The organism is uncultured Ferrovibrio sp., from assembly GCF_937960835.1.
Lineage (GTDB): Bacteria > Pseudomonadota > Alphaproteobacteria > Ferrovibrionales > Ferrovibrionaceae > Ferrovibrio.
Window position 1 is genome coordinate 225,926 of the sequence record NZ_CALGPC010000015.1, and the last position, 112,312, is coordinate 338,237.

109 protein-coding genes and 1 tRNA gene (2 of these 110 cut by a window edge) are annotated in these 112,312 nt (G+C 62.0%); 39 read left to right on the top strand and 71 right to left on the bottom strand.

Going from position 1 to position 112,312, the window contains the following annotated elements; translation table 11 throughout:
- A protein-coding gene (locus Q0603_RS15175; RefSeq protein WP_298727144.1) for a 3-hydroxyacyl-CoA dehydrogenase crosses the window boundary here: on the bottom strand, positions 1-1,410 show its 5' portion. It extends 99 nt beyond the left edge of the window; the window shows 1,410 of its 1,509 coding nt (coding positions 1-1,410); its start codon is at positions 1,408-1,410; its stop codon lies beyond the left edge, outside the window.
- Between the two features lie 134 nt (positions 1,411-1,544).
- Between Q0603_RS15175 and Q0603_RS15180 the strand changes: the two genes are divergently transcribed.
- Both Q0603_RS15180 and Q0603_RS15185 read left to right on the top strand, forming a co-directional pair.
- Positions 1,545-2,009, top strand: coding sequence for an Hsp20 family protein (locus tag Q0603_RS15180; RefSeq protein WP_298727146.1), 465 nt, complete (start codon positions 1,545-1,547; stop codon positions 2,007-2,009).
- 27 nt (positions 2,010-2,036) lie between these two features.
- Positions 2,037-2,279, top strand: a complete 243-nt coding sequence (locus tag Q0603_RS15185; RefSeq protein ID WP_298727148.1) for a DUF1150 family protein — start codon at positions 2,037-2,039, stop codon at positions 2,277-2,279.
- Positions 2,280-2,369: 90 nt separating this feature from the next.
- On the opposite strand, the gene ptsN is transcribed toward Q0603_RS15185, so the two are convergent.
- The 9 genes from ptsN to Q0603_RS15230 form a co-directional block, all read right to left on the bottom strand.
- Positions 2,370-2,834, bottom strand: a complete 465-nt coding sequence (gene ptsN, locus Q0603_RS15190; protein WP_298727150.1) for a PTS IIA-like nitrogen regulatory protein PtsN — start codon at positions 2,832-2,834, stop codon at positions 2,370-2,372.
- Positions 2,835-2,885: 51 nt separating this feature from the next.
- On the bottom strand, positions 2,886-3,329 hold the full coding sequence (gene raiA, locus Q0603_RS15195) for a ribosome-associated translation inhibitor RaiA (protein ID WP_298727151.1): 444 nt from the start codon (positions 3,327-3,329) through the stop codon (positions 2,886-2,888).
- 171 nt (positions 3,330-3,500) lie between these two features.
- Positions 3,501-5,039: an RNA polymerase factor sigma-54 gene (rpoN, locus tag Q0603_RS15200; RefSeq protein WP_298727153.1), complete on the bottom strand. Its 1,539-nt coding sequence runs from the start codon at positions 5,037-5,039 to the stop codon at positions 3,501-3,503.
- Positions 5,040-5,049: 10 nt separating this feature from the next.
- Positions 5,050-5,832 (bottom strand): LPS export ABC transporter ATP-binding protein, encoded by a 783-nt coding sequence (gene lptB, locus Q0603_RS15205; RefSeq protein WP_298727154.1) that lies wholly within the window; start codon positions 5,830-5,832, stop codon positions 5,050-5,052.
- Positions 5,829-6,470 carry an LptA/OstA family protein gene (locus Q0603_RS15210; protein WP_298727156.1) on the bottom strand — a complete coding sequence of 214 codons (642 nt, stop codon included), beginning with the start codon at positions 6,468-6,470 and terminating at the stop codon, positions 5,829-5,831. Before Q0603_RS15210 ends, lptB begins: the two co-directional genes overlap by 4 nt.
- A 5-nt stretch (positions 6,471-6,475) precedes the next feature.
- Complete coding sequence (gene lptC, locus Q0603_RS15215) at positions 6,476-7,162, bottom strand: LPS export ABC transporter periplasmic protein LptC (RefSeq protein WP_298727158.1); 687 nt, start codon at positions 7,160-7,162, stop codon at positions 6,476-6,478.
- Positions 7,162-8,121, bottom strand: a complete 960-nt coding sequence (locus Q0603_RS15220) for a KpsF/GutQ family sugar-phosphate isomerase (protein WP_298727470.1) — start codon at positions 8,119-8,121, stop codon at positions 7,162-7,164. The genes lptC and Q0603_RS15220 overlap by 1 nt, the downstream gene beginning before the upstream one ends.
- A 258-nt stretch (positions 8,122-8,379) precedes the next feature.
- Complete coding sequence (locus tag Q0603_RS15225; RefSeq protein ID WP_298727160.1) at positions 8,380-8,994, bottom strand: ribonuclease D; 615 nt, start codon at positions 8,992-8,994, stop codon at positions 8,380-8,382.
- Positions 8,995-9,072: 78 nt separating this feature from the next.
- Positions 9,073-9,159, bottom strand: a tRNA-Leu gene (locus tag Q0603_RS15230).
- A gap of 154 nt (positions 9,160-9,313) precedes the next feature.
- Here Q0603_RS15230 and Q0603_RS15235 point away from each other — a divergent pair.
- Both Q0603_RS15235 and Q0603_RS15240 read left to right on the top strand, forming a co-directional pair.
- Positions 9,314-10,426, top strand: coding sequence for an NAD(P)/FAD-dependent oxidoreductase (locus Q0603_RS15235; protein WP_298727162.1), 1,113 nt, complete (start codon positions 9,314-9,316; stop codon positions 10,424-10,426).
- Positions 10,423-11,298 carry an SMP-30/gluconolactonase/LRE family protein gene (locus Q0603_RS15240; protein WP_298727164.1) on the top strand — a complete coding sequence of 292 codons (876 nt, stop codon included), beginning with the start codon at positions 10,423-10,425 and terminating at the stop codon, positions 11,296-11,298. Before Q0603_RS15235 ends, Q0603_RS15240 begins: the two co-directional genes overlap by 4 nt.
- 3 nt (positions 11,299-11,301) lie before the next feature.
- On the opposite strand, the gene Q0603_RS15245 is transcribed toward Q0603_RS15240, so the two are convergent.
- Together Q0603_RS15245 and Q0603_RS15250 are read right to left on the bottom strand one after the other, a co-directional pair.
- On the bottom strand, positions 11,302-12,237 hold the full coding sequence (locus Q0603_RS15245) for a fumarylacetoacetate hydrolase family protein (RefSeq protein WP_298727167.1): 936 nt from the start codon (positions 12,235-12,237) through the stop codon (positions 11,302-11,304).
- 19 nt (positions 12,238-12,256) lie between these two features.
- Positions 12,257-13,033, bottom strand: coding sequence for a cyclase family protein (locus Q0603_RS15250; protein ID WP_298727169.1), 777 nt, complete (start codon positions 13,031-13,033; stop codon positions 12,257-12,259).
- 135 nt (positions 13,034-13,168) lie between these two features.
- Here Q0603_RS15250 and Q0603_RS15255 point away from each other — a divergent pair, with 135 nt between their 5' ends.
- The 6 genes from Q0603_RS15255 to Q0603_RS15280 all read left to right on the top strand — a co-directional run bounded on the left by Q0603_RS15255 (position 13,169) and on the right by Q0603_RS15280 (position 19,973).
- Positions 13,169-13,900 carry an FCD domain-containing protein gene (locus tag Q0603_RS15255; protein ID WP_298727170.1) on the top strand — a complete coding sequence of 244 codons (732 nt, stop codon included), beginning with the start codon at positions 13,169-13,171 and terminating at the stop codon, positions 13,898-13,900.
- A 35-nt stretch (positions 13,901-13,935) separates the two neighbouring features.
- On the top strand, positions 13,936-15,003 hold the full coding sequence (locus Q0603_RS15260; RefSeq protein ID WP_298727171.1) for a C4-dicarboxylate TRAP transporter substrate-binding protein: 1,068 nt from the start codon (positions 13,936-13,938) through the stop codon (positions 15,001-15,003).
- Between the two features lie 38 nt (positions 15,004-15,041).
- Entirely contained in the window at positions 15,042-15,536 is a 495-nt protein-coding gene (locus Q0603_RS15265) for a TRAP transporter small permease (protein ID WP_298727173.1), read from the top strand.
- Positions 15,533-16,846 carry a TRAP transporter large permease subunit gene (locus Q0603_RS15270; RefSeq protein WP_298727175.1) on the top strand — a complete coding sequence of 438 codons (1,314 nt, stop codon included), beginning with the start codon at positions 15,533-15,535 and terminating at the stop codon, positions 16,844-16,846. The genes Q0603_RS15265 and Q0603_RS15270 overlap by 4 nt, the downstream gene beginning before the upstream one ends.
- 7 nt (positions 16,847-16,853) lie before the next feature.
- A complete protein-coding gene (locus tag Q0603_RS15275) occupies positions 16,854-17,879 on the top strand; it encodes an SMP-30/gluconolactonase/LRE family protein (RefSeq protein WP_298727177.1) in 1,026 nt (341 codons plus the stop codon).
- A gap of 99 nt (positions 17,880-17,978) precedes the next feature.
- Positions 17,979-19,973 (top strand): acetoacetate--CoA ligase, encoded by a 1,995-nt coding sequence (locus Q0603_RS15280; protein ID WP_298727179.1) that lies wholly within the window; start codon positions 17,979-17,981, stop codon positions 19,971-19,973.
- Between the two features lie 17 nt (positions 19,974-19,990).
- Here the strand turns inward: Q0603_RS15280 and Q0603_RS15285 are convergent, their stop codons facing one another.
- The 7 genes from Q0603_RS15285 to Q0603_RS15315 all read right to left on the bottom strand — a co-directional run bounded on the left by Q0603_RS15285 (position 19,991) and on the right by Q0603_RS15315 (position 29,937).
- On the bottom strand, positions 19,991-20,929 hold the full coding sequence (locus tag Q0603_RS15285) for a DMT family transporter (RefSeq protein WP_298727181.1): 939 nt from the start codon (positions 20,927-20,929) through the stop codon (positions 19,991-19,993).
- A 97-nt stretch (positions 20,930-21,026) separates the two neighbouring features.
- Positions 21,027-21,407 (bottom strand): DUF1850 domain-containing protein, encoded by a 381-nt coding sequence (locus Q0603_RS15290; RefSeq protein WP_298727183.1) that lies wholly within the window; start codon positions 21,405-21,407, stop codon positions 21,027-21,029.
- 1 nt (position 21,408) lies between these two features.
- Positions 21,409-23,496, bottom strand: a complete 2,088-nt coding sequence (locus Q0603_RS15295) for a TRAP transporter permease (RefSeq protein ID WP_298727184.1) — start codon at positions 23,494-23,496, stop codon at positions 21,409-21,411.
- Positions 23,497-23,575: 79 nt separating this feature from the next.
- Positions 23,576-24,538, bottom strand: coding sequence for a TAXI family TRAP transporter solute-binding subunit (locus Q0603_RS15300; protein WP_298727185.1), 963 nt, complete (start codon positions 24,536-24,538; stop codon positions 23,576-23,578).
- A 52-nt stretch (positions 24,539-24,590) separates the two neighbouring features.
- The gene (locus Q0603_RS15305; RefSeq protein WP_298727186.1) at positions 24,591-26,405 is read right to left on the bottom strand and encodes a hypothetical protein; all 1,815 of its coding nucleotides are present in this window, start codon (positions 26,403-26,405) and stop codon (positions 24,591-24,593) included.
- Positions 26,406-26,451: 46 nt separating this feature from the next.
- Positions 26,452-29,103 (bottom strand): glycosyltransferase, encoded by a 2,652-nt coding sequence (locus Q0603_RS15310; RefSeq protein WP_298727188.1) that lies wholly within the window; start codon positions 29,101-29,103, stop codon positions 26,452-26,454.
- Positions 29,104-29,454: 351 nt separating this feature from the next.
- A complete protein-coding gene (locus tag Q0603_RS15315; protein WP_298727190.1) occupies positions 29,455-29,937 on the bottom strand; it encodes an Lrp/AsnC family transcriptional regulator in 483 nt (160 codons plus the stop codon).
- Between the two features lie 128 nt (positions 29,938-30,065).
- Here Q0603_RS15315 and Q0603_RS15320 point away from each other — a divergent pair, with 128 nt between their 5' ends.
- The 3 genes from Q0603_RS15320 to Q0603_RS15330 are packed head-to-tail and all read left to right on the top strand — an operon-like array spanning position 30,066 to position 32,623.
- The gene (locus Q0603_RS15320; RefSeq protein ID WP_298727192.1) at positions 30,066-31,016 is read left to right on the top strand and encodes a DMT family transporter; all 951 of its coding nucleotides are present in this window, start codon (positions 30,066-30,068) and stop codon (positions 31,014-31,016) included.
- A 23-nt stretch (positions 31,017-31,039) separates the two neighbouring features.
- The gene (locus Q0603_RS15325; RefSeq protein ID WP_298727194.1) at positions 31,040-31,417 is read left to right on the top strand and encodes a VOC family protein; all 378 of its coding nucleotides are present in this window, start codon (positions 31,040-31,042) and stop codon (positions 31,415-31,417) included.
- Positions 31,418-31,444: 27 nt separating this feature from the next.
- On the top strand, positions 31,445-32,623 hold the full coding sequence (locus Q0603_RS15330) for an aminotransferase class I/II-fold pyridoxal phosphate-dependent enzyme (RefSeq protein WP_298727196.1): 1,179 nt from the start codon (positions 31,445-31,447) through the stop codon (positions 32,621-32,623).
- 71 nt (positions 32,624-32,694) lie between these two features.
- Here the strand turns inward: Q0603_RS15330 and Q0603_RS15335 are convergent, their stop codons facing one another.
- Entirely contained in the window at positions 32,695-33,894 is a 1,200-nt protein-coding gene (locus Q0603_RS15335; RefSeq protein ID WP_298727198.1) for a class I SAM-dependent rRNA methyltransferase, read from the bottom strand.
- Positions 33,895-33,966: 72 nt separating this feature from the next.
- On the opposite strand from Q0603_RS15335, the gene Q0603_RS15340 reads away from it, so the two are divergent.
- The 3 genes from Q0603_RS15340 to Q0603_RS15350 are packed head-to-tail and all read left to right on the top strand — an operon-like array spanning position 33,967 to position 35,797.
- Positions 33,967-34,377 (top strand): HIT family protein, encoded by a 411-nt coding sequence (locus tag Q0603_RS15340; protein WP_298727200.1) that lies wholly within the window; start codon positions 33,967-33,969, stop codon positions 34,375-34,377.
- A 59-nt stretch (positions 34,378-34,436) separates the two neighbouring features.
- A complete protein-coding gene (locus Q0603_RS15345; protein WP_298727202.1) occupies positions 34,437-34,730 on the top strand; it encodes a SemiSWEET transporter in 294 nt (97 codons plus the stop codon).
- Positions 34,731-34,762: 32 nt separating this feature from the next.
- A complete protein-coding gene (locus Q0603_RS15350; RefSeq protein ID WP_298727204.1) occupies positions 34,763-35,797 on the top strand; it encodes a TAXI family TRAP transporter solute-binding subunit in 1,035 nt (344 codons plus the stop codon).
- A 46-nt stretch (positions 35,798-35,843) separates the two neighbouring features.
- Here the strand turns inward: Q0603_RS15350 and Q0603_RS15355 are convergent, their stop codons facing one another.
- The gene (locus Q0603_RS15355) at positions 35,844-36,509 is read right to left on the bottom strand and encodes a glutathione S-transferase family protein (RefSeq protein ID WP_298727206.1); all 666 of its coding nucleotides are present in this window, start codon (positions 36,507-36,509) and stop codon (positions 35,844-35,846) included.
- Between the two features lie 137 nt (positions 36,510-36,646).
- Here Q0603_RS15355 and Q0603_RS15360 point away from each other — a divergent pair, with 137 nt between their 5' ends.
- Positions 36,647-38,029: a leucyl aminopeptidase family protein gene (locus Q0603_RS15360; protein WP_298727208.1), complete on the top strand. Its 1,383-nt coding sequence runs from the start codon at positions 36,647-36,649 to the stop codon at positions 38,027-38,029.
- A 271-nt stretch (positions 38,030-38,300) separates the two neighbouring features.
- Positions 38,301-38,480 (top strand): hypothetical protein, encoded by a 180-nt coding sequence (locus Q0603_RS15365; protein WP_298727210.1) that lies wholly within the window; start codon positions 38,301-38,303, stop codon positions 38,478-38,480.
- 19 nt (positions 38,481-38,499) lie between these two features.
- Here Q0603_RS15365 and Q0603_RS15370 read toward each other — a convergent pair whose 3' ends face one another.
- From Q0603_RS15370 to Q0603_RS15385, 4 genes are all read right to left on the bottom strand, one after another.
- On the bottom strand, positions 38,500-39,057 hold the full coding sequence (locus Q0603_RS15370) for a TfoX/Sxy family protein (RefSeq protein ID WP_298727212.1): 558 nt from the start codon (positions 39,055-39,057) through the stop codon (positions 38,500-38,502).
- 40 nt (positions 39,058-39,097) lie between these two features.
- A complete protein-coding gene (locus Q0603_RS15375; RefSeq protein ID WP_298727215.1) occupies positions 39,098-39,862 on the bottom strand; it encodes a slipin family protein in 765 nt (254 codons plus the stop codon).
- A gap of 25 nt (positions 39,863-39,887) precedes the next feature.
- Positions 39,888-41,303: a nodulation protein NfeD gene (locus Q0603_RS15380; RefSeq protein ID WP_298727217.1), complete on the bottom strand. Its 1,416-nt coding sequence runs from the start codon at positions 41,301-41,303 to the stop codon at positions 39,888-39,890.
- A 407-nt stretch (positions 41,304-41,710) separates the two neighbouring features.
- Positions 41,711-42,478, bottom strand: coding sequence for a GGDEF domain-containing protein (locus Q0603_RS15385; protein WP_298727219.1), 768 nt, complete (start codon positions 42,476-42,478; stop codon positions 41,711-41,713).
- 273 nt (positions 42,479-42,751) lie between these two features.
- Between Q0603_RS15385 and purE the strand changes: the two genes are divergently transcribed.
- From purE to Q0603_RS15400, 3 genes are all read left to right on the top strand, one after another.
- Positions 42,752-43,264 carry a 5-(carboxyamino)imidazole ribonucleotide mutase gene (gene purE / locus Q0603_RS15390; RefSeq protein WP_298727221.1) on the top strand — a complete coding sequence of 171 codons (513 nt, stop codon included), beginning with the start codon at positions 42,752-42,754 and terminating at the stop codon, positions 43,262-43,264.
- 4 nt (positions 43,265-43,268) lie between these two features.
- Positions 43,269-44,354, top strand: a complete 1,086-nt coding sequence (locus tag Q0603_RS15395) for a 5-(carboxyamino)imidazole ribonucleotide synthase (protein ID WP_298727222.1) — start codon at positions 43,269-43,271, stop codon at positions 44,352-44,354.
- Between the two features lie 148 nt (positions 44,355-44,502).
- Complete coding sequence (locus Q0603_RS15400; protein ID WP_298727223.1) at positions 44,503-44,883, top strand: hypothetical protein; 381 nt, start codon at positions 44,503-44,505, stop codon at positions 44,881-44,883.
- 1 nt (position 44,884) lies between these two features.
- Here Q0603_RS15400 and Q0603_RS15405 read toward each other — a convergent pair whose 3' ends face one another.
- Together Q0603_RS15405 and def are read right to left on the bottom strand one after the other, a co-directional pair.
- Positions 44,885-45,520: a COQ9 family protein gene (locus tag Q0603_RS15405; RefSeq protein WP_298727224.1), complete on the bottom strand. Its 636-nt coding sequence runs from the start codon at positions 45,518-45,520 to the stop codon at positions 44,885-44,887.
- The gene (gene def / locus Q0603_RS15410) at positions 45,517-46,059 is read right to left on the bottom strand and encodes a peptide deformylase (protein ID WP_298727225.1); all 543 of its coding nucleotides are present in this window, start codon (positions 46,057-46,059) and stop codon (positions 45,517-45,519) included. Before def ends, Q0603_RS15405 begins: the two co-directional genes overlap by 4 nt.
- Before the next feature lie 218 nt (positions 46,060-46,277).
- Between def and rpsU the strand changes: the two genes are divergently transcribed.
- The 5 genes from rpsU to Q0603_RS15435 all read left to right on the top strand — a co-directional run bounded on the left by rpsU (position 46,278) and on the right by Q0603_RS15435 (position 51,354).
- Complete coding sequence (gene rpsU, locus Q0603_RS15415) at positions 46,278-46,484, top strand: 30S ribosomal protein S21 (protein ID WP_298727226.1); 207 nt, start codon at positions 46,278-46,280, stop codon at positions 46,482-46,484.
- A gap of 189 nt (positions 46,485-46,673) precedes the next feature.
- A complete protein-coding gene (locus Q0603_RS15420) occupies positions 46,674-48,314 on the top strand; it encodes a PAS-domain containing protein (protein WP_298727227.1) in 1,641 nt (546 codons plus the stop codon).
- Positions 48,315-48,469: 155 nt separating this feature from the next.
- The gene (locus tag Q0603_RS15425) at positions 48,470-49,636 is read left to right on the top strand and encodes a zinc-dependent alcohol dehydrogenase (RefSeq protein ID WP_298727228.1); all 1,167 of its coding nucleotides are present in this window, start codon (positions 48,470-48,472) and stop codon (positions 49,634-49,636) included.
- 15 nt (positions 49,637-49,651) lie between these two features.
- The gene (locus Q0603_RS15430; RefSeq protein ID WP_298727229.1) at positions 49,652-50,506 is read left to right on the top strand and encodes an SDR family oxidoreductase; all 855 of its coding nucleotides are present in this window, start codon (positions 49,652-49,654) and stop codon (positions 50,504-50,506) included.
- 359 nt (positions 50,507-50,865) lie between these two features.
- On the top strand, positions 50,866-51,354 hold the full coding sequence (locus Q0603_RS15435) for a sigma-70 family RNA polymerase sigma factor (RefSeq protein WP_298727230.1): 489 nt from the start codon (positions 50,866-50,868) through the stop codon (positions 51,352-51,354).
- 45 nt (positions 51,355-51,399) lie between these two features.
- On the opposite strand, the gene Q0603_RS15440 is transcribed toward Q0603_RS15435, so the two are convergent.
- Entirely contained in the window at positions 51,400-52,011 is a 612-nt protein-coding gene (locus Q0603_RS15440) for a histidine kinase dimerization/phosphoacceptor domain -containing protein (protein WP_298727231.1), read from the bottom strand.
- Positions 52,012-52,019: 8 nt separating this feature from the next.
- On the bottom strand, positions 52,020-52,607 hold the full coding sequence (locus Q0603_RS15445) for a sigma-70 family RNA polymerase sigma factor (protein ID WP_298727232.1): 588 nt from the start codon (positions 52,605-52,607) through the stop codon (positions 52,020-52,022).
- A gap of 211 nt (positions 52,608-52,818) precedes the next feature.
- Between Q0603_RS15445 and Q0603_RS15450 the strand changes: the two genes are divergently transcribed.
- On the top strand, positions 52,819-53,601 hold the full coding sequence (locus tag Q0603_RS15450) for a response regulator (protein ID WP_298727233.1): 783 nt from the start codon (positions 52,819-52,821) through the stop codon (positions 53,599-53,601).
- Positions 53,602-53,711: 110 nt separating this feature from the next.
- On the opposite strand, the gene Q0603_RS15455 is transcribed toward Q0603_RS15450, so the two are convergent.
- Complete coding sequence (locus Q0603_RS15455) at positions 53,712-53,927, bottom strand: NepR family anti-sigma factor (protein WP_298727234.1); 216 nt, start codon at positions 53,925-53,927, stop codon at positions 53,712-53,714.
- Between the two features lie 302 nt (positions 53,928-54,229).
- Here Q0603_RS15455 and Q0603_RS15460 point away from each other — a divergent pair, with 302 nt between their 5' ends.
- Positions 54,230-55,171 carry a Ku protein gene (locus Q0603_RS15460; protein ID WP_298727235.1) on the top strand — a complete coding sequence of 314 codons (942 nt, stop codon included), beginning with the start codon at positions 54,230-54,232 and terminating at the stop codon, positions 55,169-55,171.
- Between the two features lie 3 nt (positions 55,172-55,174).
- Positions 55,175-57,697, top strand: coding sequence for a DNA ligase D (gene ligD, locus Q0603_RS15465; protein ID WP_298727236.1), 2,523 nt, complete (start codon positions 55,175-55,177; stop codon positions 57,695-57,697).
- 22 nt (positions 57,698-57,719) lie between these two features.
- Here the strand turns inward: ligD and hydA are convergent, their stop codons facing one another.
- Positions 57,720-59,171: a dihydropyrimidinase gene (hydA, locus tag Q0603_RS15470; protein WP_298727237.1), complete on the bottom strand. Its 1,452-nt coding sequence runs from the start codon at positions 59,169-59,171 to the stop codon at positions 57,720-57,722.
- A 151-nt stretch (positions 59,172-59,322) separates the two neighbouring features.
- Entirely contained in the window at positions 59,323-60,054 is a 732-nt protein-coding gene (locus Q0603_RS15475; protein WP_298727238.1) for a TetR/AcrR family transcriptional regulator, read from the bottom strand.
- Positions 60,055-60,311: 257 nt separating this feature from the next.
- On the opposite strand from Q0603_RS15475, the gene Q0603_RS15480 reads away from it, so the two are divergent.
- The 7 genes from Q0603_RS15480 to Q0603_RS15510 are packed head-to-tail and all read left to right on the top strand — an operon-like array spanning position 60,312 to position 68,227.
- Positions 60,312-61,718, top strand: coding sequence for an NAD(P)-dependent oxidoreductase (locus Q0603_RS15480; RefSeq protein ID WP_298727239.1), 1,407 nt, complete (start codon positions 60,312-60,314; stop codon positions 61,716-61,718).
- 19 nt (positions 61,719-61,737) lie between these two features.
- On the top strand, positions 61,738-63,015 hold the full coding sequence (gene preA / locus Q0603_RS15485; RefSeq protein ID WP_298727240.1) for an NAD-dependent dihydropyrimidine dehydrogenase subunit PreA: 1,278 nt from the start codon (positions 61,738-61,740) through the stop codon (positions 63,013-63,015).
- 16 nt (positions 63,016-63,031) lie between these two features.
- Complete coding sequence (locus Q0603_RS15490) at positions 63,032-64,267, top strand: Zn-dependent hydrolase (protein ID WP_298727241.1); 1,236 nt, start codon at positions 63,032-63,034, stop codon at positions 64,265-64,267.
- 44 nt (positions 64,268-64,311) lie between these two features.
- The gene (locus Q0603_RS15495) at positions 64,312-65,133 is read left to right on the top strand and encodes an ABC transporter ATP-binding protein (protein WP_298727472.1); all 822 of its coding nucleotides are present in this window, start codon (positions 64,312-64,314) and stop codon (positions 65,131-65,133) included.
- On the top strand, positions 65,130-66,044 hold the full coding sequence (locus Q0603_RS15500; protein WP_298727242.1) for an ABC transporter permease: 915 nt from the start codon (positions 65,130-65,132) through the stop codon (positions 66,042-66,044). Before Q0603_RS15495 ends, Q0603_RS15500 begins: the two co-directional genes overlap by 4 nt.
- Complete coding sequence (locus tag Q0603_RS15505) at positions 66,041-67,171, top strand: ABC transporter permease (RefSeq protein ID WP_298727243.1); 1,131 nt, start codon at positions 66,041-66,043, stop codon at positions 67,169-67,171. The genes Q0603_RS15500 and Q0603_RS15505 overlap by 4 nt, the downstream gene beginning before the upstream one ends.
- Positions 67,172-67,207: 36 nt before the next feature.
- Positions 67,208-68,227 (top strand): ABC transporter substrate-binding protein, encoded by a 1,020-nt coding sequence (locus Q0603_RS15510; RefSeq protein WP_298727244.1) that lies wholly within the window; start codon positions 67,208-67,210, stop codon positions 68,225-68,227.
- A 68-nt stretch (positions 68,228-68,295) separates the two neighbouring features.
- Here Q0603_RS15510 and fixJ read toward each other — a convergent pair whose 3' ends face one another.
- From fixJ to Q0603_RS15595, 17 genes are all read right to left on the bottom strand, one after another.
- Positions 68,296-68,916, bottom strand: coding sequence for a response regulator FixJ (gene fixJ / locus Q0603_RS15515; RefSeq protein WP_298727245.1), 621 nt, complete (start codon positions 68,914-68,916; stop codon positions 68,296-68,298).
- Entirely contained in the window at positions 68,913-70,289 is a 1,377-nt protein-coding gene (locus tag Q0603_RS15520) for a PAS domain S-box protein (protein WP_298727246.1), read from the bottom strand. Before Q0603_RS15520 ends, fixJ begins: the two co-directional genes overlap by 4 nt.
- A gap of 190 nt (positions 70,290-70,479) precedes the next feature.
- A complete protein-coding gene (locus Q0603_RS15525) occupies positions 70,480-71,349 on the bottom strand; it encodes a 5'-nucleotidase, lipoprotein e(P4) family (RefSeq protein WP_298727247.1) in 870 nt (289 codons plus the stop codon).
- Between the two features lie 16 nt (positions 71,350-71,365).
- Positions 71,366-72,373, bottom strand: a complete 1,008-nt coding sequence (locus tag Q0603_RS15530) for an adenosine deaminase (protein WP_298727249.1) — start codon at positions 72,371-72,373, stop codon at positions 71,366-71,368.
- Positions 72,370-73,263 (bottom strand): phytanoyl-CoA dioxygenase family protein, encoded by an 894-nt coding sequence (locus tag Q0603_RS15535; RefSeq protein ID WP_298727250.1) that lies wholly within the window; start codon positions 73,261-73,263, stop codon positions 72,370-72,372. Before Q0603_RS15535 ends, Q0603_RS15530 begins: the two co-directional genes overlap by 4 nt.
- Positions 73,260-74,486, bottom strand: coding sequence for a phosphopentomutase (locus Q0603_RS15540; protein ID WP_298727251.1), 1,227 nt, complete (start codon positions 74,484-74,486; stop codon positions 73,260-73,262). Before Q0603_RS15540 ends, Q0603_RS15535 begins: the two co-directional genes overlap by 4 nt.
- 1 nt (position 74,487) lies before the next feature.
- Positions 74,488-75,846, bottom strand: a complete 1,359-nt coding sequence (gene deoA, locus Q0603_RS15545) for a thymidine phosphorylase (protein WP_298727252.1) — start codon at positions 75,844-75,846, stop codon at positions 74,488-74,490.
- Entirely contained in the window at positions 75,846-76,670 is an 825-nt protein-coding gene (locus Q0603_RS15550) for a purine-nucleoside phosphorylase (protein ID WP_298727253.1), read from the bottom strand. Before Q0603_RS15550 ends, deoA begins: the two co-directional genes overlap by 1 nt.
- A complete protein-coding gene (gene cdd / locus Q0603_RS15555) occupies positions 76,667-77,104 on the bottom strand; it encodes a cytidine deaminase (RefSeq protein WP_298727255.1) in 438 nt (145 codons plus the stop codon). The genes Q0603_RS15550 and cdd overlap by 4 nt, the downstream gene beginning before the upstream one ends.
- 1 nt (position 77,105) lies before the next feature.
- Positions 77,106-78,080, bottom strand: a complete 975-nt coding sequence (locus tag Q0603_RS15560) for an ABC transporter permease (protein ID WP_298727257.1) — start codon at positions 78,078-78,080, stop codon at positions 77,106-77,108.
- A 3-nt stretch (positions 78,081-78,083) separates the two neighbouring features.
- Entirely contained in the window at positions 78,084-79,211 is a 1,128-nt protein-coding gene (locus Q0603_RS15565) for an ABC transporter permease (protein ID WP_298727259.1), read from the bottom strand.
- Entirely contained in the window at positions 79,208-80,854 is a 1,647-nt protein-coding gene (locus tag Q0603_RS15570; RefSeq protein WP_298727262.1) for an ABC transporter ATP-binding protein, read from the bottom strand. Before Q0603_RS15570 ends, Q0603_RS15565 begins: the two co-directional genes overlap by 4 nt.
- 10 nt (positions 80,855-80,864) lie before the next feature.
- Positions 80,865-81,863 (bottom strand): BMP family ABC transporter substrate-binding protein, encoded by a 999-nt coding sequence (locus tag Q0603_RS15575; RefSeq protein WP_298727264.1) that lies wholly within the window; start codon positions 81,861-81,863, stop codon positions 80,865-80,867.
- 39 nt (positions 81,864-81,902) lie between these two features.
- Positions 81,903-82,913: a BMP family ABC transporter substrate-binding protein gene (locus Q0603_RS15580; protein WP_298727289.1), complete on the bottom strand. Its 1,011-nt coding sequence runs from the start codon at positions 82,911-82,913 to the stop codon at positions 81,903-81,905.
- A complete protein-coding gene (locus Q0603_RS15585) occupies positions 82,903-85,260 on the bottom strand; it encodes an aldehyde dehydrogenase family protein (protein ID WP_298727294.1) in 2,358 nt (785 codons plus the stop codon). Before Q0603_RS15585 ends, Q0603_RS15580 begins: the two co-directional genes overlap by 11 nt.
- 6 nt (positions 85,261-85,266) lie before the next feature.
- Positions 85,267-86,292, bottom strand: a complete 1,026-nt coding sequence (gene deoC, locus Q0603_RS15590; protein WP_298727295.1) for a deoxyribose-phosphate aldolase — start codon at positions 86,290-86,292, stop codon at positions 85,267-85,269.
- Entirely contained in the window at positions 86,261-87,298 is a 1,038-nt protein-coding gene (locus tag Q0603_RS15595) for a sugar-binding transcriptional regulator (RefSeq protein WP_298727297.1), read from the bottom strand. Before Q0603_RS15595 ends, deoC begins: the two co-directional genes overlap by 32 nt.
- A gap of 208 nt (positions 87,299-87,506) precedes the next feature.
- Here Q0603_RS15595 and Q0603_RS15600 point away from each other — a divergent pair, with 208 nt between their 5' ends.
- Positions 87,507-88,196: an SDR family NAD(P)-dependent oxidoreductase gene (locus tag Q0603_RS15600; protein ID WP_298727299.1), complete on the top strand. Its 690-nt coding sequence runs from the start codon at positions 87,507-87,509 to the stop codon at positions 88,194-88,196.
- A gap of 15 nt (positions 88,197-88,211) precedes the next feature.
- On the opposite strand, the gene Q0603_RS15605 is transcribed toward Q0603_RS15600, so the two are convergent.
- The 14 genes from Q0603_RS15605 to Q0603_RS15670 all read right to left on the bottom strand — a co-directional run bounded on the left by Q0603_RS15605 (position 88,212) and on the right by Q0603_RS15670 (position 101,749).
- A complete protein-coding gene (locus tag Q0603_RS15605) occupies positions 88,212-88,385 on the bottom strand; it encodes a KTSC domain-containing protein (protein ID WP_298727301.1) in 174 nt (57 codons plus the stop codon).
- An 89-nt stretch (positions 88,386-88,474) separates the two neighbouring features.
- Positions 88,475-89,557, bottom strand: a complete 1,083-nt coding sequence (locus tag Q0603_RS15610; RefSeq protein WP_298727303.1) for a DNA topoisomerase IB — start codon at positions 89,555-89,557, stop codon at positions 88,475-88,477.
- A 94-nt stretch (positions 89,558-89,651) separates the two neighbouring features.
- Positions 89,652-90,350: an ABC transporter permease gene (locus Q0603_RS15615; RefSeq protein ID WP_298727305.1), complete on the bottom strand. Its 699-nt coding sequence runs from the start codon at positions 90,348-90,350 to the stop codon at positions 89,652-89,654.
- Between the two features lie 56 nt (positions 90,351-90,406).
- Positions 90,407-91,342, bottom strand: a complete 936-nt coding sequence (locus tag Q0603_RS15620) for an ABC transporter ATP-binding protein (RefSeq protein ID WP_298727307.1) — start codon at positions 91,340-91,342, stop codon at positions 90,407-90,409.
- Positions 91,339-92,538, bottom strand: a complete 1,200-nt coding sequence (locus tag Q0603_RS15625) for an ABC transporter permease (RefSeq protein WP_298727309.1) — start codon at positions 92,536-92,538, stop codon at positions 91,339-91,341. Before Q0603_RS15625 ends, Q0603_RS15620 begins: the two co-directional genes overlap by 4 nt.
- 22 nt (positions 92,539-92,560) lie before the next feature.
- Positions 92,561-93,481: an ABC transporter substrate-binding protein gene (locus Q0603_RS15630; RefSeq protein WP_298727311.1), complete on the bottom strand. Its 921-nt coding sequence runs from the start codon at positions 93,479-93,481 to the stop codon at positions 92,561-92,563.
- A 168-nt stretch (positions 93,482-93,649) separates the two neighbouring features.
- Positions 93,650-94,105 carry an Hsp20/alpha crystallin family protein gene (locus Q0603_RS15635; RefSeq protein ID WP_298727313.1) on the bottom strand — a complete coding sequence of 152 codons (456 nt, stop codon included), beginning with the start codon at positions 94,103-94,105 and terminating at the stop codon, positions 93,650-93,652.
- Between the two features lie 97 nt (positions 94,106-94,202).
- A complete protein-coding gene (locus Q0603_RS15640) occupies positions 94,203-95,180 on the bottom strand; it encodes a Gfo/Idh/MocA family oxidoreductase (protein ID WP_298727315.1) in 978 nt (325 codons plus the stop codon).
- A 150-nt stretch (positions 95,181-95,330) separates the two neighbouring features.
- Complete coding sequence (locus Q0603_RS15645) at positions 95,331-96,038, bottom strand: ABC transporter ATP-binding protein (RefSeq protein WP_298727317.1); 708 nt, start codon at positions 96,036-96,038, stop codon at positions 95,331-95,333.
- Positions 96,031-97,797, bottom strand: a complete 1,767-nt coding sequence (locus Q0603_RS15650; RefSeq protein WP_298727319.1) for a branched-chain amino acid ABC transporter ATP-binding protein/permease — start codon at positions 97,795-97,797, stop codon at positions 96,031-96,033. Before Q0603_RS15650 ends, Q0603_RS15645 begins: the two co-directional genes overlap by 8 nt.
- 2 nt (positions 97,798-97,799) lie before the next feature.
- A complete protein-coding gene (locus tag Q0603_RS15655; RefSeq protein WP_298727321.1) occupies positions 97,800-98,657 on the bottom strand; it encodes a branched-chain amino acid ABC transporter permease in 858 nt (285 codons plus the stop codon).
- An 11-nt stretch (positions 98,658-98,668) separates the two neighbouring features.
- The gene (locus Q0603_RS15660; RefSeq protein ID WP_298727323.1) at positions 98,669-99,871 is read right to left on the bottom strand and encodes an amino acid ABC transporter substrate-binding protein; all 1,203 of its coding nucleotides are present in this window, start codon (positions 99,869-99,871) and stop codon (positions 98,669-98,671) included.
- 32 nt (positions 99,872-99,903) lie between these two features.
- The gene (locus Q0603_RS15665) at positions 99,904-100,758 is read right to left on the bottom strand and encodes a fumarylacetoacetate hydrolase family protein (RefSeq protein WP_298727325.1); all 855 of its coding nucleotides are present in this window, start codon (positions 100,756-100,758) and stop codon (positions 99,904-99,906) included.
- 28 nt (positions 100,759-100,786) lie between these two features.
- A complete protein-coding gene (locus Q0603_RS15670; protein WP_298727327.1) occupies positions 100,787-101,749 on the bottom strand; it encodes a VOC family protein in 963 nt (320 codons plus the stop codon).
- Between the two features lie 90 nt (positions 101,750-101,839).
- Between Q0603_RS15670 and Q0603_RS15675 the strand changes: the two genes are divergently transcribed.
- The gene (locus tag Q0603_RS15675; RefSeq protein WP_298727329.1) at positions 101,840-102,559 is read left to right on the top strand and encodes an FCD domain-containing protein; all 720 of its coding nucleotides are present in this window, start codon (positions 101,840-101,842) and stop codon (positions 102,557-102,559) included.
- Between the two features lie 34 nt (positions 102,560-102,593).
- Complete coding sequence (locus tag Q0603_RS15680) at positions 102,594-103,181, top strand: malonic semialdehyde reductase (RefSeq protein WP_298727331.1); 588 nt, start codon at positions 102,594-102,596, stop codon at positions 103,179-103,181.
- On the opposite strand, the gene Q0603_RS15685 is transcribed toward Q0603_RS15680, so the two are convergent.
- The 8 genes from Q0603_RS15685 to Q0603_RS15720 form a co-directional block, all read right to left on the bottom strand.
- Positions 103,182-103,700 carry a hemerythrin domain-containing protein gene (locus Q0603_RS15685; RefSeq protein ID WP_298727334.1) on the bottom strand — a complete coding sequence of 173 codons (519 nt, stop codon included), beginning with the start codon at positions 103,698-103,700 and terminating at the stop codon, positions 103,182-103,184.
- A gap of 161 nt (positions 103,701-103,861) precedes the next feature.
- Positions 103,862-104,917 carry an FAD:protein FMN transferase gene (locus Q0603_RS15690; RefSeq protein ID WP_298727336.1) on the bottom strand — a complete coding sequence of 352 codons (1,056 nt, stop codon included), beginning with the start codon at positions 104,915-104,917 and terminating at the stop codon, positions 103,862-103,864.
- Positions 104,868-105,443, bottom strand: coding sequence for a nitrous oxide reductase accessory protein NosL (locus Q0603_RS15695; protein WP_298727339.1), 576 nt, complete (start codon positions 105,441-105,443; stop codon positions 104,868-104,870). The genes Q0603_RS15690 and Q0603_RS15695 overlap by 50 nt, the downstream gene beginning before the upstream one ends.
- A complete protein-coding gene (locus Q0603_RS15700) occupies positions 105,440-106,270 on the bottom strand; it encodes an ABC transporter permease subunit (protein ID WP_298727342.1) in 831 nt (276 codons plus the stop codon). Before Q0603_RS15700 ends, Q0603_RS15695 begins: the two co-directional genes overlap by 4 nt.
- A complete protein-coding gene (locus tag Q0603_RS15705) occupies positions 106,267-107,187 on the bottom strand; it encodes an ABC transporter ATP-binding protein (protein ID WP_298727345.1) in 921 nt (306 codons plus the stop codon). The genes Q0603_RS15700 and Q0603_RS15705 overlap by 4 nt, the downstream gene beginning before the upstream one ends.
- Positions 107,184-108,560, bottom strand: a complete 1,377-nt coding sequence (locus Q0603_RS15710; RefSeq protein ID WP_298727347.1) for a nitrous oxide reductase family maturation protein NosD — start codon at positions 108,558-108,560, stop codon at positions 107,184-107,186. Before Q0603_RS15710 ends, Q0603_RS15705 begins: the two co-directional genes overlap by 4 nt.
- A gap of 6 nt (positions 108,561-108,566) precedes the next feature.
- A complete protein-coding gene (nosZ, locus tag Q0603_RS15715; RefSeq protein ID WP_298727349.1) occupies positions 108,567-110,483 on the bottom strand; it encodes a TAT-dependent nitrous-oxide reductase in 1,917 nt (638 codons plus the stop codon).
- Between the two features lie 34 nt (positions 110,484-110,517).
- On the bottom strand, positions 110,518-112,312 hold the 3' portion of the coding sequence (locus tag Q0603_RS15720) for a NosR/NirI family protein (protein WP_298727353.1). Its footprint extends 314 nt past the window's final position; only the last 1,795 of its 2,109 coding nucleotides appear in the window; its start codon lies beyond the right edge, outside the window; its stop codon occupies positions 110,518-110,520.

Below are 112,312 nucleotides of genomic sequence, written 5' to 3' on the forward strand. Positions count from 1 at the left end.
CAGCACTTCATGCACTGTGCCGACACCCATCGCATCCGCCAAGGCCAGCGGCCCGAAGGGGTAGTTCAGGCCTAGCGTCATCGCCCTGTCGATGTCTTCGGGGCTGGCCAACCTGATCTGCGCCATCTCGCAGCCTAGATTGGCAACCATCGCTGCAATGCGCTGGCCGATGAAACCCGGGCTGTCATGGATCACCGTCACGGCGCGGCCGGCATCGTGCAGACTGGCCACCAGACCATCGAGCAGATTCTGCCGCGCGCCCGGAGCCCGCATCATCGTCAGCCGCTTGTCCAGCTTGCCTGCGATATCGAGCGCAAAAAGACGGCGATGATCGAGCTGCTTGCGCGCCGCATAGCTGGAGCAATCCTCACCCAAGGGCGCGCAGACGATCGGTCCTTCTCCGTCATCGAAATTGCTCACCTCTAGGCCGAGGCTGCGCAGCAACTCGCCGAGCGCATCGTCGGCTTCGGCCAGTGCCACGCGCCTGATCGGCGGCGTGCTGGAAATCGCGTCGGGTGACGGCACCTTGGCCTTGCCCTCAGAATCGTATTCGTAGAAACCGCGCCCGGTCTTGCGGCCGAACTGGCCGCTTTCTCTCAGCAGCTGATGCAGCGGCGAGGTCGCCAGACGGCGGTCGTAGAAATAGCCTTCATGGACGATCTGGCTGACCGGGAAGTTCACGTCGATGCCGGTCAGGTCCATCAGCTCGAACGGCCCCATGCGGAAGCCCCAGGCCTCGCGCATCACCGCATCAACTTGGGCGGGCGTCGCCACGCCTTCGGATACGATCCGCAGCGCTTCCTGCGTATAGGCCCGCCCGCCCAGATTGACCAGGAAGCCGGGGCTGTCCTGCACCACCACGGGCACCCGACCCATCCGCTTGCCCACCTCGACCAGCGTGGCGACGGTCCTGTCATCGGTGCTGGGGGCGCGGATCACCTCCACCAGCTTCATCACCGGCACAGGATTGAAGAAATGCAGACCGCCGATGCGGCCGCGATGCTGGCAGGCACTGGCAATGCTGGCGATCCGCAAGGACGAGGTATTCGAGGCCAGAAGGCAGTCCGGCCCTACGATGGCTTCAAGCTGCCGGAACACTTCCTGCTTCACAGCGAGGTTTTCGACGATCGCCTCGACCACCAGGTCAGCCGGAGCCAGCGCCTTGAGGTCGTCGACCACCGTCAGCCGCTGTTTGGCCGCGGCGGCGGCATCCACTTCCAGCCGCCCCTTGGCAACCATCTGGTCGAGCTGGGCAAAGATGGCGTCCCGCGCCTTGACGGACGCCCCCGGCGCGGCGTCGTACAGCAGCACCTGCATGCCGCCGGTGATGCCGACCTGGGCGATTCCCCGCCCCATCGCGCCGGCGCCTACTACCCCAACGATTTCAATCGTTTGTGCGGCCTCACTCACGACACAATCCTCCCACTATGATGTGAGCATCCTGCCGGGGCGGGTCTTGATCCGCAAGGCATGGCACCCCACATGGAAGCATGTCGAGGTGCCTGCTAGGGCCTCGACGGCACTCGCTTATCAAGGAGTCCGCCATGACCCGCGTGTCGTTATTTTCTAGTCCGCTTCTGCTCGGCTTCGACCATGTCGAGCGGATGATCGAACGGGTCGGCAAAGCCGGTTCGGAAGGATATCCGCCCTATAACATCGAGCAGATCGGCGAACATGGCCTGCGCATCACGCTGGCCCTCGCCGGTTTCAGTGCTGACGACCTCAGTATCTCCGTGGAGGACAACCAGCTTGTCATCCGCGGCAAGCAGACTGACGACAAGGACCGGGTTTATCTGCATCGCGGCATAGCAGCGCGGCAGTTCCAGCGCAGTTTCGTCCTCGCCGACGGTATCGAAGTTCTCGGTGCCGAATTGAGCAACGGCCTTCTGCACGTGGATCTGCGGCGCGTGAAGCCGGAACCGCAGATACGCAACATCGCCATCAAGACGACCGACGGGGGGCGCAGTGACACGCTCGGCGTCGGCGGTAAATCCGGCGACGGCGCATAAGGCGGAAGCCAGCAAAGGAGACGAACCATGTCTACCCCCAGCAATGACGCCTACGTCAATCACCGGCGCATGGAACAGCCGATGTCGCCGGACACCTTCGCCAATCTCGGCGCGCCGGATCTGGCTTACGTCCGTCCGGTGGAAACACCGCAGGGTATGGGGTGGGGTATTTTCGCCGCCAATGGTGTCCAGCTTGGCTGGGCGCCCGAGCGCAACCTCGCCTTCGCCGCAGCGATACAGAACGACCTGGTGCCGGTCAGCGCCCACTGACCGGCGCCGCGTGATGCCGATTGCACGAGCCGCAGCAAAAAGCCCGGCTCGGATGCAATCCGAACCGGGCTGATTTTTTTCAGAACGGTGTTACGCGGCGTGGCTGGCTGGACTGTCGGTCAGCAGCGCATAGAGCGCATCGGCGCTTTCCGCCCCGCGCAGCTTTTCGCAGACCGCCTTGTCGCGCAGCAGACGCGACACCCGCGCTAGGGCTTTCAGGTGATCGGCGCCAGCCGATTCAGGCGCCAGCAGCAGGAAAATCAGATCGACCGGCATTTCGTCGATTGAATCGAAATCGACGGGCCGTTCCAGCCGCGCAAACAGGCCATAGAGCTTGTCCAAGCCAGGCAGGCGGCCATGCGGAATGGCGATGCCGTTACCGACGCCGGTGGTGCCAAGCCGCTCGCGTTCCAGCAGCGTGTCGAAGATCACCCGCTCGTGCTGACCGGTAATCCGAGCGGCACGGGCAGAGAGTTCCTGCAACGCCTGCTTCTTGCTGTTGGCTTTCAGGTTGGCGACAACGCCATCCGGGCTCAAGAGCTGAAAGATTTCCATCGGAAAATGATGCCTCCGCGGCTGATACCGAATTACGCCGGATCGCGAGGATCAGGCGACATCCTCGGCATCCGGTGTACGCGCGTGATGATTGCGCCGCTTACGCTTGTCGCGCCGGACCTGCTTTGCCAGCTTCTCCAGCGCGGTGTCAAAGCTGCCGTAAATCTCGGTCGCCTCCGCTTCGGCCTGCATATTGATGTTGGCGCCAATGTGAACCGTGCACTGACAGTGATACATCGGACCCTCGCGGCGGAAGACCACCTGTGCGCCGATTGCGTTGCTCATGTATTTTGCAATCGCGGCACGCAGCTTTTCATCCACGTATGTGCGGAGGGAATCGCCGAGATCAAGATGCTGCCCGGAGGTCTGGATTTTCATGATGCGTCGAAATCCGGCTTCGCTCGGTATGACACGATTGTAGTACGACCTCCAGCGGCCGTCATGTCGGTCGCGGACCATAGAGAAGGCCTCCTGGACTGTCAACCAGACGGCCATCCTGTAACCCCTTGATTCTATTCAACGCCTCAAAGCGGAAGTTGTTCCCTAAAAGAGTATCCACAAGTTTATGTCGTCGAAACATCCCGCCGGATACGGAGTATTACGTGGCAGCGGATGACTTCGCCTGTGCGATTCACTCGCGCTAACGTGTTTATTGCGCCAGCCGGCTCAGCCCACCTTCAGCAATCCTGCGCGTTTCAAGCGGCGGCGTTCCACTGACGAAGGAATATTCATCGCCTCGCGGTACTTGGCCACCGTGCGGCGGGCGATATCCACGCCCTTGCCCGCCAGGATTTCGACGATCTTGTCGTCGGAAAGAATGTCATTCGGATCTTCGGCGTCGATCAGCGACTTGATGCGGTGGCGGATGGATTCCGCCGAGAAGGCTTCGCCGCCATCGGTGGCCGCGATGCTGGCGGTGAAGAAATACTTCATCTCGAAGATGCCGCGCGGCGTCGCCATCGTCTTGTTCGAGGTGACGCGGCTGACAGTGCTTTCATGCATCTCGATCGCTTCGGCTACGGCGCGCAGATTCAACGGCTTCAGATGCGACACGCCATGGCGCAGGAAATTCTCCTGCTGGCGCACGATCTCACTGGCGACTTTCAGGATCGTATGCGCGCGCTGGTCCAGTGATTTGACCAGCCAGTTGGCCGAGTTCAAGCAATCCGACAGATAGCTCTTGGTCTGCTTGTCGGCACCGGTTGCCTTGTTGTCGCGCGAGACACGGGCATAGTAGCGGCTGTTGACCAGCACGCGCGGCAGGGTGTCACTGTTCAGCTCGACTGTCCAGCTGCCGTCAGCAGCCCGGCGGACGAAGACATCCGGGATCAGGGTCTGCACCGGCTCGCCGCCGAACAACAAACCGGGCTTCGGATTCAGGGCGCGAATTTCCTGCACCATGTCGGCGATGTCTTCCTGGTCGACGCCGCAGATCCGCATCAGCCCCGCCACATCACGCTTGGCCAGCAATTCGAGATTGTCCAGCAATGCCTGCATCGCTGGATCGAGACGGTTGCGGTCGCGCAACTGCAGGGCCAGGCATTCCTTCAGGCTGCGGGCAAATAGGCCGACCGGCTCGATCGTCTGCAGATCAAGCAGTACGGCCTCGACTTCATCCTCTTCGACGCCCAGCCGAGCAGCGATGTCGGCCAGCGGCTCGGTGACGTAACCCGCTTCATCCAGCGCATCGATCAGTGCATGACCGATCATGCGGTCGGCGGCATTCGCCGGCATGAGCTGCCATTGCTCCTGCACATGCTCGCGAAGATTCTTCGCTTCCGACAGCGTCTGTTCTAACGAACTGCCTTCATCCTCGAACCGCGGATCGCCGCCACGGCCGCTGATGTAGTTGCTGTCCAGCCCGCTCCCCGCACCGGCAGCGTCATAGCCGCTGTCATTGGTGAAGGTGCTGTCGACATCGGCGTCCAGCGCCTCGCGCGCCCGGTCCGCGGCGGCATCGGATGCAAGATCGAGCCGTTCGACGGCCGGAACCGGATCGGTCTCGCCCTCGAAGGGCTCGCCGCCGTCATCGGCGCCGTTGTCGCCTTCCACCCGTTCCAGCAGCGGATTGCGCTCCAGCTCCTGCTCGACATAGGCCAGCAATTCGATGTTGGAGAGTTGCAGCAGCTTGATCGCCTGCTGCAACTGCGGCGTCATGACAAGAGCCTGGCCCTGCCTAAGTTCAAGACGGGGACCTAATGCCATGGCTATGCAGTCACCAATTAAATCGCTCGCCGAGATAGACCCGGCGTACATTCTCGTCGGCGACGATCTCGCTCGGACTGCCCTCCATCAGCACCTTGCCGTCATGCAGAATATAGGCGCGGTCGATGATGTCGAGGGTCTCGCGGACATTGTGGTCGGTGATCAGCACGCCAATGCCGCGATCCTTCAGATGCGAGACCAGTTCACGGATTTCGCCCACCGCAATCGGATCGATGCCGGCCAGCGGCTCGTCCAGCAGCATGAAGGAGGGCTGCGTTGCCAGCGCGCGGGCAATCTCGCAGCGGCGCCGCTCGCCGCCTGAAAGCGCCAGCGCCGGCGTGCGCCGCAAATGGCTGATTGAGAACTCCGCCAGCAGATCGTCCAGCATGGCTTCGCGGCGGTCCGTTTCCGGTTCCACCAGCTCCAGCACGGCGCGGATATTCTGCTCGACGGTCAGGCCGCGGAAGATCGAGGCTTCCTGCGGCAGGTACCCCATTCCGAGGCGGGCGCGGCGATACATCGGCAGGCCGGTGATGTCATGGCCATCCAGGCTGATGCTGCCGCGATCCGGGCGGATCAGGCCGGTCATGATGTAGAAGGTCGTCGTCTTGCCGGCGCCATTCGGGCCCAGCAGGCCAACCGCTTCGCCCCGCTGCACATAGAGCGAGACATCGCGCAGCACCGGCCGCTTCTTGAAGCTTTTGCCAAGCCGGTTGGCCGCCAGTCCCGGATTGTCGGCGACGAGCTTCAATCCGCCGGCATTGGGCTGAGAATTCTGAACCGTTGCGTTCATTGGCTGCGTTGTCCCGCGCCGTTCTGGGAACCGCCGCCAGCCCCGTTTCCGTTGCCCATGCGGTTCGGCTGCGGCGCCGCCTGCTGCTGCTGTTGCTCGCCCGGCAGGAATACGCCGCGTACCCGCTCGCCCGGCAGCGGCTCGCAGATGCTACGCCCGCTATCCTGGAACATAATCGCCTTGGCACAGCGCACCGTGCTGCGGTCAGTGGTGAGCAGCACGTTGCCGGTCAAGGTGACGGTCTTCTTGTCCACGTCGTAGACACCGAAATCGCCCTGTGCGCGCTCTTCCGGTGTGGAAACGAAGACCTTGCCTTTCGCCTCGATCCGCTGGATCGAGCTAGTATCCGGACCGGTATTGCTGGCGGGCTGCTTAGCCGGCTTGTTTGCGGCGGCGCCCTGCTGCTGGGCGCGCTCGCGGTAATAGACGAACAGCTCTTCCGAGCGCAGCCGCGTATCGCCCTGCACCACGTCGACATTGCCGCGGAAGATCGCAAGCTGCTTGTCCTGCTGGACCTCCAGGGTATCCGAGGCGATTTCGATCGGCTGGTCGCTGTTGCGGCTGTTACCGAGATTGACTTGCGCCAAAGCGGGAGCAGCGGCCAGAGCTGCCATCGACAAAAACCAGAAAACGCGCATGCCGCTCAACCCCGTTCCTTCCGCGGATACAGCGTCGTATTGACGCCATTCACGAAGACGATCACCCGCCCCTTGTCGTATATCCGCAAGCCATTGGCGCGGATCGTGCCTGTCTCCGACTGCCCCCAAACCTTCTCGTCGCTGATCACGACATTGGTCTCGAGATTCACCTCGGCGCTATTGCCATGCATCTCGTAGCCGTTGTCGCCGATTACCGTGACATTGCCGAACAGATGCAGCAACTGCCGCCCGCCATGATACAGCCCGGTATCGGCCATCAGCGACCACCAGCCGCCGCCAGAGGTGATGTCGGCCTGAACATTGTCCAGCGTCACCTGCTGCGAGTCCTCCGGATCCTGCACGGCGCGGTCAGCCGTCACCACATACGGCTGATCCTTCGAATCAGTGCCGCGGTAGCGCGGATTGTTCATCACCAGCGCCGCGTTGACGCTGTCCACATCGTTGAAGGTCAGCGACATCACCTGATGCCGCTTGGTCAATTGCGGCCAGGCGATGACGACGGCGACGGTGCCCAGAGCCATGAGCGGCAGCACGAACTTCATGAACCGCGCAAAGCGGCGGCGGCGCGACAGCTTGCCGATCGCCTCGCTGGAATCGCGCGGCACGATCTTGTCGGCACGGCGCGGCGGCAGCGGCATATCGCGCGAAGTTTCGTCGAAGCCACTTGCCATCAGGTAATCCCGGCCCGCACGCAATCATGCATATGGAGAATGCCGATCGGCTTGCCGCCCTCGACGACGAAGAAGGTGGTGATACGCCGGCTGTTCATCTCACGCAGCGCCTCCACCGCCAGGGCATTCGGCCCGATGGTCTTCGGGGCATGCGTCATCACCACATCGACCGTCTGCGCCAGCAGATCGCCCTCGATATGGCGCCGCAGGTCGCCGTCGGTGATGATGCCGATCAGCTTGCCCTTGTTGCGGCCCTTGTCGGCGACGATACCAATGCAGCCAAAGCTGCGCGCGGCCATGGTCAGCAGTGCCTCGCGCATGCCAGTGCCGCTTTCCACCAGCGGCATTGCGGCGCCGGTATGCATCAGATCCTTCACCTTCACCAGCTGCTTGCCAAGCTTGCCGCCCGGATGGAAGGTGTGGAAGTCGTCTTTGGTGAAGCCCTTGCGCTCCAGCAGAGCCACGGCCAGCGCATCGCCCAGCGCCAGCGCCATCGTCGTCGACGTGGTGGGCGCCAGCCCCATCGGGCAAGCTTCTTCCACCGGCGGCAGCGGCAGCACCACATCGGCGGCCTGACCCAGCGAGGATTTCGGCCGCGAGGTGATGCCGATCAGCGGAATCGCAAAGCGTTTCGCATGGGCGATCAGATCGGCCAGTTCCCGCGTCTCACCCGAATTCGACAGGCAGATCACCACGTCGCCTGGCAGGATCATGCCGAGATCACCATGGCTGGCCTCGGCCGGATGAACGAATTGCGCCGGCGTTCCGGTGGAGGCCAGGGTGGCGGCGATCTTGCTGCCGACATGGCCGCTTTTGCCCATGCCGGAGACGATCACGCGGCCACGCCCGGCACCGGGCAGGGTGGAATTGGCGCTGACCTTCATCAGGATGTCGACAGCCTTGGTGAAGGTCTCGTCGATCTGCGCTGCCAAGGCGGCAAGGCCGTTGGCCTCCATCATCAGCACACGCCGGGCCACGGCGACGTCCGGCGTCGCGGCCGGCTTGCCGCCCGCTACCTGAACCACCTTGACTTCGGCTTTCGCACGGTTGCGTCCGGCACGTTTAACCCGCGCGGCGGCTGGTGCGGATGTCATGACCTACCCACTAACTTCTAACAAGAATCGTGCCAAATATGGGGAATCGCACCCCAAAATGCAAATTGCTTGACCCGTATAGATCGATTTTCGCGACGATTTTCTTAATGCGCGCGGAATTTGTTAATGCGCGAAAATGTCTTCTTCTGGCCAGCCGGCCAGGTCGAGTTCCGCGCGCGCGGGCAGGAAGCTAAAGCAGGCTTCCGCGAGGGCGGTACGCCCTTCCCGCGCCAACATGCCGTCCAGTACGACTTTAAGCTGATGCAGATACAGAACGTCGGAGGCAGCGTAGCGCTGCTGCGCCTCGGTCAGCACCGGGGCGCCCCAGTCCGAGGATTGCTCCTGCTTGGAGATTTCCACGCCGATCAGCTCGCGGCAGAGGTCTTTCAGGCCATGGCGGTCGGTGAAGGTGCGCACCAGACGGGAGGCCGTCCGGGTGCAATAGACCGGCGCCGTACGGGCTCCGAGATAGTGCCTCAGGGCCGCCAGATCGAAGCGAGCGAAGTGGAAGAGCTTCAAAACGTTGGGGTTTTCCAGCAGGCGCTTGAGATTCGGCGCGTTGTAACCCGCTCCAGCCTGGAACTGCACCAGATGGGCATTGCCGTCCCCGGCCGAAAGCTGGACCACGCAGAGCCGGTCGCGCAGCGTACGCAGGCCCATCGTCTCGGTATCCACGGCAACCATGGGGCCGAGGTCGAGGCTGTCGGGCAGGTCGCCCTGGTGAACGGTAATCGCCATGCCGTGGTTCGCTCGGATGCGCTCTCGATTACGGGGCCGTCCCTGAAGGGGGGCTACTACGGCGCAAAACTCGGGAATTGGTGCCCAGGATAAGACTCGAACTTACACGACCTTTCGGTCACTAGCACCTGAAGCTAGCGCGTCTACCAATTCCGCCACCTGGGCAGGCGGTGCGGACCAAATTACCCCTCGGCCCGACCGAGGCGTGTCTTTACGGCCCCGGCGGGGGGAAGTCAAGCGCCACCGGTGACATATGCGAGCGAGACTTGCTTTGGGGGCATCGCTCTGCCGATAAGAGGATGATCGGGAGAGAGAGCGCATGGAACAAGTCGAGTGTCTGGTCATTGGCGCGGGCGTGGTGGGGCTGGGGGTCGCACGGGCCCTGGCCAGGCAGGGCCGCGAGGTGGTGGTGGTCGAGGCAGCCGACCTGATCGGCAGCGAAACCTCGTCACGCAATTCCGAAGTCATCCATGCCGGCATCTATTACACCGCAGGCAGCCTGAAGGCCCGGCTTTGCATCGCGGGCAAACAGAAACTGTATGAGTATTGCGACAGCCGCGGCATTTCCTATCGCCGCTGCGGCAAGCTGATCGTCGCCACCGACGACAGCCAGATCGCCGAGCTGGAAGCGCTGAAGAAGAAGGCTGAAGCAAACGGCGTCCATGATCTGCAATGGCTGAGCCGCGAAGAGGCGCTGGCGATGGAGCCGCATCTGCATTGCGTGGCCGCCCTTCTGTCGCCCTCCACCGGCATCATCGACAGCCACGGCCTGATGCTGGCCTATCAGGGCGAAGCCGAAGAACACGGCGCCATGCTGGCTTTCAATTCGCCTGTTGTCGGCGGCGCGGTGGAGAACGACGGTATCGTCATCGAGACCGGCGGCGCGGAACCGATGCAATTGAAGGCGCGCACCGTCGTCAACTGCGCAGGCCTAGCCGCGCAGTCGATAGCAGCCGGGATCCAGGGCGTGAAACCGGAAAGCGTGCCCGGCTGTTTCTACGCCAAGGGCAATTACTTCGTGCTCGGCGGCATGAAGCCGCCCTTCTCCCGCCTGATCTATCCCGTGCCCGAGCCGGGCGGGCTCGGCACCCATGTCACCATCGATCTGGGCGGCCAGATGCGCTTTGGCCCGGATGTCGAATGGATCGAGCGAATCGACTACACCGTCGATCCCGCGCGCGGCGAGAAATTCTATGCCGCTGTTCGCCGCTACTGGCCCGGCCTGCCTGACGGAGCGATCCAGCCGGGTTATGCCGGCATCCGGCCCAAGCTGACGCCTGCCGGCGGCAAGGGCGATGATTTTGTCATACAGGGCCCCGAAACCCATGGCGCGCCCGGCCTCATCAACCTATTTGGTATCGAAAGCCCCGGCCTGACAGCGTCGCTGGCCATAGGGGAATATGTCGCCGATATGGTGGATCGAGCCGCGTGACCGAAGCCGCTTGCATTCTGGATGGTCAATTCAATCTGGCGGAATCACCAGTCTGGTCGATCGCCGAACGCAAGCTCTGGTTCGTCGACATCAATGCGCCGCGGCTGCACCGGTTCGATCCGGTCACCAAACAGCTTGAATCCTGGACCATGCCGGAATCGATCGGCTGCATCGTGCTTACACAGCACGGCGAGGTCGTCGCGGGTCTGCGCAGCGGCATCTATCGCCTGGACTTGAAAGAAGGCCGGCATGAACGCCTCGCCGCCGCGCCCTATGACACACAGCATGTTCGCTTCAACGATGGCCGCTGCGACCGCCAGGGCCGCTTCTGGCTGGGCAGCATGTATGAGCCCGGCGGCCGCGGCGGCGGCGCTCTCTACCGGCTCGATGGCCGGCATCTGATCGCACAGACCCTGGTCGGCGGTGTGGCGACCTCAAATGCGCTGGCTTGGAGTCCCGATGGTCGCGTCATGTATCACGCCGACACGCCGACGCGGCAGGTCTACGCCTATGACTACGATGTCGGCCACGGCACGATTTCCAACCGCCGTCTCTTCCTCGACCTGAACGACACCGGCGAACGGCCGGACGGCGCCACGGTGGATTCCGCCGGCAACTACTGGGTTGCGTTTTACGGCGCGGGCAAGGTCGCGCAGTTCTCGCCACAGGGGCAGCGGCTGCGCGAGATTGTGCTGCCGGTGAAGGCGCCGACCATGCCCTGTTTCGGCGGGCCGGATCTGAAGACCCTGTTCATCACCACGGCGCGGCAGAAGCACACGCCGGAAGAATTGCAGCAGATGCCGCTGGCCGGCGGCATCTTCATGGCCGAGGTCGATATCCCCGGCCTGCCCGAACCCTTCTTCGCTGGCTGAGTATTACTTCTGCCGGACCACGCGGTTGCGCAGGATGCCGATCTTCTCGACTTCTAGCTCGACCACGTCTCCATCCTTCAGATAGCGGCCATGTTCCAGACCGCAGCCATCGCCCACGGTGCCAGAGCCGAAGAACTCGCCCGGATATACGGTCTCGTCGGCCGAGACGCGCGCCAGCAGATCCTCGAACTTGTGATGAATCGTGCTGGAATTGCTGTCGCACCAGGTCTGGCCGTTCACCCGCGCCTGCATGCGCAGGTTATAGGGATCACCGATTTCGTCGGTGGTCACCAGGAACGGCCCCATCGCATTGCCGGTATCGAAATCCTTCCCCTTGCAGGGGCCGAGCATGCTCTGCATCTCGATGCTCTGCGCATCGCGAGCTGAGAAATCGTTGAAGATGGTGAAGCCGAAGATGTGATCGCGCGCTTCGGAGGGCTTGATATTCTTGCCGCCCTTGCCGAGGAAGAAGCCGAACTCCAGCTCGAAATCCATGATCTGACTGTAGCGCGGCCAGAGCACGTCGCTGTCTGGGCCATTCACCGAGAAACGGTTGGATTTGTAGTAGATGGGAATCTGGTACCAGGTCCGCGAAACCTTCACCATCCCCAGCTTGATCAGCAGCGGCCCCAGCACCGGCTTGCGCATGCGGACGATCTGCTCCATCGCCTGCTGCACATGTTTTTCAAACAGCATGCTGTCGCGGATCTGCTCCGGCACCGGCACCGGCGCATGCAACTTGGCATCCGCCAGCGGCACACGGATTTCGGCCCTGTCATACAGATCGCGCACCCGTGCCATTGCCTCGTCGCCACCCTTGATGATCGACAGCATGTCGGGAAAGGCATCACCAAGATCGACGATCATGGCGCCGTCGCTGGTCAGCGCTCCAGGCCGCATGGTGCCGCGCGCGGGATGGCTGAAGGTGCAGAATTTCATCTGGGCTCTCGCTGTCGTTTTATTCTTCGATGATGGCCACGGCGCGGGTCCAGCCGGCCGAGGCGCCACGGATCTTGTGGGGGAAGCATGAAACCAGGAAGCCGTAAGGCGGCAGCGCTTCCAGGTTATGTAGCTTCTCCAGATGGCAGTAGCCGATATGGCGGCCCGCCTTGTGGCCTTCCCAGATCAGCGCGGCGTCCTTGGTTTCCTTGTACTTCTCTGCCGTGTGCACGAAGGGCGCATCCCAGCTCCAGGCATCGGTGCCGGTCACGCGCACGCCGCGTTCCAGCAAATACATTGTCGCCTTGTAGCCCATGCCACAGCCGGTGCTGACATAGTTCGGCTTGCCATAGGCTGCGCCGGCAGCGGTGTTCACCAGCACGATGTCATGTTCTTTGAGCTCGTAGCCGATCCGCTTCAGCTCAGCTTCGACATCCTTGTCGGTCACCACATAGCCGTCGGGGAAATGCCGGAAGTCGAGCTTCACACCATCGCCGAAGCACCATTCCAGCGGCACCTCGTCGATGGTCCAGGCGCGCTCTCCACGGTTCATCGTCGAATGGAAGTGATACGGCGCATCGAGATGCGTGCCGTTATGGGTGTTGAGCTGGACATACTCCACCGCCCAGCCCTCGCCGTCCGGCAGGTCTTCCTTGCGCAGGCCGGGGAAGAACTTGGCGATGTCCTCGGGGCTTTGCTGGTGGTTGATATACTCGATCTTTGGCCCGAAGCCGGGTGGATCGGAGATCACATCGTTTTCCAAATAGATGGAGAGGTCGACGAAACGGCGGGCCATGCTTCCTCCTGTGCCGCCGCGATTCGGGCTGGCGGCGGTCTTATCGAGGGCCCACAATACCGACGCAAACTCGTTTTGTCGATTTTTTTCTCTTTTGTCGTTGACACCCCCATTCCACCGCCGCAGAGTGATGGCATGAGCGAGGGGAAAAACCGCGTCGAAATTCGCGATCTGGCCGCCGAAGCCGGCAGCCTGACGGAATTCGCCTACCGCAATATCCGCGCCGACATCATCGCCGGCATCTTCCCCGCCGGCACCAAGCTGCAGATCGACGACCTGAAAGCCCGCTACGGCCTGAGCGCCAGCCCGCTGCGAGAGGCACTCGCTCGCCTGGTCAGCCAGGGCTTCGTCTCCATGGAAAATCAGCGCGGCTTCCGCGTCAGCCGCATGAGCCGCGACGATCTGGCCGACATCACCCTCGCCCGCCAGGTGATCGAAACCGCCGCGCTGAAACTGGCGCTGGAGCACGGCGACGATGTCTGGGAGGCCGGCATTCTTGCCGCCTATCACCGGCTCGACCGCTATGTCGTGCGCCTGGAAGGCAGGCCGGTGGAGAACCTCGCCGAGTTCGGCGAATTGCACAAAGCCTTTCATATCGCGCTGATCGCAGCCTGCGGCTCGCCGCGACTGCTCGAAGAGCAGAGCCGGCTATACGATCAGGCCGAACGCTACCGCCACGGGATGATGCAGAATTATCTCGTCGCCCAGGGCGTCGGCATCATGGACGAGCATCGCCAGCTGATGGATCTCGTGCTCGCGCGGCGCAGCGGGGAAGCCTGCGCCATGCTGCATCATCACCTCAGTCACACCTACAATTTCTGTTTCGGCGAGGGAGCAGGCCAGTCGGCAGCAACATCGACCGTATAGAAACGCACGCGGAAAAAACCTTTAGGGAGGAAACGATGTCCGCATTGAAAAAGCTCGCCATCCTTGGCGGCGCTGCATTCCTGTTGGTGGGGCAGCCGGTTTCGGCGCAGACGATCAAAATGACCGCCGTGGCGGGCCATCCGGTTATCTTCCCCTGGGTGAAGATGGCCGATGAATTCTTCATTCCCGAACTCGACAAGCGCCTGGCTGCGGCCGGCAGCAAGACCAAGTTCGAATGGATCAAGGCCTGGGGCGGCACCGCTGTGAAGCTTGGCAGCGAATCCGGCGCGGTGAAGGACGGTCTGGCTGAGCTTGCCTTCGTGTCGACCATCTTCGAGGCGCCGAAATTCCCGCTGCAGAACGTCTCTTACGTGGCCCCTTTCATGACCGACGACGTCGCCGTGATGTCGAAGGTGATCAAGGCGATGCAGGCCAAGATCCCGGCCATGAACGATGCCTGGACAAAGAACAACATGATCTTCCTCGGCGGCACCGGCCTCGACACTTATCACCTCTTCACCAAGGGACCGATCAACAAGCTGGAAGACCTGAACGGCAAGAAGATCAACGCACCCGGCCCTTCCGCCAACTGGGTCAAGGGCACTGGCGCGGTCGCCGTCGCCGGCACGTTGCAGACCTACTACAACGACATCCAGACCGGCGTGACCGAAGGCGCGCTCACCTTCGCCACTGGCGCCTTCCCGGCCAAGCTGACGGAAGTGGCGCCACATATCACCAAGGTGAATTACGGCGCGATGTTCGCCGGTGCCTTGGTGATGAGCAAGCGCGTGTTCGACAAGCTGCCAGAGGCCGACAAGAAGATCGTCCTGGAAGTCGGCGCCGAATACGATGCGCGTTTCGCCGCCCTGCTTTCCAACACCGCGGCCAACCTGATGCAGAAAATGGTGGAAGGTGGCGCCAAGGTGCGCGAACTGAGCGCGGAAGAGCGCAAGCAGTGGGCCATGGCGCTGCCCAACGTCGCCCTGCCCTGGGCCAAGGATCTCGATTCCAAGGGGCTGCCGGGCACGCAGGTGCTGAACGAGTATATCGCTCAGATGAAGGCCGCCGGGGTCAATTTCCCGCGCGACTGGAGCAAAGAGTGATCTGACGAAGTCCAGACTGTAGAATGGTGGTGCCGCGCATGTATTCCCGGCTGTTGGGTGCGATGAATGCCCTAGGCACCGTGTGGATATTCATCCTCATGGTGCTGATCAACTCCGACATCCTGGGGCGCGAGCTGTTCAGCACGCCAGTGCGCGGCACCACCGAACTGCTCTCGCTTTCCATCGTCGGCATCGTGTTCCTGCAACTTGGCCATGCGCTTATGGCGGGACGCATGACGCGTTCCGACATGGTGATCGAAACCCTGCTGCTGCATAAGCCCAAAATCGGCCTCGCCCTGCAGGCGGTGTTCCACGTCCTCGGCGCGGTCTTCGTCGCCATCATCTTCTGGGGCAGCCTCGGCCTGTTCGAGGAGGCCCTCGAGATCAACGAATATGTCGGCGCGGCCGGCGACTTCACAGCACCGACCTGGCCGGTCAGGCTGCTGATCCTGATCGGCGCCGCCGCCACCGGCATTCAATATCTGATCATGGCGGTCAATGACGTCCGCCGTCTGCTGGCAGGTGGCAAATGAGCGGCCTCGAAATCGGCTTCCTCACCCTGGCCGGCATGATGCTGCTGATCTGGCTCGGCCTGCATGTCGCCGTTGCGCTGGGACTGACCTCCTTCATTGGCGTCTGGCTGATCAAGGGCGATGTGGGAGTTGCCACCAGCATGCTGGCGCAAGGCGCCTATGATTCGATTGCCAGCCATATCTTCGGCGTGGTGCCGCTCTTCGTGCTGATGGGCTTCCTCGTCTCGATTGCCGATATCGGCAAGGATGCCTTCGAGGTCGCCAATCAGGGCCTGCGCCGCCTGCGCGGGGGCTTAGGAATCGCCACGGTGGTCGCCAACGCGATCTTTGCAGCGATCACCGGCATCAGCATCGCCTCGGCCGCGGTCTTCACCCGCGTCGCCGTGCCGGAGATGCTGCGCTACGGCTACAAGCCGGGCTTTGCCACCGGCGTGGTCGCGGGTTCCTCAGTGCTCGGCATGCTGATACCGCCCAGCCTGCTGATGATCCTCTACGGCTTCCTAGCCGAAGTCTCGGTCGGCAGCATGTTCATGGCCGGCATCGTGCCCGGCCTGCTGCTCGCCGTGACCTATTCGGTCGGCATCATGCTGATGGCCCGCTTCTGGCCTTCCTATGTCGGCGGCCGTCCGGACGGCGATGCCGCCAGCGTCTCCCTGATGGGCTTCGGTGAGATGGCGCTCAAGCTGCTGCCGATCCTCGTTCTGATCGCCCTCGTGCTGGGCGGCATCTATGCCGGCTTCTTCACGGCCACCGATGCCGGCGCAGTCGGCGCCGCCGGTGCGCTGCTGATCGCTTTGTTCAAGCGCAAGCTGGACCGTCAGAAATTCTGGCAGGTGCTGGTGGAGACCGGCCATGTCACGGTCGCCGTCTCCTTCCTGATCATCGGCGCGAGCCTCTATACCCGCATGCTGGCCTTGAGCGGCGTACCACAATTCCTCACTGAGGGAATCATCGACGGCGGCTTCGGCCCCTTCGGCTTCCTGCTGCTCTACATCCTGCTGATCGTCGTGCTCGGCTGCTTCATCGATTCCAGCTCGATCCTGCTGATCGTCTTGCCGCTGATGCTGCCGATCGCCACTGGCTTCGATATGAACCTGATCTGGTTCGGCATCATTACCATCGTCGCTGTCGAGATTGGCCTTCTGACGCCGCCCTTCGGCCTCAGCGTCTTCGTCATCAAAAGCACGCTGAACAATTCCCAGATCACGCTGCGGCATATCTTCGTTGGCGCCCTGCCGTTCGCTGCGATCATGCTGCTGACGCTGATCCTGCTGGTGATGTTTCCCTCCCTCGCCCTTAGCCTGCTCTGAGACGCGCATGACTGCTAATCCGCTCAAAGGTTTCCGCATCAGCCGTGACGATCTTCAGTTCGTCGGCCGCGATCTGCAGCGGCCGGAATGCATCCTGGCCGAGCCGGATGGCACACTGTGGTCAGCCGATGCACGCGGCGGCGTGATGCGCATTGCGCCCGATGGCAGTCAGAAACTGATCGCTCAGCAGGCCGACACTCATTTCGCCGGTACCGCCGATCTCGCCAAGCGCTTCACCGAAGGCACCCTGCCGAACGGACTGGCCTTCGCCCGCAACGGCGATTTCCTGATTGCCAATTTCGGCACCGACTGCCTGGAGGTGATGGATCGCGAGGGCCGCAGCCGTGTGCTCTATGACAGCATCGACGGCCAGCCGATCGGCAAGGTCAATTTTGTGCTGCGCGACAGCAAGGACCGCCTCTGGGTCACGGTCTCGACGCGGATCAAGAACTGGATGGAGGCCGTACGCCCCGGCCTGGCCGATGGCTTCATCGCTCTGGCCGACGAACGCGGTCTGCGCATCGTCGCCGACGGCCTGCATTTCACCAATGAAGTGCGGCTGGATGCAAAGGAAGAATATCTCTACGCCGTGGAGACCTGTGGCCGCCGCGTTACCCGCTTCAAGGTCGGCGCCGATGGCAGCCTGAGCAACCGCGAGATCTTCGGCCCCAGCGATTTCGGTCCGGGCGGCTTCCCCGATGGCTGCACCTTCGACTCTTACGGCAATCTCTGGGTCACGCTGATCATGGCCGAACGACTGATCGCCCTGACGCCGGAGGGCGAGGTTATGACCATCTTCGACGACGGCAAGCCGGATGCCATCGCAGCCCTGGAGGCCGCCTACCAGTCGGGCAAGGCCACACCCGACCTGATGATGGCGACCCGCAGCAGCGTCACACCCTGGATGGCCAGCATCACCTTCGGCGGCCCCGATCTGCGCAATGCCTATATCGGCACGCTGTTCGGCACCAACATCCCCTGGTTCCGCAGTCCGGTGGCTGGCCTGCCGATGGCGCACTGGAAAGAGGCCTAAATAAAACAGGCCTGACCGAAACGGGCTGGGCTGGGTGGTGCATTTTCCTCTGGGATCGTTAAGCTGATTGAAAAAAGGCTCAAACAACTCGGAGGAAACATGACCGCGCCGGACACTCCTGCACTGCTGTGGTCGCCCTCGCCTGAGCGCATCGCCCGCAGCCAGTTGCGGCGCTACATGGATTGGCTGGCGCGGGAGCGCAACCTGCATTTCGCCGATTACCACGCGCTGTGGCGCTGGTCGGTGGAGGATATCGAGGCATTCTGGGCCTCGCTGTGGGACTACTTCCAGATCAAGGCCTACAAACCCTACACCAAGGTTCTCGGCAAGCGCGAAATGCCCGGTGCCGAATGGTTCATCGGTGCTGAGGTGAATTTCGTCGATCAGGTACTGCGCCACGAAACCGCCGAACGCCCGGCCATCCTCTATGCCGCCGAGCAGGCGCCGCTGCGCGAGATGTCCTGGGTCACGATGCGCGAACAGGTGGCCTCCGTTGCCGCCTGCCTGCGCCGCCAGGGCATCAAGCGCGGTGACCGCGTGGTTGCCTATGCGCCGAACACGCCACAGACGCTGATCGCCTTCCTAGCCACCGCCAGCATCGGCGCAATCTGGTCGGTCTGCGCGCCCGATATGGGCCTGAACGCCGTGCTCGACCGCTTCCGCCAGATCGAGCCAGTGGCCCTCTTCGCCGTCCCCGGCTGCGATTACGGCGGCAAGCATCACGACAAGACGGACGTGCTGGCCGAGATGGTCGCGGCGCTGCCCACCCTGCGCAACGTCATCCTGATGCCAGCCACGGGCGGTCATTGCCCGAACCTGCCGGCCAGCCTGAGCCAGGTGCAGTGGGACGACATCATCGCCCAGCCCGCCGAATTGCAAGTCGAGCCCCTTCCTTTCGATCATCCGCTGTGGATCGTCTATTCCTCCGGCACGACCGGCCTGCCCAAGCCCATCGTGCATGGCCATGGCGGCATCCTTCTCGTCATCCTGTCGATGATGGCGCTGCACAACGACCTCGGTCCGGACGACATCTTCCATTGGTATTCCAGCACCGGCTGGATCATGTGGAACGCGCAGATCGCCGGCCTGCTCTGCGGCTCCACCATCGCACTTTATGACGGCAGCCCGAGCTGGCCTGACTGGACGCGGCTCTGGCGCTTCGCCGGCGAAACCAAGGCGACCTTCTTCGGCGCTGGCGCGGCCTTCTTCGCCAATTGCCTGAAAGCCGGTGTCAAGCCGCGCGAAATTGCCGATCTTTCCAATCTGCGCAGCGTCGGCTCCACCGGCTCACCGCTGTCGGAAGACTCTTACGCCTGGATCTATCGCGAGCTTGGCAAGGATGTGTGGCTAACCTCGATTTCCGGCGGCACCGATTTCGCTGGCGCTTTCGTCGGCGGCTGCGTGCTGCTGCCGGTTTATATCGGCGAGATGCAGTGCCGCTGCCTCGGCGCCGATATCCAGGCCTATGACGATAACGGCAATCCCCTCACCGATGAGGTGGGCGAACTGGTCTGCGCTTCGCCGATCCCCTCCATGCCGCTTTATCTATGGAACGATAAGGACGGATCGCGCTACCGCGAGAGCTATTTCGATATGTATCCGGGCAAGTGGCGGCATGGCGACTGGCTCCGCATCACGCCACGCGGCGGTGCCATCATCTATGGCCGCTCGGATGCCACCATCAACCGCTATGGCCTGCGCCTTGGCACGGCGGAGATCTATCGCGCGGTGGAGGAACTGCCCGAGGTGCTCGACAGTCTGGTGGTCGACCTCGAGTATCTCGGCCGCGACTCCTACATGCCGCTTTTCGTCGTGCTGCGGCCGGGCGTGAACCTAGATGCTGCGCTGAAGGAAAAGATCAACCAGGCGATCCGCAAGGCCGTCTCGGCGCGCTTCGTGCCGAACGACATCTTCCAGGTGGCCGAAGTGCCGCGCACGCTATCAGGCAAGAAGCTGGAAGTGCCGGTGAAGAAGATCCTGCTCGGTCAGCCGGCAGAGAAGGTCTCCAATCCTGGCACCATGGCCAATCCAGGCAGCCTCGCCTGGTTCGTCGACTTCGCCCGGCAGAGGCTGCAGGACCGCGGCGCGGCTTAAACGCTTTAAGCCGCAGTTTAGGTCTTCGGCTGCGCCGCCGCGCTTAATTGGGCGCGGCGCGCCAGCACGATGCCGATCAGCACCACGACACCGCCCAGCATCTGCAGCGGCTGCAATCCCTCGCCAAGCCACAGCCAGCCGAAGAAGGCCGCCGCCACCGGCTGGATCAGCACGACCAGGGAGGAGAACGATGCCGGCAGGTGACCGAGCGCATAGGCGATCAGCCCCTGCCCCAGCGCGTGACTGAGCCAGGCAAGGCCGAACAGGATCGCCCAGCCGTTCAGCGTAGCGGGAAGCAGGCTTTCGCCCATGACCCAGACCATCGGCAGCAGCGCCAGGCTGGTCACGATGCTGGACCACACCATCAGTTCCTGGGGGCCATGCCGACCGCGCAGCTTCGCCACCGCGATCATATAGGCGCCGTAGAAGCCAGCCGTCGTGAAAGCCAGCAGGTCGCCGAAGACGTAATCGCCGCCGAGCTGGAAGCTTGCGCCCACCAGCATCAGTGCGCCGAAGATCGCCACTGCCATGGCGACCACGAACTTGCCGGTGATTTTCTCGCCCAGCACGAGCCAGGCGCCGATGGTGACGATCACCGGCGCGAAATTACTCAGCAGCGTCGCATTCGCCACAGTGGTGTACTGGATCGCCAGATGCCAGAAGAACAGGTCGCCGGCAAACAGCAATCCCGGCAGCAGCAGTAGACCCAGCGGCGGCACGCGGATCGGACCGCTCACCGCCGGCCGCAGCCGCCACCAGAGCCAGAGCGGAGGAATCGCAAGAAACGTACGATAGAAGCCGGTGGCCGTCGGCCCCACTTCCGAAAGACGGACGAAGATCGGCGAGAAAGCGATCGCAAGCGCGCCCAGCACCAGAGCAATCAGGGCAAGGCGCTGACGGGCGGTTTGCCGCGCCGCATCTGCGGCAGCCGGCGTGGGCGGTCTGGAGACGGTCATTATATACGAGACGACGGTGCTGTTTCTGTCGCACCGGCTTAAACCTCTGCCTGCCGGAACACAATCGTCATGCCGCGAGCATGGCCGGTTACGGCCATCAATTGCAGGGCTTGAGCATCACTGTTTGGTCGGACGGCAAGTTCTGGAAATAGCTTCCCACCGGACGGCAATCTCCGGTGGCAATGCAGATCCGCCAGTCTTCGCCGGTATAGGTGGAACGCGTCAGGGTCAGCGTCCGCTGCGGCGGCAGTTTGGGCTTCCAGACCCAGAAGCCGTCACGCAGGACAGCGCCCTCGCCCGGCTCCATGCCCGCACCGCTCGACTGCACTGCCGCCTCTTCAAGCACCAGCCCGCTTTCGGTAGCGCGCCAGTGTTCGCGCCACTGCGTCTTCTGCACGCTGTGGGTCCATTGCAGCTCGGCGCTATTCACGCCGAGCGCAATGATGACCGCGCCGGCGGCGAGGCAAAGTCCCGCCACCTTAGACCGTTGCAGGCGTGGCCTTGCGGCTCTTCCACCAATGGAAGGCCAGGAAGGCTGCAGCCAGCGTAAAGCCAACCTGATCGGTGATCGGCGCTGCGACCACCAGCAGGAAGGCCGCCGCCGTCGCCCAGATACGCTCCGGCCAGTTCATCGAGCCGATCAGCCAGCCGCTTGCGGCACCGCCCCACAGCCCGACCGAGATGACTGCCTTGACCACGACATAGACCGTGTCCTGCCAGTCGCCGCCCTGCAGCATCAGCGCCGGCGTATAGACCGCCATGAACGGCACGACGTAACCGGCGACGCCGATCTTGGTCGCGGTCACGGCAATCTTCATATGCGACTCCTTGGCGATCGACGACGCCGCCAGAGCAGCTAGTGCCACCGGCGGCGTCAGGTCCGCCATGATGCCGAAGTAAAAGACGAACATGTGGCTGACTATCAGCGGCACGCCCATCTCCAGCAGCACGGGCGCAGCCATCGCGCTGGTGATGATGTAGTTCGGAATCGTCGGCAGACCGGTACCCAGGATGAGGCAGACCACCATGGTCATGACCAGCGCCAGCAGCAGGTTGTCGCCCGCCACCGAGAGAATGGCGCGGGCGATGTCGTTGGCCAGGCCGGTCATCTGCATGATGCCGATCAGGATGCCGACCAGCGCGCAGGCCATGCCGACGCCCAGCGCGCCCTTCGCCGCATCGGCGAAGCTCTGCAGCAGCAGCTTCTGCGTCTCGACGCCGCCCTTCACGAACCAGGTCGCGACGACCAGAAGACCCACGAGCACCACGGCGGCGGCTTCAATGCGCAGACCCACCACTTTGTAGAGCAGTGCGGCGGCCAGACCGAGCGCTACCCAGAAGATCACGCGCAGGAACATCACCTTGGTGGCACCCACCGCCTGCTGGCCCAGGATCAGCACCGCGGTGATCGCCATGCCGATGGTGCCCGCAAACAGCGGCGTGAAGCCGGAGAACAGCAGGTAGACCAGCACGACCAGCGGCAGGATCAGGTACCACTGGCGCTTCACCGCCTGCCAGGCGCTCGGGCATTCGGATTTCGGGATGCCGACCAGATTGCGGCGGCCGGCTTCGAGATGGACCATCCAGAAGGCCGAACCGAAATACAGCAGTGCGGGGATCACCGCCGCCAGCGCGATCTGCGAATACGGCACGCCGATCGTCTCGGCCATGATGAACGCAACGGCGCCCATCACCGGCGGCATGATCTGGCCGCCCATCGAGGAACAGGCTTCCACCGCGCCGGCGAATTGCGGGCGGTAGCCGAAGCGCATCATCAGCGGAATGGTGAACTGACCGGTGGTCAGCACGTTGGCGACGCCCGAGCCGTTAATGGTGCCCATCAGGCCGGACGAGATCACCGCTACCTTCGCCGGACCGCCCTTCTGATGGCCGACGGTGCCGAGCGCGACGTCATTGAACAACTGGATCATGCCGGCACGCTCGAGCAGCGCGCCGAACAGGATGAACAGGAAGATGAAGGTCGCCGAAACGAAGGTCGGCGTGCCGTAGATGCCTTCGGTGCCGAGATACAGCACGTCGATGACCTGCTCCAGGTCAAAGCCACGATGCATCATGAAATCCGGCAGGCTGCGGCCGAACAGCGCGTAAGGAATGAAGATCGCGCAGATCAGCGGCAATTCCCAGCCCATGATGCGGCGCGCGCCTTCCACCACCAGCAGAACGACGATGACGCCGACCACGAGGTCGGCCAGGATCGGATCGCCGGCTCGCTGGATCAGGTCGCCTTCAAAGACCCAGTGATAGAAGGACAGCACGAAGCCGGTCATGCCAAGCGCCCAGTCATACCACGGCGCGCGGTCTGATTGCTTCTTGCCGAAGCGGAACAGCACGAAGGTCAGCAGCAGCAGGAAGCCGACATGGACGCTGCGCAGCACTTGCGAGGAAAGCGGGCTGAAGGCTGCAGTGACGATCTGAAAAAAAGTGAACGCAACGGCGATGTAGAAGACCGCCTTGCCTTGCCAACCCACCAATTGAGCCAAGCTGTGACTCGGATTTTCACGATCTACGACCATCGCCTTGTCCTGATCGGCCTTGTTGGCAACCATCTGCTAATCCTCTGCCTTGAAGAAAAAACGCCGGCGCTTTGTTTGGGAGCGCCGGCGCTTGTTGTCTGAGTCGGCCGTCTTACTTGATCAGACCCTTTTCCTTGTAGAACTTCTCTGCGCCCGGATGCAGCGGAACCGGAGAATTCTTTGGGCCGTTCTCCAGCGAGATCACCTTTGCGGCGGCGTGGGCGGCATGCAGCGTGCCCAGGTCGTCGAACAGCGCCTTGGTCATCTTGTAGGCAAGGTCGTCGCTGACCTTGCTGCTGGTAACCAGGAAGTTGTTCACCGCAACCGCCGGGACCGCTTCGGTCTGGCCGTTATAGGTGTTGGCCGGGATGGTCACCGCGACATAGGCCGGATCGCCGATCTTCGGCACCAGGTCCGCCGGCACGGCGACGACGGTGATCGGGATCGACGCCGCGAGGTCGCGGATCGAGGCGACGCCCAGCGCGGCCGACTGCAGGGTGACGTCGATCTGACGGTTCTTCATCAGGTCGACCGACTCACCGAAGCCGAGATACTCGACCTTGGAGAAGTCCTTGTAGGTCAGGCCCGCAGCACCCAGAACGGCGCGCGCATTCAGTTCGGTGCCTGACTTCGGCGCGCCGACCGAGATACGCTTGCCCTTCAGGTCGGCCAGCGTCTTGATGCCGGAATCGGCGCTGGCGACGATCTGGATGTAGTTCGGATAGATCGCCGCGATGGTGCGCAGGCTGGTCAGCTTGGTGCTGAAGCCAGCATCCGCCTTGCCATTCCAGGCGTCGCTCAGAGAGTCGCCCAGCGTGAAGGCGATTTCGCCCTTGTTTGCATTGAGCAGGTTGAGGTTCTCGACGCTCGCCTTGGTCGGCTGCACCTGCACCTTGGCGTTCGGGATCGCCTTCGAATAAACGTTCGAAAGCGCGACACCGATCGGGTAATAGGCGCCCGAGGTGCCACCGGTCAGGATGTTGATGAATTCCTGCGCCTTAGCCGAACCAGCGGCGAAGGACAGAGAAAGGGACATCGCCGCAACAGCGGCGAGGGTCCGGCGCTTAAAGGTCATGTGCTGCCTCCCACAGACTCAACGATTAACTCACGTTAGGTGAGCGTCGGTTTTACCGGGTGAGGCCGGATTCGGCAATTCCTTTATGGCGACCTGCTGTTAACAAATTCGCCAGAAGCGGGAGGCCATAGGCGGCGGCAATCAGGCTCCAATACAACGCTTCGCGGTTGCTCAATTTTTCGACAACCATCACCAGCACCGGCACGGCGAACAAGAGAAAACAGAGCACCGCTTCCCAGGTAAACCGGCCTTGGCGCGGGGCCTGCGGAGGCAAATCGACGAAGCCGCCACCCAACGCGAGCAGCCTGGCGCCTCTTGCTGCATCGCCGAAAACCGCGGCCAGAACGCGCATCAGCACGAAGCCCAGGATCGGCAACAGGTAATAGTCGATGGGAAAATCGCGGTAGCGGCCCGCAGCCACCAGCATCACGCATTGATATACAGCTGCCAACGCGAAAATTGTGAACAGCCATTCCGCCAGCCGCGTGCGGCGCAGGGCCTGGAAGGCCGTCATCGTGTGCTGCGATGCAGCGTTGCGGCCGAAAGGCAGATAAAGGCGGCCGAAGCCGCGGATCTCGGCAAGGCTCAGACCCAGCGCGCGCAACGGCGCGCTGGTGCGGCGGCGTCCTTCCAGGCGGTCGAGCAGTTCGTTAAACAGCAGCGACGCGAAGATCGCCTGCAGCACGCCCATGACGACGAACTCGGCAAAGCGCAACGCAGAGTAGTTATGCTCAAGCCCATGCTCGATGGTCGCGGCCAAGAGCGCCGCCATCGCCTGTGCGAACAGGCTCAGCGCCAGCATGCGCGCCGGCGGCAGCGCCACGATCCGCTGCGCCTGCGGGATGATGAGGATCAGCGCGATCAGCAAGGCCATGCCGGCGATCAGCGGCCATTGCGGCAGCTCTGACAGCTTACCGTCATGCAGCTCGTATTTGGGATTGCGAAATTCGTCCAGCACACCCCAGGCGCCGCCTACCGTGCCTTCCAGCGCCACCTTCCAGGGCTGATCGAAAGCTTCGACCAAGTTGTAGTCGAGCCCCTTCTCTTCGGCGAGGCGCAGGAATGCGAGAATGAACTTCGCGGCATCGACGCGCGAAGGCACGGCATCGCGGCGCGAACGGCCTTCCGATGGCCAGCCGACTTCGCCGATCATCACCGGCTTGCCGGGCAGTTGCTGGCGCACCGTGTCGTAGACCCACAGGATATGCTCCATCGCATGCTCGACACCCACCGGCAGATCCTCCCAGTAGGGCAGGAAATGCACAGTGACGAAATCGACCTCGTCTAGCAGGCGCGGATTCTGCAGCCAGAATTCCCACACATCGGCGTAAGACACCGGCTGCTTCACCGCTGCCTTGACGCGCCGGATGTAGCCGATGAGCTGATCCGCTGTGAGATCCTTGCGCAGCAGCACCTCGTTGCCGACGATCACGCGCTTGATCGTGTCGGGATAGCGGTTGGCCTGCTCGATCAGCGCGGTGATCTCTTTCTCGTTGACGTCGAGCTCACGCCCGAGCCATGCGCTATGCGTTACCTCGATGCCGTAGCGGCCGGCCACCTGCGGCACGATCTCGACACCTTCCAGCGCGGTGTAGGTGCGCACACCCTTGACGATGCCTTTAAGGCTCGCGAGGTCTTCTTCCACCTGCTCCGGCGTCGGGAAGATCTTCACCAGCGGCCCCTGCCCGCGCCGGAACGGCGCGAACGAGACGCTGCTGATCTGATTAATCCGCGCCTGCGGATCGTCGCTGATCCGCTCCGGACGATTGAACCACCACCAGCCGGCGATGTTGAGCAGTGCCGCCAGGCCGATGCACAGCAACAGCAGCACGATACGATGGGCCGGCTTCGGTGTCGGCGCGTGCATGATCTATGGTCCGGAATCTCGGCTGACGATTATCGCGTGGAGACGGTCATTGCGCGGGACTGCCTTGCGAGCCGATATCAGCCGTCGCGGCAGCGTTGGTGGGCTGCGTCGCCGGCACGGTCACGCCCTTGCTCGGCGGCTTGGGCAGCGTGTTGATCGCCGCCAGCGCCAGCGAGGCCCAGTAAGGCACCGACTGGGCCCACATGACGATGGCCCATAGCCGCGCTTCCGGATCTTCGCCGCCCTGGAAATTCCACATGCCGAAGCCCGCCAGCACCAGCAGGATCGCCAGCAGCGTTTCCTCCTGCGCCATGATCAGCGCCTGCACGAAGGCGCGCTGGCCCTCATGCTTGGGCGTGCGGATGAACGGCAGCTTGGACGTGAACAGGCCAAAGATCATCGCCCGCGCAATCGTGTAGGTCAGCGCAAGGCCGGCGAGGCCCGCGCCCAGCCTTTGCCGGAAGGTGCAGGGCACGCGGATTTTGTACAGCCACAGGAATTGCGCCAGCTTGGCGCCGAACACCGCCACCACGGGCAGCAGGAACAGCGCCAGCGGCAGCTCGAAATATTTTGGCATCACCAGCACGCCTACGGTCCAGAACAGCGAGGCAATGGCGAAAACAAGGCCCAGCGCGTCGGCGAACCACGGCATCCAGCCGGTGATGAAGTGATAGCGCTGCATCGGATCGAGCTTGCGGTCGCTGCCGGGCAGCATCTCGCGCCAGTGCCGCTTCATGATCTGCACCGCGCCATAGGCCCAGCGGAAGCGCTGGCTCTTGTAGCCAGCAAAGCTGTCGGGCGTCAGGCCATAGCCGAAGCGGCGGTCGGTATAGACCGAATGCCAGCCGCCGGCGAGCAGGCGCAGGCCCATCTCGGCATCCTCGCAGATGCACCACTCCGCCCAGGGGCCGACATGCTCCATGGCAGCGCGGCGGATCAGGGTCATCGTACCATGCTGGATAATGGCGTCGCGTTCGTTGCGCTGGACCATGCCGATCTGGAAGAAACCGGCATATTCCCAGTTGATGAATTCCTTGAAGGTGTTGCCCTTCCAGTCATAGTGATCCTGCGGCGCCTGCACGAAGCCGATATCGGCACGGTCGAAATACGGAACCAGCGACTTCAGCCAGTCGGGCTCGATGATGTAGTCGGCATCGATCACGCCGACGATTTCGGTATCTGGCGCCATGTTGCGCAGCGCGAAGTTCAGCGCGCCCGCCTTGAAGCCCTTCAGCGGCGAGACGTGGAAAAAGCGGAACCGCTCGCCCAGCCGCTTGCAATGCTCTTCCACCGGACGCCAGACGTTTTCGTCCTTGGTGTTGTTGTCGATGATCAGGACTTCGAAATTCGGATAGTCCAGCCGCGCCAGCGCATCCAGGGTCTTCTTCAGCATCTCCGGCGGCTCATTATAGGCCGGCACATGGATCGAGACCTTCGGCCAGGTGCGGTCGATATCGGTCTTGAAAGGCAGGAAATGCCGCTTGCGCCGGCTTGCCCAGATCACCTCTGACAGTTCGAGGCCTTCCGCCAGCACGACGAGGAACAGCATGAACAATAGCGGCAGCAGCATCGCCCACATGAAAGCGATGCCCGGGCTCATATAGGTGCGCAGGCCGGAATCGATCACCATCACCAGCGCGCTGGTGATCAGCTGAATCAGGCCGATAAAGAAGACGCGGCCGGAGAAGCGTAGATCCGCCCAGCGCGCCAGGAACCACGCCATCAGCGGCAGCGCCAGCAGGATCGAGGCGGCGGCAAGCTGCGGCCAGTGCGGACGGTCGCTGACCGGGCCGACCATCGGAAATTTCGGCGAGCGGTCGGCGTTGTAGATGCCCCAGTAGGCGCCGACGCTGCCTTCGATGTTGCGCTTCCACGGCTGATCGAAAGCTTCCTGGATGTAGTAGTCCAGGCCGCGCTGATTGGCGATATTGAGGAAGCCGCGCAGGAAGGCGGCCTGCGTCGTCGGGCTCGGCACCGCATCGCGGCGGATGCGACCTTCGGACGGCCAGCCGATTTCGGTGATCACCACCTTCTTGGTCGGATAGGCGTCCTTGACCTGCTGATAACGCGCCAGCGCGTATTCGGCGGCCTTATCCGGCGCCTGGCCTTCCCAGTAGGGCAGCAGATGGATGGCGATGAAATCGACTTCGCGGCCGAGTTGCGGATAGCGCAGCCATATATCCCAGGTCTCCGCGGTGGAGACTTCGACATTCTTGCCGGCAAGCTGCGTGCGCACGCGGCGGATATACTGAACCAGATCCTGGATCGGCATGTCGGCGCGCAACAGCGTTTCGTTGCCGACCAGCACGCGGCGCACGTTATCATGCGTCGACGCGATGCGGATCAGCTCCTGGATTTCCTGCTCGTTGCGCTCCAGGCGGCCATCCAGCCAGATGCCCTGCATCACCTCCAGGCCATAGCGGCCGGCGATCTCGGCGATCTTGCCCTGGCCGTCCAGCGTCGAGTAGGTGCGGATCTGCCGCACCTGTCCGGCCAGGATCTGCATGTCCTGGTCGATCTCTTCATCGCTCGGGAATCGGTTGCTGCGCGGATCCTGATCGGCGCGGAATGGCGAATAGTCGACGCCGTTGATGAATTCTCCCCAGGGGCGCGGTTCGATCGGACGATTGAGATAGGCCCAGCCCGCCAGATTGACGATTGCGACGAGGATTAGGACAAGCAGTCCCGAATAGCGCATGGCTGCCCTTGGCACAAAAATGAGGTGACGTCGCCGGCGATCACCGTTGCTCTGTTCGGCCTATCCACCCGCGCATGGGCGTCAGTGTTTAGGCAGTCAATATGGCGGCTTTGCGGCGGCGGCCGGACTATACGGTGACGCCGAAAAAGAGTCGAGAGGACAGTGCGTTACCGCTTGATGAGGGGAAGCTGCCGAAGCATCCGCGCGCGCTCGTCGGCTTCTCGAATCGTGTTTTGCCGACCGCAGCAGAAAAGCACGCTAGCTATTGGAGATTCTTCGTACGACACCCCCAAGGCTGGTGGCCGGCTGGCATCTCTCTTTTCTGATCGGCATGCGGGCGGTATCGAGCCCTTACCGCTGCAGATGCGCCAGCGGCAAAGGCGCATCGATCTTTGCCTGTCGCAGCACGAAATTCGACCGGATGTCCTTCACCATGGGCAGAGTCAGCAGGCGTTCGGTGAGGAGCCGTTCATAGGACGCCAGGTCCGGCACCACCACCTCGGCGACGAAATCGGGCTCGCCTGATACCATATGCGCCGCCACCACCTCGGGGATCTCTTCCAGCAGCTTCTGATGCAGGGCGGCATTCTCGGCGGAATGCTTCTCCACCTTGATCTCGACATAGACGGTCAGATCGAGGCCCAGCTTGCGACGGTCCAGCACCGCCCGGTAGCCGCGGATATAGCCCTCCTGCTCAAGCCGCTTGACCCGCCGCAGGCAGGGCGACGGCGAGAGGCCCACCTTCTCGGCCAGATTGACATTGCTCAGCCGACCATCCTCCTGCAGAGCAGCCAGGATCTTGCGGTCGAAATCGTCCAGATCAGAAATTGGCATAAATCACCCCAGAAAACCCACTATGAGGCAGGATATTGCGTCATTCTTCGACAAAGGGGATGGAATAGCAAGGACATACCAAGTCATCTGCACCATTCTCTCCCCTGTCCCACAGACGGGAGACTGACATGACCACCGAAACCGCCCTGCATGCCTCATCCCAGATCCGGCCAAACGCCCAGCCAGATGCCGCACGCCTTTTCGGGGCGCTAGCGGCGCTGCTGACGGTCACGCTCTGGGCGGCTGGTCTGGTCGCCACCCGGTTTGGCGTTACCGGCTCACTCACGCTTTACGATGTCGTCTTCCTGCGGCTGCTGCTGCCGGCCCTGCTGCTGGCGCCGGTTCTGCTGCGGCATGGCTTCGGCCTCAGCACCGGCAGCAACATCGGCGCCAAACCGTTCATCCTCGCCGTAATGATTGCCGGCGCGGGCCTGCCCTTCCTGCTGACCAGCAGCAGCGGCATGCTGTTCGCACCAGCCGCCCATGCCGGCGCGCTGATGCCGGGCTGCATGCCGCTCTTTGCCGCCTTCCTCGCCTGGCTGCTGCTCGGTGACCGTTTCGATCGTCAGCGCAAGGCCGGCATCGTTTTGATGCTGGCTGGCGCCATTGCCGTCGGCGGCTATCAGGTCTTCAGCGGCGACGACGGCGCCTGGCGCGGCGATCTGCTCTTCATCGCCGCCGGCGCAATGTGGGCCTGTTACACCATCGCGATGAAGAAAAGCAGCCTTAGCCCCTGGCATGCGGCCGCCATCGTTTATGCCGCCTCCTTCTTCATCTATGCGCCTGTCTATCTGCTCTGGCTGGACTCGCACCTGCTGGCGGCCCCGCCATTCGAGATCGGCGTGCAGCTTTTCCAGTCGGTCGCTTCCGGCCTGCTCAGCATGGCGGCTTACGGGTTTGCCGTGCGCCATCTGGGCGCGACCGGCGCCGCCGCTTTCGGCGCGCTCACGCCCGCCCTGACCGCCCTGCTCGCCATCCCGCTGCTGGGCGAATGGCCTGCCCTTGTCACCTGGACCGGCATCGCCGCCGTCAGCCTCGGCGTGGCGCTGGCCAATGGCGCCTTCCGGCGCTATCGTTAATCTAACCAATACGAGGGTTAGTCATGTTCGATCACGTTTCCTATGGAGTTACCGATCTTGCCGCTGCCGGCCGCTTCTACGATGCCGTCCTGCAGCCGCTCGGCTTCCGCCGGCTCTATGACGGCGCCGAAACCATCGCCTATGGCGACAAGCATCCGCAGCTTTGGCTCTCCAAAAGCCAACGCCCCGTGCCCGCCGACATGAAGAACGGTCTGCATTTCTGCTTCACGGCCCCGACGCGGGCCGCGGTGGATGCCTTCCACGCCATCGCTTTGCAGAATGGCGGCCGCGACAACGGCCAGCCGGGCCTGCGTCCGGAATACACGCCGACCTATTATGCCGGCTTCATCATCGATCCCGATGGTTACCGGATCGAAGCGGTGTGCTACGCACCTGAGTAACGATTCCAGTCACTGCTGAGTTCGGCCATGCATGCTTCGCCTCGTCCCCAGCCCTCTTCGCGCAGCGATGTCGAGATCTACCAGATGTGGGAGATCTACAAGGCGGTGAATGCGCGGGTGCGGGCCGGCGGCAAGGTGGTCAGCCTGCTGGTCGGCGAACCCACTCTGCCGCCGCCGCAGGCTGCCGTCGCCGCCGCGCAAGCCGCGCTCAGCGATGGCCGCCTGCTCGGCTACACCGAAGCGCTGGGCCTGATGCCGCTGCGCGAGGGCATCGCGAAATTCTACCGCCGCCGCCATGGCATTGAGGTGCCGGCCAGCCGCGTCGCCGTCACCATCGGCACGTCATCAGGCTTCATGCTGGCCTTTCTTGCGGCCTTCTCGGCGGGTGAGACGGTGGCAGTGGTCGAGCCAAGTTATCCCGCCTATCGCGGCACGTTGAAGGCGCTCGATCTCATTCCCTATCGCGTTGCCACCGATGCCTCGACCGGCTTCCGCGTCACGCCGGAAATGATCGCCGCCCTGCCCGCTGAGGTGAAGGGCGTCGTGGTCGCCAGCCCGGCCAATCCCACCGGCACGATGCTATCAGGCGATGAACTGCGCGCGATTTACGCCGCCTGCCAGGCGCGTGGCCTCTGGCTGATCGTCGATGAGCTTTATCACGGTGTCACCTTCGACCGCCCGGCCGATACCGCACTTTGCGCGGGCGATGACGTGATCATCATCAACGGCTTCTCGAAATACTGGGGCATGACCGGCTGGCGGCTTGGCTGGCTGGTGCTGCCCGAACGGCTGGTGCAGCGCGTCGAGGCGCTGCACGGCTCGCTGCAGATCTCTGCGCCGACGCTGTCGCAGCTCGCCGGTATCGCCGCGCTGGAGGCGGAAGACGAGATGAATGCGCGCGTCGCCGCCTACAAGCAGAACCGTGATTTGTTGCTGGCGGCGCTGCCGCGCCTTGGCATCACGCGTTTCGCGCCGCCCGATGGCGCCTTCTATCTCTATGCCGATATCAGCGACTTCACGGATGACTCGGTCGCCTTCTGCAAGCGTATGCTGGAGGAAACCGGTGTGGTCGCCGCGCCCGGCGTCGATTTTGACACCGCCCAGGGCCAGCATTACCTGCGGCTTTCCTTCTGCATGGACCGCTCGGTGATCGAAGCCGCCATCGAACGCCTGGAGCCCTGGTTCAAGGCGCAGAACAGGCGATAGAGACATCTTCGCTGACATAAAGATGGCCGGGTCAAGCCCGGCCATGACGCTTTCGTTCTGACGATGCCGCCTCAATCGAGCTGCAGCACCTGCCATTTCAGATACGCGCTCTCGGGCAGATGCGGATGCACCGGATGGTCCGGGCCGGCGCCGCCGCTGAGCACGATGCGGCCCTGACGGCCGGCCTGGCTGAGCCCGATCGCCACTTCCTTGGCGAACAGATCGCCCGGCAGCAGGTGCGCGCAGCAGGCGACGAACCAGAAGCCGCCCGGCGCCACCAGCGGCGCGGCTAGCTTCGCCAGCTTGCGATAGGCGCGGCTGCCGGGGCCGAGATCCTTGCGGCTTTTGACGAAGTTGGGCGGGTCGGTGATCACCACGCCGAAGCGCCGGCCCTGCAGCTTCTCCAGCGCCTCGAAAGCATCGCCCTTCTCGAACCGTGTGATGTGGCTCAGGCCATTTTCTTCCGCTGCCCGGCTGGCCAGCGCGATGCCTAGCTCGGAGCGGTCGATGCCGAGCACGCTCCTCGCGCCGGCCTTTGCGGCGCGCAGCGCGAAGGCGCCGATATGGCAATAGCAGTCCAGCACCTCCTGGCCTTCAGCGAGGCTCGCAAGCCTAGTGCGTGCCTCGGCCAGGTCGAAATACCAGCCGGTCTTCTGCCCCTCGAGAAGGTCGAGGGTGAAACGCACGCCGCCTTCTTCGACCAAAGGCTTGGTCTCCAGGCTGCCAGCCGCGAGTTTGACCTCCAGCTCCAGCCCTTCCAGCCGGCGCACCGCGGTGTCGTTGCGCAGCACCACCGCGCGCGGCTTGAGTACGGCCTCCAACGCCTCCAGCAGCGCCGGGGTAAGGCGTTCGGCACCGGCGGTATTGGCCTGGACGGCGACCGCATCATTGTAACGATCGATGACAAAGCCGGGAAAACCGTCGGCTTCAGCATGCACCAGGCGATAATAGGGCTGAGGAAAGAATCTTTCGCGCAAGTGCAGGGCCGAGCGCAGCCGACCGGCGAGGAAGCCGGCATCGATGCGCGCGTCGGTATCTGCAGTCCATAGCCGCGCGGCGATCAGGGAGTGCGGATTGAAGCTGGCGATGCCGATATTGCTGCCATGCGCGTCGATTACCCGGACAAGACTACCCGGCGTGAGTGCTTTGGCCTTGGCGTCGAGTTCTAATTCATTGGAGTAAATCCACGGATGGCCTCCCTTTACACGGCGCTCTTCGCGCGCTTTCACGCGCAGGACGGGCACTGCCTGATCAGTCGCCAAAGCAGGCATGGACAAGGCCTCATTTGTTGGTTTATCTCGCGATCCGTACCTGATCGCCGCCCGGAATGCGAGCCCTAATCCATGTTCAATCTGCACGACCAATTGCGCCGCGACACCCTGGCGGTCTGCCGGATGAAACTGTGCCTCGTGCAACTGATGAATGACTCGCAGTATCCCTGGCTGATCCTGGTGCCGGCGGTCGAGAACCTGACCGAAATTTCCGATCTCAACGAGAAGCAGCGCAAGCTGCTGATCAACGAGATCGCCCAGGCCCAGCGCGTGCTGACCCATGTCTTCAAGCCGCACAAGCTGAACGTTGGCGCGCTTGGCAACATGGTGCCGCAGCTTCATGTGCATGTCGTCGCCCGCTTCCGCGACGACCCGGCCTGGCCAGCGCCGATCTGGGGCAAGCTGCCGCCGCGCCCCTATGAGGAAGCCGACCTGCGGGCTACCATTGCCCGGCTACAGAACGCTTTCATCGCCCGGGTCTGAGCGACGCGGGCGTGAATTTCACGGTCTGCAGTTCTCCGGTCTGAATTTCAGGGTCTGACATGCCTTCGCATCTCGCCATCGAGGCGCTCGGCATCGCTGCCGGCTGCCTCACCACCCTTGCCTATGTGCCGCAGGTGGTGAAGGTTTGGCGCCGCCGCTCGGCGCGCGACATCTCCCTCGGCATGTTCCTGCTGATGAATGCCGGCATCGCGCTCTGGCTCGTCTATGGTCTGCTGATCGGCTCGCTCGGCCTGATCATCGCCAATCTCGTCACGCTCGGCCTGACGGCCACCGTGCTGGTCGCCAAGCTGAAATTCGACCGCGCAGCTTCGACGCTCGATCCGCTTGCCTAGCCATTCATCGCCGCGCGGCGTATAACGGCCTTATGCGCCGCCGGGATTTCCTCAGCCGATCCCTTGCCTTTGGTGCCGCCACGATGGCGGCGGCCCATCCGCTGGCGGGCTTAGCGCAGAATTCCGGTGCAGATGGTGGCAGTTTCTTCCGCATCCTCACCGGCTCCGCCCATACCACCGCCTTCCCGGTCGGCACGACGATCGCCGCGGCGATCTCCAATCCACCCGGCAGCCGCCCCTGCGAGCGCGGCGGCTCCTGCGGCGTGCCGGGCCTGATCGCGGTGGCGCTGACCAGCCCCGGCTCGGTCGCCAACATCGCCGCGGTGGCTGCCGAAAGCATCGAATCCGGTTTCGCCCAGGCTGATCTTGCCTACAGCGCCTATCAGGGCGAAGGCGTCTATTTCCGCCGCGCCAAGCAGCCGAACCTGCGCGTGCTGGCCAACCTCTATCCGGAAACGGTACATCTCGTCGTGCGTCGCGGCAGCGGTATCGAGGATATCCGCGACCTCGCCGGCAAGCGCGTCTCCATCGACCGCGCCGGCTCCGGCACGCGTTTCAACGCCGAAATCATCCTCACCGCCTATGGCCTGCGGCTGAGCCAGCTTAAAATTCTGGAATTCGATCCAGGTGAGGCCGCCGACCTGATGTCAAAGGACGAGCTCGACGCCTTCTTCCTGATCTCGGGCCAGCCCGCGCCGACGGTAGGCGATCTCACCGACCGCGAGATCGCGCAAGTGATTCCGCTCAGCGGCCGCCAGATCGACGGCGCGCTGCGCCGCCACCGCTTCTTCAACCGCGACCTCATTCCCGCCGGTACCTATGCCGGCGTCGGCGAGATCGAGACCTTGAGCATCGGCATGCAATGGATCGTGCCGGAAGCGCTCGATGCCGATCTGACTTACGAGCTGCTGCGGGCTTTGTGGCATCCCTCCAACCGCAAGATCCTCGATGCCGGCCCGGCCATGGCGCAGAAGATCCGCCTCGGCACGGCGCTCCTCGGCGTCTCCACCCCGCCGCTGCATGCCGGCGCCGAGCGCTTCTATCGCGAACTGAAGCTCATTACCTGAAGCTGACGAAGGAGACTCTTAGAGAGGGAGCGTAAAGACGCCGCCCTCACATCTCCGGCAGCGGTGCCTCCTTGGCGGCGGCTGCGCACCATTCCTGCATCGCCGGCCAAGCATAGATCGCATCCACATAGGCGGCCGAGACAGGATCGAGCGCCACGCCATAGGTGCGCAGCCGCGTCGCCACCGGGGCGAACATGCAGTCGGCGACGCCAAAGCGGCCGAACAGGAAATCGCCGCCGCCTTCGCTCTGCTTCTTGGAGCCGAAGCGGCCGCGGCAATCCTGCCAGATCTGCTGGATGCGGGCGATGTCGGCCTTGGCCTCATCGCTGGCGCTGCGGGGAACATCGCTCAGCTTGGCGATGTCCATCGGCAGGTCGCGGCGCAGGGCAGCAAAGCCCGCATGCATCTCGGTCGAAACGCTGCGCGCCACCGCGCGGGCGCGCGGATCGTCGGGCCACAGCCCGGCGGCGGGAAACAGCTCGGCCACGTATTCGCAGATCGCCAGGCTTTCCCACACCAGAAGGTCGCCATGCTTGAGCACCGGCACCTTGCCGGCCGGCGAATGGGCGAGGATCTTCGCCTTGGTCTCGGGCTGGCGCAGGGTGATCAGCACCTCGTCGAATTCCTGTCCTGTAGCTTTCAGGGCCAGCCAGGGCCGCAGGCTCCAGCTTGAGTAATTCTTGTTGCCGATGACGAGGGTGAATTCGGCCACGGTTTTCCTCCGTATATTTCGCGGCGGGGCTGTTCTACTTATAAAGAAGGAGCCTGCCCCCGCCCAGTGCCGCGCTGCCCAGAGGCAGACATGGACAGTCCTGCGGCCTGTCAGGCCAGAAGCTGGAGAGACCTGTCGTGACCGTTACCCTGATCGCCAAAGCCGCCGACGCCATCGCCATCGAGACCTACACCGCCAAGCAATGGACGGCGCGGCAGTCGCGCGAAAAACCGAATGTCGTTAACTGGGCGGCGGCCCAGAGCTTCAAGGCCAAGCCGGGCCAGGTGCTGGTGCTGCCCGACAGCCGCAGCGGCAAGCCGGCCCGCGTGTTGGCCGGTCTGGGCGACAGCCCCGATCTCTGGTCCTATGCCGCCATCGCCGCTGCCTTACCGCCGGGCGATTACAGGCTTGCGGATTCCAAGGCCGCCGACGATGCAGCCCTGGGCTGGGCGCTGAATGCCTATCGTTTCGACCGCTACAAGAAGCCGGCCGAGCGCAAGCCGGCTGCGCGGCTTGTCTGGCCTGCGAAAGCCGACAGAGCCCGCGTGCAGGCGCTCTATGACGGCATCGTGCTGGCGCGCGATCTGATCAACACGCCCTCCAGCGACATGGGCCCGGCCGAACTGGCGGAAGCCGCGCGCGGCATCGCCATGCTGGGCGGCGCCAGTTTCGACTGCGTCATCGGCGACGAGCTGCTGGAGAAGAATTATCCGATGATCCATGCGGTCGGCCGCGCCTCCGGTCGCCTGCCGCGCCTGATCGACATCGTCTGGGGTAACCCGAAGCACCCCAAGCTGACCCTGGTCGGCAAGGGCGTCTGCTTCGATACCGGCGGCCTCGACCTGAAGCCTTCCGCCGGCATGCTGCTGATGAAGAAGGATATGGGCGGCGCCGCCGTGGTGCTGGGCCTTGCGGCGGCAATCATGGCGCTGAAGCTGCCGGTGCGCCTGCGCGTTCTGATCGGCGCGGTGGAGAACAGCGTCTCGGGCAACGCCATGCGGCCCGGCGATGTGCTGAACACCCGCAAGGGCATCACCGTCGAGATCGGCAATACCGATGCCGAAGGCCGTCTGGTGCTGGGCGATCTGCTGGCCGAAGCCGATAGCGAAAAGCCCGACTGGCTGATCGACTGCGCAACCTTGACCGGCGCCGCCCGCGTTGCCGTCGGCCCCGATCTGCCCGCGCTTTACAGCACCGACGATGCGATGGCCGAAGCCCTGCTCTCGGCAGGCATCGCAGTCGCCGAGCCGCTCTGGCGCCTGCCGCTGCACAAGCCTTATCGCGACTATATCGAAGGCAAGGTCGCCGATATCAGCAATTCCGGCGACACGCCCTTTGCAGGCTCGATCACTGCAGCGCTGTTCCTGAAGGAATTCGTCGACAAGACGAAATGCTACGCGCATCTTGATCTCTTCGCCTGGAACCCCAACCCCCGCCCCGGCCGCCCGCTCGGCGGTGAAGCCACCGCCCTGCGCGCGCTATTCACCGCCATCGAGAAGCGCTACGCCAAGCGGCGGTGAACGGTGCCGCGGCGGCACCGTCACTAGTTATTCGTAATGCCCGGGCCCGCCCCGGGCATCTTGCGCAGAACAATCTTCTTCTTCTGAACACACACCGCCGCTTTCTCTTTGCACCATCAGCGCTTACGCAGCGACGAATACCGAGATACCGCAGTTAACCATACTCGTATCCGGCGGTATCGCCCTTCCCGGTCACAGCCTTGTCCCAACAAGGGATCAAACCGGCGGCTTACGGTGTTGTGCGTTCGATAAATAAGAAAAGGAGGGATTCATGGCGTTCCCCGGAGTCGTCTTTTTCCTCGTCCTCGCGGTTCTGCAGTTCTTCATCATTGCCGATGGCCTGGTGTCGTGGTTCAGGATCGACTGGCTGCTCGCCGTGCATTGCGCGGCTCTGCTGAGCGGCCTGCCGCTCTTTGCCAGTTTCCATCTGATGAACGGGAGCCGCTCCTAGATAACGCCCTCTGCGCGCCTCAGGCCCTGGCGCGGGGCGATCGCCTGCGCTGTAGTGCGGGCTGAGACGCAGACCGTAACGCAGACGCCGTCTTGACCGCCGCCTTTCCAGGCGGCGGTTTGCATTTCTCTGGCTGTCCTTCTACAGTTTCTGCTTTCGCAGCTTTCTTCTTTCCGTCGCCTCTGCCCTTTCCTTTCATCTTCGTCTTGCCCGCGCTCTTGCGCTTGGACATCAGCTTTGCCGTCCGGCTCCGCGCCGCAGTCGCCACTGCGTCGCGCACCCATTGGCGCAATTCGTCGCCATCCATCAGCACGTCTTCCGGCAATTCATACCAGCGCTCGATGACGCGCCTGGCGGAGCCGCGCATATAGGAAAACGGCTCCATCCCCGCCGCCTGGTAGCGCGGCCGCGTCACATCATCGACGACGAAGAACAGCCGGTTACTGCCGGTCACATAGGCGAACTGCACGCCATCCAGGGTCAGACCCATGCCGCCGAAAAAACGCACCGGCCGCACCGGGCCGATGCCTGTCATGCAGTCGAGAACGTAATCGACGAAATCGCTGTCAGCCGGCATCGCCCCTTCCCCGTATGCACCACCGTCTTGCCCCAAATACTTACCCCTGTCTTCCCGCGCTGGCGAACATGCCTTTCATCATGTCGAGCGGAAACGGGAAAACAATGGTCGAGCTATTCTGCGTCGCAATCGAGGTGAGCGTTCCGAGATACCGAAGCTGCATCGCCTCCGGCCGCTGGCCGATGATTTCGGCCGCCTCCAGCAGCTTCTGCGCCGCCTGCAATTCGCCTTCAGCATTGATCACCTTAGCGCGCCGCTCGCGCTCGGCTTCGGCCTGGCGGGCGATCACCCGCACCATGCTTTCGCTGATATCGACATGCTTGATCTCGACATTCGCCACCTTGATGCCCCAGGCATCGGTTTGCGAGTCGAGGATTTCCTGAATGTCGCTGTTCAGCTTTTCGCGTTCCGCCAGCATCTCGTCCAGATCATGCTTGCCCAGCACCGAACGTAGCGTCGTCTGCGCCAGTTGTCCCGTCGCCGCCATGAAATCGGCCACCTGGATCACGGCCTTCTCCGGTTCGACCACGCGGAAATAGATCACCGCATTGACTTTCACCGATACATTGTCTCGCGAGATCACGTCCTGGCTCGGCACATCGAGCACCAGTGTGCGCAGGTCGGTGCGCACCATCTGCTGCACCAGCGGGATCAGCAGGATCAGGCCCGGCCCCTTCACGCCGCTGAAACGGCCAAGCGTGAACACGACGCCGCGTTCATATTCGCGCAGGATCTTGATCGCCGCGGCGATGAATACGACCAGCAGAATGACAATCGGCAGGTAGAAGCTGAGTTGCGCCAGCATCGCGGTCTCCTTGTTCGTTGGTTCGTCAGGGATCAGGCACCACCTGCAGGACCAGCCCCTCAAGGCCGGTCACGCGGATGCTCTGCCCAGGCTGCAGCGGCATGGCACAAACCGCCTTCCAGCGTTCGCTATGGACAAACACATGACCGCCGCCATCGCTCCAATCGAGCACCTTGCCGCGGGCGCCGATCATCTCTTCGCGCCCGGTCGTCACCCGGCGGTTATGCGCGCTCAGCGCCATGCGCATGACGATGAGGGTGAAGGCAAGGCTGGCAACGGCCACGCCACCGATTACCGGCCAGGAGAGTTCAAACGCCGGAATGTCAGTGTCGAACAGGATCATCGCGCCGAGGATGAAGGCAATGGCACCACCGATGCCGAGAATGCCGAAGGATGGCGCGAAAGCCTCCGCCACCATCAGGCCGATACCGAGCAGGATCAGACCAAGCCCGGCAAAATTCACCGGCAGCGCGGCAAGTGCATAAAGCCCAACCAGCAAACAGATCGCACCGATGGTGCCGGGATAGAGCGAGCCCGGATTCATGAATTCGAAGATCAGGCCATAGATGCCGATCATCATTAGGATCAGCGCCAGATTGGGATTGGTGATCGCACCTAGCAGCTTGGTGCGCCAGTCCGGCTCGATGCGTTCCAGCGTCATGTTCTCGGTCTGCAGCACCATGCGCGCGCCGCCCTCGCCCGCACTGGCGGCGCTCTCAGTCAATCCGGCGCCTATGGTCACTCCGCGACCGTCGATCTGCGCCAGCAATGCATCGATGCTGTCGGCCACCACATCGATCACGTTCTGCTCCCGTGCCGCATTGGCAGAAAGGCTGACACCCTCGCGCACGGCCTGCTCCGCCCAGTCGGCATTGCGGCCGCGCAGCTCGGCCAGCGCGCGGATATAGGCGGTCGCATCGTTGACCACCTTCTTTTCCATCGCGCTCATCCGTTCCGGCGGCTTGGGTGCGCGGCTTTCGTCGCCGGATTTATCGTCGCTCTTGTCGCCCTTGCCATCTTTGTCTTGGCCTGGCTGCTCATCGCCGCCGAAGGGCAAGCCGCCGCCAAGCTGCACCGGCGTCGCTGCGCCGAGATTAGTGCCCGGCGCCATTGCCGCGACATGACTGGCATAGAGAATATACGTGCCCGCGCTCGCTGCCCGCGCGCCGCTCGGGCTGACATAGCTGACCACCGGAATGGGCGAGGACAGAATGGCGCGAATGATGTCGCGCATGGAGGTATCAAGGCCGCCGGGAGTATCGAGCTGCAGCACCACTAGCCTTGCGCCGCGCGCCTTGGCCTTCTCCAGACTGCGCGAAACGTAATCGGCGGTCGCCGGCCCGATGACGCCTTCGACATTGAGCACGACAGCGATGCGGTCGCTTTGCGTCACAGCCGGATGAATGAGGAGGATTGGCCCGCCGGCCAGCAGGAGCAGCACCGCCGCCCATCGCCGGGCCGCTTTCCATGCCGATCTCCATATTGCTCTCTCGCCTGATGCCCGGCGGGATGCCATGCCATCTCTCCCTTACAGGATCAGATAGGCCGGGCGGATTCAGCGCATACCCGTCGGCTTGCCTGCTTTGCCATTCCGCGGCCGCTCTTGACTTGCGCCGCCCATATTCCCATTTTGTTCCCACAATCTGGCGGGCCGTCCGAGAGGTACATCAGCGCGAGAACAGTCTTTGGACGGAATTGGCCCGGATTGGACGAGTTTGGACACGTTTGGCTCTTTGGACGCACGCGGACGCAGCCGGAAAACTTCAGTAACAACAAATATTTAGAAGAAGGGCCACAGAAACCGGCTTGCGGCCGCATTCGCACCGGGTATCCGGGGTCAGCCCCAAGTCACCCCCGGGCAGCGCGGCGAGCCAGTTTGTGGCTGTACATCATCTGGTCGGCGTTGGCCAAAGCCGAGCCGGGGTCTTCTCCGGGCTTGAGCGGATAGACGCCATACGCGGCATCCAGCAGCAGGGTCTTGCCCTCCCAGTGCAGCGGGCGGCGGTGGATTGCTTCAGACAACTGGTCGGCCTTTTCGCGGGCCTGCTGGCTGTCGGTTTCGGTGAGGATGACTCCGTATTCGTCGCCGCCCAGTCGGGCGACGACATCCACCTCACGGGTGTTGTCGAGCAGTATCTGGCCGACCTGGATCAGCGCCGCGTCACCGGCCGGATGGCCGTGGCGATCGTTGATCTCCTTCAGGCCGTTGAGGTCGAAATAGATCAGCGCCGAAGGCCGTCCGTAGCGTTCGACATGCGCCATGGCGCGCGACAATTCGCGCACGAAAGCGCGGCGGTTATACAGCGGGGTGAGCGTGTCGCGGTCGGCGAGGCGCTCCAGTTCTGCCAGCCGGTGGCGCGTGCGGTTCAGCTCGTTGCGCAGCTGGTCCACCTCGCCCATCAGCCGCATGATGGCGTCGCGCACCCGCGGCGTCAGTTCGGCTTCGGGGATGCCCATCACCGTGGCGGTGGCGGCTGGATCGGCGGCCGGCTTCTGCTGCGTGACGTTGACAGGGCCCGGTGCCAGCGGCTGGACGCGCGCCGAGCCGCCCGGCGCCCCTATCGGCGTGGCGCCCGGGCCCAGGCCCAAAGGTCGGCGATCCTCAATCCGTGACATGCCTTACGCGCCGTTGCTCCACTCAGCCGCTCTACTCAGCCGTGGCTTTACTCAGCCCTCTCCACCATCCGGTCCAATAAGCCAGCCGAGCGTTAATAAAGTGTGGCGAGCCTGAAAGCATGAGTAGAAAGTTATGACCATCCTAAGGCAGGCCAAGCCTCCGCACGAGGCTCCCGCCGGCATTCAGGCAAGCTTCCGGCTGGATTGCTGCGCCGCTTTACAGCCGAGGCGCGCTCCCTATAATCCGCGCCTTTCCGCGACCAGGAGTATGGCATGGCAAAGAAGGCCGCACCGGCAGGCAAACCGCTCGTCGGCATCATCATGGGCAGCCAATCCGATTGGGCCACTATGTCGCATGCCGCCGATGTGCTGAAAGCGCTGAAAGTGCCGGCCGAGCATCGCATCGTCTCCGCCCATCGCACCCCTGACCGGCTTTATGAATATGCCCGCAGTGCGGCGGGCCGCGGCATCCAGGTGATCATCGCCGGCGCCGGCGGGGCTGCGCATCTGCCCGGCATGGCGGCGGCGATGACGCATCTGCCGGTGCTTGGCGTGCCGGTCGAAAGCCGCGCCCTGAAGGGCCTCGACTCCCTGCTGTCGATCCAGCAGATGCCCGCCGGCATTCCGGTCGGCGCACTGGCGATCGGCAAAGCCGGCGCGATCAACGCCGCCCTGCTTGCGGCCGCCATCCTGGCTTTGCAGGATCCGGCGCTGTCCAAGCGCCTGCAGGCCTGGCGTGCGCGGCAGACCAAGGCCGTGAAGCAACGCCCGGCCGACGGCAAGTAAACCGATGCAGCCGATCGCGCCGGGTTCCACCATCGGCATTCTCGGCGGCGGCCAGCTTGGCCGCATGCTGGCCATTGCAGCCGCGCGGCTCGGCTATCGCTGCCATATCTATGCGCCGGAGCAGGATCCACCGGCGAGTGAAGTCGCTGCCCATACGACACGCGCCGGCTATACCGACGCGGATGCCATGGCGCGCTTTGCCGCCGCCTGCGCGGTCGTGACGTACGAATTCGAGAATATCCCGTTTGAGCCGGTTGCCGCGATTGCGCAAAAGGTTGCCGTCCGCCCGGGCGTCGAGGCTCTGCGCATCACGCAGGACCGTTTGTTTGAGAAGACATTCTGCAACGAGCGCGGCGTAGCCACCGCGCCGTTCCGTGCGGTCGCTTCTGTCGAGGATCTGAAAACCGCGATTGCTGAACTTGGCCTGCCGCTGGTGTTGAAGACCCGCCGCATGGGCTATGACGGCAAGGGACAGGTGAAGCTTGAACGCGCCGATCAGGCTGAGGCTGCTTTCACCGCGCTGAAATCGGATGCGCTGATCGCAGAAGGTTTCGTTGCCTTCCAGCGCGAGCTTTCCGTCGTGCTGGCGCGCAATGCAGATGGTTGCATCGTCTCCTGGGGACCGGTGGAGAATATCCATCGCAACCATATTCTCTGGCGCACCTACGCGCCGGCACGCTTGAGCGATGCCTTGCGCAGCGAGGCCGAACGGATCGCCGCGACACTGGCCGAAGGCCTCGATTATGTCGGCGTGCTGGCGGTCGAGCTGTTCGATTGCGGCGACCGCCTGCTGGTCAACGAAATGGCGCCGCGGGTGCATAACTCCGGCCACTGGACGCTCGATGCCGCCGTCACCTCGCAGTTCGAGCAGCATATCCGTGCGATCTGCGGCCTGCCGCTGGGCAGCGGCGAACGGCTTTGCGATGCGGTCATGGAGAATCTGATCGGCGACGAAATCGCCGCCTGGGTCGACCTGCTGGCCGAGCCGAAAACCAAGCTGCATCTCTACGGGAAAACCGAAGCCCGGCCCGGCCGGAAGATGGGCCATGTGAACCGGCTCTACCCCTTGGGCAGCCTGCCACAACCATAAGTGATAAGTCGGACTATCTAATCCGCTTGCGCGGCCCGCCTAAGGCAGTATAGTTATCACAAATTAACCACAACTGCCTGCCGGGAAACCGACGGATTGACCGGTATCGCGCAGAACTGCGCTTCTCTTTGCTGACAGGATCAACAAAATGCCTTTGGCACACGGCATTGCCTCTTACCATGCTGCTGCGGCGCTCAGGCCGACAGCCGCTGAGAGCGGCACTGACAACCGTGCCGTCCAGCAGTTCCAGCAGGTGCTGCAGCAGCAAGCCGCCTCGCCTGCCGCCACCGTCACGCAGCCGCAGACCTACACTGCTGCACAGCACGCGCAGAGCCAGCAGCGCCCTGCCTCACGTAATGCCGCGCAGCAGTCCGGTAGCTCTGAAATCAATTTCAGCCAGCTTGCCGATTCCCAGTCTGCGGAAACGCCGCACCAGCAGCCGTCCGCGCTGAATTACGGCGCCAGCGGCGCGCCGAACCCGGTCCGCGATCTGGACCAGGCCGGCAAGATCTTCAGTCTTTCGGTTTAATTCAGACGCGCCGCATTCCGCGCAGCGGGCTGGGCAGCCGTTCAAAAAGCTTGCCCACCTTGCCCTTGGCCGACTGAATGCGCATCACATCGCTCAAGCGCCGGTCGAGAAAGGCCGCCGTCGAGGCAAAACCTTCCGATCTGTCGTCCAGCCAGTGCATCAGCGTGGCGGCATAGACGCCCGCCAGCAGCATCCGCTTGGTGTAGAAGTTGAAATCGGTCGCAGTATCGCCGGCGGCATACCAGATCGCATCCACCGTGCGATAAAGCTGCCGCAAGGCGCGCGGCGCGTGATACGGCAAGGCTTCCAAAGTAAGTGCGCGGCGTACGGCCTCGCGATGCGGCGCGACGAGTTCCAGCCGCGTCATCACAGCGGCTTTCACCCGCTCGCGGATCTTCATGGCCATGAGGTCACGGCTTTCCAGCGCATGCAACATGGCGGCATCGGTCTCAGCCACCCAGAATTCCAGGGCTTCCACCGCGCCTTCGGGGAAGATGCGCGCCACCAGCCCGGCATCGTAGCCGCAATCTTTTGCCGCCTGCGCCAAAGCCTTGGACGTCCAGCCATCGAAGGGGACATGGATGAGCAAGGCGGCAAGCAGGCTCCGTTTTTGCGTGAGCAGATGATCGTCGTTCATTCTTCCAACTCCCGCTGGGGGCCGTTTGCCGCGACCCGATGCTTGAACTCGCTTTCGAAGATGAGGTCTTTCAGGTCGGTCATCCGTTGCGGATAGAGAATGCCGTCGAGATGGTCCAGCTCATGCTGCACCACCCGGGCATGCCAGCCCTCCACCTCGCGCGCCAAAGTACTGCCGTCCGGCAGGATACCCTCATACGCGATCCGCGTGTAGCGCGGCACCAGCCCCCGCAACCCCGGCACCGAGAGGCAGCCCTCCCAGGCTAGGTCCTGCTCCCCGCCCAAAGGCCGCCAGCGCGGGTTGACCAGAGTGACCAGTTCGCGCTTCTGCTCGGACCCCTCCGGCGGGGTCAGAAATACCGCCACCCGCAGCGGGACATGAACCTGGGGCGCGGCCAGCCCCTGTCCCGGAGCGTCGACTATGGTTTCCACCATATCGGCGATCAATTGGCGGATTTCCGGGGCGGTGGGGTCCGCGACCGGGTCGGCCGGCCGGGCGAGCACCGGATGCCCCATGCGGGCGATTTTCAGTATGGCCATGCCCAAAGCCTAAGCCAGCCGGGCCCCCCGGCCAAGCCGTCCCAGACGATCCAAGGGCAATATTGGTTGCGCCGGAACCACTTAGGGGAAATAAAGGGCGCGACTTCCGCGGCAAGAAGTCGCTTCACAAAGCCCGGCACCCGTGCTAGAAGGCCCGACTTGCCGGGGCTGAGCCCCGAAGCGGATTCTTTTTGCCATATCGAAAGGATGGGACCCACGTGCAAGTCCTCGTGCGCGATAACAATGTCGATCAGGCCCTCAAGGCGCTGAAGAAGAAGATGCAGCGTGAAGGCATCTTCCGCGAGATGAAGCTGCGCGGCCATTACGAGAAGCCGTCGGAGCGTCGCGCCCGCGAGAAGGCCGAGGCCATCCGTCGCGCCCGCAAGCTGGCTCGCAAGCGCGCTCAGCGCGAAGGCGCTCTCTAAGCCGCTGGCTGATCCAACCCGATCAAAGCCGCCTTCGGGCGGCTTTTTTCATGCGGCTCAGAACATCCTGACCGCTGCACATCCTGAACCGCTGCCAAAAGCGCCGACGACGGTGCCCGTGTTAGGGGTTTATCAATCCTGCGCCGTCGACGATTAGCTTAAAATCGGATCCCCAAGGGGTACACCGGCGTGGATAGAGACGCATTGCTCTTGCTGGGCCTCGATCACCTGGACCAAGGCATCAGCATCTTTGACAAAGATCTGAAACTGGTGGCTTGCAACCGCCGTTATCTCGATCTGCTGGAATTTCCGAAGGAGCTTGGTGCCCGCGGCACACCTGCCGAGGCCTTTTTGCGGATCAATGCCGAGCGCGGCGAATACGGACCCGGCGATATCGACAAGCTGGTGGAGGAGCGGCTGGAGCTCTGCCGGAAATTCCTGCCCCATCAGCTTGAACGGCAGCGGCCGAACGGCACGATCCTCGAAATCCGCGGCACGCCCCTGCCAGGCGGCGGCTGGATTACCGTTTACAGCGACATCACCGCCCGGAAACAGGCCGAACTGGCGCTTCTGAAAGCGCGCGACGAACTGGAGCATATCGTCGAGAATCGCACAGCGGAACTGCGCGACAAGAACCGCCTGCTGGACGTCGTTCTCAGCAATATCAGCCACGGCATCACGCTGTTCGACGAAAACCTGAACCTAGTGCTGTGCAACCGGCATTTCAGCGAGATCATGGATGTGCCTGAGCATCTGACCAAGCCAGGCACGCCATTCGCTGCCATCATGCGTCATAATGCCGAGCGCGGCGAATATGGGCCCGGTGATATCGAAGATATGGTGGCGCAGCGTGTTGCGCAGGCGGAGCGTTTGCAACCGCATCGCTTCCAGCGGCGGCGTCCCAATGGCCGCGTGATTGAAATCATCGGCACGCCGGTTCCAGGCGTTGGCTTTGTCACATCCTATTCGGATATCACCGAGTTGCGGCGCGTGCAGGATCAGCTGCGCGAACTCGCCGATACGCAAGAGGCCCGCATCGACGAGCGCACGGAAGCGCTGACCCGCTATATCGCCGAACGCGAGGGCACCGAACGCGAGCTGTTGCGCGCCAAGGAAATGGCCGAGGTCGCCAATCGCGCCAAGAGCGCCTTCCTTGCCAATATGAGCCATGAATTCCGGACTCCACTGAACGCCATCATCGGTTTCTCCGAATCCCTGTTGGCCGGCTATTTCGGGCCGCTGACGGAAAAACAGCTCGATTACGTGGACGATATCCGCAAATCCGGCGTCCACCTGCTGCAACTGATCAACGATGTGCTCGACCTCGCCAAGGTCGAGGCCGGCCGAATGGAGCCGCATATCGAGGCGCTGGACCCGCATCTGGTGATTGCCGACAGCATGGAGATGATGCGCGTGCAGGCCGAGCGGGCAAGCGTTTCCCTTGAAGCCGAGCTGCCCGATCAGTTGCCGCTCATCCATGCCGACGAGCGGATGGTGCGTCAGATGCTGCTCAATCTGCTGAGCAATGCCGTGAAGTTCACGCCGTCAGGCGGACGGGCCTGGATCACGGCCGAGGTCACTGACGAGTATCTGCAAATCAGCGTGCATGACACCGGCCTTGGAATGGCAGAACACGAAATTCCCAAGGCATTGACGCCGTTCGAGCAGGTGCGCGGCGTACTCAACCGCAATCATCAGGGCACCGGCCTCGGCCTGCCGCTGGTGAAGTCGCTGGCCGAACTGCATGGCGGCAGTCTCGAACTGAAATCGGCGCCGAACGAAGGCACGACCGCCACGATCAGTTTGCCGCTCAGCCGCCGGCAGCCGTAACCCTGAAAAACCACAAAAGTTTCTGAACAGGCCCTGCTCAGGGCTGTTCAAGGCTCCGTATTCTTCTGAGCCGCCATTTCGGGGAACCATCGGATGGGGCATGGGTTGGCTGTCCAATCCACGATGACGCCCACCCCTGGCTTGCGGAGTTTGTCATGAAAGCAGTCGTCTATCATGGTATCGGCGATATCCGGCTGGATCGGGTTTCCGATCCTGCCTTGCAGGCACCATCCGATGCGATCCTGCGGATCACCGCCTCGGCAATCTGCGGCACCGATCTGCATTTCGTGCGCGGCACCATGCCTGACATGCAGCCCGGCACCATCATGGGCCATGAAGCGGTGGGGATCGTCGAGGAAGTTGGAAAAGATGTCCGCAACTTCCGGCGCGGCGACCGGGTGGTAGTGCCATCCACCATCGCCTGCGGCTACTGCTCGTATTGCCGGTCGGGATACCAGGCGCAATGCGATAATTCGAACCCGCATGGGCCGCAGGCGGGGACTGCCTTTTTTGGTGGGCCGAAATCGACCGGGCCGTTCGACGGGCTGCAGGCCGAATATGCCCGCATTCCCTATGCCGCCGCCAATCTGGTGAAGCTGCCCGACGACATCGACGATGACAGCGCCGTAATGCTGTCAGACATTTTCCCTACCGGATATTTCGGCGCCGAAATGGCCGAGATCACCGCGGGCGATACGGTCGTGGTCTATGGCTGCGGCCCGGTAGGGCTATTCGCCATTGCCAGCGCCAGGCTGAAAGGTGCGGATCGCATCATCGCCGTCGATTGCGTGCCGGATCGCCTGGAAATGGCGCGGGCGCAAGGCGCGGAAGTGATCGATTTCACCCAGGATGACCCGGTGGAAGTGATCAACGGCCTGACCGGCGGGATTGGCCCGGACCGCGCGATCGATGCAGTTGGCATCGACGCCATCAAGCCGCCCACCATAGGCAACAACTCCGGCTGGCCAGAACAGCGCCAATGGGTACCGGGCGACGGCCCCAGCCAGGTGCTGCAATGGTGTGTGGAATCTGTCGCCAAGGCTGGAACGGTGGGCATCATCGGCGTCTATCCGGACGATGCCAAGGATTTTCCCATTGGGATGGCGATGAACAAGAACCTGACCATCAAGATGGGCAACTGCAATCATCGGCGTTACCTGCCTGGACTGGTCGATCTCGTACGCAGCGGCGCGATTGAGCCGACCGACATTCTGACGAAGATCGCACCGCTGTCTTCCGTCATCGAGGCCTACAAGAATTTCGACCGGCGCGAGGCCGGCTGGGTCAAGGTCAAGCTGGAACCGGAAACAGTTCCGGCCTAAGCGGCGGAGATAGTGATGTCGGAAAAGCAGACACGTCCCCCGCAAAGCCAGGAGCATCAGCCGGGCAGCAGCACCGAGATGCGGCCGCAGCCCCAGGACAAGGCCGAAAACTACCGCGGTTCGGGCAAGCTGAAAGGCAAGGTGGCGCTGATCACCGGAGGCGATAGCGGCATCGGTCGCTCCGTTGCGGTTGCGATGGCCAAGGAAGGCGCGGATGTCGCTTTCATCTATCTCGATGAAACCGAGGATGCGCGCGAAGCCGAACGCCTGATCAAGGCGGCTGGCGTACGCGGCAAAGGATATGCCGGCGATATTTCCGACCGTGAAACCTGCTTCAGACTCGTTAAGCAGGTGATCGAAACTTTCGGCAGACTGGATATACTGGTCAACAATGCTGCCGAGCAGCATGTCGCCCAGAGCCTGACCGACATTCCCGAGGATCAGCTTCGCGCAACCTTCGGCAGCAACATCTTCTCGATCTTCTTTCTCACGCAGGCCGCGCTGCCGCATCTGGGGCACGGCGCCGCCATCGTCAACACCACCTCAGTCACGGCATTTCGCGGCAATCCGACGCTGATCGACTATTCCTCCACCAAGGGTGCCATCGTTGCCTTTACGCGTTCGCTGGCCCAGGCCCTGGTGAAGGATGGCATCCGGGTAAATGGCGTCGCCCCCGGTCCGGTATGGACGCCGCTGATCCCGGCGTCCTTCAGCCCGGAACGCGTCGCCGAATTCGGGACCGACAATCCCATGGGCCGCGCGGCGGAGGCTGATGAAATTGCCCCTTGCTACATCTTTCTGGCCAGTGCGGATGCCACATTCATGACCGGGCAGATCCTGCATCCCAACGGCGGCTCGTTTACGGCCTGAGGCCGTACTTCAAGACGAGTGGAACCGCTCCCGGTTCCCCGGCGTTAAAGAAGCAGTGAGCAATTGCGATAGAAGGCCAAGTCATGACAAGTCTTACAGCAATCATGCGCGACGGGGCTTTCCTCGTCCTGGTTCTTGGTGCCCTTGGCCTGGTGATGTAACGAAACTGAGGCGGGGACAGCTTCAGGTATGAGTCGCAATAATCGCAGTTCACCGCACCTCCCACTGCCGAAGCAGTGGGCCGTCTGATCTTTGTCACAGTTTTATCGCCTAATTCTCCCTAGCGGCGATCCCGCGCTTGGGGTCATGCTGAATGCAACCTTGGCAGGCAGCAGACAGTGCATACCAGCAGGGATCCAATGCCCAATCAGATCAACGACCTTCTCGTCAGCGCCCTGCCCGCAATGAAGGTTTTTGCGTTGCGGCTGACTCGCGATCATCACAATGCGGAGGACCTCGTGCAGGAGGTGGCGGTGCGCGCTTTGGCGCGGGCCAATCTTTACGCATCCGGCACCAACTTCCGTGCCTGGCTGTTTACGATCATGCGGCATCATCATATCGACCAGGTCCGGCGGCACCGCTCGAACATCCCGCTGGACGATGTTCCGCCGATCAGTCATCCCGCCATCCTGCCCAAGCAGGACGATGATGCTAGCCTGGAGGAACTGGCCTCCGCCATGCGATCCCTGCGCAAGGATCAGCGTGAGGTGCTGATGCTGGTGGCAGCCGAAGGCTATTCCTATGAAGAGGCTGCAGCGATCTGCGGTTGCCCCACCGGCACGATCCGCAGCCGCCTGGCTCGTGCCCGCAACAAGCTTAAGAAATCGATGCTGAACGGCGTGAACTAGCTAAAGCCGCGTCTATCGGCTCGACAGATAGCCGGCAGCTCTATTTTACGCCCCGACCAGGGATGGGAACTCGATCTGCAGACCGCTGGCCTGACCGTTGGAAATATGAGTCAGCTCCCCCTTGAGCTGGCGCACATAGCTGCCGACGATCCGGGACTTGAGCGTGTCGCTTTCCAATGCCACGCCGGTTCCCGCGCCCTCACAGAGAATGGAAAAACCGAACCCGCCGTCTTCGCGCGGAAGCAGCTGGACCAGGATCCAGCCCTTGTCTGATCCGCTCAGGCCGTGCTGCACGAGATGAGCGACAATCTCGGCGATCAGCATCGCAAGAACCACCGCGCGACCGGACGGTGCCGTCGCCGGGGTAATCATCGAGGTGATTTCTATCTCTCTGTCTTCCGTCGACACCATGGATTGCAGGCGGCGGCAGAAGGCAGGCAACAGCTTGCCCAAATCCACTTCCTGAAGCGTTCCTGCCTCCGGAAGATCGTAATGGATCATCGCGAGGGCATGAATCCGCTGCTGGACGGCGCTGAGAGCGGAACGGGCTGACGGCTCCACGCTTGCGTGAAGCTGGAGATTGATCAGACTTGAAACGATTTGCAGGTTATTACGGATTTTGTGATGGGCAATCCGCTCGGCCTCGTCATCAACCATGCTTGTTGTCAGTCGCCCGGGCCGATCATCTTGTCGCCCTGCTCTTTCAGGACGACTGCCAAGGTTCCGCGAAGGTTTTCCACCGGCACCGGCCGACGGCTTCCAGCATCCTGGCCTTCCAGCATTTGCAGCATCGCCTGGCGGGCGCGGGATAGACGGCTTTTGATCGTTCCGATACTGCAGCCGCAGATCATTGCGGCTTCTTCGTAGGAAAGACCGCTGGCACCGATCAGCACTAGAACTTCACGCTGCTTGAGCGGCAGTTTGTGCAACGCTTGCGCGACTTCCTGAAGTTCCAGACGGGCCTGCTGTGATGGCGGCGCCGTCATAGTTTCGGCGTGTTTGCCATCAACATCAGGCACCTCGCGCCGCTTCTGGCGAAGCAGGTTATAGTACGTATTGCGCAGGATGGTATACAACCATGCGCGCATGCTGGTGCCGAGTGCGAATGCATCGCGATTTGCCCAGGCTTTTGTCAGGGTTTCCTGAATCAAGTCGTCGGCAAGATCGCGATTGTGACATAGGGAGTGGGCCCATGCCCGCAGGGCGGGGATTTCGTTGAGCAATACAGTTCTGAAGTCGAGTTTCGAGGCCAATGGACACCTTTAGGAAAGAGGAGCCGCGATACCTCACTGCAGACTGCACGGCATGGGGATAAGACGCGAAAAGAATGGCGATTGTATGACCGAGGAATAAACGTTTCCTCAGGGTGGTTCGTTCCCGGCGTCGATCTAATATTTTACAATCGCCGATCTAAGTGCGATCCTGAGTAGCCGTTACTTGGGGCTGCCGTTACAGGAGAGGGCCATGGCTAGCATCACCAAGGCGATTACCCACGAAATTCCTTATCTGCGGCGTTATGCTCGTGCGGCTTGCGGCGATAGCCATGTCGCAGATGCCTATGTATATCGCGCTGTCGAACGTCTTCTGGATTACCCTGCTTTACTTGGTGAGCGTCCCATCAGGATCGAGCTTTACCGTCTACTCTATGAACTCTGCGCATCGGAACGCGTTGAGGCCGGCGAGCAGTTCATGCTAAGCAAAGGTCATCTTCGCACGGCTCATCGCTGCCTCGCCAAGCTTCCGCTGGATTATCGGCATGCCATTCTGCTGCATGCTCTGGAAGATCTCTCCTTCTCGGAGATCGCTTATGTCCTGAATCGCAGCGAGCGGAATGTCAGCGATTTGATCACGGCCGCCGGCAAGGAGATACTCAACTCCATCTATGCCGACATCCTGATCATTGAGGATGAAGCCCTGGTGGCTTGCGATCTCTCAATCATTCTGCGCGAGCTGGGCCACAACGTTCTGCCCGTTGCAGCCACCCGTGAAGAAGCCGTACGCACAGCGCAATATCACACGCCGAGTCTCATCCTGGCCGATATTGAATTGGCCAATGAAAGCTCAGGCGTTGACGCTGTGCGAGAAATCTGTTCCGAGCGGGCGGTACCCACGATCTTTATTACCGCCTATCCGGAGCGGCTGATCGTGATCAACAAGCCAGAGGTTACAATCCTGCTGCCAAAACCCTACCAGCCGGACGTCGTCAAGCGGGCAGTCAACCGGGCGCTGTTCATGGCGCCCTGCTGACGAGACGACTGAAAATGACTTCTTAGAGTCATCCGAGCAGGTTTTAAGGGCGCAATAATTTGGCGCCCTTTCTTTCCAACGAAGTGCAGTAAATCATTGAGGATGACGGCTTATGCTTCGTGCTTGCCCTCTTCCCTGGCGTCGAGCTCCTTGAGCTTGTCCATGATCCGCTGCGGGATCGGCTCTTTGGCGATATCCTCAAAGAGCTGCTTGAGACTGCGCCCAAGCCAATCGACATTCGCATTATCCGGCGCCTCCGGAGCCATGCTTCCCACCGGTGTCGACTTGCGGGACGTACGGGCCGCCCTTTCCTCTGAATCACTCATACTTGATCCTCTTGTTGAGACCTCTCGAAACGCCGGGCGCATCCAGAAGGCAGTATCATAACACCGCTGACAAGCTAGGTCTTGAAAGCTTCATATCAACTGTGACTTCTGACCGGCGCAACGCCCACCACTGCCCTGCCTGCATCAGACAACGAAAAAACACAGCGAGTTTTAAAAAGTTTCCCGCTCTCGTAAAAATTTTGCCTTAATTTGCCGCTTTCTTCGCGCCTTCGCCCAAAATCACGGAACTTCCGGGCATAAATCGCTGTTTTTGCAGGTAGACAGCGAAAAAGTGCGGTGCCATGGCAAAGAAGAAAGCAGCGAAATCTCAAACAACCAAGACCTCCACCCGCCGCCGCACCCGTAAACCGGGTACTGATGAGGCAAAGAAAAAGCATGGCAGCGAGGCCGTGGCAGGAACCCGGCCGCTGTGGAGCGGCAATCTGCGCTTGGCTCTCGTCTCGGTTCCCGTGAAGCTGTTTCCGGCGACCAAATCCGGCGCCCAGATCAGTTTTCACCAGGTTCACGAGCCCTCGGGCAAGCGCATCCGCTACCAGAAAGTCGTGCCGGGCCTGGGGCCGGTAGATACCGACGAGATCGTCAAAGGCTTCGAGGTGGCCAAAGGCAGCTATGTGCTGCTTGAGCCTGACGAGATCGATTCCCTAAAAATTGAGGCGAAGAAAACCCTCGATCTGATCCAGTTTGTCGATCAGCGTGAAGTCGACCCGATCTGGTTCGATCGTCCCTATTATGTCGTGCCTGACGGCGATCTGGCCGAAGAGGCCTATGGCGTGATGCGCGATGCGCTACGCGGCTCAGGCCGGATCGGGCTCGGCCAATTCGTCATGCGGGGACGCGAATATGTGGCAGCAATCAAACCCTGCGGCAGCGGCCTGTTGCTGGAGACCCTGCGCTTCGCCGACGAGGTGCGCAAGGCGGCTCCATTCTTTGCCGACGTTGCCGAGGTCAGCGCCGACAAGGAATTGCTGTCACTTGCCAAGGAACTGATCGAGCGAAAGACCGCACCTTTCGATCCGCAACGCTTCAAGGATAATTACACCGACGCCCTGAGGGATCTGATCGAGGCGAAGCGGAAGCACCGCAAACCGGTCCAGGTCGAGGAGGATGAGCTCAGGGAAGGCGCCAAGATCATCAATCTGGTCGATGCGCTGAAGCGAAGCGTCAAGAATGCGGAGAAGACGACCTCGGCGCAGAAAAACGGAAGCCGTCGGCAGGCGAGCTGATTCATGCCTGCCCGGCAGAGTAGCGATCCTCTCCAGACGTACCGGCAGAAGCGGCGCTTCACCGAGACCCCGGAACCGGAGGGCGGCGCTCCATCCAAGGGCCGCCTGCTGTATGCCATCCAGAAGCACGACGCCCGTCGTCTGCATTACGATCTGCGGCTGGAGCTGGATGGCGTATTGAAAAGCTGGGCGATAACGCGAGGCCCAAGCCTTGATCCGTCACAGCGGCGGCTTGCCGTCCGGACGGAAGACCACCCGATGGATTACATCTCTTTCGAGGGCAACATTCCGCGCGGCAATTACGGCGCAGGGACGGTCATGCTGTGGGATGAAGGAACATGGGAGCCGGTTGGCTCAGCCCGGCAGGGCCTGGCCAAAGGCAAGCTGGTGTTCAACATCCACGGCCGCCGGCTCAAAGGCCAATGGGCGTTGGTGCGCTTCCGCGGTAAAGATGCCGAGAAGCATGACAACTGGCTGCTGATTAAGCATGACGACGAAGCCGCCGATCCGGATTTTGACGTCACGGCAGAGGAAACCACCAGCGTGGCGACCGGGCGCGATCTTGCCAAGATCTCCACTGCCAAGGAAGTGTGGCATTCCAACAGGGACAACGGCAAAAGCACGGCGCGCAAATCGAAGGCTGGGAAACGCAAAAACCGCACCCTTCCCGCTTTCCTCAATCCCGCTTTGGCAACGCTGGTCGATGAAGTTCCCGAAGGGAAAGACTGGCTCTTCGAGGTCAAACTCGATGGCTATCGCGCCATCACTGCCGCCTCGGGCGACGATGTGCGCATATATACCCGCAACGGTCATGACTGGACGGACCGATTCTCCAGCGTTGCCCGCGCCGTTGCTGAACTGAATCTCGATGCAGTTCTGCTCGATGGCGAGGTCGTCGCCATCGATTCTGAGGGGCGCGCCAGTTTCGGCGATCTGCAGGCATCGCTCAAATCGGGCGGGCGGAACCTTTCCTACTTCGTTTTCGACCTTCTGATCGATGGCGGAAAAGATCTGAGGAAACGCCCCCTGACAGAGCGGAAACGCCGGCTTCAGGCCCTGCTGGGAGATGCCGGGCGCCAAGGACCGGTCTTCTACACCGACCATGTCGAAGAAGCGGGCCGCGAAGTCCTCGATCAGCTATGCTCCTCAGGCTTTGAAGGGATCATCGCCAAACGGGCCACAGCCTCCTATCCCGTAGGCCGGGGGCGCTCTTGGCTCAAGATCAAATGCGACCGCGAGCAGGAATTTGTCGTCATCGGCTGGGCGCCCTCGACAACCAGCCGCCCCTTCTCCTCGATTCTGCTTGGCGTCCATGAGGATGGGAAACTGCGCTATGCCGGCAAAGCCGGATCTGGCTTCAGCGACGAGGTACTTGCAAGCCTGGCCAAGCGGCTCAAATCCCTGGCCAGGGATAAGCCTGCCGTTACCGGTATTCCGCGCGCGATTACCCGCAATGCCCATTGGGTGAAACCCGAACTGGTGGCGCAGATTGAATTCGCGGAATTCACCCGCGATGGCCTGATTCGCCAAGGGCGATTTGTCGGCCTGCGGGAAGATAAGCCAGCGGCCACCGTGATTCGGGAGGTTCCCAAGGATCTGGAGGAGGTGACCGCGGTGGCAGATGATCTGGACATGGTCAAGCTTGCTGGGATCCGTCTCTCCCATCCCGACAAGGTGCTGTATCACGAGCAGGGCATCACCAAGCAGGACTTGGCCAGCTATCTGGAGATGGTGGCACCACGCCTGCTACCGCATGCGGCCAATCGCCTGATCAGCCTAGTGCGCTGTCCGGACGGTCACCGGAAGCAATGCTTTTTCCAGCGCCATGGCGGCGCCGGCTTCCCGGAAGAGCTGAAGCGGCTGCGCATCCGCGAGCGCAAAGGCGGAACGAAGGAATATCTCTATCTGTCCGACCTGCGCGGCCTGATCGCCGCGGCGCAGATCGGCGTCCTGGAATTCCATATCTGGGGATCGCATATTGACGATATCGAAAAGCCGGACCGGATCGTGTTCGATCTCGATCCCGATCCCTCGGTTGACTTTGAGTCCGTCAAGGTGGGAGCCCTTCTCGTCCGGGATGTTCTCGACGCGCTCGGCCTGGTCAGCTTCCCCCTGCTGACCGGCGGCAAGGGAGTTCATATCGTAGCCCCGATCCGGTGCCAATATGAATGGCCCGTGGTGAAAGCCTTCTGCGGCGCTCTGGCGGAACGGATCGCCGAAGAGGACCCGGATCGATATGTCGCCACGATGAGCAAGAGTCGGCGCACCGGGCGCATCTTTGTCGACCACTTCCGCAATGAACGCGGCTCGACCGCGATCGCGCCCTACTCGCCCCGTGCCCGCGAAGACGCGCCGGTGGCCTGGCCTGTGACCTGGAAAAGCCTGCGACGGTTCAAAGCCGCCAACGAGATCACCGTCGCCAATGCCAGGAAGCAGATCGGCAAGGCCGATCCCTGGGAGGGCTATGCCGAGACCAGGCAGAGGCTGAAGGTCTCCGCCCTCAGGGCCCTGGGCATCGAGCCGTAAAGTGGTTGTCTATTCCCGCCTCTCACTCCGCAGCGCTGCGCAAAACAGGCTTTGGCCGTTCCAGCTCGGCCTTCCTGATCAAGGCGTCGTAATAAGGCGCGAAAGGCGGGCGGTTGATGTAGCGGCCTGCGCCTCGCGTGGTGCGCACATCGCCATCCTTGTAGACAATCTTGCCCTGAGAAATGGTCACCACATTGATGCCTTCGACTTCCATCCCCTCGAAGATGTTGAAGTCAATCTTCTGGTGATGGGTCTTGGCCGAGATCTTGCGCGTCTTCTTCGGGTCCCAGACGACGAGGTCGGCATCGGCGCCAGGCTGGATCACGCCCTTGCGCGGATAGAGATTGAAGATCTTGGCCGCATTGGCCGAGGTGATCGCGACAAACTCGTTCGGCGTCAGTCGCCCTTTGTTGACACCGTGATGCCATAGCACATGCATACGGTCTTCCACGCCGCCGGTGCCGTTCGGGATTTTTGTGAAATCGTTGCGGCCGACGGCCTTCTGGTCGGCGCAGAAGCAGCAGTGATCTGTGGCCGTGGTCTGCAGATGGCCCGCCTGCAAGGCACGCCACAATGCCCGCTGATGCTCCCTGGCCCGGAAAGGCGGGCTCATGACATAGGCTGCCGCCGTATCGAAATCCGGATTGCGGTAAACGCTGTCGTCGATCAGCAGGTGACCGGCCAGCACCTCGCCGAAGACGCGCTGCCCTTCATTACGAGCGCGGATGATCGCTTCGACCGATTCCTTGCAGGAATTGTGAACGATGTAGAGCGGCACCTTGAGCACCTGGGCAATGCGGATCGCCCGGTTGGCTGCTTCCCCTTCCACCTCGGGCGGCCGCGACAAGGGATGCCCCTCGGGACCGGTGATGCCGAGCTTGAGGATTTCCCGCTGCAGATGGAAAACAAGCTCGCCGTTTTCAGCATGCACGGTGCAGAGCGCGCCGAGTTCACGAGCCCGCAGGAAGCTGTTTACCAGCACCTCGTCCTCGCACATGATGGCGTTCTTATAGGCCATGAAATGCTTGAAGCTGTTGACGCCGTGTTCGGTGACCAGCGTTCCCATATCGCGATGAACCGATTCATCCCACCAGGTCACGGCGACATGAAAGCTGTAATCGGTAGCCGCCTTCTCCGCCCAGCCGCGCCACTTCTTGTAGGCTTCGAGAAGGTTTTCTTGCGGGTTGGGAATGATGAAGTCGATGATCATCGTCGTGCCGCCAGCCGCCGCCGCGGTGGTGCCTGTGAAGAAGTCCTCCGATGCCACCGTCCCCATGAAGGGCAATTCCATATGGGTATGCGGATCAATGCCGCCCGGCATCACATATGCGCCCCCGGCATCGATGATCTCCGCGCCGCTGGGGGGAGCGAGATTTTCGCCGACCGCCTTGATGATTCCTCCTTCGATGAGCACATCGCCACGCTGGCTGCAATCCGCATTGACGATGGTTCCACCGCGCACCAGCACACTCATCTCAGCCTCCGCCCTGCTATCGATGACGATGCCATTCACGCACGGCCTGACCGATCGGTCAAGAAAATCGTCGCGGGCACACAGACGCAAACGATGACTGCGCAAAGCATCAGCGCCGTGCACGGATTTTCAGCAGCGCTTGCGAAAAACCTCAGCGCCGACGCGAAATCTTCGTTGCCGCCGCAAGCGGCTTGGCGCCGAGCCCGTTGAGAATCAGCGTGGTAATCGTATTTGTCGCAGAGGCGAAGACGCTATCGTTCAGGTCCTTTCGATCCAGGACAGCCGCAATCTGTGCTGAAAAATCAGCATAGGTCTGCGTCATCGCCCAGATGACGAAAAGCAGATGCGCCGGATCAACCGGCTTCAGCTTCCCGGCGGCAATCCAGTCCTCGATGACCCGGCTTTTTTCCTTCACGACTCGGCGCAGCCGGTTGCGCAAGAAGGGCTGCACATGGCGGGCGCCGCCGATCACCTCAATGGCCCAAAGCCGTGACGGTTCAGGCGATTGCCGCGAAGCCTGCATCTTGCGCTCGATATATCTCGCGAAAGCCGTTGCCGGATCGGCTTCCGCAACGATCTCTTCATCCAACGCATCGAGCCATACCTCTAGAATGGCGTCCAGCACACTCGCGTAGAGATCCTGCTTGGTGCGGAAATAATAGTGCAGGTTCGCTTTCGGAACGCCGGCCTTGCGCGCGATTTCTGCTGTACTGGCGCCGGCGAAGCCCTTCTTTGCAAAGACAGATTCTGCTGCCTTCAGAATCTTTTCTACATTCCGCCTACGGATGGCTCCGGCTTCTCTGTTGCCCAGCGCAGCTTGGCTGCGCCGCTGTTTCCCGGTTGCTGTTTTCGTCTGCCGCTTCGTTGCGTCGCGCGCGGTCATTGTGTCCTTCCATCCGCTTCTGCCCATCCGGCGGGCAAGTGCATAGAGGCAAGGCAATTCTCTATGCGGAGTGAAACCCAGTGTCAAAGCGCTTTCGCGCATCCTTCATAATCTTGTCTTGACCATTCGGTCAGGAAAATCCTAGCCTCTCGTTCGCAAGGCAAGAATGAGGCTGCAGCAATCGCAGAGATCGGCATCTTTCTTGCGAGGCACATTGCGTGAGTACCGTGCAGCACAGGACCTAAGGGGAGCAGGTCATGGCGAATGGGCGTAACGCAGGAGATCAGGATTTTGCCGCCACGGATAGCCCTGCCCCGGATATCCGCGCGGGACGTCTCCCTTCCGAGCAGTACCGGATCAACTTCGATGACGCTGTACTACCGCTGGAACGGCAGACGGCGCTGGTTGAGGCCAACCGCTGCTACTTTTGCTATGACGCGCCCTGCATGGAAGCCTGCCCGACCGGGATCGATATCCCCGGTTTCATCCGCAAGATCACAACCGAAAATACGGCGGGCGCCGCCCTGCGCATTTACGAGCAGAACATCTTCGGCGGCTCCTGCGCCCGCGTCTGCCCCACCGAAATCCTTTGCGAGCAGGCTTGCGTGCGCAATGCCGAGGATGGCAATCCGATCCGGATTGGCTTGCTGCAGCGCTATGCCACCGATCACGGCACGCCCGCGAACGAGCATCCATTTCGGCGTGCCGCGGCTACCGGAAAACGTATTGCCGTCGTCGGCGGCGGGCCGGCGGGGCTTGCCTGCGCGCATCGGCTGGCCATGCTGGGCCATGCGGTCACCATCTTCGAGGCGCAGCCGCATCTCGGTGGTCTCAACGCCACCGGCATTGCCGAATATAAGGTGCCGCATGATTATGCCGGCCGCGAGATAGATTTCATCCTCGGAATCGGAGGCATCACGGTGCAGACCAGCACGGTACTGGGCCGCGATATTTTCCTCAGCAGCCTGCGCCGAGACTATGACGCCGTCTTCCTCGGCATCGGACTTGCTGCGGTCAAAAGCCTGGATTGCGAGGGGGAAGACCTGGCTGGTGTGTTCAACGCCGTGAACTACATCGCGCAGATCCGACTGGCGAAGGATTTCGCCACGCTGCCAATCGGGCGGCGCGTGGTGGTGATCGGTGGCGGCAATACGGCCATCGACGCTGCGGTGCAGGCCAGGCGTCTTGGTGCTGAGGAAGTCACGCTGGTCTACCGGCGCGGCCCCGAGGCGATGAGCGCGACCGGCCATGAGCAATCCTTCGCCAAGGAGAATGGCGTCATCGTGCGCCACTGGGCCCAGCCTCTGCGCCTGGAAGGCCACGGCGGCCATGTGCGGCAGGCGGTATTCGAATATACGCGGCTCGACGCCGATGGTCGCCTGACCGGCACGGGTGAGACCTTCGCGCTGGCCGCCGACATGGTGTTCAAGGCCATTGGCCAGGTTTTTCTGCCCGATCCGCTGCGTGAGGATGGCCGCGACCTGCTGGTGCTGAAGAACGGCCGCATCGCTGCCAACGCGGAAGGCCGCACGTCGCTCGACAATGTCTGGGCGGGCGGCGATTGCGTTGCCGGCGACCAGGACCTCACGGTCGCAGCCGTGCAGGCCGGCAAGGTTGCCGCCCTGTCGATCGACGTGGCGATGCGCCAGAAGGCCGCTGCTTAAGGCGCAGGAGGAAGACCCAATGGCCGACCTTTCGATCAACTTCGCCGGCATCAAGGCGCCGAATCCATTCTGGCTCGCTTCGGCCCCGCCGACCGACAAGGCTTATAACGTCGTGCGCGCCTTCAAGGCCGGCTGGGGCGGCGTAGTCTGGAAAACTCTGGGCGAAGACGGCCCGCCGGTGGTGAATGCTTCGTCACGCTATGGCGCCTTATCCTACAAGGGCAACCGCATCGCGGGCCTGAACAATATCGAACTGATCACCGACCGGCCGCTGGAGGTCAATCTCCAGGAGATCAAGCAGGTAAAGCGGGACTGGCCGGACCGGGCGCTGGTGGTCTCGCTGATGGTGCCTTGCACCGAGGATGCCTGGAAGGAGATCCTCAAGCGGGTGGAGGAAACCGAGGCCGATGGCGTTGAGCTTAATTTCGGCTGCCCGCATGGCATGTCAGAGCGCGGCATGGGCGCGGCGGTCGGCCAGGTTCCAGACTATGTAGAAATGGTCACGCGCTGGTGCAAGCAGCATAGTCGCATGCCGGTGATCGTGAAGCTGACGCCGAATGTCACCAATATCCTGGGTCCGGCGCGGGCTGCGGTGCGCGGCGGCGCCGATGCCGTCAGCCTGATCAATACCGTGAATTCCATCATGGCCATCGACCTCGACCAGATGGCCCCGATGCCGACTGTAGACGGCAAGGGAACCCATGGCGGCTATTGCGGCCCGGCGGTCAAGCCCATTGCGCTGAACATGGTGGCCGAGATCGCGCGTGATCCGGAATGCAACAAGATCCCGATCTCCGGCATCGGCGGCATCGAAAGCTGGCATGATGCGGCCGAGTACATCGCGCTGGATGCCGGCAGCGTCCAGGTCTGCACGGCCGCGATGCATTACGGCTTCCGCATCGTCGATGACATGGTCGACGGACTACAGCGCTGGATGGATGCCAAGGGGTATCGCAGCATCGGCGAGTTCCGCGGCAAGGCGGTGCCGAATGTCACTGCCTGGCAGTATCTCAATCTGAACTACCAGATTGTCGCCGAGATCGATCAGGACAAATGCATCAAATGCGGCCTGTGCCATATCGCCTGCGAGGATACCTCGCATCAGGCGATCCGAGCCGAACGCGTGGAAGGCGCGCGCAAGTATTTTGTTGTGAATGAGGATTGCGTCGGTTGCAATCTTTGCATGCATGTCTGCCCGGTAGACGGCTGCATAAGCATGAAGCGCGTCGATGACGGAAAGACCAGTCTCAACTGGACGCAGCATCCCAACAATCCGATGCGGCACGCGGCCGAATAACGCCAAGGAGTCAGGAATGGCGAATGTGAAGAATATTCAGGTCAATCAGGACCGCCTGTGGGAAAGCCTGATGGAAATGGCCAAGATCGGCGCCACGCCAAAAGGCGGTTGCGCGCGGCTGGCCCTGACCGATCTGGACAAACAGGGACGCGACCTCTTCGTGCGCTGGTGCAAGGAAGCCGGCTGCACCATCACCGTGGATCGCATGGGCAATATCTTTGCCCGCCGGCCGGGCCGGAACAACGATCTGCCGCCGGTGGTAACGGGCAGCCATCTCGACACTCAGCCGACCGGCGGCAAGTTTGACGGCGTCTATGGCGTGCTGGCGGGCCTTGAGGTGATCCGCACGCTCAACGACTACAAGTTCGAGACCGAGGCTCCCATCGAAGTTTCGGTCTGGACCAATGAAGAAGGTTCGCGGTTTGCGCCCGCCATGGTCGCTTCCGGCGTCTTCGCCGGGGTCTTCACCGAGGAATACGGCCATAGCCGGGCCGATCTCGACGGCAAGACCATGGGCGAAGAGCTGAAACGGATCGGCTATTTCGGCGACGCCCCGGTCGGCGGCCGCAAGTTCAAGGCCTTTTTCGAGGCCCATATCGAACAGGGTCCGATCCTGGAAGCCGAGAAACGCACCATCGGCATTGTACAGGGCATCCAGGGCATGCGCTGGTTCGAGGTGACGCTGACCGGCACGGAAAGCCATGCTGGCACCACGCCGATGAATCGCCGCAAAGACGCGATGCTGGGTTGCGCCCGCATCGTCGACCGCATCAACAAGATCGCTCTGGACCACAAACCTGGCGTTTCCACGGTCGGCCTGGTCAAGGTCAGCCCCAATTCGCGCAACACCATTCCGGGTTCGGTCTTCTTCTCGGTCGACCTGCGGCATCCGCAGGATGAGGTTCTGCTCGAAATGAAGGCCGAACTGGAAGCGACGGTTGCCGAGGTCTGCGACGATCTGGACCTGCAATATGAATGCAAGGAAATCTGGAATTCGCCCGCGGTGCATTACGACAAGGGCTGCATTGAGGCCGTCCGCAAGGCGGCTGATGAAGCCGGCTATCCGCATATGGATATCGTCTCGGGTGCCGGTCACGATGCCGGATACATCAATCGCGTGGCACCGACCGGCATGATTTTCGTGCCCTGCGCCGACGGCATCAGCCATAATGAAATCGAGTCTGCGACGCCCGCGGACCTGGCGGCCGGCTGCAATGTGCTGCTGCGCGCCATGCTGGAACATGCGGCCTGACAAAGATGACACCCGCAATGGCCGTATTGATGGCAGCGCATGACATGTCGAACCAGGCGGCGCCAGTGGAGACGCTGGCGTCCGTGCCCGCGGTGGAAATCAGCGGTGTCAACCTGACGTTCCAGACCGCCGATACGCCGGTCTATGCCCTGTCGGACGTCAACCTCACCATCGCGCGCGGCGAGTTCGTCTCCTTCATCGGCCCCAGCGGCTGCGGCAAGACTACTTTGCTGCGGGTGATCGCGGACCTACAGAAAGTGACCTCAGGCGAGGTCAAGGTGAACGGCGTTTCGCCTGAAACCGCGCGGCTTGACCGTGCCTATGGTTATGTCTTCCAGGCACCGGCGCTTTATCCCTGGCGCAATATTCAGCGCAACATCACTTTACCGCTGGAAATCATGGGCCTGAGCAAGGCCGAGCGGCTGGCCCGCGCCCAGCGCGTGCTGGAGCTTGTCAATCTCACCGGGTTTGAGAAGAAGTTTCCCTGGCAGCTTTCCGGCGGCATGCAGCAGCGCGTTTCGATTGCCCGGGCGCTGTCCTTCGATCCCGAACTGCTGCTGATGGACGAACCCTTCGGCGCGCTGGACGAGATCATCCGCGACCATCTGAACGAGCAATTGCTCGGTCTCTGGCGTCGCACCGGCAAGACTTTGCTGTTCGTCACCCATTCAATCCCTGAAGCGGTATTCCTTTCCACTAAGATCGTGGTGATGAGCCCTCGCCCGGGTCGCATCATCGATGTGATCGACAGCAACCTGCCACGGGACCGCAGCCTCGAAATCCGCGAAAGCCCAGAATTCGCTGCCATCGCGCACCGGGTTCGCGAGGGGCTGCGCGCTGGCCATAGCTACGAAGACCATACATGACGCTCGCCACAGCCCTGCCCTGGCGGCCGCTTGTCCGCTTCGGCGGCAGCACCGCGCTTTCGGTCTGCGCGATCCTGCTGCTCATCATTGTCATATGGTACGCCGGCACGGTGAAAATGAATGCCGGGCCGCTGCTGGACCGGTACGAACGTGCCGGCCGCACCGAGTGGAGTTTCTCGGAGCTTGTCGCCGATGCCATGTCGATGGAACGGCCGGTTTTGCCCGCGCCCCATCAGGTGGCCGCCGATTTCAACAAAAGCGTTTTCCAGACCAGCATCACCTCCCGTCGCAGTCTCGTCTATCACGCCTGGGTGACGCTGGAGGCCGCCCTTCTGGGCTTCGTGCTCGGTACATTGCTGGGCATCGGTTTGGCAATCGTGATCGTTCACGTGGCTGCCCTGGAGCGGGCCATGATGCCCTGGATCATCGCCTCGCAAACCATCCCCATCCTGGCGATAGCGCCGATGATCATCGTCGTGCTCGGCTCTTTCGGTGTGGTCGGCCTGGCGCCGAAGGCGATCATCTCCGCCTATCTCTGCTTCTTTCCAGTCGCCATCGGCATGGTGAAGGGCCTGACCTCGCCCGAGCCGATCCACCTGGATCTTATGCGTACCTATAATGCGACAACCCGGCAGACACTGCGCTTTCTTCGCCTGCCCGCCTCGCTGCCTTTCTTGTTCACCAGCCTGAAGGTCGCCATTTCGCTGTCGGTGGTCGGTGCCATAGTCGGCGAACTACCGACGGGGGCCCAGGCTGGCCTCGGGGCGCGCCTGCTGGCGGGGTCATATTACGGTCAGACCGTGCAAATCTGGTCGGCCTTGATCATGGCCGCCATTCTTGCCGGCGGCTGCGTCGGCGTGATCGGCATGATCCAGCGCGGCATCGACCGCCGCTTTGGCGGGACGCCATGAGCAGCCGTAATATCGCCCGCCGACGCGACAGCATCCTGGCCGTTGCCCTTCTCTGTGGCATCGTCGCTCTATTTCTGCCGCTAGGGCGGTTGGGACAATGGCCTCTGCATCTCAGCCCGCTGCTGCTCTGGCTGGCGGCCTTGGGCACAATGCTGCTGCTGTTCCTTTGCAAGCTCCCGCCGCGTTACAGTGCAATCATCTGTGTTGCGGGAAGCCTGCTTGGCGCCATCGGGTTACATCGGCTGATGGCCGATGGCGCGCATGGTGTCGGCGCGCCCGGCCTATGGCTTGCCTTGATCGGCCACGGCCTTCTGGTCTGGCGCGGCCTTGAGCGGATCAGCACGGCACTGGCGGACCGCCGTGGTGCACTCTCCCTGGCGGCCGCGCCGCTGGTTTTCGGTCTGTGGCTTCTGTTCCTGTGGGAGATGGCAGTTGTCGGCTTCGACGTCCCGGCCGTGCTGCTGCCTGCGCCAAGCCAGATTGGTGATGCCCTGGTTACAGCCAGCGCGACCCTGGCTGCCGATTTCGTCCAGACTTTCATTCGGGCCGTCATTCCGGGCTTTGTCTTGGGATCGGCGGCGGGCTTACTGGTCGGTGTACTCGTCGATCGCGTTCCCTTCCTGCAGCGCGGCCTGCTGCCCATCGGCAATCTGGTCAGCGCGCTTCCCATCATCGGCATCGCGCCGATCATGGTGATGTGGTTCGGCTTCGACTGGCAATCCAAGGCTGCCGTGGTCGTGATCATGACCTTCTTCCCGATGCTAGTGAATACCATTGCCGGGCTGAACGCCTTGAGCCGCATCGAACGCGACCTGATGGCGACCTATGCAGCCACATACCGGCAGACGCTGCTGCGTGCGCGTCTGCCTGCCGCCCTGCCCTTCATTTTCAACGCCCTGAAAGTGAATTCGACCCTGGCGCTGATCGGCGCCATCGTCGCCGAATTCTTCGGTACGCCGATCCTCGGCATGGGCTTCCGCATTTCCACCGAAGTGGGCCGCATGAACATTCCGGTAGTCTGGGCAACCATTGCGGTTGCCGCCCTGGCCGGCTCGTTGAGCTATGGGCTGATTGCACTTGCCGAGCGCTGGCTAACCTTCTGGCATCCGTCTTTCCGCAGGCCATAACAAGCAGTTTGGATTCAAACAGGAGAGGAGAAGAAGATGATGCGTTTTTCAACATTAGGTCTGGCCTTGGGCGCTGCCCTGGGCCTGGCCGCCACAGTCGGATCGGCGCAGGCCGCCGATAGGTTCACCATTCAGTTGAAATGGGTAACCCAGGCTCAGTTCGCCGGCTATTACGTCGCCAAGGACAAAGGCTTCTACAAGGACGTCAATCTCGACGTCACGGTGAAGCCTGGCGGGCCCGATATCGCGCCGCCGCAGGTGATGGCTGCCGGCGGTGCCGATGCGATCATCGACTGGATGCCTTCGGCGCTGGCGAGCCGAGAGAAGGGCGTGCCGCTGGTCAACGTGTCGCAGACCTTCCAGAAGTCCGGCATGATGCTGACCTGCGCGAAGGCCAGCGGGGTGAAGGGCCCGGCCGACTTTCCCGGCCGCACGCTGGGTGTGTGGTTCTACGGCAACGAATATCCCTTCCTCACCTGGATGGCCAAGCTTGGCGTGCCGACCGATGGAAGCGCCAAGGGCGTGAAGGTGCTGAAGCAGGGCTTTAATGTGGATCCGCTGATCCAGAAGCAGGCCGACTGCATTTCGACCATGACCTACAATGAGTATTGGCAGGTGATCGATGCCGGCTTTAAGCCGGACGATCTGATCGTCTTCAAGTATAGCGAACAGGGTGTCGGAACCCTGGAAGACGGCATCTACGCCAATGGCAGCAAGCTGGGCGATCCGGCCTATGTCGACAAGCTGGCGCGCTTTGTCGCTGCTTCCAACCGCGGCTGGGACTGGGCCGTGAAAAACCCGGATGGGGCTGCGATGATCGTGCTGGAAAACGACACCACCGGCGCGCAGACCGAGAAGCATCAGAAGCGCATGATGAGCGAGGTTGCCAAGCTGGTCGAAGGATCAAAGATGGGCACCGGCTATCTGGATCCCGCGGATTACGAGCGCACGGTGAACATCCTGCTATCGGTCAAATCCGATCCGGTAATCACCAAGAAACCCGAAGGCGCGTGGACCCATGCGGTCTTCGAAGCTTCGAAGAAGTATATCAAGTAAGCTGACTTAACAGGGAGCCCCGCTTAAGGGGTTGAGGGGGAGCGGCGGTGCTTTGCATCGCCGCTTTTTCATCGCCGCACGCCGATCCCGGCCGACAGCGCCATGCGAACCAGATGCGATAGGCTTTCGGCCTGCATCTTCTTCATCAGATTGGCGCGATGAATCTCCACCGTGCGGGGGCTGATCTGGAGTTCATGGGCGATGATCTTGTTCGGATGCCCGATCACCAGCTGCTCCAGCACATCCCGCTCGCGGGGCGTCAGACTGGCGATCAGCTCACCTAACTTGTTGTCCTCTTCGCCTGTCGCGAAACCCGCCTGGCGCGGCTTTTCCAGCGCGCGCTGCACGGCTCCTAGGATTTCCGTATTCGTATAGGGCTTCTCGACGAAGTCGACGGCGCCCACCTTCATGGCCTTCACCGCCAGCGGCACATCGGCATGGCCTGTCACCATGATGGTCGGCAGGCCGCTATAGTGGGAAGCCAGACGCTCCAGCAGGGTCAGCCCGTCCATGCCGGGCATGCGCATGTCAAGCAATACGCAGCCGGTCTGGCCCGGCTGCAGGGCATCGAGGAAAGCCTCCGCCGATCCGAACCCCCGCACTGTGAAGCCCGCTGCCTCCAGCACGGCCTGCAGGGATTCGCGAACCGCCTCGTCGTCATCGACGACGAAAATCGTCGCCGCCGTCATGCTATCGCCTCTTCTGCGGGCAGCGCCGGCAGGATGAAGCGGAAGGTCGCTCCGCCGCCTGGATTGTTTTCAACCCAGATCCGGCCGCCATGTCCATCGATGATCGAACGACTGATCGACAAGCCAATCCCCATGCCATCCTTCTTCGTTGTCACGAAAGGCTTGAACAGCTGATCGGCAATCTCGGGCGGGATACCAGGGCCCGTATCGCTGATCGTCACTTCCTGGTCGCCGTTGTCGTGCTTGGTCACCTTGATGACCAGTTCGCGACGCTCGGCGCGGCGCAGCACCTCGATGGCATTGCGCACCAGATTGACCACGACCTGCTGGATCTGAATCTTGTCGATATACACCGGCGGCAAGTCGGCTGGCAGATCGAGCGTCACCTTGATGCCGTCCACACGGCTGCCGACGGTTGCCAGCATGCTGGCTTCCTCGACCACCTTGTTCAGGTGCTCCGGCGCTCGCTCCACCGCGCCTTTTTCCACGAAGCTGCGCAAGCGGCGGATGATCTGCCCCGCCCGATCGGCTTGACCGGATGCCTTCTCGATGAATTCGAGCACCCGCGGCGGCACCTCGATCTTGGCATTCGCCAGCAGCTGTCGGGCCGCTTCCGTGTAGTTCATGATCGCCGTCAGCGGCTGGTTCAGCTCGTGCGCCAGCGAGGATGAGAATTGCCCCATGGCATTAAGGCGCGAGACATGGACCAGTTCCGTGGTCAGCTCCTGAACACGCCGTTCAGCCACATGACGCTCGGTGATATCGCGGATGACGCCGATGAAGCCGCGCCGGTCGCCGATCGCCATCTCGCCGACCGACAGATCGATTGGAAATACCGTGCCGTCCTTGCGCACCGCCTGCACTTCGCGTCCGGTGCCGATGATCTTGGCAACGCCCGTCGTTACGTAGTTGTGGATATATTTGTCGTGGGCGTCGCGGTAAGGCTCTGGCATCAATAGCTTCACATTCTGGCCGATCACCTCTTCCGGCTGATAGCCAAAGATGCGAACCGCGGCTTTGTTGAAGGTTTCGATGCTGCCCTTGGAATCGATGGCGACGATGGCGTCATGCGCATTGTCGATAACGGCACGGAAACGCTCCGCGGCGTCACGTTCCGACTCCCGGGTCAGTTCGTAGGCTTCGGCGCCCTGGCGCAGGGCCTCGGCCTGTTCGACGACCTGCCGCTCGGCCCGGGACAGCCCCCGATATCCAACGCCCAGGACGATCAGGACCGGCACGGTGACCAGCAGGCCGACCAGCAGCCACGACAATTCGCCCGCACCCCGCTGGCTGGCCACGTAGAGGGCGGCCACTAGCAGGCTAAGGGTGGCGATGATCGCAATGAAAAATGCAACGGGACGGAATGTTTTCATTTCATGGTGGGAGCCAATTGTCGCGGCCGCTCCACTCCCCCACTACCTTGAGAATCGTATCGAGACGCTGCCTCCGACCTTAGCTTAGGCCCTTGAAAAATCTCAAGGCGGAAATCGCCGTTACAACAAAGACATAACCAAGAAAAAAGCATTCCCCGGCCCCTGGCCGGGTCCGGGCGGATGACTTGCCTTACTGGCCGGACCAGGCCTTGAGAGCGCTGCGCTTGGCGGCCCGCTGCTCGTCTGCGCTCAGCTTGTAGTTATGGCCAAAGGGCGCCGATTCGAATGAGCCATAGCTGGGGTTGGGCAGCATGATCCATTCGCGGCCCCAGCGCTGCCGGTTATCCTCGTAAACCTTCTGGCGGTCCGCCATGCTGCCGCGGTAGGCATCGCTGAAGTCGCCGAAATTGTCACCAATATTCAGCAGGATCCGGTAATCCTTGGCGATATAGGCGCGCCGCGTGCTTTTGGCTGAGCCCCATTCCGGCCGCTCGCGCGCGGTGAGCAGCGTATCGACCGGGCCATCCACCGGGAAGCCGAACCGCTTCATCAGGCGGCGCGTTGCCGGTTCCTCCTCAGCCGTGCGGTTGGTGACATAGAAGACCTTCACACCACGCGATTCGGCATAAATGACGAAATCGACTGCGCCCTCCACCGGCGTGGAGATTTCCGCATTGACGAACTGCGTCCAGGTCTTCGGATTGAAGGTCTGATTGTTCAGCACCATCCAGGACTGGTAGGCGGAATTGTCCAAGGCCGTCTCATCCAGATCCATGACCACAGCCGGTGGAAGGTTCTGGAAATTGCCGGTCTGCTCTTCCGGCGCCGCCGTCCAGGTCTTGTCGGCCAGAGCCTGCTCCAGGCGCTGCCGCGCCAGGGCGTAGGCTGCGGCGGCACTGGCCCGGTATTCGACCGAGTTCTGCATCCACAATGCGGCATTGAGGTTGTCATGCGGCGGAACAGTCGTCACCTCTGGCTGGGGCGCCGCCGCGCAGGCCGATATGAGCAAGGCCAGTCCGACCGAGATAACTTTCGGCCGCAGCATCGAAAACGTGAGCATGCGTCTTCTCCTGTCCCTATGATGTTGGCTGATATGCAAACTGCGCGGCGCGCTGTCTCAACTCCTGCCGCGTTTCATCGTCCACGAAGGCGGCATCCAGCGCCGTCTCGGTGATCCTGCGCAAAGTCTCCGCCTCCAGGCCGAAGACGCTGGCCGCATCGGCATATTCCTTTCCGATCGAGGTGCCGAAGAAAGGCGGATCGTCGGAATTCAGTGTCACGCGGCAGCCGGCCTCGACCAGACGGCGCAAGGGATGTGCTTCGGCATTGGGATACAGCCCAAGCGCCAGATTGCTGCCCGGGCAGACCTCCAGCACGATGCCGCGTTTTGCCAGATCGTCCAGCAGGCGCGGATTTTCGGCGGCGCGGACGCCATGGCCGATGCGGGTGACCGGCAGGCGCGTGATCGCCTCGCGCACGCTGTCCGGGCCAGCGACCTCGCCGGCATGAACGGTGCAGCCGTAACCGGCATCGGCGGCCATACGGAAGGCCGGCAGGAAATCCGCAACATCGTATTGCCGCTCATCGCCGCCCATGCCGAAACCGACGACGTAAGGATGCGGCTCGGACACCATCGTGCGTGCTACTTCCAGTGCGCGGTCCGGACCGAGATGGCGCACACAGGTGACGATGATACGGCCTGTTATGCCGAATTCTGCCTTGGCTGCATCAATAGCTGCGATCAGACCGGCAAGATGATCGGCATAGCTCATCCCTACTGCCGCGGCATGATCGGGCGAGGAAAAGACCTCGACATAGATCGCACCTTCGGCGGCGCAATCGGCGAGATAACGGTACATGATGTCGCGATAATCCTCCGGCCGGCGCAGGACGGAACTCGCAAGATCGTAGGCTGCGAGGAAAGACTGGAAGTCGTTCCAGACATAACGGCCATCTGCCGTAAACAGGCTGTCAGGCAAGGCAACGCCATTGCGCTCGGCGATGCGGCGGACCAGATCCGGCGCAGCCGCGCCTTCGATATGGCAATGCAGCTCCGCCTTGGGCAGCACCGTCAGCGTGGTCATGAGAAGCCCCGCAGCGGCAGGCGGGGGCGCTGCAGCCAGTTATCGGCCGCGTAGTCTGCCACGCCATCGATCAGATGCAGCGTATAGGCATGACGGGGTTTCGACGAATGATTGGCGCCGCTGGCATGCGGCAATAATCCGTGCAGGACGATCAGACTGCCGCGCGGCACTTCCAGCGGCACCGGCACCTGGTTCGGCCATGGCTTTTCGTCCAATACCTCCACCTGCGTTGTCATGCCCTCGCGGATGAACCGCTTACGCAACAGTCCCCGATGGCCGCCCGCCGGAGCGAAGAGGCATCCATTTTCAGTGGTGGCGTCGTCCAGCGCCAGCCAGAAGCCCACGGTGCTCAAAGGAGTCGTATAGAGAAAGGTGGAATCCTGATGCCAGTCCACTTCGCCGCCGATATAGGGCTGTTTGAAGATATACATGGATTGCAGCAGCAGCGGCTCCTGCAAACCGATGGCTTTTGCCAGCATGGCAAAACGCGGCCCGCGCGAGATGCGATCGAAAACCGGATCGAGATCATGCAGTGCATGGCCAATCTTGTTCAGCGCCAGCGACTTGTCTGTGGTCAGACGGCCTTCTGCATCGAATGCACCATCCTCGAAGAAGAAGTGGATCGCGTCGCCGGAGTCCAGAAAGTAGCGATCCTGCGCATGCTTCTGGTCAATGGTCGAGAAAATGGTCCTTGTCTCGGCCGGATCGAAGCCGTCCACCAGTTCGGCAGCACGCATCTGCAGCGCGTCGCAATCGGCGGAGCTGACGAAATCCTCCAAGATCAGAAAACCGTCGCGTGCGTATGCTTCCAGTGCCGCTGCATCCACGGCGTCGTCCCGCACCTTGAAGCGCCGCGGCCGGTGGCGGGCATTGGCGGCAGCGGCAGTCATGTCAGCGCGCAGGCCTCGCCGAATTCCAGCGGGGCGATCCTGAAATGCCGCGCCAAGGTTTGCCCCATATCGGCGAACGTGGCCCGGCGGCCAAGATCGCGCGCTGCCTTGATCTCCGGCCCGAACCACAGCATCGGCACATACTCGCGTGTATGATCCGTGCCGGTCCAGGTCGGGTCGCAACCATGATCGGCAGTGATCAAGGCCAGATCGCCCGGCCGCAGCTTTGCCTCCAGCTCGGAAAGTCGGCGATCGAATGCCTCCAGCGCCGCCGCATAACCGGCGATATCGCGCCGATGGCCATAGAGCGTATCGAAATCGACGAAGTTGACGAAGATCAGCGATCCGTCCGGCGCACTATCCGCTTCCGCCAGCATGGCGTCGAACAATGCCATGTTGTTCTCGCCCTTCACCAGCTTGGTGATGCCCTTATGGGCGAAGATGTCAGCAATCTTGCCCACCGAGATCACATTGCCGCCGCTGGCTGTCAGGCGATCCAGCAAGGTATCGCCATGAGGCGGCGTGGTCAGGTCCTTGCGGTTGGCGGTGCGGGTAAAGGTCTCGACGCTCTCGCCCACAAAGGGCCGGGCGATGACGCGGCCGATATTGTATGGTCCAAGCTGTTCCTTCGCCGCTTTACAGACATCGTATAGCCGCTGCAGCCCGAAATGCTGCTCGTGCGCGGCAATCTGGAACACGGAATCGGCGGAGGTGTAGCAAATCGGCTTGCCGGTGCGGATATGCTCCTCGCCCAGTTCCTTGATGATCTCGGTGCCGGAAGCATGGCAGTTGCCGAGGATGCCGGGAAGATCACAGCGTTTCACCAGAGCCGCGATCAGCTCTTCCGGGAAACAGGGCCTGGTGCGCGGAAACAGGCCCCAGTCGAAGGACACCGGCAAGCCGGCGATTTCCCAGTGGCCGCTCGGCGTGTCCTTGCCCACGCTGCGCTCCGCCGCACAGCCATAGGCGCCAGTGATCTTTGCAACATCCAGTCCTGGAGGAATACGGCCACTGCCATGTTTGGCGGCCAGACCTAATCCCAGACGGCTTAAATTGGGCAGATGCAACGGGCCAGAACGCAAGCCCGGCCGGTCAGCCTTGCCCTGACTGCAGGCTTCCGCGATATGGCCCAGCGTATCGGCACCGGCATCGCCATATTTCGCCGCATCGGGCGTGGCGCCGACGCCGAAGGAATCCATCACCAAGATGAAGGCGCGTGTCATACTACCGCTCCTGCCTGGCATTATCGCCGATATCAGCCAAAGCCACCCGGTCGAAAATGACGGGCCGCAGAGGCGGCGCGACTGCTTCGATTTGAATGACTCTCTGCAGTTCGGCGATGGCCCTCTCGGCGGCGCCCGCGTCGGCGGCATGCACCATCGCCAAAGGCTCGCCCGCGGCCACGGCCCGGCCTACCGGCAGGATATGGGTCAGGCCAACCGAAAGGTCGATACCGTCGCTGGTCTTCTGACGTCCGCCACCTAGGCCGATAACAGCCACGCCGACCGCCCGTGTATCCATTTGCGTGACAAAGCCGCTTTTCGGCGCGGGACAGGGTCGGACGATCGGCGCCGTCGGCAGATACTGCTGAGCATTTGAAAGGAAATCCTTCGGTCCGCCCAGAGCGGCGACCATGCGCTCGAAGATTTCTGCTGCACGGCCACTGTCCAGAGCAGCCTCCGCCTTCTGCCGGCCTTCATCCATGGTGGCCGCCAGCTTGCCAATCACCAGCATCTCGGCGGCCAGCGCAATCACCACCTCATGCAGACGCGCATCGCGGCTGGGGGGATGAGTCAGATAGGCCACCGTTTCCGCCACCTCGACCGCATTGCCCGCCGCATGCCCCAGCACCTGGTCCATATCCGTGATCAATGCCGTCGTAGGCAGACCGGCACTGTTTGCCACCGTGACGATGCTTTCAGCCAATTCCCGCGCCATGCTCCGCTCGGTGGCAAAGGCGCCCGACCCCGCCTTCACATCCATCACCAGGCCCCCCAGTCCAGCAGCAAGCTTCTTCGACAGGATCGATGTCGTAATCAGCGCGATCGATTCCACCGTCCCCGTTACGTCGCGGATGGCATAGAAACGCCGGTCCGCCGGCGCAAGATCGTCGGTCTGCCCGATGATCGCGCAACCGACCTCCTTCACGACCTTCTGGAACAGGGGAATATCGGGGTTGGTGCCGTAGCCGGGAATGGCCGAAAGCTTGTCCAGCGTGCCACCAGTATGCCCCAGCCCGCGACCGGAGATCATCGGCACAAAACCGCCACAGGCGGCTACGATGGGAGCCAGCATGAGACTGACCTTGTCGCCGACGCCACCGGAGGAATGCTTGTCCAGCACCGGCCCTGGAAGCTGCAAGCAGCTCCAATCGATCACGCGACCGGATGCCGTCATCTCACGGGTCAAAGCGATCCGCTCGGGCATGGTCATGCCGCGAAAGAATACCGCCATGGCAAATGCCGCTATCTGGCCTTCGCTCAAGCTGCCATCGGCGATGCCGTGGACCACGAAGGCGATTTCCTCCGGCGTCAGCTCTTCGCCATCGCGTTTGCGGCGGACGATCTCCTGCGGCAGCAGCATCAGACTTTCTCCACAGCTGCCTCAGTTGCCAAAAATGCCGTGAGCAGACGGCAGACATCCTCACTGGCCCGCTTGCCTGCCGCCATGGTCTGTGCGTGTGTCAACGGCATCGTGCCCATGCCGGCAGCCGGATTGGTGATGATCGATATCGCTGCCACCTTGAGCCCGACATATCGGGCCAGGATCACTTCCGGCACGGTCGACATGCCAACCGCATCGGCGCCCAGGATCTTCGCAGCTCGGATTTCAGCGGGCGTTTCGAAATTCGGACCGCAGAACCAGATATAGACGCCACTATGCAGCGCGATGCCGGCCTGCTCTGCGGCATGCTGCAGACGCTGGCGCAGCCCCGGATCGTAGGCCTCCACCATATCGACGAAGCGAGCATCGCCGCTTTCGCCAAACAATGGAGAGACGCCGGTGAAATTGATGTGATCCTCGATCAGCATGATACTGCCCGGCGGCATCTCGGGTCGCAGACTGCCGGCAGCATTGGTCAGCAGCAGAATGTCGCAGCCGATAGCCTTCAGGCATTCGATGGCAATCCGCATGCCGTCCGGCCGGCCATGTTCGTAATAATGCGTGCGGCCCAGCATCAGCGCGACCGGCATTTTCTCTATATGGCCCAGCACCAGGCGTCCGGCATGACCGCCAACGCCAGGACGCGGAAAGCCCGGCAGGTCGCTGTAGGACAAGATCGCGACCGGTTCGGCTGCATCGGCGAAGTCGCCCAGGCCGGAGCCCAGCACGATGCCGATGCGCGGCTGAAAACTGGGAGCTGCAGTGCGGATCGCGGCCACCGAGAGGCCGACCTGATCGCTCATGTCTTCCTCGTCTTTTTCGTCTTCGGGGCGAGGTTCTTCGGACCGAAGGAGGCCGGCAGCAGCTCGCCCAAGGTGAAGGTCTTGCGCCAGCCCTTCGAGCTGCAGACATGGATGGGAACGCTGTCGGTAGCAAATTCACGCAATCGCTGGCGGCAGCCGCCGCAGGGCGTGACCAGTTCGCTCCCCTCACCCATCACCAGCACCGCGCGGATGCGGCGCTCCCCATCCATGATCATGGCGGCGATGGCCGACGTTTCCGCGCACCAGCCTTGCGGATAGGCGGCATTCTCGACATTGCATCCGGCATAGAGCTTGCCATTTGCGCCACGGATAACTGCCGCAACCGGAAACCGCGAATAAGGCGCATAAGCGCACATCAGGGCGATCCGCGCCTGCGCCAGCATCTCCGGATCGGGTTTCTTCCTGGCCGCCATATCAATGCTCTTTCACGTAAGCGACGCCGCCCGCCTTGGGCGCCACCGCGCGGCCCATGAAGCCGGCCAGCAGGATCACCGTCAACAGATAGGGCAGCACCTGGATCGCCTGTACCGGTACCTCGCCGAAATCGCCTAGCCGCACACCCTGCAGGCGGATCGCGGTGGCATCGATGAAGCCGAACATCAGGCAGGCGCCGAAGGCTGGCCAAGGCCGCCATTTACCGAAGATCATCGCCGCCAGCGCGATGAAGCCCTGACCTGCGCTCATGTCGCGGCTGAAGGCTGCGTTCTGGGCAATCGACAGATAGGCGCCAGCGATGCCGGTCAGCAATCCGCAGATCAGCACGGCACGATAGCGCAGCCAGTAGACGGAAATGCCCGCGGTGTCGACTGCCAGCGGCATTTCTCCGACGGCGCGCAGGCGCAAGCCAAACCGCGTGGCCGTCAGAACCCAATGGGCCAGCGGCACGACCAGCAAAGCTATATAGACCAGTAGGTTATGCCCGCCGATCAGATCGGCATAAACCGGACCGATGAACGGCACATCCCGCATTGCCGCCGCGCCGAGAAACTCGATTGGCATGAACCGCGCACCCGCCTCCAGCGACGGCGTCTGACCGCCGCGCTTGAACCAGGCCATGCCGAAAACGATGGTCAATCCGGAAACCAGGATGTTGATCGCCACGCCGGAGACGATCTGGTTGCCGCGATAGGTGATGCAGGCGAAACCGTGCAGCAGCGCCAGCGCTAGGGCAACAACAATGGCGGCTCCTAAGCCCAGCCAGGCCGAACCGGTAAATGCTGCCACCGAGGCGGCGGCGAAAGCCCCTGCCAGCATCTTGCCTTCCAGGCCGATATCAAAAATGCCGGCACGCTCGGAGAACAGTCCGCCCATGGCGCAGAGGATGAGTGGCGTCGCCACCCGCAGCGTGGCGGCCAGGATCGGGACGATATCGGTGACGAAATCACCCATCGCTTAAGCCTTCTCTGCCGCCTGGATCCAGCCGCTGCGCTGCAGCAGCGCGAACAGGGCCTCGAACCACGGGCGGGTCATATAGGCCAGCGCGCCCGAGAACAGGATGACCAGGCCCTGGATCACCACCACCATCTCACGGGTGATCGTCGGGAACTCAAAAGCCAGCTCCGCACCGCCCTGCTGCAGCAGGCCGAACAGCAGGCTGGCCAGCGCCACGCCAAAAGGATGGCTGCGCCCCATCAGTGCCACGGCAATGCCGGTGAAGCCGTATCCCGCCGTGAAATTGATGATCAGGCGATGCTGTACGCCCATCAATTCATTGATCGCCATCATGCCGGCCAGTGCGCCCGACAGGCTCATGGCCAACAGGATCATCTGTTTTGCCGGAATGCCCGCATAGATGGCGGCATTGGCATTCTGTCCCATGGCGCGCAGCGCAAAGCCCCAGCGCGTATGCCAGAGAAAGATCCAGATGCCGATGCAGCAAAGCAGGCCAATGACGATGGAAAGATTAAGCGGTGAGCGGCCCATCGGGATGCCGACGGCGCCGAGCATGTCGTGTATCAGCGGCAGATGCGAAGTGGCGGCGAAAGCGCGGGTTTCCGGCGACATGGTGTTTGGCGCTATCAGCACATTCACCGTAAGATAGACCATCAGCGCCGCGGCGATGAAGTTGAACATGATGGTCGTGATCACGATATGACTGCCGCGATAGGCCTGCAGATAGCCTGGCACCAGAGCCCAGGCGGCACCGAAGGCAGCAGCGCCCAGAATACCCAGCGGGATCAGGATCGGCGCCGGCAGGAACTGATCCAGCGCCAGTATCACCAGCGCAACACCCAGGCCGCCGATATAGGCCTGCCCTTCGCCGCCGATATTGAACAAGCCGGCGTGGAAAGCGACGGCCACCGCAAGACCGGTGAAAATAAAGTTGGTCGCGTAATACAGCGTGTAGCCGATGGCCTCAGGGTAACCCAGCGCGCCATACAGCATGATCGAGACGGCTTCGAAGGGATTGATACCGACTGCCAGCACGATCAGCCCGGCAACCACCAGCGCCAGTAGAACATTGGCGATCGGGATCACGCCGATATCGATCCAGGCGGGCAGTGGATGGCGCGCGGTCATGGCGTTGTCCAGGCCAGACCCGATTGCGCAGCCGATGCCCCCTCAGCGGCATCTACAGTGACTAAGGTCTCAGCGGCGGCGGGCGTCCAGCAATTTGCCATCATCAGGCCCAGCGTACGCTCATCGGCGCTGGCACCGTCCACTTCGCCGGTGATCTGCCCTCCGGCCATGACCAGGATACGATCGGCCAGCGACATGATTTCGTCCAGCTCGACCGAGACGACCAGAATGGCACAGCCGGCTTCCCGCATGCGCAGCAATTCGCGGTGAATAAACTCAATCGCACCGATATCCACGCCACGGGTCGGCTGGCCGACCAGCAGGATTCTGGGATTTCGCTCGATCTCGCGGGCGAGGATCAGCTTCTGCTGGTTGCCGCCGGAGAAATGGGTCGAGTTCAAATCCGGCCGGCGCGGACGCACGTCGTAGTTTTCCATCAGCATGGCGCAATGCGCATTCATCGCGCGGCGGTCCAGCAGCAGGCCTTTGTTAAAACGCGCATCCTGGTGATAGCCGAGGATCGCTGTTTCGTCGGCGGTAAAGCTGCCAACCATGCCGTAGCGGTGACGATCTTCCGGCACGTGACCAAGACCAAGCTGGCGCATCTCTGCCGGGCTCGCTGGCGCCTGTGCCGTGATATGTCGGTCGCCAACGACGATTTCGCCGCCATCCGGCGCACGAATGCCCGACAGAACTTCCAGCAATTCGCTTTGTCCATTGCCGGATACACCTGCGATGCCGACGATCTCACCCGTCCTCAAAGTGAGGGAAACGTTGTTGAGGACTACGCAGCCGCGTTTGTCGCGCAAGTTCAGATTCCGCGCCTTCAGCAGCGCCGGCCCAGGACGGCAAGGCGGCTTGTCGAGCGAGAGCCGCACCTTGCGCCCCACCATCAGTTCCGCCAGTTCCTCCCGGCTGGTGTACTGCGTGCGGCGATGCGCGACGATCTGGCCCTGCCGCATGACATAGACCTCATCGGTCACCGCCATGATCTCGCGCAGCTTATGGGTGATCAGGATCACGGTGACGCCGCGCTCGCGCAGCGCCTGGAGAATGCGGAAAAGCTGCTCGGCCTCCTGCGGTGTCAGCACGCCGGTCGGCTCGTCCAGGATCAGTGTGCTGGCGCCACGATAGAGCACTTTGAGGATTTCAACGCGCTGCTGCTCGCCGACCGGCAGATCGCCAACCAGAGCATCCGGATCGACCTTGAGGCCGTATTCGCGCTCCAGCCGCTCGATCTCTTTCCGGGCGCTGGCGATGCTTCTGCGCAGCAATGGGCCATCCTCGGCGCCCAGTACGATATTCTCCAGCACAGTGAAGGTGTCCACCAGCATGAAATGCTGGTGCACCATGCCGATTCCGGCGGCGATGGCATCGCGCGGGCTGCTTATCGTCACCGGACGGCCATCCACCAGAATCTCGCCGCTATCGGCGGCATAGAGCCCGTAAAGGATGCTCATCAGGGTCGACTTCCCGGCACCATTCTCGCCGACGATCCCGGTGATCGATCCGGCCGCCACCGACAGCGACACGCCGCGATTGGCATGCACCAGCCCGAAATGCTTGTGGATGTCGCGCAGTACAATGGCGGGCGGGGCATTCCTCCCCTCTCCACGCGTCACGCTGGGGATCACGGCCGGCATCGCTTGCTGCTTACTTGCAGGCGTTATTGCTCATGTAATCGTGTACGACGATCTTGCCAGTGATGATGTCTGCCTTGGCCTGCTCGATCTTCGCCTTCATCTCGGTCGAGACAAGCTTGGCGTTATGCTCATCCAGCGCCCAGTCAACGCCGCCCTCCTTCAGGCCGAGCACCGTCACGCCCGGCTTCCAGCTTCCATCCTGCGCAGCCTTGAAGCTGTTATAGGTGGCAAGGTCGACACGTTTGACCATTGAGGTCAGCATCGTGCCGGGATGCAGATGGTTCTGGTTGGAATCGACGCCGATCGCCAGCTTGCCCCGATCCTTCGCCGCCTGGTAGACGCCGACGCCGGTGCCGCCCGCAGCGGCGAAGACTACATCGACGCCGCGGTCGAACTGGCCCTTGGCCAGTTCGCTGCCACGGCCCGGATCGTTCCAGGCAGTCGGCGTGGTGCCAGTCATGTTGGCCAGAACCTCGGCATTCGGATTAGCATATTTCACGCCCTGCTCGTAGCCGCATTGGAAGCGGCGGATCAGCGGAATGTCCATGCCGCCGATAAAACCTACCTTGCCGCTCTTGCTCGCCATCGCCGCCGCAACGCCGACAAGGAAGGAGCCTTCATGCTCCTTGAACAGCACCGACTGGACGTTATCCAGTTTGACGACACTGTCGATCACGGTGAAGCGGATATTGGGAAATTCCTTTGCCACCTTCTCGACTGCATTGGCCTGCGAAAAGCCCACACCAATGATCGGATCCTGGCCGCGTTGCGCGAAGCGGCGATGCGCCTGTTCGAACTGGGTTTCGTTATTGACCTCGAAATCGGCATAGCCGATCTTGCTTTCGGCCTTGAATTTCTCGGCGCCGATATAGGCCGCCTCGTTGAAGGATTTGTCGAACTTTCCACCCATGTCATAGACGACGGCGGGCTTGATATCGGCGGCTTGCGCGGATGCCGCCATCAAAGCGATGGCGGCAGCGCCGAGGGTCGTGCGGATGATCTTGGTCATTGTCGCAGTCCTTCTATCCCTGTTCGATGCCCCGGCTTATTAGTAGTCGCACCGGTTATTGCTCATGTAATCGTGCACCTTGATGATTCCGGCGATGATGCCGGCCTTGGCCTCGTCTGCCTTGGCCCTCATTTCGGCCGAGATCAGCTTGGCGTTATGCTCATCCAGCGCCCAGTCGACGCCGCCCTCCTTCAGACCCAGCACGGACACACCCGGCTTCCATTTGCCCTCGCGGGCATCGGCGAAGCTTTTGTATATGGCGAGATCGACGCGCTTGACCATCGAGGTCAGCACCGTGCCGGGATGTAGATGATTCTGATTGGAATCGACCCCGATGGTCAGCTTGCCGTTATCCTTGGCGGCCTGCATCGCGCCGAGGCCCGAGGTTCCCGCCGCGGCGAAGACGACATCGACACCACGGTCGAACTGACCCTTGGCAAGCTCGGCAGCGCGGCCGGGATCGGTCCAGGCTGCCGGGGTATTGCCGGTGGAGTTGTACAGCACCGTGATTTTCGGATTGGCGTATTTGGCGCCCTGCTCGAAACCGCAATAGAAGCGCCGTACCAGCGGGATATCCATGCCGCCTACCATGCCGATCACGCCGCTTTTCGACGCCATGGCGGCCAGCAGGCCGACCAGGAATGAGCCTTCATGCTCACGGAACAGCACCGACTGCACATTGGGCAGGTCGACGACGGTGTCGATCACGATGAAACGTGTCTTGGGAAATTCCTTGGCCACCGCAGCGACCGGCGCCGCCTGGAAGAAGCCAACGCCGACGATGGGATCCTGGCCGCGCTGGGCGAAACGGCGATGCGCCTGCTCGAACTGGGTTTCGTTGGACACGACGAAATCGCGGTAGTCGATGCCGGTATCGGCCTTGAACTTCTCCATTCCGCGATAGGCGCCCTCGTTGAAGGATCCGTCGAACTTGTTGCCGATGGAATAGACGATGGCCGGCTTGATCTCATCGGCGGCAGCCGTGCCGGCCGCCAGCAGCAAACCCAGAGCGATCAAGCCTTTCTTCATCACGCGCTTCTCATTCGCCATAAGGAATCCAGATATTCTTCACCTGCACCGCCTGCCGCAGGAAGGCGCGGCCTTCCGCCTGACGTGCATCGCTCCAGTCGATCTGCGGCAGGATCCAGGTGCGTTTTACGTCTTCCGCCGAAGCGGCCTCAATCCGCTTCGTCGTCTTGGCATCGCCGCCGGCATACCACACGGCATCGACCTCAAGATGCTCGGCCAGCACCAGGGCCAGGGCGTCGCGCGCGCCGGTGACGATATTGACCACACCGCCCGGCATATCGGAGGTATCGAGCACCTGATAGAAATCGGTGGCTGCCAGCGGATGCCGTTCTGAAGGCACGATCACCACACGGTTGCCCATCGCCACCGCCGGCGCCCAGAGCGAGATGAAGCCCAGCAAAGGCGCCTCATCCGGGCAGGCCATGCCGATCACGCCCTGCGGCTCGTTCATCGCCAGCACCACGCCGCGCAGGGGCGGGTTATGCACGGCGCCGTCATATTTGTCGGCCCAGGCTGCATAGGTAAAAAGACGCCGGATGCCGGCCTCTACTTCAGCACCGGCTGCGGCTTTGGATGCGCCGGTCATGGCCCGCAGGCGTTCGGCAAACTCGGCTGTGCGGGCAGACAGATTCTCGGCGCAGTAATAAAGAATCTGCGCCCGCAGATGCGCATTGCCGAAAGACCAGCTTTCCGCCTTGCGCGCGGCTTCCACGGCATTGCGGATATCCTTGCGGTTGCCCTCACCGGCATGGCCGAGCAGCTTGCCCTTCGGGTCCAGCACGGGCCGACTATAGCCGCCATCGGGCCGAGCCTGCTGGCCGCCGATATAAAGCTTTGCCGTTCGGTCGATGGACGGCACGGCCTCGGGCAGCGGGCTGGCGGGTGCGGCAATCTTTGGTGCCTTCTTCGGCGGCAAGGGCTTCAGATATTCCTCCATCCCTTCGCGGCCGCCCTCGCGGCCAAAGCCGGACTCGCGGTAACCGCCAAAGCCCGACGATGCGTCGAACTGGTTGGTACAATTGATCCACACCACGCCGCATTTCAGCTTCGGCGCGATATCCAAAGCCAGATTGATATTCTCGCTCCACACGCTGGCCGCCAAGCCATAGCGGGTGTTGTTAGCCAAAGCCACTGCCTCGCCCGGCGTGCGGAAGGTCATGCCGACCAGCACGGGACCGAAGATTTCCTCCTGCGCCACTGTCATGGACGGAGCAACTTGGGTCAGCAGGGTTGGCGGATAGAAGCAGCCGGAAGGCGGACAGGCCTTGTCGGGTTGATAAATCTGCGCGCCCTGCTTCACGCCGCTCTGCACCAGCGCGTCGATGCGCTCCCGCTGCTTGGGCGAGACGATGGCGCCGATATCGATGCATTTGTCCAGCGGATCGCCAACGCGCAGCTTCGCCATGCGGGCGCGCAGCTTTGCATAGACCGCCTCGGCGATGCTTTCCTGCACCAGCAGCCGCGATCCAGCGCAGCAAACTTGGCCCTGGTTGAACCAGATCGCATCCACCAGACCTTCAATGGCGCTGTCGATATCGGCGTCTTCAAAGAGGATGAACGGCGACTTGCCGCCGAGCTCAAGGCTCAGCCTTTTCCCGCTGCCGGCCATCGCCTGACGAATCAGGCGGCCCACTTCTGTCGAGCCGGTGAAGGCGATCTTATCAACGCCAGGATGGCGCACAATCAGTTCGCCTACGCTGCCATCGCCGGTGACGATATTGACGACACCTTTCGGCAGACCGGCCTCGATGCAGATTTCGGCAAACAGCAATGCTGTCAGACTGGTTTCTTCTGCTGGCTTCAGCACCACAGTATTTCCGCAAGCCAAGGCCGGCGCGATCTTCCACGCCAGCATCAGAAGCGGGAAGTTCCACGGAATGATCTGGCCAGCGACGCCGACCGGGCCGTGATCGGGGAATTCGCTCTCCAGCAGCTGCGCCCAGCCGGCATGGTGGTAGAAGTGCCGCGCCACCAGCGGAATATCGATGTCGCGGGTCTCGCGGATCGGCTTGCCGTTATCGAGAGTTTCCAGTACGGCGAATAGGCGAGCATGCTTTTGCACCAGACGTGCCAGGGCATAAAGGTGGCGCGCGCGGCCATGGCCGCCGAGCTTGGCCCAGCCAGCCTGCGCCTTGCGTGCTGCATCGACGGCGGTATCGGTATCGGCAGCGGAGGCTTGAGAGATCTGCGCCAGTGTCTCTCCCGTGGCCGGATTTTGCGCAGCGAAATGGCTGCTGCCCTCGCGCCAGGCCCCATCGACGAACAGGCCAAAGCGGCGCTGATGCCGATCAAGCCAGGCTTGCGCCTCCTTGGCGCTTTCCGGTGTCGGGCCGTATTCCATGCTGTCGAATATCGCGGCGACGTTCATGTGGCCTCAGGCAAGCGGATGACGATGGGCGGCCGAATAGCGGCCGGTAATGCCGTGTTCAAGCTGGCGTTCGATATCGCCGAGCAGGCTGGACGCGCCGATGCGGAAGAGATCGGGCTGCAGCCAGCGCGTACCCAGCTCTTCCTTCATCAAAATCTGATAGTTCAGCACGTCCTTCGCCGTGCTGATGCCGCCGGCAGGCTTGAAGCCGACCTTAATACCGGTCATTTCGTGGTATTGGCGGATCATCCGGAGCATGACCAGCGAGACCGGCAGGGTGGCGTTGGTGCCTTCCTTGCCGGTGGAGGTCTTGATGAAATCCGCACCTGCCATCATGCAAACCATCGAAGCACGGGCCACGTTGCGCAAGGTCACCAGATCGCCGGTGCCGAGGATCGCCTTCACATGGGCCGAACCGCAGGCGGCGCGGAAGGCGTACATCTCGTCATACACGGCACGCCAGTTGCCGGTCAGCACGTGACCACGATTGATGACGATGTCGATCTCCCTCGCGCCGGCGGCAACGGATGCCTCGATCTCCTTGATACGCAAATCAAGCGGCGAAAGCCCTGCGGGAAAACCGGTGGACACGGCCGCTACCGGGATGCCGCTGCCTTCCAGCGCCCGCACAGCAGTTTCCACCATGGCATGGTAGACGCAGACAGCGCCGACCGTGATGCGGCGGTCGGCAATACCCATTTTTTCCAGCAGATCAGTCCGCACCGGCTGACACGCCTTGGCGCAGAGGCGCTGCACCCGGCCGGGCGTGTCATCGCCGGACAGCGTTGTCAGGTCGATGCAGGTGACCGCCTTGAGCAGCCAGGCAAGCTGGTATTCCTTCTTCACCGAACGGCGGCCGGGTAGCGTCGCGGTGCGGCGTTCTACGCCGCTGCGGTTCACCCGCAGGCCTTCGAGCAGATCGGCATCGAAGGGCATGCCCGGATTGCGCTTTTCATGCGCATCGAAACCACCTGCGGCCATGCGGCCGAAGCGGTCGCGATCAAGCGGCGCGACCTTTTGCGGCTCGGCCATGGCCTCGCTCCCCTTCCGCCTGCAGCATGGTCATCATCGGCAGGGCGGCATCTTCATCGATGATCAGATCGCTGATCGCGCCGCTGCGCAAAGCCGCCAAAATCGCTCGCGCTTTGTTGGCGCCGCCGGCCAGCGCCACTAGGCGGCGGCCATCGAGTTCCTGGTAGCTTAAGCCCATCGCCAGCTTGTTGATGCCGGCTTTCACGGGCCGGCCGAATTCGTCAATGAAACTGCCCATCAGATCGCCAACCGCGCCAAGGCTGCGCAGCTCGCTCCATTCGCGCTCGCTCAGCATGCCGATCTGACGCAGATGGGCGTCTGCCCCCAGGCTGCCGATGCCGACCAGCAGCAGATCGGCACGGCGCGCCAGCTTAAGCATGTCGCCAACGCTTTTCTGCCCCAGCAGAACCTGCTTCTCCGCTTCAGAGGCCGCCAGATAAGGTACCGGCAGGAAATAACCCTCGCCGCGGCAGCGCTCGGCTAGCCGCAGCACGACGTCGAAAGGATTGGCCGCAAGGTTGCGGTTGAGCGAGCCGGAAACGGCAACGATCTTCAGCTCCGGGCGATGCAGGTCAGGCAGATGCTCGACCACGGCAGACAGCGTGCGTCCCTTGCCGACGCCGACAATGCCGATCTTTTCGTTCGTCAGCATATGGTGCAGAAAACGCGCGCCTGCCGCGCCAATGGCGGCAAAGGGCGAAATTGCGCCGTCGGACTTGCGCCCCAAGGAAAGCGATGGCGCAACGATACAGCTTCGCAGATTGAAGCGAGCCGTCAGTTCATCCTCAATGGCCGCACATTCGGCCGGCACGCCCTGGACGAAGACCTTTACCAACCCGCGCCGCAAGGCTTCCGCGATCAGGCGATGAGCCTTGGCCTGGGAGATATGAAGCCGGTCGGCGATCTGCTGCTGGGTATGGCCGCCGATATAGGACAACCAGGCGGCCCGGGCGGCCATGCTCAGGTCGACATCATCGGAGGAAGAAGCGGCGGCGCGCTTTCGCATCAGCGAATCATAAAATTTCAGGATGTGAAATTTTATTCAGGCTCTCATAGAAGCGCTGCGAGAGTCAAGCAAAGCGGGTTGAAATGCATCTACGTCCAAGGTGCTTATTGTATGTGCAACCGCCTTGAGCTGGCGGAATGTTGCGCAAATTCTTTGCGACACCTAGCTTGGCCGCAAGGAGGGCGCGACAGCGCTCAGGGAGAAACCAATGGATTTCAAAGATCGTAAAGTGGTCGTTACAGGCGGTGCGGGTGCATTGGGACGCGCCGTGGTTGCACGCCTATCGGAGGCAGGCGCGAGAATCCGCGTGCCGATCCGGGGCAATGCGCCGCCACCGGATTTTCTCGCCTCGGAAAGCGTAAAAGTGATCCCGCGCTGCGACCTGACCAACGAGGCGGATGTTGCCCGCCTCTACGCGGGGATCAATGATTTATGGGCTTCGATTCATATCGCTGGCGGCTTCGCCATGAGCGATCTCGCCGCCACCGACAAGACGGCACTGATGCGCATGCTGGATATGAATTTGGTGAGTTGCCATCTCTGCTGCCGCGCGGCAGCGGCTGCTTTTGACCCCGCTGGAGGACGCATCGTCAATGTCGCCGCACGGCCGGGGCTGGAGCCGCGCAGCGGCGCCGGTATGAGCGCCTATACGATTGCCAAGGCAGGAGTCGCTGCCCTTACAGAAGCCCTGGCGGCCGAACTGGTCGGACGGGGTATCCTGGTCAATGCGGTGGCGCCGTCGATCATTGACACGCCAAGCAACCGTGCCGATATGCCGAAGGCCGATCACAGCGCCTGGCCGAAGCCGGATGAGATAGCCGCCACCATCCTGCACCTCGCATCGCCCGAGAATACGGTAACGCGCGGGGCGGTGATTCCGGTCTATGGGAAAACCTGATCGCTGCCTGCTGGGCTATCGTATCCGGCGAAAGCGGTAGCGGTTCCGGATATGGAAATTGAAATACCGCCCTTTCGACGCGGCATCCATCAGTTCGGCGAAGACCTGAAGCGGCACCTGGAAATAGTCGTAGATCTTTCCTGTGCGGAATACCAGGCGCAGGATGCCGGCCTTCCCCCTGCTAGGCACTGTCTCCTTGAAGCCCGCAGCCCGCAATGTCGTCGATGACACGGGCTGGGTGGAAATCGTCGGTGGGCGCTGAATTCGCGGCATCTTCTTCAGCGCGCAACCCGCTTTCTGGTTTCGAGAAGCGCAATCAGCGCTACCTCTTCCGGCTTCAGTTCTGCCGCCTTCGTCTTGCGGATATGCAACCGGTGCCATCCGCTTTCATAAGCCTCGATGATCCGCGGATGGATGTAACATTTGCGGCAGATCGTCGGCGTGTTGCCAAGGCGTGCGCCAACCTCCTTGATCGTGGCCCGGAGGTTTCGCTGCGCTTCCTTCTTGGTCTGCGGTGCGGGGAAAGCCTGCAGCAATAATGCCGTCAGCAGCGTTCCGCCCCAAGTGCGGAAATCCTTGGCCGTGATCTCCGCATTGGCATTGACCGAAGCGGCTATCTCGCGCAGATAGGCATTCACATCCGAGGATGTAACGCTCTGCTGCTGTCCTGCTTCGTCGAGATACTGGAATAGCTGCTGTCCCGGCAAATCCTGACAGGCTTTGACGATGCGTGTCACGCGCCGGTCGCGCAGACGCAACTGCCATATCCGCCCGCTTTTCCCTGTGAAGCGGAACCGCAGCTCACCATTCTGCTGCGCTTTTACATGACGGTTCTGTAAGGTGGTGATGCCATAGCTGCGATTCTGCTTGGCATAATCGATGTTGCCGATCCGGATGAAAGTGGCCTCCAGAAGATATACCACAGTTGCGAGAACTTTTTCGCGCGGCAAACCGGGTTTGGCCATGTCGGCTTCTATACGTGCCCGCAATCGCGGCAGGCAACGTGCGAAGGACAGCAGCCCGCCATACTTGGTCGCTTCCCGCGCGGCACGAAAATCGGGATGATAGATATATTGCTTTCGTCCGCGGGCATCCCGGCCTGTAGCCTGAATATGGCCCGCCGGTTGCCGGCAGATCCAGACCTCGCACCAGGCTGGAGGAATGACCAGCTTGCGTAAACGCTGAAGCGAGAACGGATCGCGCAGGAAACGGCCCGTCTCATCCAGATAGGCAAATCCTTTTCCAGCCCGGCGGCGGGTGTAGCCTGGCTCGGCATCCGTCACATAGACCAGTCCTGCAGTGACTGCGGCCTGCTGGGTATCGGCTCGCGGCAGATCGGACCCGCCCACCGCATATTGCATCAGGCCTTCCTCATCCCGCATCACGTCAACACCTCGCATTAGCGACCAGTATCAACGCTTTAGCGGAGATCTAGTTCCTTGCTGAGTCAAATGCTCAGACGGCAGCCTCTGCCTGATGACGGATCATGCGGCGCTGCAGTCCCTCGAAAGCCTGATCGACCGCGATAGCCAGCAGGCCGACCAGAATTGCACCTTGCAGCACATAAGCAGGATTGGATCCAGACAAACCTTCGATGATCGGCGAGCCCAACGTCACCGCCCCCACCGTCGATCCGATGGTTGCGGTGCCGATACTGATGACGACCGATGTCCGTATGCCGCTGAGGATCACCGGCGCTGCCAACGGCAATTCGATCTGCAACAGGCGGCCCAGCGGGGAAAAACCGGCACCATCAGCAGCCTCCCGCACGGCGGCAGGCACGCCACGCAATCCCGTCACCGTTGTGGCAACGACCGGCAGCGCACCGTAAGCAATCAGTGCAAGCAATGTCGGCGTGGCGCCATAGCCGGTCAAAGGCACGGCAATAGCCAGAACCGCGACTGGTGGGAATGTCTGCCCCACGGTGACGATGGTATCGACGATGCCGGCAAATTCGCGCCCCATGGGACGCGTCACAAAAGCACCTGCGGCAATGCCCAGAATGACAATGACAAGGCTTGATGCCGCAACCAGGCCGATATGCGACAGCGCCAGTTCGACAAACGGAACGCGGGTATAAACCGGCCGCTCCAAGGCCGGAAACCAATGCCGGAAGAGCGGCTCGCCCGCAGGCATGGCAAGCAGCAACACCATAAATAGCAGCGCCAGCCAGAAGGCTACGCGGTCCGAGGAACCACATCCCAGCATCGTTACGAGCGCACCTCGACCAGATCGGCAAGGTCAAGCATGCCGATGATGCCGGCCTTTCCATCGCTGACTGGCAAGGCGCGACAACCGCGCGCGATCATCAGCGCTAGCGCGTCTTCCAATGGCGCACTGGCAGGAACCGGCTCTCCCATGGGCTGCGATACAGGGCGCCGCAGCCGGTCGCGCACCGTTTCTACCTTCAGCAACCGCAGGCTTGCCCGCGCCCCGCCGATAAAGTCATGCACAAAACCGCTGGCTGGAGCTGCGAGAATATCGCGGGGCGTACCCTGCTGGATCAGGCGGCCATGGCCCAGGATGGCGACGCGCGAGCCCAACTGAAACGCCTCATCGATATCGTGTGTCACAATGACGATGGTCTTTTTCGTTGCGGCATGGATGCGCAGCAATTCGGTGCGCAAATTCTCGCGTGTCAGCGGATCCAGCGCGCCGAAAGGCTCGTCCATCAGCAGAACGTCCGGATCGGCCGCCAAGGCGCGGGCAACGCCGACCCTTTGCTGTTCGCCGCCAGACAACTGATGAGCATAGCGCCCTGCATAGCGGTCTTCGTGCAGGCCGACCAGGTTCAGCAGTTCCGAAACCCGCTCCTGGACACGCTCATCCTCCCAGCCCAGCAGGCGCGGTACGGTGGCGATATTCTGCCCTACGGTCCAATGGGGAAACAGGCCAACCGACTGGATCACGTAGCCAATCCGCCGCCGCAGAGCGACCGGCGGCAAATCGGCGATATCAACACCCTCAATGCGGATGATGCCGGCATCATGCGGGATCAGGCGATTGATCATCCGCAGCAGGGTCGATTTACCGGCCCCGGAAGGTCCAACCAGTGCACAGATTTCGCCGCGTTCGATCCGGAGCGAAACGGCGTCGATAGCCGCGTGCTGTCCATAGAATTTGCTTACGGCATCCAGTTCGATCATCGGTTGGTCCTCCTGTCGACCAGGGCCGTAAGCCCTTTGAGAAGCCCGTCGGCGAAGAGCGCCAGGCCAATCGCGGCCAGAGCGCCGAGCAGCACCAGATCGGTCGCCGTCTGGCCAAGCCCCTGGAAAACGAAGCTGCCGAGCCCGCCGGCGCCGATCAGCGCCGCCACGACCGTCAGGCCGATCATCTGAATCGTCACGATACGCAAACCGGCCAGCAGCACCGGCAAGGCCAGCGGCCATTCGACATCGCGCAAGATCTGAAGACGCGTCATGCCCATGCCATGTGCTGCATCGATCACGGCTGCTGGAACACCGGTGAAGCCGGCATGAATGCTGCGAACGATCGGCAATAGGCCATAGAGCACCAGGGCGATTACTGCGGGCGCGGCTCCGATCCCGCGCAGGCCAAGCTCCCGCAAGAGCGGCATGGCTTCGGACAGACCGGTCAGCGGCTCAATCAGCATGCCGAACAGCGCAATGGAGGGAATGGTCTGCACGATGTTGAGGATCGCGAAGGTCGGCCCAGCAGCGGAAGGCCGCCGCAGGATCAGCATCCCCAATACGCCGCCAATTGCCAGCGTGGGCAGCAGGGCTCCCAGCACCAGCGCGATATGCTTACGAAGCTCTGCCAGGAAGGCATCCTTGCGGCTGACATACTCCCGCGCCAGCGACAGATCGTCCAAGCAGCCCGATGAAGCCAGCAGGCCGATAGCCGCCGCGATTCCCAGCAGGATCGCGAACCGCATGCCGGGCTTGGCATTCAGACGATGCAGCACGTCGGCCAAAGCCAGTCCGGCCACGGCAAGCAGTATCCAGAAAGCGGCGCCCAGCGATATGCGCGCTCCCGGATTGCCGGTCAGGCTCACCGCATTCTTGGCCGCCGATCCCGCCGCAGCGACAAGGGTGACCAATGCCAGAGCAGCCACAACGGCCGCCAGCAGATGCCATTGTCCGGCGGGCCTGACGAATGCCGCCGCCGCCAAAAGCACGAATTCAGCCCCCAGTGCGGCCAGAAGCCAGCCATGGACATAAACCCAAAGCGTCGCCGTCTGACCGGACAGAATGCGATTGGGCGCGACGCTTACAAATCCCAGGAAGAGCGCCGCAAGCAGGGCAATCAGCACCAGAAGGCCCAGCACCGGATTGCCAAGCCATGAAGACCGATGATCGAGGGATGCGATGGCTGGTTTCATCGCTGCGGTCTGATCCCCGCCCTCACTTAATAAAGCCTTTGGCCTTCAGGTAGTCGGCTGCAACAGCCTTGGCATTCTGGCCTTCCACCGCGATCTTGGCGTTCAGTGCCTGCAGGGTCTCCAAGGTCAGACTGGCGAAGATCGGCTCCAGCGCCGTTCTGATCTGCGGATTGCGTTCCAGCACGACTGCGCGCACCACTGGGGCCGGCTCATAAACCGCCTGCACGCCTTTGGTATCCTCAAGAACGACAATGCCTAAAGCTGCCAGGGCGCCATCGGTGCCATAAGCCATGGCCGCATTTACCCCGGAGGTCTGCTCGGCTGCGGCCTTGATCGTCGCGGCGGTATCGCCGCCGGAGAGCACGAGGAGCTGATCGGGCTTCAGGCTGAAGCCATAGGCCTTCTGAAACGCCGGCAGGGCAGCGGCGCTTTCAACGAATTCTGCCGAGCCAGCCAGCTTGACCTTGCCGCCGCCGCTGACCCATTTGCCGAAATCATCAAGGGTTGTGAGATTGTTCTTCTCGGCTACGTCGCGGCGTACCGCGATGGCCCAGGTATTGTTGGCTGGCGCAGGCGGCAGCCAGACCAGCTTGTTTTCCGCATCCAGCTGGCGGGCCTTTTCATAAGCTGTCTTGGCGTTCTTCCACGCCGGATCGGCATCGTTGCTGAAGAAGAAACCGGCATTGCCGGTATATTCAGGATAGATATCGATCTCGCCGGACAGCAGAGCCGTGCGCACGATCTTGGTCGGCCCAAGCTGCACCTTGCTCTCGACCTCCAGGCCGGCATTCTGAAGCGCCAGTACAATCACATTACCCAGTAACGCACCTTCCGTGTCGATCTTCGAGCCGACCATGATCTTGTCGGCGGCCGGGGCGGCAGGTGTGCCCAGCAGGAAAGCGACTGCCATGGCGGCAACCGCGCCAAGAATGCGCGTCTTCATCTCTTAACCCTCCCTTTTTTTGGCCGGGTGAACCCGGCAGCGCAGGTTAAGGTAGGGCGCAACAGGGGCGGAAAAAGGGCCTAAATTTCGATAAGTGACGGTTCCGTCTTTGCTGTGGGCGAGGCGGAATATCCGCCCCGCCCGCCATTAAAGCTTGGGCTTCAAGCCTTAGCCGGCAGCATTGACCTCTATCTGCCGCGCCTGCTGGGCGCCTTCCTTCTTCGGGATCACGATGGTCAGCACGCCATCCTTGCTGCTGGCCGTGATCTTGGCTTCATCGGCATCCGCCGGAAGGCTGAAGGATCGCTCAAACCGGCCGTAAGAGCGTTCGACGCGGATGTAATTCTTATCCTTCTCTTCTTTTTCCGCCTTCTTTTCACCCTTCAGGGTCAGAACGCCATTCGCCACCGAGACCTGGACATCCTTCGCCGGAATGCCCGGCAATTCGGCATCCAGCTGGTACTCCGTCTTGGCCTCCTTGAAATCGATTTTGGGAACGTTCCGATCATGCTTGAGCGGCCAGGCCGGCAGGGAAAGGTCGTCAAAGAAGCCGCCGAACAGACGATCGACTTCCTTGTGCAACGCTTCCAACGGATTGGATGGAATAAGCTCTTGGTTCGCCATCGTCTTTCTCCATGACTAATGGAAAGGACGATGAAACGATACCGCAGCGTTAAAGGCCGGCTTTAATCCAGATCAAAAAAGGCCGTATTTGCGGCGCCTACTGGCGCAGGATAGCCTCTACCACGCGCTGCACTTCGGCCGCCTCGCTCAGTGTGGCCAGATCCTGCTCCGCTCCCGTGGTCAGCGCCGCGACCTTGTTCAGCTGCCGCTGCAGCACCAAGGGCCGCATCTTCTCGTTCGGCAAGGCATCCGGCGCCTCACGCCATTTGCCGTCAACCAGCCGTTCAGCAATAGACCAGTCGCGCAGCCTGATGCTGCCATTCGTGCCAGTGATCTGGAAGATATTGTGGTCCGGCTTCTCGGTCGTTCCGACACCGCCGTTGAGCGAAACGGGCAGTGCCCCTGCCTGCAGACGCGCGGTGATGCTGCGCTCGGACTTGCCGGCCTCCGGATAAGCCACCGTATAGCTTTGCAGTTGCAGCGGACCGAACAGCCGGCGCGCCAGGAATAGGAAATGCGAGCCGACTTCGCGGGTGAAGCCGCCCTGCGCACTGGTATCGAGCCAGCTGGCTGCATCGACCTGCCAGGGGCGCGGCCAATTGACGAAACCAATCTCGATATCGATTTTCTCGACAGCGCCGACCACGCCTTCATCCATCCAGCGCCGCAACTGGTCGACTGCGAAGGACGAAGCAAAGGGAAAATTCACCGCGCCCTTGGCGCCATGCGCAGCCGCTTCCTGCACGAAGGCTTCCGCTTCGGTGACGTCGACAGCCAGCGGCTTTTCACAGAACACCGCCCGGCCCTTCTGGAAGGCTGCGCGCGCATAACCCAGATGGAAGGCCGGCGGCGACGCGATATACAAGCAGTCGCAGGCATCGATCACCGCCTCGGCCGAGCCGAGCTGCGTCACCTGCGGCAGATCGGCCTTCAAACGCTGCATCGCGGCCGCTGCGGGATCCCAAACACCGGCAACAACCAGAACCGCCTGATCATGACTCAGCGCGGCGCGCAGCAGACGCTCGCCCATGATGCCATAGCCGATGATGCCGAGTTTGACCGGAGCGGAGGACATTGCGCGATTCTCGTATAAAGCGAACTTGGAAAGCCGGGCGATTCCGGCGCAGGCGGGTTATAGGCGATTGCCGGTCTGCCCGCAATTCCGCCGCCGGGCGGCGGGTCAGCGCTTCACGTATCGCAATCCGTGCCTTTGGCGCCGGAAGCGCTACTCCAGGCCGAGATACGCCTTGCGAACCTCTGGCCGCTGCAAAAGGTCGCTGGCCGGGCCCTCCATGACCACGCGCCCCTCTTCCAGAACATAAGCCCGCGACGCCAATTCCATGGCCATGGTGACATTCTGCTCGACCAGCAGAATGGAAAGACCGTCCGCGTTAACCCGCCGGATGACGTCGAACATATCCATGACGATCGACGGCGCCAGCCCCAGGGAGGGCTCGTCGAGCAGCAAAAGCTTCGGCCGCGCCATCAAGGCCCGGCCAATGGCAACCATCTGCTGCTGCCCGCCGGATAGCGACCCTGCGGGCATATGCAGTTTCTGGCGCACCGCGGGGAACAGTTCGCAGACCTGCTCAAGTGTTTCCTGGCGACGCGCCCGCGCCTCTGGCAGATAACTGCCGAGCTCCAGATTCTCCAAAACCGTCATGCTGGTGAACAGGCGCCGGCTCTCGGGAACGATGGCAATGCCCGCCTGACAGAAGCGGTGCGGCGGGATGCGCGTCATATCCCGACCGTCGAAAACGATGCTGCCGCCGCCAGCGCGGTGAAGCCCCGCGATGGTATTGATGAGCGTCGTCTTACCCGCCCCATTCGGTCCGACAACGCATACGAGCTCCCCGGACTTGATGGCAATGCTGATATCCCAAAGGGCCGGCGCCGCGCCGTAGCTGGCTTTCAGATTCCGAATCTCAAGCATGGGCCTTCCCGAGATACGCAGCCTTTACATCCTCCTCATTCATGACATCGGCGGCATTACCCTGCGCAATCAGCGCACCATGATTGAGGACAACGATACGATCGGTGAGCGCCATGACTGCTCGCATGACATGCTCGACAAAAACGATGGTCGTTCCGCGATCGCGAATCCGCTGGATCATGGCGATCGCCTCGTTGATCTCGCTGGGCGTCAGGCCGGACAGGACCTCGTCCAGCAGAAGAAGCTTCGGCTGCGCTGCCAGGGCGCGTGCCAGCTCCAGGAACTTGCGCTGATGCAGGTTGAGGTCGTCAGGCAAGGCATGGGCCCGATGCGTAAGCCCGGCAAATTCGATGAACTCGTGGGCATCCTTCATGGCTTCTGCCCGGCTTTTGCCGCGGCCGCCATACATGCCCACTATTGCGACATTCTCCAGCACCGTCATATGACTGAAGGGCCGCGGAATCTGATAGGTCCGCGCGATGCCGGCCTGAGCGAAGACATGCGCGTCCTGCCCCGCCAGATTGCGGCCTTCGAACAGAATCTCGCCCGCCGTCGGCTTGTAATGGCCGCTGACCACGTTGATGAACGTCGATTTCCCCGACCCGTTCGGCCCGATCAGGCCAAGAATTTCGCCGCGCCGTACTTCCAGGGTAACGTCAGACAGGGCCTTCACGCCGCTGAACGATTTCGACAGACCTTTGACCTGCAGAAGCGGCTCGCCCGAGATGACGCGCTTGGGCGAGAGACGGACCACCTCTGCCGGTGCTGCGCTTTCGGCGTGCGTTTTCGCAGCCGGCGCCTGAGCCGCCTCGCGAACGCGGCGGTTGTGACGCCAGCCGGATACCAGGCCAAGAACGCCGGCGGGAATGAACAAGATCACCACGACCAGGATAAGGCCGACCGTGGCGCGTCCGAGCACCGCGGAATCGCCGGAGGTGAAATAGTACAGCAGACAGGTGATCAGCACAGCACCAACCGCCGGGCCGATCCAATGCCGACTGCCGCCCAGAATGCTCATCAACACGACACTGAGCGGAACGGTGATGGAGAAAGTCTCGGATACCGTCACATAGGATACGAAAACGGCATGAATACCGCCGGCCAGCCCAGCCAGACTGCAGGAAATCGCCAGCGCATAGAGCTTGAAGCGATAGGTCGGTACGCCCATCACCTCGGCGACATCCTCATCGTCGTGGATGGCGAATAACCCGATCCCGAACCGGGAGGCATAGATCCAGTAGGAAATAAGCAATGTCGCCGCCGCCGCGATCAGCCCCATCATGTAGATCGAGGAGGCCTGTGACGGCCCGAGCGACGGAATATCGACGCCCATGAGATAAATCCCCTGGCCACCATCGATGGGCGTATTGCCGATGATGGTCGCCAGCACGAAGGTGACGGCCAGAGTGAGCAGTGCAAACAGCTCTCCCCTCACCCGGGATACGCGGAAGACCACCGCGCCTAAGGCTACGCCGAGAGCCGCGGCGATCAGCATCGCCGCCGGCAGGGTCATCAGAAACGGCAGGCCTACGGTGCCGGCCAGGTAGGCCGTTCCGTAGATGCCCGCGCCGAAGAAAGCGCCATGGCCGAAGGAGAAATAACCCGTATATCCCGACAGGATGTTCCAGGAGGTCGCCAGCACGATCCAATGGAACAGGAGGTACAGGAAACTTTCATAAAAAGCCGGCAGCCCCAGCCAGGGCAGGACTGCCAAGGCTATGCCAACGGCGGCGATACTCACCAGGATACGGCCGTTCATGACTACACCTTCTCAGGCCGGAAAAGCAGCATCAGGATGAGCAGCGAAAAGGAAACGATCGGCGCCCAGGACGGCGCAAAGACCGCCATCGCCACCGCCTCGCTCACGCCAATGATGATTCCAGCCACCAGCGGACCCAGCGCGCTGCCCAGGCCACCGAGCATCACCACGGCGAAAACCACACCCACCCAGGCGAAGATCTGGGTCGGCGTCAGGGTGAAGGTCAGCGCAAAACAAATTCCGGCAACCGAAGCCAGCGCGACGCATAGCCCAGACAGAACGAGGGACAGTGCTCGCTGGTTGATGCCAAAGGCCGCTGCGATCGGCCCGTCCTCCGCCATGGCGCGCATGGCCTTGCCGAGATCGGTGAAGCGCATCGCCGCCCAGATGGCAAAAGCAAAGAGAACCGCGAGCAGCAGCGTCAGCAGCTCAGGGACGGGAATGAACAGGTTCCCGATGATGAATTTCTCCTCGGCATAGCTGGATTGCAGCTTGCGGAAATCGGCCGTCCAGATGTGCTGGATCAGGCTTTCGATCATCACCGTGAAGCCGAAAGTCACCAGAAGCGAGTTGAATGGCGAGATATGGAACCGAGAGAGCAGCCATTGCTGCGCCACGCCGACCAGGAAGAAGGCCGGCGGGAGAATGAGCAACGCCAGCAGCGGATCCATGCCCCAGACCGACGACAGATGGTAAGTGATGTAGGCAGACAGGAAGACGAAGCCGAAATGGGCCAGATTGATTTGCCGCAGCAGGCCCCAGGACAATCCCAAGCCCAAACCGATGAGGCTGTACATCCCGCCGATGAACATCCCTGACAGAATGGATTGCGACAACAGATTCAGGCTTGGGAGCGTCATTCAAACAACCTTCACATCTTCAGCGAAGCACCGGGAGCCGCGTATTCCTTAGGCCACACGGTCACCCAGTTGCCATCCTGCACCTGCTTGATGCGCATCAGATCGTCGCCGAAATTGTTGCCGCGATCGAAACGCACCACGCCCTGGATGGTCGGCACCTGGCTCTTCTTAAGCCAGTCGGCCAGCTTCTTGTCGTCCAGGCTCTTGGTCGCCGTAACGGCAGCCTCAAGCAGCTGCCAGGCGGTGAAGGATGCCGCTGCCTGCACTTCCACCTTGGTATAGGGGAAGCCTGCGGCCTGCGCCCGCTTGTTGAATTCAGCGACGAATTTTGCGGCCACCGGATTGTCGGTATAGGGCGGATGCTCCTCGAAGATCGTCACCGACAGCGCATTCCTTCCTTCCGGAGCGGCGGTCATCGGGCCGGGCGCCGGATAGAGATGAAAATGCAGCGGCGGCACGTAGTCAATCTTCTTCATCGCCTCGAGCAGCATATTGCCCTCAAGGCCGATATTGCCGACCCAAACCAGATCGGGATTGGCATCCTTGATGCGGGCGGCGATCGGACCGAAGTCACGATTGCCGAACTCCCACTCCAGGAACAGGATTTCATTCACGCCGCGCTTCTTGGCGACTTCACGCGCGCCCTGGGCCATGAAATGCACCGAGGGGAACTTGGACGTGACGATGGCCACCGTCTTCGGCGGCTTTGGCGCAGCCGCCAGTGCATCGAACAGCGTGTTGTTGACGGTCACTTCCGGCTTCGGCCCCACCGACCATGCCGGAAAATGCATCTCGTACTTGGCCAGCGACGGAATGCCGAAGGTGTGGTGGATCAGCATCTTGTTGTAGCGCTGCGCCACACCCATGGCCGACAGGATTGCGCCCGTCGCATACGGCCCCATCAGCAGATCGACCTTGTCCGAGGTCACCAGCTGCTCATAAAGCGTACGGGCGACTTCGGGCTTGGACTGATCGTCCTTTACCAGCCACTCGACCTTGCGGCCCAGCAGGCCGCCGCGCGCGTTGAGATCCTCGATGTAGATATCGCCAACCAGCTTGTGGACCAGCGCGGTGGCAGACAGCGGTCCGGTCAGGGCCAGCGTGCTGCCGATCTTGATCGGCCCGGTGTCCTGCGCCTGCACTGGCCCTGCCGTCATCAGGCAAAGACCGACCGCGGCCGTCGCCAAAGCGGCGGCCCGTTTCAATATGTTCATTGTTTCCTCCCTAGCGTTGTCTTACGACCTGTTCACTCGTTCTTCACGGTGTTACGCAGGATTCCGACCTTATCGACCTCCACCTCGATCACGTCTCCCTCTTTCATGAAAATGGGCGGCTTGCGCGCAAACCCGACGCCGGCAGGCGTGCCGGAAATGATCACGTCACCGGGGCGCAAGGCGAAGACTTCCGAGCAAGTGCTGACCAAGGTCGCCACGTCGAAGATCATGTCCTTCGTATTGGCGTCCTGCAGAACCTGGCCGTTCAGCCGTGCCTGAAGGCGCAGGCCGACGGCGCCCGGCGGCAGTTCATCGGCCGTCACCAGTTCAGGCCCGAATGAGCCCGAGGCGTCGAAGTTCTTGCCGATCATCCACTGATGCGACTTGAACTGGTAATCGCGGATCGAGCCGTCGTTGAACAGCGAATAGCCGGCGACGTAATCCAGTGCCTGCTCCTTCGGGATATAACGGCCGGTCTTACCGATGATCACTGCCAACTCGGCTTCGTAGTCGAACTGCTCGGACACGCGTGGCCTGATCAGCGGCTGGTTGTGCGCCACCCAGGACGACGGGAAGCGATGGAACAGCACCGGATATTTCGGTGCATCCTTGTACGGGCTTTCGGCCGCGTGATCGATGTAGTTCAGGCCGACCGCGATGGCCTTGGACGGGTTCAGCACCGGCGGCAGCAGCGTCACTTCGGCCAGAGGGGTCGTCGCCGTTGCCTTGTCCGCGACATCCTGCGCCTTGCGCAGGCCATCGGGACCGAGCGCAAGCAAGGCATCCACACTGTCGGGCAAGCCGGCCGCGGTCAGATCAACAACTGCATCGCCCTTACGCGCACCAAGCGTGGGTTTTCCGGCTTTCAGGTAGTTCAACAGTCGCATCAGTTCGGTCCCTTATTGAATGGCCGGCTCAGCCGGCTTTGTGGTCTTCGACTTCGTGATTGATGACGAAATCATCCGGCGCGATCGGTCCCCAGAGGTAGAAAGAATCTTCAGGCGGATGGTCCTGAGCGGGCCAGTCGCCATCAAGGCCGATGAAATCGATGTCATAGGAGTATTCGGTGAAGCTGCCCCACGGATCGCGCTGGTAATAGAAGTAGTTCGATCCCAGCACATGGCGGCCGACGCCCCAGCCATATTTGTAGCCCTTGGCCAGCATCTGCTCCATGCCAAGGCCCACCTCGTCGACGCCGCGGACAACCCAGCTGGTGTGATGCAGGCCGGGACCGTTCGACTTCGCAAAGGCGATCAGATGATGGTCGCTGGAATGCGCGCCATGCATGAAAGCGATGCCGTCGCCAGAATGGTCCGACAGGCGCATGCCCATGGCTTCCTGATAGAACTTCATCGAACGCGGCACGTCGGAGCAGAACAGCAGTATGTGCGTCAGCCGCACCGGCCTGACCTGCTTCACGCTCCGCCGGTTGGGACCAACGGTGATGCCCTTCTCATTGGTCATGAACATCGGGCCGAAGGTCTCGCCCTTCTCATTGGGCGACGACTTCTCCGCCACAACGATCTGCAGCGGGATACCGTCGGGATCACGCACCCAGAAACCCTGTTCGTCGACCAGCGGATGCGGATCGATGAACGGAACGCCGATCTTCTCCAGGTGACGGCGCAGCGGGTCGTAATCCTCCGCGTAGACACCCAGCGCGAGGTATTCGAGCTTCTTCGGCTTGCCGCTTTCGAAGATTGAGCCCCAGCGGTGCGGGTGTCCGAAGGTGTAGAGGTCAAGTCGATTGCCCACTTGGCGAACGTCCAGGCCGAAATCGGTAAAGTAGGTTTTCGCCACTTCCAGATCGGGCACGCTGAATACGAAACGATCCAGGGAGTGAATGGCCGTCACACCCGACCGCTTTGGATCAGTCATCGTTGTTCCCTCCCAATTTGCCTTGTCAGGCCGGTCTCTTCTCTGTATTTTGAGCTTAATCATAGATCATAAGCCTGACAATATATTTTTATGAACAAAATAGTCCACGGCCTAGCTGAAACCGGTCAGGGGGCACCCGGCCAGGATTCCTTCGCGACGAAAGCACACCGGGCCTATGCCCAAATCCGGGCAGATATATTGTCCTGCCGCTTCCTGCCGGGAACCAAACTCAACATTGCGGCGCTGGCGAATGACCTGGATGTCAGCCTCGGCGCCGTCCGCGAAGCCTTGTCGATGCTGCAGTCGGAGGCGCTCGTCGTCTCCGAACCCCAGCGCGGCTATACCGTCAGCCCCGTCTCACCTAAGGAATTGAACGACATCACCGAGGCGCGGATTGCCATCGAGGGCCTGTGTCTGCGCGCCTCGATCGAGCGAGGCGATCTGGCCTGGGAATCCCAGGTGGTCGCCACCTGGCATCGTCTCTCCCGCCTCAGCCAGACCGAGGAAGGCCGCGAAGAGCATCTGAGCAGCACTTGGGCGCAAGCCCATGCCGATTTCCATGCCGCGCTGGTGGCCGCTTGCGGCAATGACTGGCTGCTGCGGATGCGGGCCATACTTTATGAGCAGAGCGAGCGTTATCGCCGCATGTCGGTTTCCGTGCCGCAGCCGACCGGTATCCGCAACGTTCCGGCCGAGCACAAGGCGATTTTCGACGCCGTGATGGAGCGCCAGGCCGACCGTGCGGTGGCCGAGCTTGAAAAGCATCTGCGCAAGACCGCTGACATCGTCAAAGCGTCAGTGACGCTGTAATTCCTGTTAACAGTAGCAGTAACGGTAGATATCGATGAAGCCGGTCAGTCAGGACGCCCTCGCCCAACTCTTTCTCTCTGCCCGCACTCAGAATGGCTGGTTAGACAAGCCCGTATCAGACCAGACGCTGCGCGAGATCTACGAGATCGCCAAGATGGGTCCTACTTCGATGAACACCCAGCCGATGCGCGTCCTGTTCCTGCGTAGCCCGGAGGCGAAGCAGCGGCTCGCGCCAGCGCTATCGCCCGGCAATCTTGACAAGACCATGTTGGCGCCGGTGACGGCGATCATTGCCCGCGACACCAAGTTTTATGAATACATGCCCGAGATCTGGCACAATCCCGCCGCTTGCGACAATTTCGCGGCCAATCCAACACTGGCGCAGACGACGGCGCAGCGAAATGCTACCCTGCAGGGCGCCTATCTGATGCTGGCTGCGCGCGCCCTGGGACTCGATTGCGGGCCGATGAGCGGTTTCAACGCTGCCAAGGTCGATGCCGAATTCTTCCCCGACGGGCGCTATCAGACCGATTTCCTCTGCAATATCGGCTACGGCGATCCGTCGAAAATAATGCAGCGGCAACCGCGCCATCCTTTCGAGCGGGCCTGCCAGCTTCTCTAATTATTCAGCTGCGCTTTTATCGATGAATCTAGGGAACAGGACATTGTTCTCCAGCTGGATGTGAGCGACCAGATCGTCGATCAGCTTGCGCAAACCGGTGTATAACCTCCGCCAGTCGTCACAGGCATCTGCCGGCGGCTGGCAATCGGAGGTCAGTGCCCTCAGTTCGCGCAGCATCGTGCTATGATCCTCGTGATCGGTCATCATCATGTCGATGGCGTTGCCGATCAGCGGGCCCTGGCCTTCCATGATCAGGGCAAAAACGATGTGCTCTTCCTTGCACATATGCATTTCCAGCTCCAGCAGCATCGTCTGGAGTATTCGTGAGAGATTGGCCGGCATCTGCGGATGCCCGCGATGGCGGCTCTCCACTTTGTCGGACAGACCGATCAGGATCGGCAGCTCGCGGCGATGAGCTTCGTGGTACCGCCCTATGATGTGGCCGATCAGATCGCGTGTCTTTGGCCTGTCTGCCAAGATCATCGCCAGACCAGCCTCAAAATTAACCCCACTTTCCATGGCCGATGCCTCGCATGCCGATACCTCAAGCAACAGTTCCCGTGTCCGGCCGTAGCTGTGAGCAGAACTGATACTCATTCGGCATGCCTTGCTCTTTGCGCCAACTCAAAAAGTTGCGCAACCAGCCACCCGATTTGACCTTCGTCATCTAATAGCAGATCTCAGACAGAGATCGTTACCTGGCGCCCTTCAACAGTGGTCAGATAGACCTGACCGCCACCCAGCACCGTCATCACCTTGCGGATATCTTCTGGACTCAACGAGCTGAAGGCGGTGGATAGCGCATCGGCGCCTGTCGCGGTCGGCATCAAGACAGAGACGCTGCGATATAATTGCGGCGAGCGTCCGCTATGGGGATCGAAGATATGATGAAACCGCCCTGTTGGATCGAAGCTAAACCCATAGCCGCCTGATGTGGCCAGCGCCATGTCGATCAGCGGAACGATCTGTCCCTTGCCCTGCGGTTTCAGGGGATCTGCGATCATCGCCTGCCAGGGCCGACCATCGGGATGCTGTCCCAGGGCCCGGCTTTCGCCCATATCCACCAAAGTATGCGCAATGCCGTGTTCGCGCAGACGCTCAATCGCGCGATCGGTGATAAAGCCCTGCGCAATACCATTCAGGCTGATCGCCATACCTGGGCGCCGGAAAGCAATACGGTCGCGGCTGACCAGCACATGCTCCAGACCAACAGCCTCCAGCCTGGCGGCGATGACATCCGCCTCCGGGCCTTGTGCCGCTGCGCCAGGCTTAGAAAAATGCTGGCTGTAAAGCTGCCATAGTGGCTGGATTGTAGGGTCGAAAGCGCCGTCCGTCACAGACGCATAGTGCTTTGATGTCTGCAGCAACTCGACGAGTTCGGCCGGCGGCGCGATGAGGCTGCCGCGCTTGTTCAACTGACTGAGCGCTGAATCCTCACGATAGAGACTGAAAACAGCTTCAAGCCGCCGCAGCTCCTGCACAACGCTTTGCAGCGCCTGCTCGGTCACACGCTCATCGTCGTGATGGATGCGAATGCTGACTTTCGCGCCTAGGGCGATTCCATCCCAGGCGGCCAGCCGAGCTGCTGCGCGAAGCGGCGCAGAGAACGGCAGCAGGGCCAGTCCAGCCGCTGCAGCAGAAATGCCGAGAACACGACGACGCGAAGTCGCGGCTGACAATAACAACTTAGTGGACATGATGCTCCTGCCTTTCGGCCAGGCGCTGCGGCGGCGCATCGAGCACTGAATGGCCATCCGTCTGACCGCTACCTAGAATGTAGTCGCTCGGTACTTCGGAGAAGCTGACGATCCGCCCGCCATACTGGGCCGCGAAACGCTCTGCTGCGGCGCGGTCGCCAAACGGCACGGCTTCAGCGGCGCCCATGCCGCTGCGCATGTCGCTGCCGATTACGAAAGACGCCTGGCGCGCCTCGATCCAATTCGCAATGCCGGGATTCTCCCAGCTCTCGGCCCGCGCCATGTCGGAGACGTAGATCGCGGCGATATTCTTCGCCTCCTCCGGCAGCATGGTGAAGGCGAAAGCATCGCGTGCCGAGGAAAACCAGATAGGCTCGGGCCAGCCGGTCAGGAGGATCTGCGCCTTCGGACCGGGATGCTCCAGCACGTTCATGCCGCAGTAATTGCCAATGGCGTCGGCCGTCAGGACATGCGGTGGCGGCGGGGCCGACGAAGAGGCCTCGTCCTTGCAGCCGGCCAGCAAGCCAGCGGCCAGGATCAGGGCCGCCCAGGCGAAGCGTTTCATAACTCCCTCCGCGAAAAGATGAGGACAGCCCCGGCCAATGGCACGAGCGTCCAGGCGGCCAGCATACCGAGCAGTGCCGGCGCCGGCATCGTCTGCACCTCGGCGATGCCCGCCATGCCGGACAGAGCGCTGACCCCGGCAGAGCCGGCAAGATTGAACATCCGGTAGACATCAGTGGGATTCAGCAGCAGCAGCAGGTTCAGCATGCCAGCCGATAGCGTGCGCCCCTGATCGACCACCAACGCACCAAGGATCGCCATGTCATACAGCAGCACCAGCAGCAGCCATATGCCGATGGCGATACCGCCCGCCGTGCCGCGATCCTGCACCTTTGCGCTGATCAGATAGCCGATGGCGACGAAAACGGCGCCAAGCAGGATCGACGAGCCGATCAGCCGGGCGAATGCGAACAAGCTGTCGGCCTCAATGGGCGTGCCGGTTGCTGCCAGGGCCACCGCCGTCGCTCCGTATCCCAGAATGGTGGCAAAGGCGAGGATGGCAACATGGCCGCAGAATTTCCCCAGCAGAACCTGCCAGCGCGCCACCGGATAGCTGAGCAGCAGCAGCATGGTGCCGCGATCAACCTCGCCGACGATTGCGTCATAAGAAATCAAAAGCGCGATCAGAGGCAGCAGGAAAATCGACAGGCTGGACAGGCTGACAATCACCACATCCAGGGCCCGCACCCCGACATTTCCGGTCGGCGCGCTGCCCAGAAAGCTCAAGGTCAGCGACAGCGCGAGCAGCAGCAGCGTGGTGGCGAGCACCCAGCGGTTCCGCAATCCTTCCTGGATTTCCTTGATCGCAACGATCCAGAGGCTTTTCATCGGGCGTCCTCCTGGCTGCGCAGGAAATGGGCGTAAAGTTCATCCAGCGTCGGCGGTACCACTTCGATATCGTCCAGCGCGGGGCCGCCCTGCATCACCTGGCGCAGGAACTCCATCTTCCGCTCCGGCGAGGCGTCGAATTCCACGACATGGCCGTTGATCGGGCGCCAGGCCCCGTCGTGATCGAGCCAGTCCGGCATCCGCGCCGGGCGGCCTTCGGTCAGGCGCAGCCGGATGCGCGTCGGCAGCCGGGCGATGCGGCGCAGCGCATCAAGCGACCCATTGGCCACCATGAGGCCGCGGTTCATGATGATGACGCGGTCGGTACGCTCTTCCAGCTCGGTCAGCGCATGCGAAGACAGGATGACGGTTGCGCCGCGGTCGCGCAGCTCCTGCACGATCTCGTAGAAGCTCTGACGCAGCGCCGGATCCAGGCCGGTGGTCGGCTCATCCAGCAGCAGTAACGCCGGCTCACCGATCAATGCCTGGGCCAGACCAAGGCGCTGGCGCATGCCTTTCGAATAGGTGCCCACGCGCCGGCTGGCCGCAGCCGCAAGACCGACCCGGTCCAATAGCTGCAGCGCCCGTTCCGGGGAGTCTCCTTTCAGACGCGCATAAAATGACAGCAATTCGCGGCCGGTCAGTCCGGCATTGAAGGAAACATTCTCCGGCAGATAGCCCAGGCGCCGCCGCGCCGCGAATTCGCCGGCAGCAGGATTTTCGCCCAGAATCTGGATGCTGCCCCGGCTGGGATGAATGAGACCCAGCATCAGCTTCATCAGCGTGGTCTTGCCGGCGCCGTTATGCCCGACCAGCGCGACCGTCTCGCCCGGCGGCAACGCGAACGACACGCCGCGCACCGCCTCAAGCTGGCCATAGCGCTTGCTGACATTGTCGACTTGAACGGTATGCTTCATTGTTTCGTCCGATCTGCCCCGATAGCCGGCGGCGTCATCAGCGGCGCGCTGTCGATCACACCACCCGGTACCAGAGCGGGAAACTGGGATTGCGCCCAGCGGATCACCTGCACGGCTGGACTGTTGACGAGCAGCTTCGCCTGCGGCGCTGTCCACAGCACCTTGTCGACCAGATCGTTCGGCCGATAGGCCGTATCGCTGATCCCGTCGCCATTCAGGTCGAAAGCCGGGTTGTCGCTCCAGTAATTGCCGCGCCCGCCTTTCGACCAGTCGAGATGACGGGTGCCGACATATTTCACCTGGTTACGATTGCGGATGAAGGCATTGCCGGTCATCTCATTGCCTTCCGAACCAGCCGTGAAATGGATGCCGATCTCGCATCCCTCGAAGCGATTGTTATGGAACCGGTTCTGGTTGGCGTTATAGATGAACACGCATTTCTCCGGCCCGATGCGGGTGGCCGAGACCGGCCGCGCATCATCCTCGCTGGCAGGCACGCCATGGCCGACGCTGCGATTGCCGGCCCCAATCCAGCGCTCGGCCGGCTGCGGCTTTCCGTAAACAGCATTGCCCGTAATACGTGAACCATTGGCATAATTGAACAGGAAGCCGTGATCGCGGTCGCCGTCGGAGACATTGTCCTTCACGACCAGGCGGTTCGAATACATGATGGCAAAGCCGACCGAATTGCCGGTCGAGACATTGCCGCTGATCTCGCTGTCGTTGGTATACATGTAGTGGACGGCAAAGCGCAGGTCGCTGAAGCGGTTGCCGCTGAACAGATTGTTTCTGCTGCTGATGGTGTAGATGCCATCCCGGCCAAAGCTGATGTCGTTATCCACGACCTTTGCCCCCGGCGCGTTCCACAGCGATACGCCGTTGCCGGCTTCGTTGATCCGGCCTTGCGTGATGCCACGGATGACGTTGCCGCGCACCAGCGCCTTCTCGGCTCCGTGCACGTAAACGCCGTAGAGATTGCCTTCAAGGCGGTTATTTTCCACCACCGCACCGGTGGCGGTCTTTTCCAGGAAAATACCAGCATGCATCGCATCGAGATCCATGCCGGAGCCGCGGACCGATAATCCCCGTACGACAGCACCGGCGGCGGTGACGGTGATGGCATTACCCTGCCCGTCACCCTCGATCACGGCGCCCTCCGTGCCTTCCAGCGTCACCTGCCGACTGATTCGCAGATTGCCGCGATAGATGCCTGGTGCCAGCGAAAGCACATCGCCCTCGACAGACCGCTCCAGCGCCGCCTGCAGGTCGGCGCCGGGCTGGATCACAACCCGTTCCGCCTGCGCGGGCGGCACGAGACCGGCGGCGAGCAATGCCGCCGGTCCCATCCAGAACGCGATCTTTCGAGCGCGCATGATGCCTCAGGTGCTCTTCGGCTCAACCAGCATCCGGCCTGACATCTCCATATGCATGGCATGGCAGAACCAGCTGCAATAGTACCAGTACACACCGGCACGATCCGCAGTGAAGGTCACCGAGGCCGTGGCCTGCGGTCCAACCTCCATGTTGATGCCGTAGTTGACGATGCAGAATCCATGGGTGAGGTCTTCCACGTCGTCGACATTGGTGACGTAAACGGTCACTTCATCGCCCTGCTTGACCCGGAAATCGTCCAGGCCGTAGGCCGGCGCTGCCGATGTCATGTAGACGCGGACCTTGTTGCCGTCCCGCACGACCTTGGAGTCGGTTTCAAGATCGACGCCATCGGCCTTCGCCTGCTTCACCGCATCGGCAAACATCGGATCGTCACGCCGCCAGCGATGGGCGATCTTCCCCTCCAGCACCGACCGATGGACGATGGTGGCATCGTGCGGCTCGGCAAAGCTCGGGCCGTCATGCACGATGACCATCTTGTCGCCCGAAATGTCGATCAGCTGATCATTCTCCGGCTTCAGCGGACCAACATTCAGATAACGGTCCTTGGAGAACTTGTTCAACGAGATCAGCCACTTGCCATCGGCATCCTTGGTCTGGCCCATGGAGGTGTGATTGTGGCCTGGCTGGTAATGGACATCCAGCTTCTGGATCACCGGATTGACCTTCTCGCCCTTATAAGCGCGCTTGGCCAGCTCGATATTCCATTTGCAGATCTGGCTATCCAGGAACAGGGTCGTGTAGGCGTTCCCCTTGCCATCATAGGCGGTGTGGAGAGGCCCAAGGCCCAGTTCCGGCTCGGCCACGACGGTGTCGCGCGGCTTGATCTTGTCGTCGAACAGGTCGTCGAACTTGCGCACGTCGAACACTGTCACGGTCGGCGACAGCTTGCCGTTCGCCACCACATGGATGCCGTCAGGCGCGGTGTTGATGCCATGCGGGCTGTTCGGCACCGGCACGTAGCGGGTGTATTTCGAGCCTGCGCGGCCATCGATCACGGGCACGCCACCCATCATCTTGTAGTCGCCGTTCTTCACGGCTTCTTCGATCCGCTTCAGATTGAAGATGACAACCCAGTCCTGCTCCTTGGCCGTCATCTCCGGCAGCGTGACGCCTTCCTCGGAATTGTAGCAGGTGGCAAAGGCATATTTGCCCTGATAGTCGGCATCCACGTTGTCTAGGTTGCCGCTGACCATCACCTGCCAGGCAACCTTCATGGTGTCGCCATCGATGGCGGAGAAGATCGAATGATACTGCGTCGTATCGTCGAGGATCTTGCCGTCATTCGGCAGCGGCACGCGCTCCTCGCCATTGGCGAAAACATAGCCGGTGCGCGGATACTTCTGCACGCGCAGGCCATGCACGGTATGCTGGTTTGGCAGCTCGATGATCTTGTCGCACTTCATCACATCGCAACGGATGCGGGCCACGCGGGTATTGGCCTTGTCGTTGACAAAGATGTAGCGGCCGTCATAGGTGCCATTGGTGAACGACATATGCGGATGGTGCAGGTCGCCGTTCAGATAGGTCGGACCGCGATTCTTCAGGAACTCCCTGGTTTCCGGCGTAAGCCCCTCGGTCAGCACCTTGATGCTTTCATTGGTCAGGCCCCAACCGGTGGCGCTATCGCGGTTGAACACCGGAACGCGCATCAGCTCGCGCATGGACGGCAGGCCGACGATGCGCAGTTCGCCCGTCTGACCGCTGGAGAAGAAGACGTAATATTCGTCCAGCTCTCCCGGCTTGACTTCGTGCTTTACGGCGGCCGGACGGGCAGCCGGGCGCGTCTGTGCTTCAGCCGAGCTGATCACGCCGTTGCGGTTCATGACGAGTCCGCCCGTCAGGCCGGTTGCGCCGGCCGCAGCCACCGCTGCCGTCGTGCCGAGCACATGCCGGCGACTCATCCCCTTTTTCTGATTTTCTTCTTCCATACCCATTTTACGCTCCTTCGCTTTGGGGGTCGGATGATGATGCGGCGGGCACTGCCTTCTGCCGCGCGTGATGCGGCACGAATGCCGCCTTGGCGCCCTTGCCGCCCGCCTTCATCGAAGGCGAAGCGACCGCGTCATACCGTTCGCGCTTCAACCGCACCTGGATCATGTGCGGGCAGCGGTGATCGTCGTGATAAAGCTCCTGGCAATGCATGCAGTAGATGCATTCATTGACGTTGATATGGCCTTCCGGATGGATCGACTGCACCGGGCATTCCTTGGCGCAGCGCTGGCAGGGCGAGCCGCATTCGGGCCAGCGCTTCAGCCATTCGAACATGCGGATACGGCCGGGAATGGCCAAAGCCGCGCCGAGCGGGCAGAGATAGCGGCAGAAGAACCGCTCAATGAACAAGCCAACCGATAGCAGCGTCAGCGCATAGATGACGAAAGGCCAGTCGCGGCTGAACTTGAGAATGATCGAAGTCTTGAACGGCTCGACCTCAGCAAAAACCTCGGCCAGCGCCACGGAATAGAAGGACAGGCCGAACAGGACGAGGAAGATGATGTATTTGATCGGCCACAGCCGCTCGTGCAGAGCCCAAGGCACCTTGATCTGCGGCACTTTCAGCCATTGCGCCAGATTGTTCAGCAATTCCTGCAGCGCGCCGAACGGGCACAGCCAGCCGCAGAAGGGCCCGCGCCCCCAGAACAGCAGGGCGGCGGCAACGGCGGCCCAGAGGATGAAAATCAACGGTGCCGCCAAGAAGAACTCCCAGCTAAAGCCGGTGATCAGCGCATTGGTGAAGGTCAGGACATTCACCACCGAAAGCTGGGCATTGGCGTACCAGCCAAGCCAGACCAGCGTGAACAGCAGGAATCCCCGGCGCACCCAGACATAGATCCGCGGCCGCCGCACCAAGGTGTCCTGGAAGAAGAAGATCGCCGTCAACACCAGCAGGGCAACGACGGTGATGCCGATCTGTACGGTGCTGGAGAGCCAGATCCGCTGCCATAGCGGCTGGCTGAGCGACCCGTCGGAACCATCCTCGGCCGCGGCAGCCGCAGGGCTCTGCTGCGGGGACCCAGATGGCGCGGCCTGAGCCTGCGCCTGAAGCTGGGAACTGGCATCCACCGGCCGCAGGTATTTCTCCGGCAGGCTGTAATCCAGGTCGTAAGTAATGAATGCCTTGTCGCGCGCCCCCACATTGCGCTGGACCAGAAGCTGGATTTGCCAGGGCTGCGTCAGGTCGAGGCGGAAGTCCTCCGGCATGACGAACAAGGCGATCTCGCGCAGGTCCGGCGCACCGTCGGCTTGCAGGGCGCCCAGGCGCATATGATTGCGGTCGCGAAAGCGCGTGCTGCTGCCATCCTGCAGCAGTTCGATGCGGTCGAAGATGCCGCCGCGCACATAGCCAGACCCCTTGAAGGAATAAGCCCCGTCTCCTGCAACGACGATGGCTTCCTGACCGGGCTGGAGACGGTCGCGCAGCCGCGCATAGCCTTCATCGCCCAGTAGGCTGCGGCCGATGGTCGGCACGGAAACCGGCGCCACGAACATCTCGATGAAGCTGTCGTCCGGTTGATCGGTTTCCGCATTCCGTGCAGCTTCGGCATTGCCCGCCCGGGTGAAGGCTTCGTTCACATCGCCGACGCTTAAGCTGAGGCGGCGTACCGATCCGTCACCAACCAGATCGTCCCAGCTGCGGACTTCGCTGTTATCGGTATCGACCTGCCGTGCCTGCACTGGCGCTGCTGCAGGCGAAGCAGAAGCAGCCGCCCCGCTCAGCCGTCCACTGCGGATC

What these genes read in the sequence shown, in the direction of transcription:
- Q0603_RS15510 (WP_298727244.1), top strand. Translation starts at nt 67,208, where the DNA reads ATGATGCGTTTTTCAACATTAGGTCTGGCCTTGGGCGCTGCCCTGGGC.
- Q0603_RS15400 (WP_298727223.1), top strand. Translation starts at nt 44,503, where the DNA reads ATGCCTTTGGCACACGGCATTGCCTCTTACCATGCTGCTGCGGCGCTC.
- Q0603_RS15630 (WP_298727311.1), bottom strand. Translation starts at nt 93,481, where the DNA reads ATGAAGACGCGCATTCTTGGCGCGGTTGCCGCCATGGCAGTCGCTTTC.
- Q0603_RS15685 (WP_298727334.1), bottom strand. Translation starts at nt 103,700, where the DNA reads ATGGAAAGTGGGGTTAATTTTGAGGCTGGTCTGGCGATGATCTTGGCA.
- Q0603_RS15430 (WP_298727229.1), top strand. Translation starts at nt 49,652, where the DNA reads ATGTCGGAAAAGCAGACACGTCCCCCGCAAAGCCAGGAGCATCAGCCG.
- Q0603_RS15550 (WP_298727253.1), bottom strand. Translation starts at nt 76,670, where the DNA reads ATGAGCGATCAGGTCGGCCTCTCGGTGGCCGCGATCCGCACTGCAGCT.
- Q0603_RS15675 (WP_298727329.1), top strand. Translation starts at nt 101,840, where the DNA reads ATGAACAAAATAGTCCACGGCCTAGCTGAAACCGGTCAGGGGGCACCC.
- Q0603_RS15275 (WP_298727177.1), top strand. Translation starts at nt 16,854, where the DNA reads ATGACTGCTAATCCGCTCAAAGGTTTCCGCATCAGCCGTGACGATCTT.
- deoA (WP_298727252.1), bottom strand. Translation starts at nt 75,846, where the DNA reads ATGCTGCTGCCGCAGGAGATCGTCCGCCGCAAACGCGATGGCGAAGAG.
- Q0603_RS15625 (WP_298727309.1), bottom strand. Translation starts at nt 92,538, where the DNA reads ATGAAACCAGCCATCGCATCCCTCGATCATCGGTCTTCATGGCTTGGC.
- Q0603_RS15660 (WP_298727323.1), bottom strand. Translation starts at nt 99,871, where the DNA reads ATGAACATATTGAAACGGGCCGCCGCTTTGGCGACGGCCGCGGTCGGT.
- cdd (WP_298727255.1), bottom strand. Translation starts at nt 77,104, where the DNA reads ATGGCGGCCAGGAAGAAACCCGATCCGGAGATGCTGGCGCAGGCGCGG.
- Q0603_RS15300 (WP_298727185.1), bottom strand. Translation starts at nt 24,538, where the DNA reads ATGACCTTTAAGCGCCGGACCCTCGCCGCTGTTGCGGCGATGTCCCTT.
- Q0603_RS15700 (WP_298727342.1), bottom strand. Translation starts at nt 106,270, where the DNA reads ATGAAAAGCCTCTGGATCGTTGCGATCAAGGAAATCCAGGAAGGATTG.
- hydA (WP_298727237.1), bottom strand. Translation starts at nt 59,171, where the DNA reads ATGAGTGTGCTGGTGCGCGGTGGAACCATCGTCAATGCGGATTGCAGC.
- Q0603_RS15580 (WP_298727289.1), bottom strand. Translation starts at nt 82,913, where the DNA reads ATGGCGAATGAGAAGCGCGTGATGAAGAAAGGCTTGATCGCTCTGGGT.
- Q0603_RS15665 (WP_298727325.1), bottom strand. Translation starts at nt 100,758, where the DNA reads ATGCGACTGTTGAACTACCTGAAAGCCGGAAAACCCACGCTTGGTGCG.
- Q0603_RS15180 (WP_298727146.1), top strand. Translation starts at nt 1,545, where the DNA reads ATGACCCGCGTGTCGTTATTTTCTAGTCCGCTTCTGCTCGGCTTCGAC.
- Q0603_RS15285 (WP_298727181.1), bottom strand. Translation starts at nt 20,929, where the DNA reads ATGACCGTCTCCAGACCGCCCACGCCGGCTGCCGCAGATGCGGCGCGG.
- Q0603_RS15620 (WP_298727307.1), bottom strand. Translation starts at nt 91,342, where the DNA reads ATGATCGAACTGGATGCCGTAAGCAAATTCTATGGACAGCACGCGGCT.
- rpoN (WP_298727153.1), bottom strand. Translation starts at nt 5,039, where the DNA reads ATGGCATTAGGTCCCCGTCTTGAACTTAGGCAGGGCCAGGCTCTTGTC.
- Q0603_RS15220 (WP_298727470.1), bottom strand. Translation starts at nt 8,121, where the DNA reads ATGATGGAGGCCAACGGCCTTGCCGCCTTGGCAGCGCAGATCGACGAG.
- Q0603_RS15370 (WP_298727212.1), bottom strand. Translation starts at nt 39,057, where the DNA reads ATGCCGGCTGACAGCGATTTCGTCGATTACGTTCTCGACTGCATGACA.
- Q0603_RS15330 (WP_298727196.1), top strand. Translation starts at nt 31,445, where the DNA reads ATGCATGCTTCGCCTCGTCCCCAGCCCTCTTCGCGCAGCGATGTCGAG.
- Q0603_RS15185 (WP_298727148.1), top strand. Translation starts at nt 2,037, where the DNA reads ATGTCTACCCCCAGCAATGACGCCTACGTCAATCACCGGCGCATGGAA.
- Q0603_RS15530 (WP_298727249.1), bottom strand. Translation starts at nt 72,373, where the DNA reads ATGACCACGCTGACGGTGCTGCCCAAGGCGGAGCTGCATTGCCATATC.
- nosZ (WP_298727349.1), bottom strand. Translation starts at nt 110,483, where the DNA reads ATGAGTCGCCGGCATGTGCTCGGCACGACGGCAGCGGTGGCTGCGGCC.
- Q0603_RS15460 (WP_298727235.1), top strand. Translation starts at nt 54,230, where the DNA reads ATGGCAAAGAAGAAAGCAGCGAAATCTCAAACAACCAAGACCTCCACC.
- Q0603_RS15595 (WP_298727297.1), bottom strand. Translation starts at nt 87,298, where the DNA reads ATGCGAAAGCGCGCCGCCGCTTCTTCCTCCGATGATGTCGACCTGAGC.
- Q0603_RS15655 (WP_298727321.1), bottom strand. Translation starts at nt 98,657, where the DNA reads ATGACGCTCCCAAGCCTGAATCTGTTGTCGCAATCCATTCTGTCAGGG.
- Q0603_RS15600 (WP_298727299.1), top strand. Translation starts at nt 87,507, where the DNA reads ATGGATTTCAAAGATCGTAAAGTGGTCGTTACAGGCGGTGCGGGTGCA.
- Q0603_RS15450 (WP_298727233.1), top strand. Translation starts at nt 52,819, where the DNA reads ATGGCTAGCATCACCAAGGCGATTACCCACGAAATTCCTTATCTGCGG.
- Q0603_RS15270 (WP_298727175.1), top strand. Translation starts at nt 15,533, where the DNA reads ATGAGCGGCCTCGAAATCGGCTTCCTCACCCTGGCCGGCATGATGCTG.
- Q0603_RS15395 (WP_298727222.1), top strand. Translation starts at nt 43,269, where the DNA reads ATGCAGCCGATCGCGCCGGGTTCCACCATCGGCATTCTCGGCGGCGGC.
- Q0603_RS15490 (WP_298727241.1), top strand. Translation starts at nt 63,032, where the DNA reads ATGGCGAATGTGAAGAATATTCAGGTCAATCAGGACCGCCTGTGGGAA.
- Q0603_RS15280 (WP_298727179.1), top strand. Translation starts at nt 17,979, where the DNA reads ATGACCGCGCCGGACACTCCTGCACTGCTGTGGTCGCCCTCGCCTGAG.
- Q0603_RS15295 (WP_298727184.1), bottom strand. Translation starts at nt 23,496, where the DNA reads ATGGTTGCCAACAAGGCCGATCAGGACAAGGCGATGGTCGTAGATCGT.
- Q0603_RS15325 (WP_298727194.1), top strand. Translation starts at nt 31,040, where the DNA reads ATGTTCGATCACGTTTCCTATGGAGTTACCGATCTTGCCGCTGCCGGC.
- Q0603_RS15635 (WP_298727313.1), bottom strand. Translation starts at nt 94,105, where the DNA reads ATGGCGAACCAAGAGCTTATTCCATCCAATCCGTTGGAAGCGTTGCAC.
- Q0603_RS15610 (WP_298727303.1), bottom strand. Translation starts at nt 89,557, where the DNA reads ATGCAATATGCGGTGGGCGGGTCCGATCTGCCGCGAGCCGATACCCAG.
- Q0603_RS15650 (WP_298727319.1), bottom strand. Translation starts at nt 97,797, where the DNA reads ATGAACGGCCGTATCCTGGTGAGTATCGCCGCCGTTGGCATAGCCTTG.
- Q0603_RS15255 (WP_298727170.1), top strand. Translation starts at nt 13,169, where the DNA reads ATGAGCGAGGGGAAAAACCGCGTCGAAATTCGCGATCTGGCCGCCGAA.
- Q0603_RS15680 (WP_298727331.1), top strand. Translation starts at nt 102,594, where the DNA reads ATGAAGCCGGTCAGTCAGGACGCCCTCGCCCAACTCTTTCTCTCTGCC.
- Q0603_RS15340 (WP_298727200.1), top strand. Translation starts at nt 33,967, where the DNA reads ATGTTCAATCTGCACGACCAATTGCGCCGCGACACCCTGGCGGTCTGC.
- Q0603_RS15425 (WP_298727228.1), top strand. Translation starts at nt 48,470, where the DNA reads ATGAAAGCAGTCGTCTATCATGGTATCGGCGATATCCGGCTGGATCGG.
- Q0603_RS15365 (WP_298727210.1), top strand. Translation starts at nt 38,301, where the DNA reads ATGGCGTTCCCCGGAGTCGTCTTTTTCCTCGTCCTCGCGGTTCTGCAG.
- Q0603_RS15570 (WP_298727262.1), bottom strand. Translation starts at nt 80,854, where the DNA reads ATGCCGGCCGTGATCCCCAGCGTGACGCGTGGAGAGGGGAGGAATGCC.
- Q0603_RS15350 (WP_298727204.1), top strand. Translation starts at nt 34,763, where the DNA reads ATGCGCCGCCGGGATTTCCTCAGCCGATCCCTTGCCTTTGGTGCCGCC.
- Q0603_RS15520 (WP_298727246.1), bottom strand. Translation starts at nt 70,289, where the DNA reads ATGAAAACATTCCGTCCCGTTGCATTTTTCATTGCGATCATCGCCACC.
- Q0603_RS15305 (WP_298727186.1), bottom strand. Translation starts at nt 26,405, where the DNA reads ATGCACGCGCCGACACCGAAGCCGGCCCATCGTATCGTGCTGCTGTTG.
- Q0603_RS15535 (WP_298727250.1), bottom strand. Translation starts at nt 73,263, where the DNA reads ATGACTGCCGCTGCCGCCAATGCCCGCCACCGGCCGCGGCGCTTCAAG.
- Q0603_RS15495 (WP_298727472.1), top strand. Translation starts at nt 64,312, where the DNA reads ATGTCGAACCAGGCGGCGCCAGTGGAGACGCTGGCGTCCGTGCCCGCG.
- Q0603_RS15335 (WP_298727198.1), bottom strand. Translation starts at nt 33,894, where the DNA reads ATGCCTGCTTTGGCGACTGATCAGGCAGTGCCCGTCCTGCGCGTGAAA.
- Q0603_RS15455 (WP_298727234.1), bottom strand. Translation starts at nt 53,927, where the DNA reads ATGAGTGATTCAGAGGAAAGGGCGGCCCGTACGTCCCGCAAGTCGACA.
- Q0603_RS15575 (WP_298727264.1), bottom strand. Translation starts at nt 81,863, where the DNA reads ATGACCAAGATCATCCGCACGACCCTCGGCGCTGCCGCCATCGCTTTG.
- Q0603_RS15320 (WP_298727192.1), top strand. Translation starts at nt 30,066, where the DNA reads ATGACCACCGAAACCGCCCTGCATGCCTCATCCCAGATCCGGCCAAAC.
- def (WP_298727225.1), bottom strand. Translation starts at nt 46,059, where the DNA reads ATGGCCATACTGAAAATCGCCCGCATGGGGCATCCGGTGCTCGCCCGG.
- Q0603_RS15645 (WP_298727317.1), bottom strand. Translation starts at nt 96,038, where the DNA reads ATGCTTGAGATTCGGAATCTGAAAGCCAGCTACGGCGCGGCGCCGGCC.
- Q0603_RS15695 (WP_298727339.1), bottom strand. Translation starts at nt 105,443, where the DNA reads ATGAAACGCTTCGCCTGGGCGGCCCTGATCCTGGCCGCTGGCTTGCTG.
- Q0603_RS15245 (WP_298727167.1), bottom strand. Translation starts at nt 12,237, where the DNA reads ATGAAATTCTGCACCTTCAGCCATCCCGCGCGCGGCACCATGCGGCCT.
- Q0603_RS15315 (WP_298727190.1), bottom strand. Translation starts at nt 29,937, where the DNA reads ATGCCAATTTCTGATCTGGACGATTTCGACCGCAAGATCCTGGCTGCT.
- Q0603_RS15405 (WP_298727224.1), bottom strand. Translation starts at nt 45,520, where the DNA reads ATGAACGACGATCATCTGCTCACGCAAAAACGGAGCCTGCTTGCCGCC.
- deoC (WP_298727295.1), bottom strand. Translation starts at nt 86,292, where the DNA reads ATGGCCGAGCCGCAAAAGGTCGCGCCGCTTGATCGCGACCGCTTCGGC.
- Q0603_RS15210 (WP_298727156.1), bottom strand. Translation starts at nt 6,470, where the DNA reads ATGCGCGTTTTCTGGTTTTTGTCGATGGCAGCTCTGGCCGCTGCTCCC.
- raiA (WP_298727151.1), bottom strand. Translation starts at nt 3,329, where the DNA reads ATGGCCGTCTGGTTGACAGTCCAGGAGGCCTTCTCTATGGTCCGCGAC.
- Q0603_RS15310 (WP_298727188.1), bottom strand. Translation starts at nt 29,103, where the DNA reads ATGCGCTATTCGGGACTGCTTGTCCTAATCCTCGTCGCAATCGTCAAT.
- lptB (WP_298727154.1), bottom strand. Translation starts at nt 5,832, where the DNA reads ATGAACGCAACGGTTCAGAATTCTCAGCCCAATGCCGGCGGATTGAAG.
- Q0603_RS15705 (WP_298727345.1), bottom strand. Translation starts at nt 107,187, where the DNA reads ATGAAGCATACCGTTCAAGTCGACAATGTCAGCAAGCGCTATGGCCAG.
- Q0603_RS15225 (WP_298727160.1), bottom strand. Translation starts at nt 8,994, where the DNA reads ATGGCGATTACCGTTCACCAGGGCGACCTGCCCGACAGCCTCGACCTC.
- Q0603_RS15385 (WP_298727219.1), bottom strand. Translation starts at nt 42,478, where the DNA reads ATGTCACGGATTGAGGATCGCCGACCTTTGGGCCTGGGCCCGGGCGCC.
- Q0603_RS15480 (WP_298727239.1), top strand. Translation starts at nt 60,312, where the DNA reads ATGGCGAATGGGCGTAACGCAGGAGATCAGGATTTTGCCGCCACGGAT.
- Q0603_RS15435 (WP_298727230.1), top strand. Translation starts at nt 50,866, where the DNA reads ATGCCCAATCAGATCAACGACCTTCTCGTCAGCGCCCTGCCCGCAATG.
- Q0603_RS15500 (WP_298727242.1), top strand. Translation starts at nt 65,130, where the DNA reads ATGACGCTCGCCACAGCCCTGCCCTGGCGGCCGCTTGTCCGCTTCGGC.
- Q0603_RS15565 (WP_298727259.1), bottom strand. Translation starts at nt 79,211, where the DNA reads ATGACCGCGCGCCATCCACTGCCCGCCTGGATCGATATCGGCGTGATC.
- Q0603_RS15260 (WP_298727171.1), top strand. Translation starts at nt 13,936, where the DNA reads ATGTCCGCATTGAAAAAGCTCGCCATCCTTGGCGGCGCTGCATTCCTG.
- Q0603_RS15640 (WP_298727315.1), bottom strand. Translation starts at nt 95,180, where the DNA reads ATGTCCTCCGCTCCGGTCAAACTCGGCATCATCGGCTATGGCATCATG.
- purE (WP_298727221.1), top strand. Translation starts at nt 42,752, where the DNA reads ATGGCAAAGAAGGCCGCACCGGCAGGCAAACCGCTCGTCGGCATCATC.
- Q0603_RS15475 (WP_298727238.1), bottom strand. Translation starts at nt 60,054, where the DNA reads ATGACCGCGCGCGACGCAACGAAGCGGCAGACGAAAACAGCAACCGGG.
- ptsN (WP_298727150.1), bottom strand. Translation starts at nt 2,834, where the DNA reads ATGGAAATCTTTCAGCTCTTGAGCCCGGATGGCGTTGTCGCCAACCTG.
- Q0603_RS15710 (WP_298727347.1), bottom strand. Translation starts at nt 108,560, where the DNA reads ATGCGCGCTCGAAAGATCGCGTTCTGGATGGGACCGGCGGCATTGCTC.
- Q0603_RS15690 (WP_298727336.1), bottom strand. Translation starts at nt 104,917, where the DNA reads ATGCGCCGCCGCAGCGCCTGGCCGAAAGGCAGGAGCATCATGTCCACT.
- Q0603_RS15235 (WP_298727162.1), top strand. Translation starts at nt 9,314, where the DNA reads ATGGAACAAGTCGAGTGTCTGGTCATTGGCGCGGGCGTGGTGGGGCTG.
- Q0603_RS15525 (WP_298727247.1), bottom strand. Translation starts at nt 71,349, where the DNA reads ATGCTCACGTTTTCGATGCTGCGGCCGAAAGTTATCTCGGTCGGACTG.
- Q0603_RS15440 (WP_298727231.1), bottom strand. Translation starts at nt 52,011, where the DNA reads ATGGTTGATGACGAGGCCGAGCGGATTGCCCATCACAAAATCCGTAAT.
- Q0603_RS15540 (WP_298727251.1), bottom strand. Translation starts at nt 74,486, where the DNA reads ATGACACGCGCCTTCATCTTGGTGATGGATTCCTTCGGCGTCGGCGCC.
- ligD (WP_298727236.1), top strand. Translation starts at nt 55,175, where the DNA reads ATGCCTGCCCGGCAGAGTAGCGATCCTCTCCAGACGTACCGGCAGAAG.
- preA (WP_298727240.1), top strand. Translation starts at nt 61,738, where the DNA reads ATGGCCGACCTTTCGATCAACTTCGCCGGCATCAAGGCGCCGAATCCA.
- Q0603_RS15615 (WP_298727305.1), bottom strand. Translation starts at nt 90,350, where the DNA reads ATGGTGTTGCTGCTTGCCATGCCTGCGGGCGAGCCGCTCTTCCGGCAT.
- fixJ (WP_298727245.1), bottom strand. Translation starts at nt 68,916, where the DNA reads ATGACGGCGGCGACGATTTTCGTCGTCGATGACGACGAGGCGGTTCGC.
- Q0603_RS15375 (WP_298727215.1), bottom strand. Translation starts at nt 39,862, where the DNA reads ATGCTGGCGCAACTCAGCTTCTACCTGCCGATTGTCATTCTGCTGGTC.
- Q0603_RS15505 (WP_298727243.1), top strand. Translation starts at nt 66,041, where the DNA reads ATGAGCAGCCGTAATATCGCCCGCCGACGCGACAGCATCCTGGCCGTT.
- Q0603_RS15585 (WP_298727294.1), bottom strand. Translation starts at nt 85,260, where the DNA reads ATGAACGTCGCCGCGATATTCGACAGCATGGAATACGGCCCGACACCG.
- lptC (WP_298727158.1), bottom strand. Translation starts at nt 7,162, where the DNA reads ATGGCAAGTGGCTTCGACGAAACTTCGCGCGATATGCCGCTGCCGCCG.
- Q0603_RS15250 (WP_298727169.1), bottom strand. Translation starts at nt 13,033, where the DNA reads ATGGCCCGCCGTTTCGTCGACCTCTCCATCTATTTGGAAAACGATGTG.
- Q0603_RS15560 (WP_298727257.1), bottom strand. Translation starts at nt 78,080, where the DNA reads ATGGGTGATTTCGTCACCGATATCGTCCCGATCCTGGCCGCCACGCTG.
- Q0603_RS15670 (WP_298727327.1), bottom strand. Translation starts at nt 101,749, where the DNA reads ATGACTGATCCAAAGCGGTCGGGTGTGACGGCCATTCACTCCCTGGAT.
- Q0603_RS15265 (WP_298727173.1), top strand. Translation starts at nt 15,042, where the DNA reads ATGTATTCCCGGCTGTTGGGTGCGATGAATGCCCTAGGCACCGTGTGG.
- Q0603_RS15345 (WP_298727202.1), top strand. Translation starts at nt 34,437, where the DNA reads ATGCCTTCGCATCTCGCCATCGAGGCGCTCGGCATCGCTGCCGGCTGC.